The organism is Burkholderia metallica, assembly GCF_001718555.1.
GTDB lineage: Bacteria > Pseudomonadota > Gammaproteobacteria > Burkholderiales > Burkholderiaceae > Burkholderia > Burkholderia metallica.
In genome coordinates this window covers 2111703-2224833 of the sequence record NZ_CP013401.1, presented here as the reverse complement: position 1 = coordinate 2224833, position 113131 = coordinate 2111703, and the positions used below count along the sequence as shown (strand labels likewise).

Here is a 113131-nt window from a genome sequence, read left to right as displayed (position 1 = left end):
CGACAGCCGCGTACTGCTGCGCGAGTGCGTCGCACGCATCCAGGCCGCCGGCTTCACGATCCAGAACGTCGACAGCACCGTGATCGCGCAGGCGCCGAAGCTGGCACCGCATATCGACGGGATGCGCGCGAACATCGCGGCCGATCTCGGGCTGCCGCTCGAGCGCGTGAACGTGAAGGCGAAGACCAACGAGAAGCTCGGCTATCTCGGCCGCGGCGAGGGCATCGAGGCGCAGGCGGCCGCGCTGCTGGTGAAGCAGGGCGCGTGACGCCCGGCCGGAGCGGTGCGCGGTTGGCGCCGCCGAAATGAAAAATGCCACGCGCGATGCGTGGCATTTTCGTTTGGGGCGCCGCGCCGCTGCCGGCATCGCTGCCGGTCGGGCGGCGCAACCGCTCACTCGCCTTCGGCGGCGATCACCTGCGCGGCGGCGTTGATCACCGACGCGATGCGGCCGACGTCGCGCAGCTGCGTGACGGTCATCCCTTGCTCGTTCTTCAGCAGCGCATAGTGCGACTTCACGCAGAAGTGGCACTTGCCGACGATCGACGCGGCGAGCGCGTACATCTCGAACTTGCGCTTGTCGACGCCGCCGTGCGTCGCGTAAGCGCCCATCCGCAGTTCGGCGCGCTGCGTCTTCAGGTCGGCGTCGTCGGCCATCTCGACATACGGATACCAGGTGTTGTTCATCCCCATCAGCGCGGCCGCCGTCAGCACGGCGTTCGTCTCTTCGGGCGACAGGACGCCGGCTTCGCGGATCGTCTTGACGAGCACCGTGCTCTTCGCCGCGATCGCCGCCGCCAGTGCGACGCCGACCGCGTCGGTGCCTTCGAGCGACGAGCGCGAGATCGTGCCGTCGAGGTTCAGGCGAATGTCCTTCGCGTAGTCGGGAATACGTGCCTTAATCGAGTCGATGAATTCCATTGATATCTCCTATGGGTTGGCCGTTAAAAAAGCCCGCAGGCAAGACGTGCGCCGCGGGCTTCGTGCATCGATGCGCTTACAGCGTTGCGCCGCCGACTGCACGGTTGCACGGGCACAGTTCGTCCGTTTGCAGGCCGTCCAGAATCCGCAGGACTTCTTCCGGGCTGCGGCCGACGTTCAGGTTGTTCACCGAAACGTGCTGGATCGTGTTGTCCGGGTCGACGATGAACGTTGCGCGCAGCGCCACGCCGGCTTCCTTGTCGCGCACGCCGAGCTGGTCGATCAGCTCGCCCTTGACGTCGCCGAACGAGTAGTGGTTCAGCTTGTCGAGGTCCTTGTGCTCACGGCGCCATGCGAGCTTGACGAATTCGTTGTCCGAGCTGCCGCCGAGCAGCACGGCGTCGCGCTCTTCGAACTGCTTCGTGAGCTTCGCGAACTCGACGATTTCCGTCGGGCACACGAACGTGAAATCCTTCGGATAGAAGTAGATGATCTTCCACTTGCCCGGGAACGACGCTTCGGTGACGGTCTCGAACGCCGACTGGCCGTTTTCCTCGTGATTGTTGAAGCCCGGCTTCGCGGCTACGACGGTGAAAGCTTCGAGTTTATCGCCCACGGTTTTCATGCGGATACTCCTGTATGAGTTGGGAAGAAGACTGAGTCAAGCTACCTCGGTGCTGCAACGATGGTGTGACAGCATGGGCAAAACTATAACACTATTAGTAAAACACTTCAATAGATTTTGACTAACAACCCTCATAGCTTTTTTCAACCGGATCGATAGTGTGGCGCGCAACCCGCGGGCGCGCGCGTGTCATGCGGTCGCACGCGCCTTGCCGGCGCCCGGGAATTCGAGTGTGACTTCGAGGCCCGCGTCGGGCTGGCGGTTGCGCAGGCGCAGCGCGCCGCGATAGCGGCCGACGAGGCGCAGCACGATCGCCATCCCGAGGCCCGTGCCGTCGGCCTTGGTGCGCGCGGTGTCGACGCGGTAGAACGGCCGCATCACGAGCGGCAGCTGATCCTCGGGGATGCCGGGGCCTTCGTCGCTCACCGACAGCTCCACGCGTGCGTGCGACACGCGCGTCTCGAGCGTGATGCGCGACACGCCGTCCTGCTTGCTCTGGCCGTACTTGCGCGCGTTCTCGACGAGGTTGCCGATCACGCGGCGCATGTCGGTTTCGTCGGCTTCGATGATCGCGCTCGGCGCGAGCCGCGTGCGAATCTCGACGCCGTCCTCGCCCGACACGCGCGCGGCGACTTCCTGCGCGATCGACGACAGGTCGACGGGTTCGGGCTTGCGCTGCGACGGGCGCGCGTAGTCGATGAAGGCGGCGATGATCCGGTCCATCTGTTCGATGTCGTCGACCATCGCGTCCTTGGTCGCCTGGTCGGAAGGGCTCATCTCGGTTTCGAGCCGCAGCCGCGCGAGCGGCGTGCGCAGGTCGTGCGAGATGCCCGCGAGCATCAGCGCGCGGTCGGCCTCGAGCTGTTCGAGGTCGCGCACCATCTGGTTGAAGCTGCGGTTGGTGTCGGCCGCGACGCCCATCCCGCGCTCGGGCAGCGGGTCGGGCGCCTGGCCCGAGCCGACCTGGCGCGCGGCGAGCGCGAGCCTGGAAAACGGCCGGTTCACGAGGCTCGTGATGAACGCGGAGCCGAACAGCGACAACGCGAGCGCGAACAGCCCCCAGCCGGCCCACTGCAGGCCCGTGACGTTGTCGAGCTGGTCGCGGTCGAGCGCGACCCAGTAATCGTCGTCGTCGATCTTGAAGCTGATCCATACGCCGGGGATGTCGTTGACCGACTGCGCGATCACGGTATCGTCGCCGAGGCGGCTGCGGATGTCGTGTTCGATCAGACGATTCAGCGATTCGTCGGGCTGCAGCTTGAACTTGTCGGTTTTCTCGCGCGGGTAGACGCGCACGCCCTCGTTGCTCTCGAGATCCTGCAGCAGCGCGCGCCGCAGGTCGGGATCGGAATAGAGCAGGGCGGTGCGCGTGAGCTTCACGATCGCGACGAGCTGCAGCGCGACACGCTGCGCACGCGGCTCGCGCTCGATCACGCGAAAGCTCTGGAACCACGCGGCGAGACTGACCGAGATCAGCAGCGCGATCAGCAGGAAGGTGCGCCAGAACAGCCCGCCGAACGCGAGCTGCAGGAGGCGCCGGTCGATACGCATGGGACGGGCCGTGGGCGGGCGAAACCGGAAAGGAAAAAGATCAGGCGGCGCCGTCCGGGATGAACACGTAGCCGAGGCCCCAGACGGTCTGGATGAAACGCGGGCTGCCCGGATCCGGTTCGATCAGCTTGCGCAGGCGCGAGATCTGCACGTCGAGGCTGCGGTCGAACACTTCGTATTCACGGCCGCGCGCGAGCTCCATCAGCTTCTCGCGCGACAGCGGCTGGCGCGGATGGCGCGCGAACACCTTCAGCACCGAGAATTCGCCGGTCGTGAGCGGAATTTCCTGGCCGGACTTCGTCAGCGTGCGGGTCGCGAGGTTCAGCGAGAACTCGCCGAACTCGAACACCTCGGTGGTTTCCGACGGCGCGCCCGGCAGTTCGGCCGGCGCCTGGCGGCGCAGCACCGCGTGAATGCGCGCGACGAGTTCGCGCGGGTTGAACGGCTTCGGCAGGTAATCGTCGGCGCCCATCTCGAGGCCGACGATGCGATCGACGTCCTCGCCCTTCGCGGTGAGCATGATGATCGGCGTGCGGTCGTTGCTGCCGCGCAGGCGGCGGCAGATCGACAGGCCGTCTTCGCCCGGCAGCATCAGGTCGAGCACGAGCAGGTCGAAACGCTCGCGTACCCAGAGCTTGTTCATTGCAGTCGCGTTTTCGGCGACGTAGACATTGAAACCCTGCTCGCCGAGATAGCGGCGCAGCAGATCGCGCAAGCGCGGGTCGTCGTCGACGACGAGAATCTTGGAGGGGTTTTTCGTTTCCATGATCGGCATCTTATCGCGAATGGGAATTGACGCACGGCCGCGTATTTTCGTGCGTTACAGTCGGTTACAAAATTTACCCGTAGTGTCGCGCGGAGTAAAGGCAGGCTATAGAGATTCCTTTACTCGAAGCCGAAATTCGGTAGATACTCCCCTGCACTCCATCTTTCATCTTTGTACACCCGAATTCCGCAGGGTTTTTCAAGTACCAGAGGTAACCGGTTGCCGCGTGACGAAGGGAACAAATCGACCAAAGAAGCGAGGACGGTCATGCGATCTGCCCGGATTGCACTGATGCTGACGATCGCGCTTGCCGGTCCGTATGCGTCGAACTTCGCGTATGCGCAGCGCCCCGAGCAGGGCGCATCGTCGCGCAAGCTGCCGCGCGGCAAAGCGCCGCAGTCCGATCGTACCGCCGAGATGACGGCCCGTTCCGCCGTGCCTCCCGATCTCGAGCAGCGCCGCCGCGACGGGCACATGACGCCCGAGGAGCGCCACCTTCTGCGCCAGCACATCGAAGACGCCGTTCGCGAGCTGTACAAGCGCTGACGCGCGGTCCTTCGCGCCGCGCATGCGCGGCGCGGAAAAGATTCGTAGCAATTTTTCCGTCAACTTTCGAACGTCGATTGCCGTTGTACCGGCATCCGCACCGCCGGTGCGTTCCGGGAGTCCTTGACGATGAAAGCGAACGCTGCCGCACCGGCGCCGTCGCCCGCGATGCAGTCGCCGCTCGATGCCGACGATGCATTGTTTTTCCTGACCCGTACCGGTTTTTCTCCCGCGCCCGCCGACGTTGCGCGCATCGTCGGCATGACGCGCGCGCAGGTCGTGGCCGACACGCTCGGCAGCGTGCGCCGCGATCCCGTCACGACATGGCCCGACTGGCTCGCCGAGTTGCCGCCGACGCGCGCGCAGCGCCAGGCGCTGACCGCCGACATGCGGCGCGACGAGCAGCGCGAGCGCAATCTCCGCTACGATGCGCTGCGCACGGCCTGGATCAACGAGATGATCGTCACGCCGTCGCCGCTGACCGAGCGCATGACGCTGTTCTGGCACGGGCACTTCACGTCGGGGCAGGACAAGGTGCCTTATCCGCAGACGATGGCCGCGCAGAACGCGCTGTTTCGCCGCGAGGCGCTCGGCAACTTCGGCGTGCTGCTGCACGCGGTCGCGAAGGATCCGGCGATGCTGCAGTATCTCGACGGCGCGAGCAATCGCAAGGGGCGCCCGAACGAGAATTTCGCGCGTGAGGTGATGGAGCTGTTCACGCTCGGCGAAGGGCACTACACGCAGGTCGACGTGACCGAAGCCGCGCGGGCGATGACGGGCTGGACGATCGACCCCGACACGCTGCGCTTCGCGGTGCGGCCGGAATGGCACGATGCGGGCGACAAGACGATCCTCGGCGAAACGGGGCCGTTCGACGGCGACGGCTTTCTCGACATCCTGCTGAAGCAGCCCGGCACCGCGCGCTTCATCGTCGGCAAGCTGTGGCGCGAGTTCGTGTCGGATACGCCCGATCCGGTCGTGCTCGATGCGCTGGCCGAACGGTTTCGTTCGAGCGGCTACGACATTCGCGCGGCGCTCGCCGCGCTGTGGTCGACCGATGCATTCTGGGATCCGCGCAACCGCGGCGTGCTGGTCAAGTCGCCGGTGGAATTCGTCGTCGGATCGGTGCGGCTGTTCGATGTTTCATACGGCGATCCGCGGATGCTCGCGAACACCGTGCGCACGCTCGGGCAGAACCTGTTCTACCCGCCGAACGTGAAGGGCTGGCCGGGCGGCGCGCTGTGGATCAACAGCACCACGCTGCTCGCGCGCAAGCAGTTCGTCGATCAGCTGTTCCGCGCGACCGAGACGGCCGGCATGCATCCGCCCGCGCATGCAGCGGCGCCGCCACCGAATGCGCGGGCGCATGCGATGCCGGTGGTCGATACGGCGTCCGCGGCCGGCCTGCGCGGCGCGTCCGCCAAGCCCGCGCGCGCCGGCCTGCGCTTCGACCTCGAACGCTGGCTGGCGCAATATCGCGCGCGGCCGCAGGCGATCGCGGGTCTGTCGACCGAGCTGCAGTTGCAGCACGCGGTGCTGCCGCTTTCGCCGGTCGCGGCGATCGACACGGATTCGACCGGCGGTGCGTACCTCGAGGCGCTGCTGATGGATCCGGCCTATCAACTGAAATGATGCGAACGACGATGAAGCGGGAAGTCGCTGCGGCAAAGGCGCCGGGCGGCGAACCAAAGGATGTGCGATGAACCGACGTGATTTTCTGACGCTGACGGGCGCCGCGGCCGCGGCCGGCGTATCGATGTGGCAGGCGCCCGCGATGGCGGCTTCCGTGGCGCAGGCGGGGCGCCCACCGGCCGCAGGGTATGCGAACGTGCTGATCCTCGTCGAGCTGAAGGGCGGCAACGACGGCCTCAACACGGTGGTGCCGTATGCGGACCCGCTGTATTACCAGTTCCGACGCAGCATCGGCATCAAGCGCGAGCAGGTGCTTCAACTCGACGCACACACGGGGCTGCATCCGGCGCTTGCGCCGCTGATGCCGCTGTGGCGCGACGGCCAGGTCGCGGTCGTGCAGGGCGTCGGCTATCCGCAGCCGAACCTGTCGCATTTCCGCTCGATCGAGATCTGGGACACCGCGTCGCGCTCGGATCAGTACCTGCACGAAGGCTGGCTCACGCGCACGTTCGCGCAGGCGCCCGTGCCGCCCGGTTTCGCGGCCGACGGCGTCGTGCTCGGCAGCGCCGAGATGGGGCCGCTCTCGAACGGTGCGCGCGCGATCGCTCTCGTCAATCCCGCGCAGTTCATTCGTGCGGCCCGGCTCGCCGAGCCGTCGTCGCTGCGTGAACAGAACCCCGCGCTCGCCCACATCATCGACGTCGAGAACGACATCGTGAAGGCGGCCGACCGGTTGCGCCCGCGCGGCGGGATGCGTGAATTCCGGACGGCCTTTCCGGCCGGCGCGTTCGGCACGTCGGTGAAGACCGCGATGCAGGTGCTGGCCGCGTGCGAAGCGTCCGGGCCCGGCGCGCAGGACGGTGTCGCGGTGCTGCGCCTGACGCTCAACGGCTTCGACACGCACCAGAACCAGCCGGGGCAGCAAGCCGCGCTGCTCAAGCAGTTCGCGGAAGTGATGAGCGCGATGCGCGGCGCGTTGATCGAACTCGGCCGCTGGAACCAGACGCTCGTGATGACCTATGCGGAATTCGGGCGGCGTGTGCGGGAGAACCAGAGCAACGGCACCGACCACGGCACGGCCGCGCCGCATTTCGTGATGGGCGGCCGCGTGGCCGGCGGGCTGTATGGGGCGCCGCCGGCGCTCGGGCGGCTCGACGGCAACGGCAACCTGCCGGTCGCGGTCGATTTCCGCCAGCTCTACGCGACCGTGCTCGGGCCGTGGTGGGGGCTCGACGCGACGCGCGTGCTGCAGCAGCGCTTCGACACGCTACCGTTGCTGAAGGCGTGAGGGGGCAGGGTCAGCGCCGGCGCGCGGCACGCCACGCGATCCACAGTTTGCGGATCGGTGTGAGCGCGATGCGCTGGTGCAGCACCTGGTAGCCGTCGCGTTCGATTTCGTCGAGCAGCGAGCCGGCCAGTGCGATCTGCGCGCGCAGCGTGCGCTGCGTGCGGCGTTCGGAGGCGGGAATCGCCGCTTCGGCGGCCACGAGCGCTTCGCGCGCGCGGGCCGTCTGGAATTGCAGCAATTCGGTGAAGGCCGGGCTGTAGCGGCGGTTCAGCAGATCGGCCGCGGTCACGTTGTAGCGCTGCAGCTCGTCGATCGGCAGGTAGATGCGGCCGTGGCGCGCATCGTTGCCGAGGTCCTGCACGAATTGCGCGAGCATCAGCGCGCGGCCGACGTCCGCGGCCCACGGTTGCGGGTCGGCCGGGTTCGCGGCGCTGGCGCGCGCGACCAGCGACGCGAACGTGCCACCGACTTGCGCGATGTAGCGCTGCAGGTTCGCGAAATCGAGATAGCGCGCCTGTTCGAGATCCATCCCGTAACCGTTGACGAGCGTGCGCAATGCGTCGGCCTCGGCGGCGATCGCCGGGTGATGCTGCGCGAGCGCCTTCGTGACCGGGTGCGACGGCTGTCCGTCGGCCAGCGCCGCGAGTTCCTTGTGCCACCACGCGAGTTTCGTGTGTCCGACGGTCGGGTCGCTGGTTTCCTTGACGGTTTCCTCGAGTTCGCGGCGAAGCGCGAACAGCGCGGTCAGGCGCGGCTGCGTGGCGAGCGGTGCCTGACGCAGCGCGTAGTAGACGCTGGAGCCGGCAGGGGCGGCCTTTTGCTGACAGTAGTCGTCGAAGTTCACGGGCGGAATCGTGTGGGGCGGGTTCGGGGGACGCGCGGCGGCGCGCGGCCGAAACGTCGAGCGCGGCATTCTAGCACCGCTGCACGACGGGTGCCGGCAGGGGCGAGACAACGCCGCGCGGATCGGGTAGAATCTCGCGCTCGCCTGATCGGGCGTGCCGGGTTACAGGCCGGCGCGGTGTCCCGGGCGCGTGGAAACGCATCATGCGTGCCGCGTGGTCAGGCGACAGAAAATGCGCGTGAGTGGCGAAATTGGTAGACGCACCAGGTTTAGGTCCTGACGCCCGCAAGGGTGTGCCGGTTCGAGTCCGGCCTCACGCACCAGAAGTCGAATGCGCCTCGCTCAGGGGCCGTTCATCGAAAAGCGCTGCCGGTCGATTGACCGCAGCGCTTTTTCGTTGATGCGTGTCGATTCGGTTACCGTGCTTCGGGTGAGGGCTGGAAGCCAGCGGGAGTTTGTGCCGCTCTGGTTTTCGCCAGGCCAGCGACGGTATCAAAACAATGGTTGAATAGTGTCGATGCCTTTCCGGGCACGCGAGCCTGGACAGTCGGCGGACGAAAACGCGTGCCGCGTGTAGTGTCGTGTTCGCTTCTCATACAAGAAACGCAATAACGCCGAGGACCACCGATGAAAAACACCGTCCGCATTCCGATTTCCGTACTGGCGCTGATGTCGGTCGCGCCGGCTTTTGCCAATACGGCCGCCGAGAACATTGCCTGGAGTACCCGGCCCGCGCAGACGGTCTCATCGTCGTCGGCGTGTTCTGCGTATTCGGGGCGTGTGATGTCGGGCGGCGAGACGTTCTCCACGGAAAACGTACTGAAAGCCATCGGCACGTCGCTGGCTGGTGCCGCGCTCGGCATCGTCACCCACGGATATCAGGGCCCCGTCTCCAATCCGTGCCCGCGCCCGGGTCTGTGACCGTCCCTCAAGCGAACCGCGGTCCGCTCCGCCTGATCTGAAACAAGCCCGGTACCCGGCACCGCGCGTCGTTCGACCCGCGGCGCTTCGTCATTTCAGTCCGCCTTATTCCCAGAAACTCCGGATCGCGACCGCCACGATCACCGGTACCGAAAACACCAGCGGGATCGCGAAATACTGCGCTTCGCGATCGACTACCCAGCTATAGATGACCCACGCCGCGCCGATCGCGAACGTGACGAGGCCGACCGTCACGGCGGCGATGTTCAGGACCAGCTTCGAAGGCTGGCGGCGCGCCTTGGCATCGTCATGGTTGTCGCGCGGGGACGATTTCATCGGAAGAGTGCGGCTTCGGGCCGGAACGGGGATAAACACACAGGAAACCCCATCCGCACCGATCGCGCAAGAGGGCCGGCGCAGGCCGGCCCTCGTCGTGTCCGCCCGCGCGCGCTACAACCCGAACGACACCGCCAGTTCATCGAGCAGTGCGCGCTGGAACGCGACGAAGCGCTCGCCGGGCTGCTGCGCGATCGCGAGGTCGAGCATCGGATCGGCGACGTCGGTGCGCATGCCGGCCAACGTCTCGACGATCGCGAGCCCGCAGAAAGGCACATACGCTTCCGAATAGCCGCCTTCGTGAACGATCACGAGCCGCCCGTTGCAGTGGCGCTGCGCGGCATCCTTCACCGCGCGCGTCATGAACCGGTAGCTGTCGGTATGCAGCTGCATGCGCGCGAGCGGGTCGACGGCGCTGGCGTCGAGGCCGCTGGCGACCACGATCAGCTCGGGCCGGAAACGCGCCAGCGCCGGCAGCACGATCCGTTCGAACGCGTAGCGATACGCATCGTCGCCGCTCCCCGCGAGCAACGGCACGTTCAGGTTCGCGCCGACGCCCGCGCCGTCGCCGCGATCGTCCGCGCCGCTGTAGCCGGGCGGGAAGCAGCGGTCCTGATGCAGCGAGATCGTCAGCGTGTCCGGATCGTCGTAGTAGATCGACTGCGTGCCGTTGCCGTGATGCACGTCCCAGTCGATCACCGCGACGCGCTCGATGCCGTGTTTCGCGCGGGCAGCCTCGATCGCGATCGGGATGTTCGCCAGCAGGCAGAAGCCCATCGGGCGATCGCGCAGGCAGTGGTGGCCGGGCGGCCGCGACAGCGAGAACGCGTTCGCTGCCCGCTCGCCGACGACCGCATCGACGGCCGCGATCGCGAGGCCGGCCGACAGCGCGGCGATCTCGTAGCTGCCCTTGCCGAATGGCGCGAGACCGCCGAGGTCGCCGCCGTTCGCGTCGCTGAGCGCACGGAACGCGTCGAGATAGTGCGCGGGATGAATGCGCAGCAGGTCGGCGCTCGACGCCGGTTCGGCGCCGCGCAGGTCGAGCTGGGCGGCCAGGCCCGACGCCTGCACGAGCGACAGGAAACGGCGCTTCGAATCGGGCGATTCCGCGTAGCCCGCGCTCGACGGCGGCTGGACCCAGCCGCCGACCGGGAAGAACAGCGCATGCGTGCCGCCGGTATGCCAGAAAGTGCGTTCGTCGGTGAAGAAGGCAGTGCGATTCATGGTTTGCGTGACCTGTCACGGTTGGGAGGAAACGGACGCGCGCGTGCGGCGATCGATGTGGCGCAGCGCGGCGAAAGACACGATCGAGACGGCCGTCGCGATCGCGAACAGCACGCGCATCGAGCCGCCGGCGTCGAGCATCAGCCCGGCGAGCAGCGGGCCGGCCGCGAGGCCGGCGCCGATCACGAAATTGAGCGTGGCCACGAGGCGGCCCGACGTGTCGATTTGCGCGACGGTTGCGAGGATGAACGGCAGCACGAACGTCCACGCGAACTTGAATGCGAAGATCGCCGCGCTGTAGCCGCCGGCGTGCCGCATCACCGCGAGCGCGACGAGCGACGCGGCCAGCAGCGCGTAACCGGCCGCGAGCATCGCGCGCCGGGCGAGCCGACCGCCCGCGCACGACGCGAGCGCCGCGCCGGCAATGCCCATCACGCTCGCGATCGCGAGGACGTTGCCGGTCGACTGCGGATCGAGCCCGGCGTCGTTCGCGGCGCGGCTGGCGAACGTCCACACGCTGCCGATCGCGAGATAGAACGTCAGCACCGCGCCGATCGCGAGCACGACGAAACTTTGCGGCGGATGTGCGGCCGCGCCGCGCGCGTTGTGCGCAGGCGCGGTTCGCGCGCCCAGCGATGACGGAAAGCCGCGCGACAGCGGCGCCGCGAGCAGCGCGAGCGCGGCGAGCGCGACATACAGCGCGCGCAGCCCGAACGCGGCGAATACATGCGGCAGCACGAACAGGCCGATCGCACCCGCGATCAACTGGCCGACGACCCACAGGCCGTACACGCGGTCGCTGTTCTCGCTCGTCGCGGCGCTCGTCATGCAAAGCACCATTAGCGATCCGCCGCCGAGCGCGGTGACGGCGCGCAGCGCGAGCAGCGCGGCGAAGCCCGGCATCCACAGCGCGGTCAGCAGGTTGCCCGCGCCGAACAGCGCGACGGCGAACGCGGCGACGCGGCGTGCGTCGATGCGGCCGAGCCACAGGTACGACGGCACGGTCGCGAGGCTGAACGCGCCGAGTTCGACGAAGAAGTAGGTGCCGATCTGCGACGCGGACAGCCCGAGCTGCGTCGCGAGCTGGCCGGCGACGGCGGGCGCCACGAGCAGCAGCAGCGGCGTGATGGCCGCGAACACGACGAGCGCGACGAGCGTCGCGCGCGCGAAGGTCGACGCGCGGCCGTCGGGCGGGAGTGCGGCATCCGGGGAAAGGGTTTTCATGGCGGGATCTCGTCCGGGAAATCAGAACAGGTGGTCAGAACAGGTGGTACATGCCGACCATCGCGCCGAACTGCGATGCGCCGGCGAGTGGCGTCGGGTCGTATTCGTAGACGGTCTGCGAACTCTGGCCGCTGTTGCGCGCGTAGCCGAGGTTCACGTAGGCAACGGTGCGTTTCGACAGCGCGTACGTGGTGCTTGCGATGAACAGCGTCGGGTGGCCGATCGCCGGCGTGCGCGAATCGGTGTGATAGAGGCCGGCGTTCAGGCCGATCTCGCTCGACATCTGGTAGCGCGCACCGCCCCAGACGATCGTGCGCGCCGCGTCGAGGTCGCCGGTCAGGCGTTCGACGCCCGCATAGACGGTGAGCGGCAGCGCGGCGAACGCATAGCGCGCGGCGAGCGTGCCGAGTTCACGGCGGCGCGCCGACGTGTCGCCGGCCGCGGAGACGTCGCCGTGCGCCTGATGCAGCACCGCGCTGACCGACAGGCCGTTGCTCGTGTACTGGCCGCCGAGTTCGAGCACGCGTCCGGCGCGCGTGTTGCCGGCGACGCCGGACGTCGCGACGAGCGCCACCACGTCGAAGCCGGCGAACGTCGGCGACTGGTACTTGACCGAGCGGTCGATGAAGTTCGCATTGAGCGGCACGATGACGCCCTGGCCGCTGTACGACGCGTACCAGAGCGGGTCGTAGAACAGCGTCTTGTCGAACAGCACGCTGAACTGCCGCCCGAGCGTGACGGTGCCGACCGGTCCCGCGATGCCGACGTATGCGCCGCGGAAGAACGCATAGCCGGGCACGGTCGACGTGCCGTCGTTGACGTTGAGGCCCTGTTCGAGCTTGAACAGCGCGCGCCAGCCGCCGCCGAGATCCTCGTGGCCCTTCAGCCCGATCTGCGAAGGCAGGATGCCGTAGTTCTGCAACTGCACGGCCGAGCGGCGCCCGTCGGCATGCGTCAGGTATTGCACGCCGGCATCGAGCGCGCCGTACAGCGTGAGCGCGGACTGCGCGTGCGCGGCGCTGCACGCGGCCAGCGTCGCGACGGCCGCGGTCGTGCGGATGAAGCGGGGTGTCGTCACGTCGGGTTCTCCATACCGTCCTGCGTCGGTTCGTCGTTGGTGTTGTCGCGACGCAGTGTCCGCAGCGGGAAACCCCTCGAACAGTCGTCCAGATGAACGGTGCGGAAAACCCGCGGGGCGCGGCACGTACGCGGTGCACGGCCGTGACGCGGCGTGCTGCGGGGCAGCAACGTGCCGCGCACCGTTCAAATGGATGGGGTTGGCGCCCGTTCCCGCACCGTGGCCCGTCAAAAAAGCCGATCGCTATAATCGGCCGGTGTCGTTGCGGATATCGGCAGCCCGATCGGGCAGGGGAGCGGAAGGTGAGGATCACGACGGATATCGGGCAGGATCTCGATGCGCTGCGCGACGTGCCGGCCGCCATCGTGCTCGACGACTTCGCGTGGCCGCCGCTGCCGTCCCGGCGTGCCGATTTCGACGGCGTGACGCGCGCCGACGCATCGCAGCGCGAACTCGGGCTGATGCTGCTCGACCTGTACGCGGTTGCCGCCCAGTCCGGCATCGGCGAATTCGAATACCGGTTCTTTTCGCTGTTGCAGGCGCTCGTTCCGTTCGACGCCGCATGGACGGGCGTCGCGACCCATCTGCCGACCGGCCCGGTGATGCACAACAGCTTCCTGTACCGTCTGCCGCACGCGTTCTTCAGCGACTGGAAGCGCGTGCGTGATTGCGACCCGCTCGCGCAGCGCACGTTGCGCGGCGCGCACGGCCACGCGGTGCGTCTGTCGGTCGTCGAGCCGGGGCTCGATGCGCGGTTTCGCGACTGGTGCGTGAAGTACGGGCTCGCGCAGCTGATGTGCGTGTGCACGCTCGATCGCCGGTTCGGCCTGACGACGTTCATGTCGATCTACCGCCAGGGGCTGAATCGCCCGTTCAGCGACGACGATGCGCGCCGTTTCGAGGAAGTGATTCCGCATCTCGCGGCGGCGCTGACGATCAATCGCGCCGCGCAGCTCACGCGCGAGCGCGGCGATGCGGTCGCGCCGGCGGCGCGCGCACTGTGCGACAACTTCGGCGTGCTCCACCACGCCGATCACGGGTTCGACGACGTGCTGCGCACCGAATGGCCGGCGTGGGCCGGCGCACGTGTGCCGGAGCCGCTCGTCGTGCACCTGCGGCGCCAGTCGGGCCAGCCGTTCGTCGGCGACGCGCTGCGAATCCAGTGCGTGCCGGTGGCGGGGCTGTTCCAGATCGAGGCTCGGCCGCGCTCGCTGCTCGACCGGCTGAGCCCGCGCGAGCTTGCGGCGATCCGCTATTACGGCGCCGGGCGCTCGCACAAGGAAGTCGCGCAGCAGATGGCAATTTCGCCGACGACCGTGCGCCACTACCTGCGTTGCGCGTACCGCAAGCTCGGCATGCACGACAAGAGCCAGATCGCGGGTGTGCTCGGCGCGACGGGCGGCGCGGCCGACGACGAACCGGTGGAGGCCGGTGGAAGCCGGTGACGAGCGGCGCTGAAGCGCACGATCGACACGCTTTGCACGCGTTCGCGCAAATGGTTGTTCCCGCAACCATTGAGCGTTATGCTCGTCAGCTTCCAGGAGACGGAATGCCATCATGAACGACACGAATACAGGGTCGGTGCGCGCGGCGGTCGTCGGCGTCGGCGCAATCGGCGGGTTGCTCGCGGCCGCGCTGTCGCGGGCCGGCATGACCGTGAGCGCGTACGCGCGCGGCGCGACGCTCGACGCACTGAATGCGCACGGCGTGCGCGTGATCGACGAGACGGGCGACACATCGTCCTGTCCGGTGCGGGCAAGCGACGATGCGGCCGCGCTCGGCGTGCAGGACTACGTGGTGATCGCGCTGAAGGCGCAGGTGCTGCCGGCGCTGGCCGCGCGCATTGCGCCGCTGGTCGGGCCGCACACAGTGATCGTCGCGGCGATGAACGGGCTGCCATGGTGGTTCACGCACGGGCTCGCAGGGGCGCTCGACGGCGTGCCGCTCGATGCGGTCGATCCGGCCGGTGCGGTGTCGGCGGCGTTGCCGCCCGCCCAGGCGATCGGTTGTGTCGTGCACTTGTCGTCGAGTACCGACGCGCCGGGCATCGTGCGGCGCGGGCGCGGCAACCGGCTGATCGTCGGTGCGCCCGATGCGCGGCTCGATGCGGCCACCGCGCGGTTTGCCGCGGCGCTGGCGGCGGGCGGTTTCGACGTCGAGTCGACGCCCGCGATCCGGACCGAGATCTGGGCGAAGCTGTGGGGCAACATGAACATGAATCCGCTGAGCGCGCTGACGGGGTCGACGTCCGAGCAACTGCTCGACGATCCGTTCACGCAGGAACTCGCGCTGCGGATGATGGAGGAGGCGGCCGCGATCGGCGCGAAGCTCGGCCTGTCGACGGGGATGACCGGGCCCGAGCGGATCGCGGTCACGCGCCGGCTCGGCGCGTTCAAGACGTCGATGCTGCAGGACTTCGAAGCGGGGCGCGCGCTCGAGATCGGCCCGATCCTCGGCGTGTTTCCCGAACTCGGGCGCAAGCTCGGCGTGCCGACCCCGTATTGCGACGCGGTGCTGGGGCTGTTGCGGCAGCGCGCGACGAACAGCGGGCTGTAGCACTTGCCGGGCGGCCGCATGCGCAACGCGGGTAACGAAGGTAACGCGGCGCGCAGCGAGCCGCTCACCATGCGCAACGCAAAGCGGGCCGCTCCGTCGCGGGTGAGGCGACCGGAGCGGCCCGTCAAATTCGTCTGATCAATAAGGCGGGCGTCGTGCCCCTGTTGCCGTTCAGTCGTCCCGTTCGGTGGCGTGCGCGACGACCTTGTCGAGCAGCCGCTCGAACGTCTGGCGTTCGCTGTCGGACAGGCACGCGAGCAGGCCGTCGTTCCACTTGCGCACGATCGGCATGATCTTGCGATGCAGCGCGCGGCCGTCGGCGGTCAGCGCGATCAGCACGATCCGGCCGTCTTCCTCGCTCGCGCTGCGTTCGAGCAGCCCCTGGCGCAGCAGCGCTTCGGCGGCGCGGCTCGCCTGGCTCTTGTCGAGATTGGTGTGGCGTGCGAGATCCATGATCGAAAACGGGCCGAAGGCGCCGACGGCGGCGATGACGCGCGCCTCGGGCAGCGAGATGTCGAGCTTGTGCCGGTACACCTCGCCGATTCCGCGGTCGGAACGCTTCGTGAGCGCGTGGAGGCGATAGGTCAGAAACTGATCGAGCCCGGCTGGACGGCCTTTCATGTCGAATCCTGAAGAAAAAGGGCGGGCCCGATTGTTCCTGTATCGCGCGCTCGGGTCAACGGTCAGTGTGCACCGTACTTCAGGCGTGTCAACTGCTCCGCTTCGTTCGCGAGCAGATTGGCCGCGTCGCGGATCGCGACGTCGAGCGTGATCGGCCCGGGAGCCGGCGAGAAGCAGCCGGAAAAATGTTCGGACAGGCGCGGCAGCGCGGCCGGGTCGACCGCGCCCGACAGCAGCGACGCGGGCACGCCGGCGGCCCGCGCGTGGCGGCACGCGATGAACGGCGCCTTGCCGTGCAGCGTCTGCACGTCGGAGCGGCCTTCGCCGGTGATCAGCCAGTCGGCGCCGGCGAGCGCGGCATCGAGCCCGACCTGCCGCGCGACCACTTCGGCGCCCGCTTCGAACTGCGCGCCGAGCATGTGCAGCGCGAAACCGAGGCCGCCCGCGGCGCCGGCGCCGGGCAGGTCGCGGCCGCGGCGGTCCAGTGCCGTTTCGACGAGATCGGCGAAGCGGGCGAGGGCGGCATCGAGGGTCGCAACCTGTGCGGGTGTCACGCCCTTTTGCGGGCCGAACACGGCGGTCGCGCCGTGGTCGCCCGTCAGCGGATTGTCGACGTCGGACATGCCGATGAATTCCGTTTCCTTCAGGCGCGCATCGAGCCCCGACGCGTCGATGCGCGCGATGTCGACGAGCCGCGACGGGACGGGCTCGACCGGCTGACCGCCCGCGTCGAAGCACTGCAGCCCGAGGCCGGCGAGCAGCCCGGCGCCTGCATCGTTGGTGCTGCTGCCGCCGAGCGCGACGAAGAAGCGGCGCACGCCTTCGTCGAGCAGCGCACGAATCGCCTCGCCCATCCCGCGCGTGCTGCGCGCGTCGACCGGCACGCTCATGCCGACCGGATCGGTGATGCCGACGATCTCGGCCGTCTCGACGATCGCGGTGCGCGCGTCGATCACGCCGACCGCCGCATCGCGTGCCGCGAGCGACGCGCCGGCCACCCGCAGCGCGCGCCGCGTGCCGCCGCCCGCCAGCATCGCGTCGAGCGTGCCTTCGCCGCCGTCGGCCATCGGGCAGCAGCGCACGACGGCGTCGGGCCGGGCGCGGCGGATGCCGGCGGCGATCGCGTCCGCGACCTGCTCGGCGGAAAGCGAGCCTTTGAACGAATCGGGCGCGATGACGACGACAGGCGCGGACGGGTGTTGCGGCATGGTGTCTCCGGAAGGCGTGATTGGTGTGATCAATGAGGGGGCCACAAGCGTGGCGCACTCTCAATTGGAGCTTACAGGATGGCGGGCACGGGGTGGATACGGCATGCGGCATAGCGGCGATCCGCGCGCATTGCCGTGCAAAGGGCTGCCGACGCGGCGCAGACGCATGTGTGTCGCGGCGATCTGGCGGCGTGACGAAAATTGTTTGCTAGAATAGTCGATTCTTCCGGCCAAAGCCGTGCTCCGAGCCGCTTGCGCTAGCCATTCGGCGCGTGCAGGGATGGCGTGGCGCTCCGGCGCGGCGGGCGCATGTGACACACATCGCGCCGCCGCAGGCAGGCACGGCAAGGAAAACCCGATTCGCTCGAATAATTTTAGGACGATTGAAGCCATGGCTAACGTTGTTGAGAACCTCGGCAAGCTTGAACGCCGCGTGACGATTTCCCTGCCGAAAGACACCGTGCAGAAGGAAATCGACGCCCGTATCCAGAAACTCGCGAAGAACGTGCGCATGCCGGGTTTCCGCCCGGGCAAGGTGCCGCTGAAGATGGTCGCGCAACAGTACGCGGGTCAGGTCGAAGCGGAAGTGCTGAGCGACAAGATCGGCCAGGAATTCTTCACGATCAGCCGCGCGGAAAACCTGCGCGTCGCCGGCCAGCCGAGCTTCGAGCCGAAGCAGGAACAGGCTGAAGACGCATACGCGTTCGACGCGACGTTCGAGGTCTACCCGGAAGTGAAGATCGGCGACCTGGCGACGGCTGAAGTCGAGCGCTCGACGACGTCGATCGGCGACGCCGAAATCGACCGCACGCTGGACATCCTGCGCAAGCAGCGCGTGCACTACCACGCACGCGGCGAAGCCGGCGAGCACGGCGACGGCGGCGCGGATACCGCAGCGAAGAACGGCGACCGCGTGACGGTCGACTTCGTCGGCAAGATCGACGACGTCGCGTTCCCGGGCGGCACGGCCGAAGATTTCCCGTTCGTGCTCGGCGAAGGACGCATGCTGCCGGAATTCGAAACGGCAGCGCTGGGCCTGAAGGCCGGCGAATCGCGCACGTTCGACCTAGCATTCCCCGAGGACTACCACGGCAAGGACGTCGCAGGCAAGACGGCGCAGTTCACGGTCACGATGAAGAAGATCGAATGGCCGCACCTGCCGGAAATCGACGCGGAATTCGCGAAGTCGCTCGGCATCGAAGACGGCGACCTCACGAAGATGCGCGCCGAGATCAAGGAAAACCTCGAGCGTGAAGCGAAGCGCCGCACGCAGTCGATCGTCAAGAACCAGGTGATGGACGCGCTGCTGAAGATTTCCGAACTCGACGTGCCGAAGGCGCTGATCGAGCAGGACCAGCAACGCCTCGTCGAAATGGCTCGCCAGGATCTGGCGCAGCGCGGCGTGCCGAACGCGAAGGACGCCCCGATCCCGGCCGAGATGTTCACCGAGCAGGCGGAACGCCGCGTGAAGCTGGGCCTCGTGCTGGCCGAACTCGTGAAGGCGAACGGCCTCGAAGCGAAGCCGGAACAGATCCGTGCGGAAGTCGACGAGTTCGCGAAGAGCTACGAAGACCCGAAGGAAGTGGTCCGCTGGTATTATTCGAACCAGCAGCGCCTCGCCGAGATGGAAGCGTTCGTCGTTGAAAGCAACGTCGTCGACTTCGTGCTGGGCAAGGCAAAGGTCACGGACAAGGAAGTGAGCTTCGAAGCACTCGCGAGCGCATCGGCGCAAGCGTAAGTGCTGCTCTAGCGGCGTGCCGGCTGTCGGAGCGACGGCCCGCACGCCGTTTTTACGTCAGGCGCACGGTTGCCATTAATATGGCGATTGAGCGGGCGGCTTCCTTCCGTTCAATTTTCCATTCGAACAAGGTTCATTGAATGATCACTCGCGCTGAATTGCTGGACATGCTTGCTTCGAACGCGCCGCAGGGTTTCGAGGCCCAAGCGCTGGGGCTGGTGCCGATCGTCGTCGAAACGAGCGGCCGCGGCGAGCGTTCGTACGATATCTACTCGCGTCTCCTGAAGGAGCGCCTGGTGTTCATGGTCGGCGAAGTGAACGACCAGACCGCCAACCTCGTTGTCGCGCAATTGCTGTTCCTCGAGAGCGAGAATCCCGACAAGGACATCAGCCTCTACATCAACAGCCCGGGCGGCTCGGTGTCGGCCGGGATGGCGATCTACGACACGATGCAGTTCATCAAGCCGGACGTGTCGACCCTGTGCATGGGCCTCGCGGCCAGCATGGGCGCGTTCCTGCTCGCGTCGGGTGCGAAGGGCAAGCGCTTTGCGCTGCCGAATTCGCGCGTGATGATTCACCAGCCGCTCGGCGGCGCGCGCGGCCAGGCTTCCGACATCGAGATCCAGGCACGCGAGATCCTCTACCTGAAGGAACGGTTGAACCACCTGCTCGCGCAGCACACGGGCCAGGACGTCGAGCGCATCGCGCGCGACACCGACCGTGATAACTTCATGTCGAGCGAGGACGCGAAGGCGTACGGGCTGATCGATCAGGTGCTGCTGAAGCGCCCGTGAGCTTAAGTGGGGTGCCGCCCCGATTCGCGCGGCGCTCCTCAACGTCCCGAGTGCCCTGAGCATCTGCGGCAAGCGCATCCAGCCGGCTCCGGTCGCGCCCTAGGCGCGGCGTCCGGAGCAATCGGCGTATCATGTCATTTACCTGTCCGGAGGCTCTACATTCATGGCGGACAAAAAAGGTTCGAACAGCGAGAAGCTGTTGTATTGCTCGTTTTGCGGGAAGAGCCAGCATGAGGTGAAAAAACTCATCGCGGGCCCGTCGGTGTTCATCTGCGATGAGTGCATCGACCTCTGCAACGAAATCATTCGCGACGAGGCGGCTGCCGCCGGCGTCGAGGCCAGCCTGTCCCGGTCGGATCTGCCGAGCCCGCAGGAAATTCGCGACATCCTCGATCAGTACGTGATCGGCCAGGAGCGCGCGAAGAAAATCCTCGCGGTGGCCGTGTACAACCACTACAAGCGCCTGAAGCATCTCGACAAGAAGGACGACGTCGAGCTGTCGAAGAGCAACATCCTGCTGATCGGCCCGACGGGCTCCGGCAAGACGCTGCTCGCGCAGACGCTCGCGCGGTTGCTCAACGTGCCGTTCGTGATCGCCGATGCGACGACGCTGACCGAAGCCGGCTACGTCGGCGAGGACGTCGAGAACATCATCCAGAAGCTGTTGCAGAACTGCAACTACGAGGTCGACAAGGCCCAGCGCGGGATCGTCTACATCGACGAAATCGACAAGATCAGCCGCAAGTCGGACAACCCGTCGATCACGCGCGACGTGTCGGGCGAGGGCGTTCAGCAGGCGCTGCTGAAGCTCGTCGAGGGCACGATGGCGTCGGTGCCGCCGCAGGGCGGCCGCAAGCACCCGAACCAGGATTTCATCCAGGTCGACACGACCAATATCCTGTTCATCTGCGGCGGCGCATTCGACGGTCTCGAAAAGGTGATCACCGACCGTACCGAGAAAACCGGTATCGGCTTCGGCGCGACGGTCAAGAGCAAGCAGGAACGCGACGCGGGCGAAGTGCTGCGCGAAACGGAACCGGAAGACCTGATCAAATTCGGTCTGATCCCCGAATTGATCGGCCGCCTGCCGGTGGTCGCGACGCTCGGCAAGCTCGATGAAGCCGCGCTGATGAAGATTCTGGTCGAGCCGAAGAACGCGCTCGTCAAGCAATATCACAAGTTGTTCGCGATGGAGCGCGTCGAGCTGGAGATCCGGCCGGGCGCACTGCAGGCAGTCGCCCGCAAGGCGATCCGCCGCAAGACCGGCGCGCGCGGCTTGCGTTCGATCATCGAACAGGCGTTGCTCGACGTGATGTACGAGCTGCCGACGATGAAAGGGGTCAGCAAGGTCATCATCGACGAGAACGTCATCGATGGGGACGGCAAGCCCTTGCTGATCTACGAGGACACGCCGAAGGTGGCGGGTTCGAACTGACCGGCTTGCCGACGATGTTCTGCGAAAAAGGCCGTTCATGAGACCGTGGGCGGCTTTTTTTCGTTTATCTTGTGGGTAACTCTGACTCGACACGCGGTGGTTACTTTCTTACCGAATATTTCCCGCACTTGAAGGCTTGCAATTCGTTGTGGCGGCCTCAATTACCGAACAATTGATTCCACTCATGGGGAAATGAAATGTCAGGCACCCAACTTCTCCCGCCGGAACGCATCACGCTCCCGCTGCTGCCGCTGCGGGATGTCGTCGTTTTCCCGCACATGGTGATTCCGCTCTTCGTGGGCCGGCCGAAATCGATCAAGGCCCTCGAAGCAGCGATGGAAGGCGGCAAGCACATCATGCTCGTCGCCCAGAAAACCGCGGCCAAGGACGAACCGACCGAAAAGGACATGTACGAGGTCGGTTGTATCGCCAACATCCTGCAGATGCTGAAGCTGCCGGACGGCACCGTGAAGGTGCTCGTCGAGGGGCTGCAGCGCGCGAAGGCGTTGTCGATCGAAGAGCAGGAAACGCAATTCTCCTGCGACGTGATGCCGCTCGAGCCCGATCACGCCGACAGCGCTGAAACGGAAGCGCTGCGCCGCGCGATCGTGTCGCAGTTCGACCAGTACGTGAAGCTGAACAAGAAGATCCCGCCGGAGATCCTCACGTCGCTGTCGGGCATCGACGAAGCGGGCCGCCTCGCCGACATGATCGCCGAGCGCCTGCCGCTGAAGCTCGACCAGAAGCAGCACATCCTCGAGATGTTCCCGGTCATCGAGCGCCTCGAGCACCTGCTCGCGCAGCTCGAAGCCGAGATCGACATCCTGCAGGTCGAAAAGCGCATCCGCGGGCGCGTGAAGCGCCAGATGGAAAAGAGCCAGCGCGAGTACTACCTGAACGAACAGGTCAAGGCGATCCAGAAGGAACTGGGCGAAGGCGAAGAGGGCGCGGATCTCGAGGAACTCGAGAAGCGCATCAACGCCGCGCGCATGCCGAAGGAAGCGAAGAAGAAGGCCGACGCCGAGCTGAAGAAGCTGAAGCTGATGTCGCCGATGTCGGCGGAAGCGACCGTCGTGCGCAACTACATCGACACGCTGATCGGCCTGCCGTGGCGCAAGAAGAGCAAGGTCAACAATGATCTGTCGAACGCCGAGCAGGTGCTCGACGAGGATCATTTCGGCCTCGAGAAAGTGAAGGAACGGATCCTCGAGTATCTCGCGGTGCAACAGCGCGTGGACAAGGTCAAGGCGCCGATCCTGTGCCTCGTCGGGCCTCCGGGCGTCGGCAAGACCTCGCTCGGCCAGTCGATCGCGCGTGCGACGAACCGCAAGTTCGTCCGGATGGCGCTCGGCGGCGTGCGTGACGAAGCCGAGATTCGCGGCCACCGCCGCACGTACATCGGTTCGATGCCGGGCAAGATCCTGCAGAGCCTGACGAAAGTCGGCGTGCGCAATCCGCTCTTCCTGCTCGACGAAGTCGACAAGATGGGCATGGATTTCCGCGGCGATCCGTCGTCGGCGCTGCTCGAAGTGCTCGATCCGGAACAGAACCACACGTTCGCCGACCACTACATCGAAGTCGACTTCGATCTGTCGGACGTGATGTTCGTCGCGACGTCGAACTCGCTGAACATCCCGCCGCCGCTGCTCGACCGGATGGAAGTGATCCGTCTGTCGGGCTACACGGAAGACGAGAAGGTCAGCATCGCCCAGCGTTACCTGCTGCCGAAGCAGAAGAAGAACAACGGGCTGAAGGAAGGCGAGATCGAGGTCACCGAGCAGGCGATCCGCGACATCATCCGCTACTACACGCGCGAAGCCGGTGTACGTTCGCTCGAGCGGGAAGTGTCGAAGATCTGCCGCAAGGTCGTGAAGATGCTGCTGCTGAAGAAGGCATCGGGCGCGATCAAGGTCGACGGCGAGAACCTCGATACGTTCCTCGGCGTGCGCAAGTACGACTTCGGCCTCGCGGCGAAGGAAAACCAGGTCGGTCAGGTGACGGGCCTCGCGTGGACGGAAGTCGGCGGCGATCTGCTGACGATCGAAGCCGCGGTGATGCCGGGCAAGGGCAACGTGATCCGTACCGGTTCGCTCGGCGACGTGATGAAGGAGTCGGTCGAGGCCGCACGTTCGGTCGTGCGCTCGCGTTCGCGACGTCTCGGTATCAAGGACGAAGCGTTCGAGAAGCAGGACATCCACATCCACGTGCCGGAAGGCGCGACGCCGAAGGACGGTCCGTCCGCCGGCGGTGCGATGACGACCGCGCTGGTGTCGGTGCTCACGGGTATCCCGGTGCGGGCCGATGTCGCGATGACGGGCGAAATCACGTTGCGTGGTGAAGTGCTGCCGATCGGTGGTCTGAAGGAGAAGTTGCTCGCTGCGCATCGCGGCGGCATCAAGCTCGTGCTGATTCCGGAAGAGAACGTGAAGGATCTCGCCGAGATTCCGGACAACGTGAAGAACGCGATCGAGATCGTGCCGGTCCGCTGGATCGACAAGGTACTGGAACTCGCGCTCGAGCGTTCGCCGACTCCGCTTCCGCCTGAAGAAGAGGCGAAGGCGGCGGCACCGGTCGCCGATGCGGCGAAGGATGCCGGCTCGACGGAGTTCGTCAAGCACTGACCCGGAACGCCGTCGTTGCTGACGGTTGTTCACGAAACCCGCGGCATGTCCGCGGGTTTTTTTATGTGCGCTGAAATTGCATGCGAGGACGTTAAAAATTTTTGCGTGCAGGCTTGGCAAAATGATCGGGGATGAATTAAACTTGCGGGCTCGCTGGTTGTTGATGCCGAAACGCAGATCGCAGCCAGAACGGATCGGAAACGGGTGCTTAGCTCAGCTGGTAGAGCGGCGCCCTTACAAGGCGTAGGTCGGGGGTTCGAACCCCTCAGCACCCACCAGTTTCACGATTCAGCCAGACCAAGGAGCGGTAGTTCAGTCGGTTAGAATACCGGCCTGTCACGCCGGGGGTCGCGGGTTCGAGTCCCGTCCGCTCCGCCAGAAAATGAAGAAGCCCGCCTCGTGCGGGCTTTTTCATTTTATCGTTCGATGCGCCCGCTTCGCGGGCGCGTGGCTGCGGAGTGGAGGAAGCCGCCTGCGCGGCTTCCGGCGGGACTCGAAGGGATGCGCGTGCACGCGCATCCGCGGCCTGCGGGATGTAGGCGAGTCCCGTCCGCTCCGCCAGAAAATGAAGAAGCCCGCCTCGTGCGGGCTTCTTCATTTGTATCGTCGGTGCGAGCGCTTTGCGTGTACCCGGTTGTCGCGTTGCGCTCGCCGACATCACGTCTGCTTTTCTCCCGTCCCAACTTGTATGTTGTAATATCGGTCGTTTTGTCCAATTTTCCCGTCACGCATGCTCGATTTCTTCCGTAATCACCAGCGCCTGATGATGGCGCTCCTGCTCCTGATCGTATTGCCGGGGCTGGGTTTCGTCGGGATCCAAGGCTTCCGCGGCTTCTTCGACGATAGTGCGAACGTCGCGGCAGTCAACGGGCACAAGATCACGCGGGTCGAATTCGACGGCGCGTTCCGCCAGCAGATCGACCAGGCGCGTCAGGCGCTCGGCGGGCAGTTCGACGTCAAGATGTTCGATACGCCCGAGCACCGCAAGCAGGTGCTCGACGGCCTGATCCAGCAACGCGTGCTGGCCGACGAGACCCAGCGTCTGCACCTGACGGCATCCGACAACGCCGTGCGCGAAGCACTGATGAGCGACCCGATGATCGCGTCGCTGAAGAAGCCCGACGGTTCGATCGACGTCGAACGCTATGCGCAGCTGCTCGCGTTCCAGGGGATGACACCCGAGCAGTATCAAGAGCGCGTGCGCTACAGCCTCGCGCTGCAGCAGATTCCGGCCAGCATCGTGTCGAGCGCGTTCACGCCGAAGAGCCTCGCGCAACGCCTGTCCGAACTCGCCGCGCAGCAGCGCGAAGTGCAGTCGCTCGTGCTGAAGACGAGCGACTTCGCGGCGAAGGTCCAGCCGACCGACGCGCAGCTCACCGCGTACTACGACGCGCACAAGCAGAGTTTCGCGACGCCCGAAACCGCGACGATCCAGTACCTCGTCTATTCGCCGGCCACGGCCGCCGCGAGCGCGCAGCCGACCGATGCGGACATCAAGAAGTTCTACGACGACAACCCGACGCACTTCCGCACCGAAGCGCAGGTGCGCGTGAGCCACATCTTCATCGCCGCGCCGGGCAGCGCCAGCGCGGCCGACAAGGCAGCCGCAAAGGCGAAGGCCGAGCAACTGCTGGCCGACGTGAAGGCGCATCCCGACCAGTTCGCGCAGATCGCGCAGAAGAACTCGCAGGATGCACCGTCGGCCGCGAAGGGCGGCGACCTCGGCTTCATCACGCGCGGCTCGACGGCGGGCGGCAAGGCGTTCGACGATGCGGCGTTCGCGCTGAAGCAGGGCGACGTGAGCGGCGTCGTGCAGTCGGATCTGGGCTTCCACATCCTGAAGGCAACGGAAGTGAAGCCGGCGGCCGTCAAGCCGTTCGCGGACGTGAAGGATCAGATCGCGGTCGACCTGAAGCAGCAGTACGCGTCGAAGGCATTCACGGACAACGCGGAAGGCTTCACGTCGACCGTGTACGAAAAGGCGAAGACGCTGCAACCGGCCGCGGACAAGTACAAGCTGACGATCCAGACGGCCACCGTCACGCCGACGCCGAATCCGCAACTGCCGCCGACGAGCCCGCTGAACAATCCGAAGTTCCTGGCTGCCGTGTTCGCGAACGACGCGGTGAAGAACCAGAACAACACGCAGGCGATCGACGTCGGCAACAACACGCTGATCTCGGCGCGCGTGACCGACTACAAGCCGGCTGCCGTGCCCGCGCTCGACGCGATCAAGGACGTCGTGCGCCAGAAGGTGGTCGCCGAGCAGGCCGCGGAACTCGCGAAGAAGGACGGTGCGGCGAAGCTCGCCGAACTGCAGAAGTCGAAGTCGACCGACGGGTTTTCGGCTGCGCAGAAGGTGTCGCGCACGCAGTCGCAGGGCCTGACGCCGGCCGCGCTGAGCGCCGTCTACAAGGTCGACGCGAAGACGCTGCCGGCCTACGTCGGGGTCGATCTCGGCGCCGACGGCTATGCGATCTACCGTGTGAACGCGGTGATTCCGGGTTCGGCGGTCGATCCGCAGCAACTGGCGGCCGCGCAGCAGCAGATGGCGCAGGTCGATGCGCAGAGCGAAGGCGAAGCGTATCTCGCCGCGCTGCGCGATCGTTCGAAGGTGAAGCTGTACGGTACGACGACGGCCAGCCAGTCGCAGGACGGCGACAACTGAGCATCGTTTCGCATGCAACGACAAAAAGCCCCGCTTCGTGCGGGGCTTTTGTTTTCCGATGGCGGCGAGTCGTCAGGTCAGCCGCGCGGCTTGCCGAGCAGCGGTTTCAGCGTGGGCCAGACGTTGTCGAGCAGCATGCCCTGTGCCTGCTGCGCCGGATGCATCTGGTCGGCCTGGAACAGCTCGGGCCTGTTCTCGATGCCGGCGAGCAGGAACGGCACGAGCGGCACGCCGAGATCCTTCGACAGCCGCGTATAGACCGCGTGGAATTTCTGCGTGTAGTCGGGGCCGTAATTGGGCGGCACGTACATGCCGACCAGCAGGACCTTCGCATGCGCCTGCCGCGCGCCGGCGATGATGTCGCGCAGGTTCTGCTCGGTCGTCGCGAGCGGCACGCCGCGCAGCGCATCGTTCGAGCCGAGCTCGACGACGACGATCGACGGCTTGAGCCGCTGCAGCACCGCGGGCAGCCGCGCGCGGCCGCCGCTCGTGGTGTCGCCGCTGACGCTCGCGTTCGCGACGCTATAATCGATTCGCTCGGTCGCGAGCCGTTGCCGCAGCAGCGCCACCCAGCCGGTGTCGCGCGGCAACCCGTATTCGGCCGACAGGCTGTCGCCGAGCACGACGATCACGGGCCGGCCCGATGTCGCGGATGTCGCGGCCGATGTCGTGGCGGCGCGTGCCGGCACGGTGGCGGCCAGCATGGTGCCCAGCAGCGCGGCAGCCGCCGCGCGTCTCTTCCAGCGAAATGTCGTGTCCATGTTCAAGATTACCGATCCGATCATCGAAGTCCATGACGTATGCAAGCGGGTCGCCGACGCGACGGGCGAGCTGACGATTCTCGACGGCATCACGCTCGCCGTGACGCAGGGCAGCAGCCTCGCGATCGTCGGCGCGTCGGGGTCGGGCAAATCGACGCTGCTCGGCCTGCTTGCCGGGTTGGACAGCGCCACGAGCGGCACGGTTCGCCTGCTCGGTCGCGCGCTCGACCAGCTCGACGAGGATGCGCGCGCGGCGCTGCGCAACGGCGCAGTCGGGTTCGTGTTCCAGTCGTTCCAGTTGATGCCGCATCTGACGGCGCTCGAGAACGTGATGCTGCCGCTCGAACTGCAGGGCGGCGTCAGCGCGCGCGACGCGGCCGAGCGCGCCCGCGCGTTGCTCGTGCAGGTCGGTCTCGGCGAACGCACCGCGCATTATCCGAAGCTGTTGTCCGGGGGCGAGCAGCAGCGTGTCGCGCTGGCGCGCGCGTTCGTCACGCGCCCGGCGATCCTGTTCGCCGACGAACCGACGGGCAGCCTCGACGCGGCCACCGGCCATGCGGTTATCGACCTGATGTTCGAACTGAACCGCACGCACGGCGCCACGCTCGTGCTCGTCACGCACGACGTCGAACTCGCGCGCCGCTGCGCGACGACGGTGACGCTCGACGCCGGACGCATCGTCGAGCCGCAGGCGCAGCGGCGCAGCACCTGAATTCATCGGCCGGCCGTACAGGCAGCGCTGCGCGGCCGGCATCGCCATGACGCCGTCGCGTCAGCGCTTCAACGCTTCAGCGCCGCACGGGCGCGCTCGATCAGCGCCGTGGTCGACGAGTCGTGCTTCGCGGGATCGACCGACTCGGCCGACAGGTCGGCTTCCACGACCTTGCCGAGAATCTTGCCGAGCTCGACGCCCCACTGGTCGAACGGATTGATGTCCCACACCGTTGCCTGCACGAGCACCTTGTGTTCGTACAGCGCGATCAGCGCGCCGAGCGCGCGCGGCGTCAGCGCATCGACGAGCAGCGTCGTCGTCGGCCGGTTGCCCGGGAACGTCAGATGCGGCGCGAGCGCCTCCTTGCCCGGCCCCGCGACCTTGCGCGCTTCGTCGAGCGTGCGGCCGAGCATCAGCGCCTCGCTCTGCGCGAAGCAGTTCGCCAGCAGCTTCGGATGATGGTTCGCGAGCGGATGCTCGGGCGTCAGCACCGCGATGAAGTCGATCGGCACGATCGTCGGCCCCTGGTGCAGCATCTGGAAGAACGCATGCTGGCCGTTGGTGCCCGGCTCGCCCCACGTGACGGCGGACGTCGGGTAGTCGACGAAGGTGCCGTCCAGGCGCGCGGATTTGCCGTTGCTCTCCATTTCGAGCTGCTGCAGGTACGACGGCAGGTAGTGCAGCGCTTCCGAATACGGCGCGACGAGATAGCTCTGCGAGCCGAAGAAGTTCCGGTACCAGATGCCGATCAGGCCGAGCAGCACCGGCAGGTTGCGCTCGAGCGGCGCTTCGCGGAAGTGGCGATCCATGTCGTTCGCGCCGGCGAGCAGCTCGTCGAACTGCTCGGGGCCGATCGCGATCATGATCGACAGGCCGACCGCCGACCACAGCGAGTAGCGGCCGCCGACCCAGTCCCACATTTCGAACACGTTGTCCGCGGCGATGCCGAACTTCACGACTTCGGCCGGGTTCGCCGACACGCCGACGAAGTGCTTCGCGAGCGCATCCTCGGGGCAGCCGCGTGCGACGAACCAGTCGCGCAGCGAGCGTGCGTTCGTCATGGTTTCGAGTGTCGTGAAAGTCTTCGACACGATGATCGCGAGCGTTTCCTCGGGATCGACCTGTTCGAGCACGCGCGCGAGATCGGCGCCGTCGACGTTCGATACGAAGTGCGTGGCGATGTCGGGCGTCGCGACGTGGTGCAGCGCGTGCACGACCATCTTCGGCCCGAGATCGGAGCCGCCGATGCCGATGTTGATCACATGGCGAATCCGTTTGCCCGTGTAGCCCGTCCATGAGCCGCTGCGCACGGCGCGCGCGAACGTCGCCATCTTCGCGCGCTCGGCGCTGACCTGCGCATGGAACGGTGCTTGCGGATCGGTCGCGCGCAGCGCGGTGTGCAGCGCGGCGCGGCCTTCGGTCGGGTTGACGATCTCGCCCGCGAACATCGCGTCGCGGCGCGCTTCGACGCCCGCGTCGCGCGCGAGCTGCACGAGCAGGCGCAGCGTGTCGTCATTGATGCGGTTCTTCGAGAAATCGGCCGCGAGGCCGCCGCCTGGAATCGTGAAGCGTTCGGCGCGGGTCGGCGCGCGGTCGTTTTCCGGCGCGAACCAGTCGCGCAGCCGGGCGTGGCGGATTTGCTCGAAGTGGGATTGAAGGGCAGTCCAGGCGGGGAGCGAATTCAGCGTCATGGCGGTTCGAGTGAGGCGTGAATCGGGAGGAATGCCGCGCCGGCTCATCGGGATCGGAAGGCCGGCGGACGAGAAGGCCCGCCGTGCGGCGGGGCAGTCAGTATAGCGGCGTTACGTGTCGGCGCGCGGCGACGGGTAAAAAAGGCGATTGATCAGCGTGCGCACCATCGGCGCGAGCTCGCCCGCCGTGAGTCCGGCCGGCCCCGTGCCGTGCGCGGTCAGCGTGTCGGCCGCGAGGCCGTGCAGGTAGACGCCCGCGAGCGCCGCTTCATACGGCGCGACGCGCTGCGCGAGCAACGCGCCGATCAGCCCGCCGAGCACGTCGCCGGTACCGCCGGTGGCGAGCGCCGCGTTGCCGGTCGGGTTGATCGTCACGCGGCCGTCGGGCGCCGCAATCACCGTGCCCGAGCCTTTCAGCACGACGTTCGCCGCATAACGCGCGGCGAGCGCCTGCGCGGCCGCGACGCGGTCGCGCTGCACAGCTTCGGTGTCGCTGCCTAGCAGGCGCGCGGCTTCGAGCGGGTGCGGGGTGAGCACGCACGGATTGCCGCGCGCGCCGCGTGCGGCGACGGACGTCGCGAGATCCGCATGGGTGGCGACGAGGTTCAGGGCGTCGGCGTCGAGCAGCGTCGCGGCGTCGTGCGCGAGCACGTTGCGCACGAGCGTCGCCGCCGCCTCGCGCGTGCCGAGCCCGCAGCCGGCCGCGATCGCGGTCATCGCGCCGAGCTCGACGGTGTCGGCCGGATGCAGCATCAGTTCGGGGAACGGCGGATCGTACGGCGGCGCGCCGGCGCCGAGGAAGCCGACGTGCACCTTGCCGGCACCCGCGAACAGCGCGGCGCGGGCGGCCAGGATCGGCGCGCCGCACATGCCCGTATCGCCGCCGAGCACCACGACGCTGCCGAACGTGCCCTTGTGGGACGCGAATGCGCGCGCGGGCAGCGCGGCGGCGAACCGCGCGGGCGTGTTCAGCACGATGGCCGGCGTGGCGGGCGGCGCGACGTCGAGCGATGCGACGTCGATCTCGCCGGCGAGGTCGCGGCCTTCGCCGGTATAGAGGCCCGGCTTCGCGCCGATGAACGTGAGGGTATGCGTGGCGACGACGGCCGCACCCGCGCCGACGATCCGGCCCGTATCGCTGTCGAGGCCGCTCGGCACGTCGAGCGCGAGCACGCGGCCGCCGCTGCGCGCATGCGCGGCGATGCGAACCGCCTGCTCGGCGAACACGCCGTCGAGCGCGCGGCCGAGACCGATGCCGAACAGCCCGTCGACGACCCACGCATAGCCGTCCAGCGAGGCCGGCGGCGTGGCCGACAATGGCACGCCGGCGGCGCGCGCGAGTCCGAGCGCCCATTGCGCGTCGTCCGGTTTGACCGGCACCGGCATCCAGGCCTGCGTCGCGACGCCGAGCTGCTGAAGGTGCGCGGCGGCAACGAGCGCGTCGCCGCCGTTGTTGCCGGGGCCGACCGCAAACCAGACGGGGCGGTCGTCGCCGGCGGCGCGCTCGGACAGCCAGCGCGCGGCGGCGGCGCCGGCCCGGCCCATCAGCGTGTGCGGCGGCAGCGCTGCGGCGGCGGCCTCCGCAGCGCGCAGGTCGGCGACGCGCAGCAGCGCGACTGGATCGGAATCGGGAAACGGGAGGGTCACGGTCATCGCGGGTCGTGGCAGCTGGCAAGGAGGCCGCCGCAGACGGGCCCGCGGCGGTCAGGTCGTGAAGCGCGCGGCGCGCAGCGCGGCGAGCGTGTCGGCGGGCCAGTGCTGCACGTCGCCGCCCAGATAGTCGGTCACCACTTTAGCAGACCCGCACGCGAGCCCCCAGCCGGCCGGCCCGTGCCCGAAATTGACGAACACGCGCGGATGCGGGGTCGGACCGACGACCGGCAGGCCGTCCGGCGACAGCAGCTGCGTACCTTGCCACGACAACGCGGCCGAGATTTTCGCGGCGCCGGGCACCCAGTCGTGGACGGCCTGGCCGAGCAGCGCGAGCGCTGCCTCGGACAGCGGCTCGGCGAGCGGCTTCGCGGTGTCGGGCAGGCTCTGCAGCACGGCGCTGCCGCCGACGCGCAACCGCTGGTGGGTGCGCGTGATCGAGATCCGCTTGATCGAATCGATGACGTTCAGGTGCGGCGAGTGTTCTTCGTAGGCGATCGGCGCGGTGAGCGTATGGACGCGCACCGGGTGCAGCGGCAGGCGCCAGCCGAGCCGGTCGAGCAGCGGGAGGCTGCCGGCGCCGGCGGCGACCACGATCGCGTCGGCGGAAATCACGTCGACCTCGCGGGCATTCGACGCGCGCCGGTCGCCGGTCGGGACGAGTTCGACGGCGGCGCGGCCCGTGTCGACGCGGATCGCGGCGACTTCCGCGCCGAAGCGAAACAGCACGCCATGCTCGTCGAGCGTCTGTTTGAGCAGTTTCGCGAACAGCGGGCAATTCCCGGTGCGTTCGGTCTCGAGCAGCACGCCGCCGGCGAAGCCGGGTTTGGCCGGCACGGACGGCTCGAGCACCGCGCATTCGTCGGCGGAGAGCAGCCGGTGCGGCTGGTCGAGCGTGCGCAGCAGGTCGAGCGCCGGCTGCAGCGCGTCCCAGTCGCGCGTTTCGCGCACGACGTGCAGGATGCCGGGCTTCTGCTCGAATTCGAGTGCGAGGCGCGTCTCGATGTCGGCGAGCGTGTCGCGCGACGCGTCGATCAGCGGGCGCAGCCGTGCGTATTGCGCGGCGAACGCGTCGGGCTCGCGCAGCATGCCGAGCTGCTTGACGAAGCGGCGCACGCCGCCGTTGAAGCCCGGCTTGTAGACGATGCCGCTGTCGCGCGACTGGCGCTGGCGCATGAAGGTCGGGCCGAACCAGACGTCGAGCGGGCTCGGCAGCAGCGCGCCACCGTCGCCGTAGGTCGCGCCCTGCGCGACGGTCGCGTGGCGTTCGACCACGCATACGCGATGGCCGGCCGCGCGCAGCTGGTAGGCGGTGGCGACGCCGCTGATTCCGCCGCCGATGACGATGACATCCATGGATTGCTTCGATGACGGGCGGCGCGCAGGCGCCGCCCGGATGAGAATTCGCTGAGGGCCCCGGCCCGGTGAACCCGGAATGATAGCGCCAAAAGCGCGGGAACCGGCGTCGGGCGAGCGCGGACCGTGCGGCCGCACCACGGCCGCCGGCTGCCGTGCCCGCGCGGGGCGGGCCGGCGGGCGGCCCGTGAACGGCGCGCACCGCGGCACCGTTGCGGTGCACGCGGGCTGCCGATCGGCCGGTCTGGGACGACCGACTTCCGGGTATAATTACGGCCTTCCTTTCGCCCCACGTCGCCACCTCGCGCGACTCATCGACGTCAGTCCAGCCCATGGCTCACTTCTCGTGTTTTCCCGGCGCTTCGGCCCTCTCCGATTTCCGTCAAACCCGTCTGCTCGATACGCTCAGGCAAATCGACGCCAACATCGTCGCGGTGCGCGGGCAGTTCCTGCACTTCGTCAATGCGGCCGAGCCGCTGTCGGCCGACGACAGCGCGCGCATCGATGCGCTGATGCATTACGGCGCGCCGTTCGAGCCGGCGGCCGAGAAGGGCACGGCCGAGACCTTCGTCGTGTTGCCGCGCTTCGGCACGGTCTCGCCGTGGGCGAGCAAGGCGACGGACATCGCGCAGCACTGCGGCCTCACGCACGTGCGCCGCATCGAGCGCGGTGTCGAATTCACGGTCACGCTGAAGTCGGGCCTGCTCGGCGGCAAGAAGGCGCTGTCGGACGATGCGCGCGCAGCCGTCGCGGCCGCGCTGCATGACCGGATGACCGAAAGCGTGGTCGCGTCGCGCGACGACGCGAAGCACCTGTTCGATGAACTGCCGGCCAAGCCGCTGTCGACCGTCGACGTGCTGGGCGTCGGCCGCGGTGCGCTCGAGCGCGCGAACGTCGAGCTGGGCCTCGCGCTCGCCGACGACGAAATCGACTACCTGGTCGACGCGTTCCGCAAGCTCGAACGCAACCCGACCGACGTCGAACTGATGATGTTCGCGCAGGCGAACAGCGAACACTGCCGTCACAAGATCTTCAACGCGCAGTGGACGATCGACGGGCAAGCGCAGGACATGTCGCTGTTCGCGATGATCCGCAACACCGAGAAGCTGAGCCCGCAGGGCACGATCGTCGCGTATTCGGACAACTCGTCGATCATGGCCGGCGCCGAAGCCGAACGCTGGTTCCCGCGCAACGCGGGCGCGGCCGGCGAGCCGGGCGAGCGCTACGGCCGCCACACCGAGCTCACGCACACGCTGATGAAGGTCGAGACGCATAACCACCCGACGGCGATCTCGCCGTTCCCGGGTGCGGCGACCGGCGCGGGCGGCGAGATCCGCGACGAAGGCGCGACGGGCCGCGGGGCGCGTCCGAAGGCCGGCCTCACCGGCTTCACGGTGTCGAACCTCGACCTGCCGGACGCCCGCCAGCCGTGGGAAAACGACCGCGACGCGGCGCAGCCGATGGCCGAGCGCAACCCGAACGAGCCGCACGGCCCGTACGGCCGCCCGGATCGCATCGCGTCGCCGCTGCAGATCATGATCGACGGCCCGCTCGGCGGCGCCGCGTTCAACAACGAATTCGGCCGGCCGAACCTCGGCGGCTATTTCCGCGTGTACGAGCAGAACGTCGGCGGCCAGGTGCGCGGCTATCACAAGCCGATCATGATCGCGGGCGGCCTCGGCAACATTGCCGATCAACATACGCACAAGCACGACGTGCCGGCCGGCTCGCTGTTGATCCAGATCGGCGGCCCGGGCATGCGGATCGGCATGGGCGGCGGTGCCGCGAGCTCGATGGCGACCGGCGCGAACACGGCCGAACTCGACTTCGACTCGGTCCAGCGCGGCAACCCGGAAATCGAGCGTCGCGCGCAGGAAGTGATCAACGGCTGCTGGCAGCTCGGCGCGGAAAACCCGATCCTGAGCATCCACGACGTCGGCGCGGGCGGCCTGTCGAACGCGTTCCCGGAAATCGTCGACGGCGCGGGCAAGGGTGCGCGCTTCGAACTGCGCAAGATCGCGCTCGAGGAATCGGGCCTGTCGCCGCGCGAGATCTGGTCGAACGAAGCGCAGGAGCGCTACGTGCTGGCGATCGCGCCGGCCGACCTGCCGCGCTTCGAGGCGATCTGCGCACGCGAGCGCTGCCCGTTCGCGGTGGTCGGCGTCGCGACCGACGAGCGCCAGCTGAAGCTCGTCGACGACGAAGCGACGGGCGCCGACGCATACCCGGTCGACATGCCGATGGAAGTGCTGCTCGGCAAGCCGCCGCGCATGCACCGCGACGTCACGCGCGTGGCGACCGAGCGCGCCCCCGTCGACGTGACGGGCATCGCGCTGTCGGAAGTGGCGCTCGACGTGCTGAAGCACCCGACGGTCGGCAGCAAGTCGTTCCTGATCACGATCGGCGACCGCTCGGTCGGCGGCACGTCGGTGCGCGACCAGATGGTCGGCCCGTGGCAGGTGCCGGTGGCCGATTGCGCGGTCACCGCGCTCGACTACGCGGGCTTCAAGGGCGAGGCGATGACGATGGCCGAGCGCACGCCGCTCGCCGTGATCGACGCGCCGGCTTCGGGCCGCATGGCGGTCGGCGAAGCGATCACGAACATCGCGAGCGCGCCGATCGCGTCGCTCGACAAGCTGAAGCTGTCGGCGAACTGGATGGCCGCATGCGGCACGGCCGGCGAAGACGCCGCGCTGTTCGATACGGTCAAGGCGATCGGCATGGAGCTGTGCCCGGCGCTCGGGATCGGCATCCCGGTCGGCAAGGATTCGCTGTCGATGAAGACGAAGTGGGACGAGCAGGGCGTCGCGAAGGAAGTGGTGTCGCCGGTGTCGCTGATCATCTCCGCGTTCGCGCCGGTGGAAGACGTGCGCCGTCACCTGACGCCGCAACTGCGCCGCATCGCCGACGCGGGCGACAGCGTGCTGATCGCGATCGATCTCGGCCGCGGCAAGAACCGGATGGGCGGCAGCATCTTCGCGCAGGTCACGCAGCAGGTCGGCGACACGACGCCGGACGTCGACGATGCGCAGGACCTGAAGCGCTTCTTCGATGCGATCCAGCAGCTCAATACGCAGGACAAGCTGCTCGCGTACCACGACCGCTCGGATGGCGGCCTGTGGGCGACGGTGTGCGAAATGGCGTTCGCGGGCCACGCAGGCGTGTCGCTGAACGTCGACATGCTGACGCTCGACCCGAATCACGAATCCGACTACGGCGACGCGAAGGACTGGGCGAAGCAGACGAGCGGCCGTCGCGAGGATCGCACGCTGCGCGCGTTGTTCTCCGAAGAGCTCGGCGCCGTCGTGCAGGTGCGCGCGGCCGACCGTGATGCGGTGCTCGGCACGCTGCGCGAGTTCGGCCTGTCGGCGTGCTCGCACGTGATCGGCTCGGTCAACGATCGCGACGTGATCGAGGTGTACCGCGACGCGAAGAAGATCTTCGACGCGCCGCGCGTCGAACTGCATCGCGCGTGGAGCGAAGTGAGCTGGCGCATCGCGCGCCTGCGCGACAACCCCGCCTGCGCGGATGCCGAATACGACGCGCTGCTCGACGCGGCCGATCCGGGCATCTCGCCGGTGCTGAGCTTCGATCCGGCCGACGACATCGCCGCGCCGTTCATCTCGACGGGCGCCCGGCCGCGCGTCGCGATCCTGCGTGAGCAGGGCGTGAACTCGCATCTGGAAACCGCTTATGCGTTCGATCGCGCGGGCTTCGATGCGCACGACGTGCACATGAGCGACCTGCTTGCCGGCCGTGCAACGCTTGCCGATTTCGCGGGTGCGGTCGCCTGCGGCGGCTTCTCGTACGGCGACGTGCTGGGCGCGGGCGAAGGCTGGGCGAAGACGGTCCGCTTCAACGCGAACCTCGCCGACATGTTCTCGGCGTTCTTCGCCCGTCCCGACACGTTCGCGCTCGGCATCTGCAACGGCTGCCAGATGCTGTCGAGCCTCGCGTCGATGATCCCGGGCGCGGAAGCTTGGCCGAAGTTCACGCGCAACAAGTCCGAGCAGTTCGAGGCGCGCTTCTCGTTCGTCGAAGTGCAGAAGTCGCCGTCGATCTTCTTCGCGGGGATGGAAGGCTCGCGGATTCCGGTCGCGGTCGCGCACGGCGAAGGCTATGCGGACTTCTCGCAGCAGGGCGACATCGATCGTGTCGCGGTCGCGATGCGTTACGTCGACCACCGCGGCGAAGCGACCGAGCGCTATCCGTTCAACCCGAACGGCTCGCCGGCCGGCATCACGTCGGTCACGACGGCCGACGGCCGCTTCTCGGTGCTGATGCCGCACATGGAGCGCGTGCACCGTACGGTCACGATGAGCTGGCACCCGGAAAGCTGGGGTGAAGCGAGCCCGTGGATGCGCGTGTTCCGCAACGCGCGCCGCTGGATCGGCTGATCGGGATGATGTTCGATCCGCACGCACCGGTCGAGGTCGTCACGCTGCGCGATGCGCGCGCGAGCGAGGCCGACGCGATCGGCCGCGTGATCGTCGCCGCGTTCGCGCTCGCGCCGGAAGGCGGGCAGTTCGAACGGCGGATCGTCGATACGCTGCGTGCGGACGGTGCGCTGAGCGTGTCGCTCGTCGCGGAGCGCGAAGGCCGTCTGATCGGGCATGTCGCGTTCTCGCCGGTGTCGATCGGTGGCGAGCCGTCCGGCAGCCAGCGCTGGTACGGACTGGCACCGCTCGCGGTGCTGCCCGACTGCCAGCGGCAGAGCGTCGGCGCGGGGCTCGTGCGCACGGGGCTCGACGCGCTGCGCCGGCTCGGCGCGCGCGGCTGCGTGTTGCTCGGGGACCCCGCGTACTACGCGCGCTTCGGCTTTGCGCCGTCCGGCGACATCGTGTTCCCGGGCGTGCCGCCCGCGTATTTCCTCGCGCTGTCGCTCGACGATTCGGCGCCGCGGCCGTCGGGCGACGTTCGCTATCACGACGTGTTCTATCCCGCGTAGCCTGCGCTTGCGGTGCGCGCGAATCCGGCACGGAAAAGGCCGCTCTTTGGAGCGGCCTTTTCTTTTTTGCTGGACTGCAAGCGCATCGTGACGCACCCGCAGGCAGTGCACGGGAAAAGAAAAAACCGCTCCGAAGAGCGGCTTTTCGATGCAGTGGCGACGAGCGCCGGCGTTACTGGATCTTTGCCTGCTGACGCAGACCTTCCTCGAACGCCTGCAGCTTCTGCTGCACGAGCTGCTGCGCGATCTGCGCCTTCACCTGGTCGAACGGCGGCGGCGCGATGTCGCGGATGTCGTCGACGCGGATGATGTGCCAGCCGAACTGCGTCTTCACCGGCGTGTCGGTCATCTGGCCTTTCTGCAGCTTCTGCGCGGCCGCCGCGAATTCCGGCACGTACGCCTTCGGATCGGACCAGTCGAGATCGCCGCCGTTCTTGCCCGAACCCGGATCCTTCGAGTATTGCTTCGCGAGATCCTCGAACTTCGCGCCGGCCTTGATCTTCGCGATCAGGTCCTTCGCCTGCTGCTCGTTGTCGACGAGGATGTGGTGCAGATGGTATTCGCGATTGCCGCCTGCGCCCTTGACGAGATCGTCGTAGCGCGCTTTCACTTCGGCGTCGGTCGGCTGGTTCTTCTTCAGGAAGCTCTCGATCATCGAACGCAGCACGACGGTCTGCTGCGCGACGGCGACCTGCGCCTTCACGTCCGGACGGTTCGGGATGCCTTCGCGAATCGCTTCCTGCATCAGGATTTCGCGGTTCACGAGTTCCTGGCGCACGGCCTGCTGCAGTTGCGGGCTGTCGGTCTGGCCTTGCTGGACGAGCTGCGCAACCATCGCGTCGGCGCGCGATTTCGGAATCGGCGTGCCGTTGACGACGGCGATGTTCTGGGCAAATGCCGGTGCCGCTGCAAAGGCAGCCGCCGCGACCCACAGGCGGGGGGATTTCAGGATCATCGGGAATTCCTAATGAGACTAGATTGAAGATTCGTTGAATTCTTCGGGCGTATAAGCCACGATCGCGAGCGCGTGAATGCCGCGCTGCATCGCATCAGCGAGCGCATCATACACCAGCCGGTGCCGCGCGACGCGCGGCTTGCCCGCGAAGGCGGCCGACACGATCGTGACCGTGAAGTGGCCGCCGGCGGACGCGCCAGCGTGGCCCGCGTGCTGCGCGCTGTCGTCGCGCACGGTGAGCGACAGCGGGGCCAGCGAGGCCGTGAGACGCGCTTCGATCAGCGCGATGCGCTCGTCGGGCGACGCGTGGAGAAAGGCGTCCGTCATGTCACTCGTCCTTCATGTATTTCGTGAGCCACAGGCTCTGCAGGATGATGAATACGACCATCGCGCCCGTCGTGCCGAACAGCTTGAAGTTCACCCACTGCGATTCGGTGAAGTTGTGCACCACGTACAGGTTCGCGACGCCGAGCACCGCGAAGAACAGCGCCCAGGCCACGTTCAGCTTGTCCCACACGGGGTGCGGCAGCGTGAGCTGCTTGCCCATCATCTTCTCGATCAGGTTTTTGCCGAACGCATAGCGCGCGGCGAGCAGCCCGATCGCAAACAGCCAGTACAGCACAGTCGGTTTCCATTGAATGAATTTCTCGTCATGCAGGACGAGGGTGGCGCCGCCGAACACGACGATCACGCCGAGGCTGACCCACAGCATCGTGTCGACCTTCCGGTGCCGGAAGGCCACCCACGCGACCTGGGCCAGCGTCGCGACGATCGCGACGGCAGTGGCGGTAAAGATGCCCCAGACCTTGAAGGCGGCAAAAAACAGGATGATCGGAAACAGATCGAACAGGAATTTCATGGCGCTCGCAGCTGCGTGAAAGGCCGCTTGCGCGGCCGTTCACCGTTGTAGGGACCCGCCAGGCATCGCCGGAGCGAAGCGGGGCGGCCGGCCCGAGGCTGGCTGCCCGGCCGGTCCGCCCGGCGCCGCTCATTCGTTTTCGGGTCGGGACTCGAAGTTTAACGCAGCCGAATTGATGCAGTACCGCAAACCGGTCTTGTCGCGCGGGCCGTCCTCGAAGACGTGGCCGAGATGCGCGCCGCAGTGGTTGCAGCGCACCTCGACGCGCACCATCCCGTGCGAGTAGTCGACCTTTTCGTCGATCACCTCGCCGTTGAGCGGCTTGAAATAGCTGGGCCAGCCGCAGCCCGAGTGGAACTTCGCGCCGGATTCGAACAGCGGTGTGCTGCAGACGACGCATTTGTAGATGCCGGCATCCTCGGTGTCGGTGTATTCGCCGGTGAACGCGCGTTCGGTCGCCGCGTGCTGCGTGACCTCGTACTGCATCGGCGTGAGCCGGCGGCGCAGTTCGGCGTCGTCCTTCTGGTACGGGAAGGTCTTGTCGTCGGAATCGTGGGACATGTGGGGTTCTCCTGATCGGTCGGTCGATACGCGCGGGTCGGGGCTCACGACGAGCAGCTCACTTCGAGCGACCCGGCCCAGTCGGGCGGCAACGCCGCATACGCTTCATGCTCCGGTTGTTCGTCGAACGGCCGGCGCAGGATCTGCGCGAGCCGCTCGACTTCCGAAAAATCCTTTTCCTTCGCGCGCCGGATCGCGACTTCGGCCAGATGGTTGCGCAATACGTATTTCGGGTTCGCGCGATTCATCGCGGCCGCACGTGCGGCGTCGTCGCGCGTTTCCTCGGACAGCCGCGCGCGGTAGAGGTTCGCCCAGGCGTCGAACGCGTCGCGGTCGATGAACAGGTCGCGCACGGGCGCGTCGCGGCTCGCATCGTGCTTCGAGATCTGCGCGAGCCGGCGGAACGTCAGCGTGAAATCCGCATGGCTCGCATGCATCGTCTCGAGCAGCTTGTTGGCGAGTTCCGCATCGTTTTCGCGTTCGAGCGCGAGGCCGAGCTTCGCGCGCATCGCGCGTTCGAGCGCGGGGCCGAAGCGCTCCGGGAACTTCGCGAGCACGGCCTGCGCGTCCTCCACCGCACGCTCGGCGCGCGCATCGTCGTCGGCGATGCCGTGCTGCAGCCCGATCAGCGGCAGCAGCGCCTGCGCGAGACAGTAGCAGTTCCAGTGCGCGATGCGCGGCTGCATCCGGTACGCGTAGCGGCCGCCGTTATCGGAGTGGTTGCAGATGTGGTTCGCGTCGAACGCATCGACGAAGCCGAACGGGCCGTAGTCGATCGTCACGCCGAGGATCGACATGTTGTCGGTGTTCATCACGCCGTGGCAGAAGCCGACGGCCTGCCACTGCGCGACGAGGTCGGCCGTGCGCAGCGTCGCGGCTTCGAGCAGCGCGAGGTACGGATCGTCGGCGCGGCGGCAGTCCGGGTAGAAGCGGTCGATCACGTGATCGGCGAGCTGGCGCAGCAGGTCGGGGCGATCGTTCGAGAAGAAGTGCTCGAAGTGGCCGAAGCGCACGAAGCTCTCCGACACGCGCGTGACGACTGCCGACGTCTCGATCTCCTCGCGCACCACCGGCTGGTCGGAGCCGATCACGGTCAGCGCGCGCGTGGTCGGAATGCCGAGGTGATGCATCGCTTCCGAACACAGGAATTCGCGGATCGACGAGCGCAGCACCGCGCGGCCGTCGCCCATCCGCGAGTACGGTGTGCGGCCGCTGCCTTTGAGCTGCAGCTCGTAGCGGCGGCCGTCCGTGCCGGTGCGCTCGCCGATCGTCAGCGCGCGGCCGTCGCCGAGCTGGCCGGCCCATACGCCGAACTGGTGGCCGGAATACACCGATGCATACGGCATCGCGTGCGCGGGCCAGTCGCGCGTCGGGTTGCCGGCGAACAGCTCGGCGAAGCCGGGCTGCGCGGCGATCGACGGCGGCAGGTCGAGCAGCTGCGCGACTTCGCCGGAAAAGCCGACGACGTACGGCGCGGCGAGCGGCGCGGCCGGCAGTCGCGTATGAAACGCGTCGCCGAGCGCGACGAATGCGCCGGCGGCGGGCGCGCCGAGCGTGGCGGCGAGGTCGGGGAGGGTGTCAGCCGGATCGGCTGCGCTTCGGGAAAACGACATGTTGAGCGCCTCTGGGTAAGCCGATATTGTAAGGCGGCGCCGCGCCGCCCGCATGGCGGCCCGCGCACCGGGCGCGACGCCCGTCCGGGGCCGCCGACGGGCGCGCGGCACAGGCACCGATTCGCATCCTCACGGAGAACAAGACGATGGGTAAGCCGTTGCTGGGCCAGATGATGGACATGCCGTTGCTGGTGTCCTCGCTGATTTCGCATGCCGCGCGACACGCCGGCGACACCGAGATCGTGTCGAAGCGCGTGGAAGGCGATCTGCATCGCTACACGTACCGCGATTGCGAACGCCGCGCGAAGCAGCTGGCGCAGGCGCTCGCGCGGCTCGGCGTCGAAACCGGCGATCGCGTCGGCACGCTCGCATGGAACGGCTACCGGCATCTGGAAGCGTATTACGGGATCGGCGGCATGGGCGCCGTGTGCCACACGATCAATCCGCGCCTGTTTCCCGAGCAGATCGCGTACATCGTCAATCACGCGGAAGACCGCTACGTCTTCTTCGACATCAATTTCGCGCCGCTCGTCGATGCCATCGCGCCGCAATGCCCGCACGTGAAAGGCTGGATCGCGATGACGGACGCCGCGCACCTGCCTGCCGGCACGACACCGTTCCTCTGCTACGAAACGCTCGTCGAAGCGGAAGACGGCCGCTACGACTGGCCGCGTCTCGACGAGCAGCAGGCGTCGGGGCTCTGCTACACGTCGGGCACGACCGGCAACCCGAAGGGCGTGCTGTATTCGCACCGCTCGACCGTCCTGCACGCGTACGGCGCCGCGCTGCCCGACGCGATGAACCTGTCCGCGATGGACGCGGTGCTGCCCGTCGTGCCGATGTTCCACGTCAACGCATGGGGGCTGCCGTACGCGGTGCCGCTCACCGGCGGCAAGCTCGTGCTGCCGGGCAAGGATCTCGACGGGAAATCGCTGTACGCGCTGATGGAAGCCGAGCGCGTGACGTTCTCCGCGGGCGTGCCGACCGTGTGGCTCGGCCTGCTCAACTACATGCGCGAAGCCGGCGTGCGTTTCTCGACGCTGAACCGCACGGTGATCGGCGGCTCCGCGTGCCCGCCCGCGATGCTGCGCACCTTCGAGGACGAATACGGCGTGCGCGTGATCCACGCGTGGGGGATGACCGAACTGTCGCCGCTCGGCACGCTTGCGAAGCTCAACTGGGCGCAGTCGCAGCGGCCGCTCGACGCGCAGCGCAAGCTGCTCGAGAAGCAGGGGCGCGTGATCTGCGGTGTCGACATGCGGATCGTCGGCGAGGACGGCCGCGAGCTGCCGTGGGACGGTGTCGCGTTCGGCGAATTGCAGGTGCGCGGCCCGTGGGTGATCGACCACTACTTTCGCGGCGATACGTCGCCGCTGTCGGACGGCTGGTTCCCGACCGGCGACGTCGCGACGATCGACCCCGACGGCTTCCTGCAGATCACCGACCGCAGCAAGGACGTGATCAAGTCCGGCGGCGAGTGGATCAGCTCGATCGACGTCGAGAACGTCGCGATCGCGCACCCGGGTGTCGCCGAGGCCGCCTGCATCGCCTGCGCGCACCCGAAATGGACCGAGCGGCCGCTGCTCGTCGTGGTGCCGCGCGAAGGGGCGAACCTGACCCGCGACGCGCTGCTCGCGTTCTACGAAGGCAAGGTCGCGAAATGGTGGATTCCCGACGACGTCGTGTTCGTCGAATCGCTGCCGCACACCGCGACCGGCAAGCTGCAGAAGCTGAAGCTGCGCGAGACGTTCCGCGATTACGTGTTGCCGACGGCGGTCTGCGAGCCGTAACGTCGTCGTCCGGGCCGGAAGCGGCCCGCGAGCCGGTCGCCCGATCCGACCCCGGATCGGGAATACAAAATCAAATTGAACGACCGTGCTTTTTCGTTGTATGCTGCCTCAGTTCATTTGGACATGCGGCTGTTCGACCGCGCACAATGAAGCGCAGCCACCCCGGCGCGCGATGCATGGAGGCAGGCAGATGGCAGTGGATTACTCGACTCGCGACGGCGTGGCCGTCCTTACGCTCAACAATCCGCCCGTCAACGGGCTCGGCCTGTCGACCCGTCAGGGCGTCATGGACGCGCTCGATCGCGCCGCGCAGGACCCGTCGGTCACGGCCATCGTGCTGACCGGCGCGGGACGCGCATTCTCGGGCGGCGCCGACATCACCGAATTCAACACGCCGAAGGCGCTGCAGGAGCCGACGCTGCACACCGTGATCCGCGCGGTGGAGGCGAGCGCGAAGCCCGTCGTCGCGGCGCTGCACAGCGTCGTGATGGGCGGCGGCCTCGAGCTCGCGCTCGGCGCGCACTACCGCGTCGCGGCGCCCGGCGCGCAGGTCGCGCTGCCCGAGGTGAAGCTCGGCCTGCTGCCGGGCGCGGGCGGCACGCAACGCCTGCCGCGCGCGGTGGGGCTCGAGACCGCGCTGAACATGATCGTGTCGGGCGCGCCGGTGCCGTCCGAGCAACTCGCGAAGAGCGGGCTGTTCGACGAAATGGCCGACGGCGACCTGCTCGACGCGGCCGTCGCGTTCGCGCGCAAGGTCGGGGCGCAGAGCGGCCCGCATCCGCGCGTGCGCGATCGCAAGATCGTCCATGCGAACGCCGCGGGCTTCATCCAGTTCGCGCGCAATTCCGCGAAGGCCGCCGCACCGAATTTCCCCGCGCCGCACAAGTGTATCGACGCGATCGAAGCGGGCGTGCTGCACGGCTTCGACAAGGGCAGCATCGCCGAGCGCGACGGTTTCGTCGCGCTGATGATGACGCCGGAAAGCCGCGCGCTGCGGCACGCGTTCTTCGGCGAGCGCGCGGCGAGCAAGATTCCCGACGTGCCGTCCGATACGCCCCTGCGCGAGATCCGCCGCGTCGGCGTGATCGGCGCGGGCACGATGGGCGGCGGGATCGCGATGAACTTCATCAACGCGGGCCTGCCCGTCACGCTGCTCGAGACGAAGCAGGAGGCGCTCGAGCGTGGCGTCGCGACGATCCGCAAGAACTACGACGCGCAGGTGAAGAAGGGCAAGCTCACGCAGGAGAAGCTCGACGCGCGCATGGCGCTGATCACGCCGACGCTGTCCTACGACGACCTGAAGGACGCCGACCTGATCGTCGAGGCCGTGTTCGAGGAACTCGGCGTGAAGGAGCAGGTGTTCAGGAAGCTCGACGAGGTGGCGAAGGCGGGCGCGATCCTCGCGTCGAACACGTCGACGCTCGACGTCGACAAGATCGCGGCGTTCACGAAGCGCCCGCAGGACGTCGTCGGCATGCACTTCTTCAGCCCGGCGAACGTGATGAAGTTGCTCGAGGTCGTGCGCGGCGCGCAGACCGCGAAGGACGTGCTCGCCACCGTGATGGCGGTTGCGAAGAAGATCCGCAAGACGGCGGTCGTGTCGGGCGTGTGCGACGGCTTCATCGGCAACCGGATGATCGAGCAGTACATCCGCCAGGCACTCTTCATGCTCGAGGAAGGCGCGCTGCCCGCGCAGGTCGATCGCGCGATCGAGAAATTCGGTTTCGCGATGGGGCCGTTCCGAATGAGCGACTTGGCCGGCAACGACATCGGCTGGGCGATCCGCAAGCGCCGCTACGTCGAGCAGCCCGACCTGCACTATTCGAAGATCGCCGACCGCCTGTGCGAGCAGGGCCGTTTCGGCCAGAAGACGGGCGCCGGCTGGTACGACTACGTGCCGGGCGATCGCAAGGCGAAGCCGTCGTCGCTCGTCGACGAGATGGTCGTCGCGTATTCGAAGGAGCGCGGCGTCGAGCGGCGCAAGATCGGCGACGACGAGATCGTCGAGCGGCTCGTGTTCGCGCTCGTGAACGAAGGCGCGAAGATCCTCGAGGAGAAGATCGCGTCGAAGGCGTCCGACATCGACATGGTCTACCTGACCGGCTACGGCTTCCCGCTGTGGCGCGGCGGCCCGATGCTGTATGCGGACACGGTCGGCCTCTACAACGTCGAGCGCGCGATTCGCCGTTATGCGGCCGCACCGAACGGCGACGCGTGGCAGCTCGCGCCGTCGATCGCGGAGCTGGCGAAGGCCGGCCGCGGGTTCAACGGCTGACGCGCCGGATCGCCGCGCGACCGATCCTGTCTGGAGACACGCAATGAAATGCACCGACGACGTCCTGCTCGTGATCGACGTGCAATACGACTTCATGCCGGGCGGCGCACTCGCGGTGCCGGACGGCGACGCGGTCGTGCCGGTGATCAACGCGCTCGCGCAGCGCTTCGACCAGGTCGTGCTGACGCAGGACTGGCACCCGCGCGAGCACGTGTCGTTCGCGGCGAACCATCCGGGACGCGAGCCGTTCTCGACGCTCGCGCTGCCGTACGGCGAGCAGGTGCTGTGGCCCGTGCACTGCGTGCAGGACACCGACGGCGCGGCGCTGCATCGCGATCTCGACGTCCCGCATGCGCGGCTCGTGATCCGCAAGGGCGGCGACGCGCAGGTCGACAGCTATTCCGCGTTCGTCGAAGCCGACCGCACGACGCGCACGGGGCTCGCGGGCTATCTGCGCGAGCTCGGTGCGAAGCGCGTGTGGTGCTGCGGGCTTGCGACCGACTATTGCGTCGCGTGGTCGGCGCTCGATGCGCGTGCGGCCGGTTTCGAAGCCGCGGTGATCAACGATGCGTGCCGTGCGATCGACCTGAACGGGTCGCTCGCCCACGCGTGGCAGCAGATGCAGGCAGCGGGCGTCGCGCATGTGACGTCCGCGGGCGCGCGCCCGGCGGCGTAGCGCATCCCCCCATTCGATTCAGTACAAGCAGGACCGAAGGAGACTCGCATGACCGAAGCCGTAATCGTATCGACCGCCCGCACGCCGCTGGCGAAATCCTGGCGCGGTGCCTTCAACATGACGCACGGCGCGACGCTCGGCGGCCACGTGGTCGCGGCCGCGCTCGAACGCGCGAAGCTCGACCCCGCGCGCGTCGAGGACGTGATCATGGGCTGCGCGAACCCCGAAGGCGCGACCGGCGCGAACATCGCGCGGCAGATCGCGCTGCGCGCCGGGCTGCCCGTGACGGTGCCGGGGATGACGGTGAACCGCTTCTGTTCGTCGGGGCTGCAGACGATCGCGCTGGCCGCGCAGCGGATCATCGCGGGCGAAGGCGAAGTGTATGTGGCAGGCGGCGTCGAATCGATCTCGTGCGTGCAGAACGAGATGAACCACCACATGATCCAGGAAGGCTGGCTTGCCCAGCACAAGCCCGAGATCTACTGGAACATGCTGCAGACGGCCGAGAACGTCGCGAAGCGCTACGGCATCTCGAAGGCGCGGCAGGACGAGTACGGCGTGCAGTCGCAACTGCGCGCCGCGGCCGCGCAGGAAGCCGGGCGCTTTCGCGACGAGATCGTGCCGATCACGGTGCTCGCGGGTATCGCCGACAAGGCGACGGGCCGGCTGTTCACGAAGGAAGTGACGGTCTCGGCCGACGAAGGGATCCGCCCCGACACGACGCTCGAGGGCGTGTCGAAGATCCGCTCGGGGGTGCCGGGCGGCGTGATCACCGCCGGCAACGCGAGCCAGTTCTCGGACGGCGCGTCGGCGTGCGTCGTGATGCGTGCCGACGCCGCGCAGCGCGAAGGGCTGCAGCCGCTCGGCGTGTTCCGCGGTTTCGCGGTGGCCGGCTGCGAGCCGGACGAGATGGGCATCGGCCCGGTGTTCGCGGTGCCGAAGCTGCTGAAGCAGGCGGGGCTGAAGGTCGACGATATCGGCCTGTGGGAACTGAACGAAGCGTTCGCGGTGCAGGTGCTGTACTGCCGCGACACGCTGGGGATTCCTGACGACCGCCTGAACGTGAACGGCGGCGCGATCGCAGTCGGCCATCCGTACGGCGTGTCGGGCGCGCGCCTGACGGGCCATGCGCTGATCGAAGGCAAGCGGCGCGGCGTGAAGTACGTGGTCGTCACGATGTGCATCGGCGGCGGCCAGGGTGCGGCCGGCCTGTTCGAAATCCTCTGATCTTCGGCAGGTGGCGGCCGCCGGGGTTCGCTCCCGCGAAGCCGGCGGCCGCGACGCGAATCGGCGCGACCGGCGCCATTCGAAACCATCGGGAAGCAGACGGCATGCGCCCGGCAATGCCGTTTCCCCTTACTTGTCAAACGAATTGCCCCACCTATACTAGCTCTGACATTTGCCTTTCGGCACGATGGGCAGGATCGCGCATTACGCGATCCGTGCCGCGAAGGTTCGAACCAACGCAGCAGACCGACCGGGGACCGAATGAGTACGACCTATGCAGCCGGGGAACCGCCGCGCGTCGTCAGCGCGGCCGCGAGGCTCTACGCGAAATGCCTGCTGGTCGGATTCGCGTTGCTGCCCGCCTATCTGATCGCCTACCTGTGGTTCTTCAGCGACCCGCACGTCGTGTTCGAGAACCACGCATTCCATGAAATCGCGATCGCGGCCGCGACCCTCGAGGGCGCGTTCGTCACCTACGTGACGTGGGTGTGCTACCGGTCGTCCGGCGAGCCGCTGCTGCGCTGGCTGACACTCGGCTTTCTCGGCTTCGCGATGATCTATGCGCTGCACGGTGCGTTCACCGGGATGGCGCATCACAATATCTGGCTGTTCCTGCTGTACGGGCCCGCGTCGCGGCTCGTGATGGCGATCCTGCTGCTCACGGGCCTGCTGTCGTATTCGCGTCCGCCCGATCGGCTCGACAAGCGCACGAGTGCGCGGACGTGGCTGCCGTGGGTCGTGTTCTTCGTGATCGTCAATGGGGTCGTGGCGTTCATCGCGTATTCGCCCGTCGCGGGCGCGCCGGGCACGCGGCTGTCGATGGAAGGCGGCGCGCTCGTGTTCTCGCTGCTGAACGTCGCCGTGCTGCTCGCGCGGCGCATCCGCTCGCCGCTGATGGTGATCTATGGCGTGTCGATCATGGCGTTCGCGCTGTCGTCGCTCGCGTTCATCCTCGGCAAGCCGTGGAATCACATGTGGTGGCTCGCGCACGCGATTTTCGCGTGCGGCTTCTTCCTGCTCAGCTACGGCGTCGTGCAGGCGCTGCAGACGACCCGCTCGTTTTCGGCGATCTACAGCCAGGAAGACCTGATGAGCCGGCTGTCGGAATCGATGGCGCGCACCGAGAGCGCACTGCAGGAGCTGCGGCGCACGAACCAGAAGCTCGAATACATGGCTGCTACCGACCCGATGACGGGCGCGTCGAACCGCCGGCAGTTCATCGCGCAGGTCGAGCGCGAGATGGTGCGGGCTGAGCGCGACGGGACGCCGTTCTGCCTGCTCGCGCTCGATCTCGACAATTTCAAGCACATCAACGATGCGTACGGGCATCAGATCGGCGACGAAGTGCTGCGCGGCGTCGTGCGCCAGTGTCTCGACGCGATCCGCCCGTCCGGCGGGCTCGCGCGGGTCGGCGGCGAGGAGTTCATGGCGCTGCTGCCGGACATGCCGCTCGAAGGCGCGCGGATGACGGCCGAGCGCGTGCGTTCGTCGATCGCGAGTTCGCCGTTCGGGCTCGATTTCAAGCGCGTGCAGGTGACGGTCAGCGTCGGCGTCGCGCAATACGGGGCCGACGGCAGCACGGTCGATGCGCTGCTGCGCGTGGTCGACGAACGGTTGTATCAGGCGAAGCGGGAAGGGCGGAACCGGGTCGTGTCGCGGTGACGCCAGTTGGTGCGGCACGCGGGCATCGCTGACCGGACGCAGGGCATCCGGCAACATGGTCGTGCGGAAGCGGCACCGATCGCTTCAATGTCTGCTGAAGCCCCGGGGGCGGCAACGCTCCCGGGGCTTTTGCATGCACGACGCCCGGCAAGGTGGCTGGCGACGCGTCAGCGCGCCGCCAGGGCCGTCGCATCCTGCGTCTGCTGCGACGCCTGCCACCAGAACTTGCCCGCGCGCTGCTGCGGATCGCGGATCGCGAGATACGTCGTACTCCAGAGCTGCGCCGCGTTCGCCTCGGTCGCGTCCGCGCTGCGCGTGCCGAATGCGTCGGTCTGGTACTTGCCGTTCACGTAGGACCACGTCCACATCTCCGACGTCCGCATGTCGCGTCCGTTCGAGATCACCTGCCAGATCGTCTGCCGCGCCTGCGTGAGCAGCGTGCGTGTCGCGGCCGACAGGTCCTGGCGCGCGAGCTGGCGATCGAGGCCGGCCACCCACATCGCCTGCTGCCACGACCAGATCACCGTGCCGTGATACGCGGAGCTCGTGAATTTCGGCCAGAGCGCCTGGTTCGCATACGCCGGGTTCGCGATCAGCATGCCGGCATCGGTCACGAGCCCGGTCGGGAACGGCCGCGTGACGTCGGCGACGATCCGCTGAAGCTCGTCGTCGGGCGGCGTGCCGAACAGCAGCGCGAAGCCGCCGTCCGAATTCATCACCGGAACCGGATTGCCCTGCTGGTCGAGCGACAGTGCGTAGAACGTCAGCGGTGCGCCCGGGGCGGCGCCGGCCGGCACGCCCGCGGACGGCGCATAGGCCGACACGTCGGCGGCTGCCTGCGCGGCCGGCACGCTGACCTGGAACAGCGGCGGTGCCTGGGTTTCCCACGTGGCCGCCTGGCTGGCCGTGTTGGCGAGCGTCGCGCGCTGACCGGCATCCAGGTACGGATCGAGCAGCCCGCGCGTGAGGAACGCGTTCGCCGCACGCAACGCGGCCGGTACGAGTACCGCGTTCACGTCGTACGGGTACACGCCGCCGCCGAGCCCGTCGGTGCTGTCGCGCCAGTTGCCGACGATCTCGCCGGGCCGCAGGTGGATCAGGTTCGCGACCGACGGCTGCTGCGCGAACGGCTGCGCGGTCGTCGCGACGTGCAGCAGGTTGACGACCAGACGGCTGCCGTTGGTCTGCCCGTCGCTGCCGCGCTGGGCCAGATACGCGGCCGCGCGGGCCTGGCCGCGCGTGTCGTCGATCAGCCACGCGGCCGCGATCGGCGCGAGCAGGTAGTCGCTGTCGATCATCTTGTAGTCGTAAGTCGGCGTCGGATCGTTCGTCCGTCCGTTCTTCTGGTTGTCGACGAGCGCGAATTCGCCGATGCCTTCCTCGTGCGCGACCTTGCCGTCCGCCGACAGCCGGCTCAGCACCGACGACAGCCCGGCCTCGATCGCCGCGGGCTCCAGCACGGGCATCAGCATGCGCACCGAGATCAGCGTGTCGCGGCCGAAGTAGGTGTCGTATTGCCACGAGCCCGCAAGCAGCTTGTCGTGGAAACTCAGGAATTCGAGCACGTTCTGGCTTACCGGGTCCGGGTTCACCGACGGCGCGAGCAGGTCGGCGCGCGTGATCGGCGACAACGGCGTCTCGCCCGACAGCGCATCGACGTGCAGCTTCAGCGTGCGCGAGCCCGCCGGTGCGTTCAGCACCAGCTTGCCGCCCGCTGCCGGCGTGATGCTGCCGCCGTCGCGCAATGTGATGCGCAGCGAATAACCTGGTGCGCCGTCGATCCGGTCGCGCTGCCATTGCGCGGCGCTGCCCTGGACCGTCGGCGCGGTGAGGATCTGCTGCGGAATCGTTGCGCCGCCGTTGAAATCGCGCAGGAAGCGCACGTTGCTCAGCACGCTCTGCCGGATCGTCAGCGTGTTGGTATCCACCGACACGTCGGCGCCGATGCCGTACAGCGGACGGCCGTGCGTGTCGGGCGCCGACAGCGCGGACGGCGGCGTGTCGAGGCTCCAGTTCACCGGCTGCGCGGTGTCGTCGAACCACAGCCCGGTGCCGCTGTTGCCGGCGGGGAAGACGACGAGCAGGCGCGGTTTCGTCGACGAACGCACCAGCAGGTGCGCGGCGACCTTGTCCTGCCGGAAGAACGCGTTGATCTGGCCGCCGGTGTCCATGCGGAACGACAGCGCGGCGGTGTTCGACGGCGGGGTGTTCGAATTGAGGTCGTCGCCGTTACAGGCCGCTAGCAGGCCGGCGCAGATGAAACCCGTACACAGCGATTTCGCGAAGCGATGCATATCATGTCCCTCCTGATGACTGGCGATCTTTATGAGAATGATTGAACGAGCGCTGCTCGGTCTGCCTCGTCTGGATTTGCAGCATTCCCGGAGATTATTGAATTAATCCGGGTGTGATTCTGGGGTGAATTGAATGGGAATAATTGATTGGTAGTTAATTCCGGAATCGAAAACAAAAGGAGATGCTGCCCCGGCTGGGCATGAAGGACTTCTCTGCCGGCGTCTCGGTGCCGTGCCGACACCAGTACGTGCGCGGCGTGGAAAAAGAAACGTAAGTCGTTGCAGGGGATTCTAAAGTTTGGATAAAGTCGAAGTCAATGTTGATTTGATGGAATTCGAATAATGTTCTGAAATGGAGTTGCAATTATTGCTTGCCTGGTCGGTAAAATATGCGAATTAGTGAGCTAATGGAAGGCGCGCCGATTATCAGGTTTATCGGGGGCCGAGTGGTAATCGGTGTCCGTAAGAGTGATTGATTCCGAACCGGCATCGAATCGTGGCGGTTCGCCAGTCGCCGTGTCTCGGGCGGTGTAAATGGAACGCGCGGAATGCGGTGAACTCGGCGATATCGGGCGGGGAGCAAACGACGTTCCTGCGATCGTGCCAACAGTGTCGGCAAGTTTGGTAGGCTCGGGCTTGCCTCTGCTTATCGAATTGACGCAGTCGGCCGTTGATGCGATTCGATATCCGTTTTGGCGGGGCCGACGATTTTGCGACAAAGCGACGCGTCATCGATGCTCGATGGCGGTTGACGTCGCGCTCACTCCGGAGAATGCGCCGTGCTGCACGTACCCGACGATTCGGTAGTCGTACTGGTTGATTTTCAGACGCGGCTGATGCCGGTGATTCACGAAGGCGAAGCGGTCGTCATGCAGGCTGTCCGGCTGGCCCATATTGCACAGATACTCGACGTGCCGGTGATGGGTACCGAGCAGAGCCCCGTTCAGCTGGGCCGGAACGTACCGGACATCAAGGCGCTGTGTTCGAGCACCGTCGTCAAGGACCATTTCGACGCATGCGCGGAGGGTTTGGTCGATGCATTGCCGGCCGGGCGCAATAGCGTCATCGTCGCCGGTTGCGAGGCACACGTGTGCGTGTTGCAGACGGCTTTCGGATTGTTGCGCAGCGGCCGCGAAGTCACGGTGGTTGGCGATGCGGTGGGGTCGCGCAGGACGACCGACCGGGATGCTGGGATTGCCCGGCTCGGGGCAGCGGGGGCGCAAATCGCGACGGTCGAGATGATCGGGTTCGAATGGCTGGGCTCCAGCCGGCATCCGCGTTTTCGCGATGTGCTGCGCCTGATCAAATGAGTGGCGGCGCCGGCGCGGCGGTTCGAAACCTCACCCCGCGTGGGGGCGACGTTTCTCGGCCGCGACGGCGTTCAGGCTGCGGCCTGATGAACCGCGTCGAGCCGCTCGCCACCCAGGATATCGACGAGACTGGTCAACATCCGCCCCAATTCACCGGTCATCAGCGTGATATCCGAGTCGAAGCGTTCCGCGTCGTTCTGTGCGGTCGGATCCGCTGCTTCCTTGATCACGTCGAGCGGCGTCACGCGCTTGATCGTCAGCGACGGCGTCAGCACGAAGGAGATCCGGTTGTCCCAGGTCATCGCCAGGCGCATGCATTGTTTGCCGGCTTCGATGTGCCGGCGCATGTCGTTCGCTTCCAGCGCGTGGCCGACATATCGCACCGTGGCGCCGCCTTCGCCGCTCGAGCGCAATTCGGCATCCTGGTCCACGGTGAAGCCGCCCGGCGCCTCGCCGGACAACAGCCAGTCCGTCATCGCGGCGACCGGCGAAAGCGCGACCTGAACACCGGCGAGCGGCAACTGGTCGATCGATTTGACGAGCAGGCCACGAACGTCGTCGGCAAGCGCCTGTGCGGCGGCATCGATGACGAGCCAGCCGTTTACCGTATCGATCCACACGCGGGTATCGCGGCGAATGCTGAACGCGCGCGGGAGCAGTTCGTCGGTCACCTGCTCCTTGAGTTCGCGCATCTGTTTTCGCCCGACCTTGAAGCCCTGCTGTTCCTCGACTTCAAGTGCCCGGGCCTTGGTCACCTGATTGACGACCGACGCCGGGAGCAGCTTCTTTTCGGCACGGAACGTCAGCAACATCTGCCGGTTGATCGAATACACCAGTGCATCGTCGTCACGCGGCGACGCCCATCCGAAGCGCTGCATCTCGATGCTGCTGCCCGGCTGAAACGCGTAGGGCGCCAGCCATTTTTCCATCTGATCGGGGGTGACGGCCCAAGGTGCAGGAAGACGATGAAGCTGAAGGTTCTTGAACCACATAGGAGGACGGGCAAAGCGCTCCATTCTATATGACGGTGATGCTTGCGGTGCGGATTTGGTCGGTCGGGGGATGGGGCGGACTGTTGGTGGTTGTCGCGCTGGGTAGGTGGGTGTCGCTCGACAAAATTGCCACGGAAAGGAAGCCATGCGCTTCGCCACGGTCCGTCAAAGGAGGCAGATCGTGTGCGGCGACCGAGCGCATGGGGCGTTTCCTACGGATACGCATCGGCTTCAAATATGGGCGGATTCTCGCCGAAGTGCCGCTCGGTCCACGTCGTCCGCTTCTTCTTCAGCCACTCGTCGCCGAGTGCTCGAAAAGTTTCTTTGCCTTCGTTGATACGCGCCGACAGGACTCGTTCTGTACTTGTGTCGCCAGAGCCGGGAGCCGGACGGCTTCACCCACAGATCCAGTCCATCGAAGTCGACAAGTTTGATAGGCTTGTCGTCCACCTTTGCTTGCCGGATCTTGACGTCGTCAAATGGCACGGTGAGAAAGCAGGTATCGTCTTCGGCTGATCGGAACGATACCCGCTTTATCACCCGCATCTTTCACAGCCGGACCCAATTTCTTGCGAATGCAAGCGAACGGCGGAAGGGCGTAAGATCCCCGATTGGCAAGGGTGACAGGCAAGTCGCCGAACCAGAACGAACAGGAGCAACCGAAGTGATCCGACATATCGTCATGTGGAAGTTGAAGGAATCGGCCGAAGGCGCCACACGCGCGCAGAACGCGCTGAAGCTGAAGGAAAAGCTCGAAGGCTGCCGCGACCTCGTGCCGGGCACGCTGCAGATCGACGTCGGCGTGGCGACGCCGGGCCTCGACGCGACCGCCGACATCGTGCTCGTGTCCGATTTCGCGGACAAGGCCGCGCTCGACGCGTACCAGGTGCACCCGGTTCACCAGGAAGTGAAGAAATTCGTGGTCGCGGTGGCCGAATCGCGCGAATGCGTCGACTATATCGTCGACAGCGCACGATGAGCGACGCGGCAACCCCGACGGACGGCCCGTCGATCGAAAGCCCGTTCGTCGACCTGCTCGGCGTGCAACTCGTGTCGGCAAAGGACGGGGCGAGCGAGATCGTGTTGCCGCTCGAAGACAGGCACATGAACACGTGGAGCATCGCGCACGGCGGCGTGACGATGACGCTCGCGGACATCGCGCTCGCGATGGCGGCGCGCAGCCTGACGGACGACGGCATCGGCGTCGTGACGGTCGAGATGAAGGTGAACTTCATGCAGCCGGGGCGCGGCGAATTGCGCGCTTACGGGCGCGTGATGCACCGGTCGACGACGATGGCCTACTGCGAAGGCGAAGTGCGCGACAGCGACGGCAATTTCGTCGCGAAGGCGCTCGGCACGTTCAAGTACATGCGGCGGCTCGCGGTCGGCCGCGACATCAAGCGGCAACGCTCGCGCACGGCGCCGGACGCCCAGCCCGGCCCGAGCGACGCGTAATCAAGCACTTGGCGCACGGCCTTGCCGCTACATCGGCAGGGCCGTTTCGTTTGTGCGAAGCGCGCGCGTACGCCGAAAAGCGAAAAGCATTTCGCGACGGAGCCGGGGGGGCCGCGCAGGCGCGACACGCATGCCGCGCCTGCGCGGCGCGGGCGTGGCATCATGTGACGCTTGTCCGTTCACGGCGTCGCACCGGCGCCGTCCTTACCGATGCCGCTGAATCCGAAGATCGCCCAGGTGCTCGACATGATCGAGCGCGCGAAACGCCCGTCCTACCACCACCAGTCGCCGCAGCAGGCGCGCGCCGCGTACGAGAAGAGCGCGCCGATCCTCGACGTCGCACCGGCGCCGATGCATTCGGTCGAGGAATGCGTCGTGCCGACGCGCGACGGCCGCACGATCGGGGCGCGGCTGTATCTGCCGGTCGCGCCGAGCCTCGCGGAACCGCTGCCGGCGCTCGTCTACTACCACGGCGGCGGCTTCACGGTGGGCAGCGTCGATACGCACGACGCGCTGTGCCGGATGTTCGCGCATGATGCGCAATGCGCGGTGCTGTCGGTCGGCTACCGGCTGGCGCCCGAGCACCGGTTCCCGACCGCGGTGAACGATGCCGACGATGCCCTGCAATGGCTGCATCGCGAGGCCGCGACGTTCGGCATCGATGCCGAACGGCTGGCCGTGGGCGGCGACAGTGCGGGCGGCACGCTCGCGACCGTCTGCGCGGTGCTCGCGCGCGACGCGGGCATTCGTCTTGCGCTGCAGATGCTGATCTACCCGGGCGTGACGGGCTACCAGGACACCGCATCGCATGCGCGGCTCGCGAGCGGCTATTTGCTGACGCAGGACACGATCCAGTGGTTCTTCACGCAGTACGTGCGCGACCGGGCGGACCGCGACGACTGGCGTTTCGCGCCGCTCGACGGCACGCGCGATGCGCCGTCGTTCGCGGGCGTCGCGCCGGCGTGGATCGCGACGGCCGAATACGATCCGCTGAGCGACGAGGGCGCCGCCTATGCGCAGAAGTTGCGCGCGGCCGGCAATGCGGTCACGCTGGTCTGCTATCCGGGGATGATCCACGAATTCTTCAAGATGGGCGGCTACGTACCCGAGGTGCGGGCCGCGCATGCCGACGCGGTCGCGGCGCTGAAGGCCGCGTTCGACGACATCTGACGTCGGGTGTTTGACGGCGCACGCGCCGCTTGGGAGTTGCGATGACGAACGGCCTAGTGGAAACGGGCGACTGGACGGTACTGGGCGGCGACGCCGCGCGGATTCGCGACGCGGTGTTCGTGCGCGAGCAGCAGATTCCGCCGGAGTGGGAACTCGACGACGACGATCCGCTGTCGCTGCACGCGGTGGCGTACCGGATCGATGCGTCGACCGGCGCGCGTCGCGCGGTCGCGACGGGGCGCCTGCTGCCGTCGGGCACGATCGGTCGCGTGGCCGTGCTGGCCGACGCACGCGGGCAGGGGGTCGGTTCGGCCGTGCTGAACGCGCTGCTGGATGCGGCGCGGCGCCGCGGCGAAATCGTCGTGCGGCTCTACGCGCAGGATTCGGCTGTGTCGTTCTATCTGCGGCACGGCTTCGCGGCGGTCGGAGAACCGTTCGTCGAAGCCGGCGTACCGCACGTCGAGATGGCGCGCGCGCCGTAGCGCGGCGCACGCTCGCCGGCTCAGCGCGGCGGCGTCGCGTCGAGGTCGAACGTGAACGCGCGCTCGAACGTGCCCGGGCGGACGGTGCGGTGCGAGCCGTCGTCGTCGCAGCGCTCCTTGATTTCCACCGTGAGCCGCACGCCTTCCTTCATCGTGACCCGCAGCGCGGTCGTGCCGCGTGTGCCGTATTCGGGCGTTTCGATGAACGCGGCCGACAGCGCACGCTCGCGCTCGATCGGAATGCCGGTGTGCGGCAGCGCATCGTCGTCCGCGACATGCGGGTCGCGCATCAGCGCGATCAGCTCGTCGAGCGATGGGGTCGGATTGTCGGTGAGCAGCGTGCCGAGTTCGGCGCGCTTGCGTACCACTTTCGGCCAGGGCGTATCGAGCCGCGCATTCGACAGCGCATGCACGCCGGGCGCGATCGCGACGGGCGCCGCGACACTGCTTTCGCCTTCGGGCGCACGGTTGCAGAACCACGCGAGCTCACGCCGCCGCCAGTCGCCGACGAGCAGGTTGAAGCCGTTGTAGACGGCCGCATGCTCGGCGAGCTGCCCGAGATAGTCGAGCGGCGCGACTGACGGGCCGCCGAGGAAATCGGACACGAGCTTGCCGCGGGTCGGCGCGCCCGCGCGGATGTCGAACGGCGCGCGGTAGTTCGTCAGCGCGGCGAAACGGCCGTCGCGCGATACGCCGAGCCACGTGCCGCCCGCTTCGAGATCGCGGCCGGCCAGCACGCCCGGTACATCCTCCCACCACGAGAGCGGCGCGCTCGTTCTGCGAAAGAACTCGTCGCGGTTGGCGGTGAGGGTAAAGACGGGACCGGCGGCGGTATCGGGCTGCCAGTCGAAGGCGATCAGACACATCGGGCGAATCTCTCGCAGGAAACATCGGGCGCCGGCTGCGACTTGCGAGCCGGCGCGCGAATGGGTTGTCGGTGCGTCAAACTTCCGTCGGCCATGCGTACGGCAGCGTATCGAACGCGAGCGCCGGGCCGTCGGCCGAGCCGAGGTGCACGGTGCCGCTGTCGAGCGCGGCGAGCTTGATCTCGACGAGCGCGTCGACACCGCCCGCGGGCGCGGCCGCCGCGTTGACGACCATCCCGCACGGCTGGCCGGGGTCGTCGCTGTGGAACAGCTCGACGCCGGCATGCACGGTATCGGTGTCGCCGGCAACGTGCGCGAGCGCGGTGCGGCGCTTGATCGTGCCGCGATACTGGCTGCGCGCGACGACTTCCTGGCCCGGGTAGCAGCCCTTGCGAAAGTTGACGGCGCCGATCACGTCGAAGTTGATCATCTGCGGCACGAACTGTTCGACGGCCGGCTGCGTGATGCGCGGCTCGCCCGCGCGGATGTCGAGCCAGTCCCATACCGCCGGCGACACGATCGGCAACGTATTGCCGAGCGCGGCGACGCGCGCGTCGACTTCCGCGCGCGGGCCGATGCACAGATAGCGCTTGCGGCCGGCCGCATCGGGCACGCGGATCAGCGTGCCGGCCGGGCCGTCGACCTTCACGTGCACGCCGTCCGGCAGCGCATCGAAGATGCCCGACAGCGCGTCGCGCACGTCGCCCGCGAAACCGACCACCGCGAGCGTGTCGCTCGCATCCGTCAGCTTCGCTTTTGCGCGCAGCACGAACATCGACAGCCGCTTCTGCACGGCCGGCTGCACGTCCTTCGACACCAGCAGGCGCACGCCGTGGCCCGCGCGCCACGTGAGGAACGACCCGAGGAGGCGGCCCTTCGGCGAGCAATAGCCGGACAGCCGCGCGCTCGCGGCGTCGAGATGCTCGATGTCGTTGGTGAGCTGGCTGTGCAGGAACGTCGCGGCGTCGTCGCCGGCCACGTCGATCACGCCGAACTGCGGCAGCGGCATGCAGGCGGCCGGCGCGTCGAAATCGGCGGCGGACGGGCGGGGGAAAACGGGGAGCGAGGCAGATGCGGCCTGGGCAGCCGGTGAAGCGAACGGTGTGCTCATGGAATGAGGGAACAGTCAACCCTGACTTTGACGGAGGCGAGCAAGTATTATATGGGTCTTACCTGAGTCACGTTTCCATGTCCCTACTGAAGAAATGCGCCGCGACGATCGTGGCGCTGGCCGTCGTTGTGGCCGCTGCCGGCGCGGGCGGCGGATATTACTGGGCGACCCGGCCGCTGCTGCTGGGTTCGGCATCGCTCGACGTCACGATCAAGCCGCGCAGCAGCGTGAAGAGCGTCGCGCTGCAGTTGAAGCGCGGCGGCGTGCCGGTCGCGCCGCTCGGCTTCGTCGCGATGACGCGCGTGCTCGGGCTGTCGAGCCGGCTCAAGTCCGGCAACTACGAATTCAAGACCGGCATTACGCCTTACGAGGTGCTGCAGAAGATCGCGCGCGGCGACGTGAACGAATACGTCGCGACGGTCATCGAAGGCTGGACCTTCAAGCGGATGCGCGCGGAACTCGACGCGAACCCCGATCTCGCGCATTCGACGGCCGGCATGAGCGACGCCGAGCTGCTACGCGCGATCGGCGCGCCGGACAGCGCGGTGCAGCGCGGTAGCGGCGAGGGGCTGTTCTTCCCCGATACCTATCTGTTCGACAAGGGCACGAGCGACCTGAACATCTACCGGCGCGCATACCATCTGATGCAGACGCGGCTCGACGAGGCATGGGCCGCACGCGTGCCGGGCCTGCCGTACAAGACACCTTACGAAGCGCTGACGATCGCATCGATCGTCGAAAAGGAAACGGGCCACGCGGCCGATCGCGCGTTCGTCGCGGCCGTGTTCGCGAACCGGCTGCGCATCGGCATGCCGCTGCAGACCGATCCGTCGGTGATCTACGGGCTCGGCGACGCGTACGACGGCCGCCTGCGCAAGCGCGACCTGCAGGCCGACACTCCCTACAATACCTACACCCGACGCGGGCTGCCGCCGACGCCGATCGCGCTGCCGGGCGTGGCCGCGCTGCAGGCGGCGATCAACCCGGCACCGACGAGCGCGCTCTATTTCGTCGCGAAAGGCGATGGCACGAGCGTGTTCTCGGACACGCTCGGCGACCACAACAAGGCCGTGGACAAGTACATACGAGGTCAATAATGGCGAGCGGTAAATTCATCACGTTCGAAGGCATCGACGGGGCGGGCAAGACCACCCACCTGCAATGGTTCTGCGAACGTCTCCAGGGCAAGCTGGCCGCGGCCGGCCGGCAGGTCGTCGTGACCCGCGAGCCGGGCGGCACGCAGCTCGGCGAGAAACTGCGCGAAATCCTGCTGAACCAGCCGATGGATCTCGAGACGGAAGCGCTGCTGATGTTCGCCGCGCGTCGCGAGCATCTGGCGCTCGTGATCGAGCCGGCGCTCGCGCGCGGCGACTGGGTCGTGTCCGACCGCTTCACCGACGCGACGTTCGCCTATCAGGGCGGCGGCCGCGGGCTGCCGCGCGACAAGCTCGAGACGCTCGAGCGCTGGGTGCAGGGCGGCTTCCAGCCCGATCTCACGGTGCTGTTCGACGTCGCGCCGCAAGTCGCGAGCGAGCGTCGCGGCGCCGCGCGCATGCCCGACAAGTTCGAAAGCGAGTCCGATGCGTTCTTCTCGCGCACGCGCAGCGAATACCTGCGGCGGGCGGAAGAGGCGCCGCACCGCTTCGCGATCGTCGACGCGACGCAGACGATTCCCGAGATCCGCCAGCAGCTCGAACGCGTGCTCGCCGCGCTGTAATTCGCAAGGAGCGCACCCCATGATCTATCCGTGGCAGACCGACGACTGGAACCGCCTGCAGCAACTGCGCGCGCAATGGCCGCATGCGCTGCTGCTGCACGGCCAGGCCGGGATCGGCAAGCTGCAGTTCGCGCAGCATCTCGCGCAGGGCTTCCTGTGCGAATCGCCGCAGCCGAACGGCGAGCCGTGCGGCACCTGCGCGGCCTGCACGTGGTTCTCGCAAGGCAACCATCCGGACTACCGGATCGTGCTGCCCGAGGCGCTGGCCGGCGAGGCGCCGGGCGCCGTGGACGACGCGAAAGCGGCCGACGCGGACGAAGGCGGCAAGAAGACGCGTGCGCCGAGCAAGGAAATCAAGATCGAGCAGGTGCGCGCGCTGCTCGACTTCTGCGGGGTCGGTTCGCACCGCGGCGGCGCGCGCGTCGTCGTGCTGTATCCGGCCGAGGCACTGAACGTGGCCGCGTCGAACGCGCTGCTGAAGACGCTGGAGGAGCCGCCGTCCGGCGTCGTGTTCCTGCTCGTGTCGGCGCGCATCGACCGCCTGTTGCCGACGATCATCAGCCGCTGCCGGCAGTGGCCGATGACGGTGCCGGCGCCCGACGCGGCGGCGGCCTGGCTCGCCGCGCAGGGCGTCGACCATGCGCCAGCGCTGCTCGCCGAGGCCGGCGGCGCGCCGCTCGCCGCGCTGGCGCTCGCAAGCGACGAGAACCGCCCGCTGCGCGATTACACGCTCGGGCAGCTCGCGGCCGGTGCCGCATGCGACGCGTTCGCGTGCGGCGAGACGCTGCAGAAGCTGCCGGTGCCGCTGGTGCTCGGCTGGCTGCAGCGCTGGCTGTACGATCTGCTCGCGCAACGGATGGCGGGCGCACCGCGCTACTTCCCGACGCACGCGGCGGCGCTTGCGCGCTGCGCGGAAGCGGTCGATGCGAATGCGTTCGCACGCTTCATGAAGGCCGTGACGCGGCAGCGGACGGTCGAGAACCATCCGCTCAACGCACGGCTCGTATTCGAGGAATTGTTTCTCGGATATCGGGAAATGTTCGTTTGATTCGGCATTGCTTCTCATGGGTTTTGAAACGGTGAACGGATCGCGCCGCGACGCTGCCCGGGCCGGCCGGCCCGCGAACGCCGCCCGTTGCCGCCTGCCGGCGAGCGCCTGAGCGCCCGCCTAACGTATTCAGGAAACACGATGTTCGTCGACTCTCACTGCCACATCAATTTCAAGGGCCTGGCCGACCGCCTGCCGGCCGTTCTCGAGAACATGCGCGAGCACGACGTCACGCATGCGCTGTGCGTGTCCGTCGATTTCGAGACGCTGCCGGAGGTGCTGGCGATCGCGGACGCGCACGAGAACGTCTACGCGTCGGTCGGCGTGCATCCCGACCACGAGGACGCGCGCGAGCCGACGCTCGCGGAACTCGTCGAACTGGCCGCGCACCCGAAGGTCGTCGCGATCGGCGAAACGGGCCTCGACTACTACCGCCTCGAAGGCCGCTCGATCGCCGACATGGAATGGCAGCGCGAGCGCTTTCGCACGCACATCCGCGCGGCGACCGCGACGATGAAGCCGCTGATCATCCATACGCGCGCGTCGTCGGAAGACACGCTGCGGATCATGGCCGAGGAGCGCGCGGACGTGCCGGGCGGCGTGATGCACTGCTTCACCGAGCCGTGGCCGGTGGCCGAGCAGGCGCTCGCGCAGAACTTCCACATCTCGCTGTCGGGCATCGTCACGTTCAAGAACGCGACCGACGTGCAGGACGTCGCGCGGCGCGTGCCGCTCGACCGGCTGCTGATCGAGACAGACTCGCCGTACCTCGCACCTGTGCCGTATCGCGGCAAGCCGAATGAACCTGCGTACGTCAGCCATGTCGGACGCTTTATCGCATCCGAACGCGGGATGGCCGTCGAGGCGCTCGCCGATGCGACGACGCAGAACTTTTTCCGGCTGTTCAAGATCGCCCGCTAACGACGGGCGCACAGCCGACAACCCAGGGAAGGAGCCCACAACAATGACGAAGCCGATCAACCATCTGCCCAAACGCGCACTCGTTGCCGCCGCATTCGTCGCGAGCGGCCTGTTCGCGGCAGCCGGCGCGCATGCCGAATCGCTCGACGCGATCGTCAAGGCCGTCAAATTCGACGACATCGCCGACATCGGCAAGCAGCTCAAGAGCGGCAAGCTCGACCCGAACACGATCGCGCCGAACGGCGACCCGCTGCTCGTGATCGCCGCGCGCGAGAAGTCCGACAAGGTCGCGGCGGCGCTCGCGACGACCCCGAACGTCGATCTCGAGAAGGAAGACAAGGCCGGCGAGAACGCGCTGATGCTCGCGTCGCTGAACGGCGACCTCGGCCTCGCCAAGCTGCTGATCGACAAGGGCGCGGAAGTCAGCAAGAAAGGCTGGGCGCCGCTGCACTACGCGGCCACCAACGGCCAGGACGCGGTCGTGAAGCTGCTGCTCGACCACGACGCGTACATCGACACCGCGTCGCCGAACGGCACGACGCCGCTGATGATGGCCGCGCGCGGCAACCACGCATCGACGGTCACGTTGCTGCTCGACCAGGGCGCCGATCCGCAGGTGAAGAACCAGCTCGGCATCACCGCGCTCGAATTCGCGAAGCACTACAACGCGCCGGACGCGATCGAGATCCTGAGCAAGCGGACGACGCGCATCGGTGCATCGACGCCGGCGGATGCGCAAAAGAGTGCAAAATGACGGTTTTCGGTGCGGCAGACGGTGCCCGCCCGGCCGGATTCCGGCCGGAGCAGGGCGCCCGGCGCCGTGCCGGCCAAGGCAGCAGGCGGCCTCGGGCCGCATTGACATAAGGAACACCATGTTGCGCGCAATGTTTTGTGCCGCGGCGTTTGCCGTGCCGTTGTCGGCGGCGGCTTTCACGGGCGCGGATCTCGACCGGCTGTGCGCGAAGACGGACGTCAAGTCGCGGGCGTCGTGCGCGGCCTACATCGAAGGCGCCGCCGACGGCGTCTACAACACGATCGACGCGATCGGCGGCACTACCGGGCCGCGGGTCGGCCAGTATTTCTGCCTGCCGCCCGACATCCGGGCGCAGCAGATGACCGACGCGGTGCGCAAGTACATCGCGGAAAATCCGAAGCTGGCCGACTACAACGCGAGCACCGCGGTGTCGCTCGGTCTCGGCAAGGCGTTTCCGTGCAGGAGCGGCAACTGATCTGATGCCGTGTCCGGGCCCGTACGCGGCCCGGGCTTCGCCGACGCATCCAGGACGAGGCGTGCGCGCCTCATCACCCAAGGGCGCCGATGATTTCAATCGAGGCAATTCAGCGCATCAGCGATGCGCCGCTGCATTCATGGCTCGGCACGCTGGCCGTGTCGGTCATCGTCGTACTGGTCGTCGCGATCGTGCACCGTCTCGGCGCACGCATCGTCAAGCGCATCGCGCAGCCGTATCCGTTGATGAGCGCGATCCTGCGCTACATCGACAGGCCGTCCCTCGTCGTGCTCGCGCTGCTGGCGCTCGAATTCGTGTGGGTCCAGGCGGACGACGGCATGTCGTTCGTGCGCGGCATGCGCACGGCCGCGGCGGTCGGCTCGATCGTGTCGCTCACGTGGCTGCTGGTGCGGCTCGCGGCCGGCGTCGGCGATGCCATCATCCAGGCCCATCCGATCGATACGGCCGACAACCTCCATGCGCGGCGCATCCATACGCAGGCCAAGGTGCTCGTGCGGACGGTGATGGTGCTGATCGTGATCATCGGCACCGGCGCCGCGCTGATGACGTTCCCGAACGTGCGCCAGGTCGGCGCGAGCCTGCTGGCGTCGGCCGGCGTCGCGGGGCTGGTCGCCGGTATCGCCGCGCGGCCGGTGCTCGGCAACCTGATCGCCGGGCTGCAGATCGCGCTCACGCAGCCGATCCGGCTCGACGACGTGGTCGTGATCCAGGGCGAGTGGGGGCGCATCGAGGAAATCACCGGCTCGTTCGTGTCGGTGCGGCTGTGGGACCAGCGGCGCCTCGTCGTGCCGCTGCAGTGGATCATCGAGAACCCGTTCACGAACTGGACGCGCAGCAGCGCGGAAATCATCGGCACGGTCTACCTGTCGGTCGACTACCGCACGCCGCTCGCGCCGCTGCGCGAGGAGCTCGCGCGGCTCGTCCATGCGGCGCCCGAGTGGGACGGCCGCGTGCAGGTGCTGCAGGTGACCGATGCGACCGAGCGCACGATGCAGTTGCGCGCGCTCGTCAGCGCGGCCGATTCGTCGTCGTGCTGGGACCTGCGTTGCCGCGTGCGGGAAGGGCTGATCGCGTACCTGCAGGACCGCTATCCGCAATGTCTGCCGCGCAGCCGGATGGAGCTGTATCCGCACGAATCGGCGCCGGACGCGCCGAAGCCCGAGCGGCCGCACGCGCGGCAGCCTGCCGCCAGCACGGCGGCCAACACCGCGGCCGACCCGCAGTCCGCCGAAGGCCGCTGAACGCGGCCCGCATGCCCGCCCACGCTCATCATGACCGCGCTGAAAACGCTTGCCATCGCCAATTACCGCTCGCTGCGCGAGCTGATCGTGCCGCTCGCGGCGCTCAACGTCGTCACGGGGCCGAACGGCAGCGGCAAGTCGAGCGTGTACCGCGCGCTGCGGCTGCTCGCCGATACCGCGCAGGGGCGCGTGATCCCGTCGCTTGCCCGCGAAGGCGGTTTGCCGTCGACGCTGTGGGCCGGCCCCGAGCGCTTCTCGCGGGCGATGCTCGACGGCGACATGCCGGTGACGGGCACGGTGCGCAAGGGGCCCGTGAGCCTGAAGCTCGGTTTCGCGTGCGACGATTTCGGTTATGCGATCGATCTCGGCATGCCGATCCCGAGCCGCTCGGAGTTCTCGCTCGATCCGGTCGTCAAGCGCGAATGCATCTGGGGCGGCGCGCTGCTGCGCCCGTCGACGCTGCTGGTCGACCGGCAGGGTGCGCAGATCCGCGCGCGCACCGCGTCGGGCGACTGGCGGACGATCCCGCAGCCGGTGGCCAGCTTCGACAGCATGATGACCGAGTTCGCCGATCCGACCGGTGCGCCCGAGATGATCGCGGTGCGCGAGCGGATCCGCTCGTGGCGCTTCTACGACCACTTCCGGACCGATGCGCAGGCGCCGGCGCGGCAGTCGCACATCGGCACCCATACGCCGGTGCTCGCGGACGACGGCGCCGACCTCGCCGCCGCGCTGCAGACGATCCGCGAAATCGGCGACGGCGCGGCCCTCGATGCGGCGATCGACGACGCGTTTCCCGGCGCGTCGGTCGAGATCGACAATCCGGGCGGCCGCGGCCGCTTCGACGTGCTGATGCGCCAGCCGGGGCTGCTGCGGCCGCTCGCGGCGGCCGAGCTGTCCGACGGGACGCTGCGCTACCTGCTGCTCGCGGCCGCGCTGCTGACGCCGCGCCCGCCCGCGCTGATGGTGCTCAACGAACCGGAAACGAGTCTGCACCCCGATCTGCTGCCGGCGCTGGGCCGCCTGATCGCGCAGGCGGCCCAGCGCTCGCAGGTGCTCGTCGTGTCGCATGCGGCGCGGCTCATCGCGACGCTCGAGCGCGAGGCCGGCTGCGAATCGCTGGTGCTCGACAAGCAGCTCGGCGCGACAGCGCTCGTCGATGCCGATATGCGCGACCTGCCGCCATGGAAGTGGCCGTCGCGCTGACGGGGCAGGTAGGGCGGTGTGGCGGGCGGGACGGCGTGCGTGCGCGCGCGCTCGTCGCGTCGGGGCCGGATCGATCCGGCAGGCGGAATGTATCGTGTCTGTAACAACACCCATAAAATGCAAGGCCGGCGGTTCCAGGCCGCCGGATCGCGAATAATAATCAGATATTCGGCCGGCGCGATGCCGGCCGACGCTGCATGGGGCGAGCGGGGCGCGAGCGCGCGCCGGCGCGCCTGCCGTGCCGCAACGGACAGGACACAGGAGACGTGGACCATGAGAATTGCCCAGATCGCCCCGCTGACCGAATCCGTGCCGCCGAAGCTGTACGGCGGCACGGAGCGCGTCGTGTCCTACATCACCGAGGCGCTCGTCGAGCTCGGTCACGACGTGACGCTGTTCGCGAGCGGCGATTCGACGACGCGGGCGAAGCTCGAGCCCGTCTGGCCGCGCGCGCTGCGGCTCGATTCGTCGATTCGCGACCGGGTCGCGCCGCACATGCTGCTGATGGAGACCGTCGCGCGCCGCGCGAAGGACTTCGACGTGCTCCATTTCCACATGGACTACTACTCGTTCTCGATCTTCAACCGGCAGGAAACGCCTTACGTGACGACGCTGCACGGCCGGCTCGACCTGCCCGAGCAGCAGCCGGTGTTCGATACGTTCAACACGGCGCCGGTGATCTCGATTTCGAACTCGCAGCGCCAGCCGCTGCCGCAGGCGAAGTGGCTGACGACCGTCTACCACGGGCTGCCCGATACGATGTACCTGCCGCAGCCGGTCGAGCCGCGCTATCTCGCGTTCCTCGGCCGCATTTCGCCGGAAAAGCGCGTCGACACGGCGATCCGCATTGCCCGCCAGTGCGGGCTGCCGATCAAGATCGCCGCGAAGATCGACGCGGCCGACCAGGAATACTTCGAGCGCGAGATCAAGCCGCTCTTCGCGTTGCCGCACGTCGAATTCATCGGCGAGATCGCGGATCACCAGAAGGCCGAATTCCTGTCGGGCGCGCATGCGCTGCTGTTTCCGATCGACTGGCCGGAGCCGTTCGGACTGGTGATGATCGAGGCGATGTCGTGCGGCACGCCGGTGATCGCGTTCAATCGCGGTGCCGTGCCCGAAGTGGTGGACGAGGGTGTGTCGGGTTTCATCGTCGAGGACGAAATCAGCGCGGTGGCCGCCGTGAACCGGCTGCACCTGCTGCCGCGTGCGCGCGTACGGCAGCGCTTCGAGGCGCGCTTCACGTCGCGCCGGATGGCGCAGCAATACGTCGACGTGTATCAGTCGGTGATCCGCGCGCAGAAGCGTTCGCGCTTCAAGGTGATCGACTCGACGACCTGACTTGATCCGACCGGCCCGGCGCGGCGCGCGTACGGATAAAAAAACGGCGATGCCCGCGAAGGCATCGCCGTTTGCGCATGGGTGGTGCGCGAGCGTCAGATCTTCAGCTTCGAGACCTTCGTGCCGTTGATCGACACGTCGCCCATCAGGCCCGCGTTCGTCAGCACGACGACCTGGACCGGTGCGGTGGCCGTGGTCGTGTCGACCGCGCCGTTCGCGCCCATCTTCACGAGCGCGACCGACGCGCCGGCGCCGGCTGCCCAGCCGTCCGAGCCGCGGAATTCGTCGAGCGCTTGCTGCGTCATGAACAGGAACACGATCGCCTTCGACTGGGCGCCGGCTTGCAGGCCGACCGACAGCGACGACGTGTTGTAGTAGCCGACCGTGCTGCCGCCGACGCGCAGTGCGCCGTTGCCGGACTGGCCGCCGACGATGAAGCCGGCCTGGATCACGTCCGGAAAGACGAGCACGCCGCGCGACTTCGCGACGAGTTCGCGCGAACCCTTGACCGTGGAGTACATGCGCGACAGCGTGGCGTCGACGCTCGAGTCGATTGCCTGGCGCTTCGACGCGTTGGTGGCGGCGTTGTCCGGCTTGTCCGGGGTGGTGGTACAACCGGTGAGCGCGAGGCTACCGACGATGAGCGCAGCGGCGGCTTTCAGCACAAGATTCCGTTTTTGCATCGTTCTTCTCCATCGGATGACGTTCGGAGTGAGTCTCGCTCAGGGAGCGGATCACGTCGGCAGTTATATCACAGCGGATTACAGCCTCTTTTCGTTGGGACGTGAAAAAGCGTCAAATCGCGCGGGGATGTCGCGGCGCGCCAACGGACGAACCGGCGCGCGCCGACGCGGGTCGGCGGGCGGGCAATACGACGGTCGAACGGAGGGCGGCGCCTGCCGCGCGCCTCAGTGCGTGACGGGCGGAACGGGCGGCTTGATCGGCGGGCGGCGCAGCGCGCGGCGGATCAGCGCGATCACGACGCCGCAGGCGAACAGGAACGCGGCCGGCACGACCCAGTAGCCGACGAATGCGTGCCACAGGTAGCCCGCGAGCGTGTTGCGGCGCACCACGTATTCGTCGCGGGCGGCCTGCTGGCGCGGCGCATTGGCGGCGAGCACGTCGGCCGGGCAGCCGGCCGTCCGCGCCTCGTCAGGGTCGCCATGACACTTCGCGGCGGCGCCGGCTGCCCGCTGCGCGTCGGTGAGCTGCCAGCTGGTCAGCGCGAGTTGCAGGTCCGCCTTGTTGTAGGCCATTTCCTCGCGGATCTCGCGCACGGCGACGATCGCGACGGGCACGGCCCAGAACACGATCACGATCAGCCAGCGGCGGAACCAGCGGTGTTGTCTCCATGCCATCCAGGCCTCCGTTTGACGCGCATGCGCGTCCGTCTCGAGGGCGGCCCGATGGCGCTTCTTGTACTTGGATGGGCCGCGTTGCAGCCATCATAGAAGAAAACGCGGCGAATTGCCGCACCATGTGGCGGCGCCGGGACGGCGGCCGGGAAAGCGGGGGCGAAAGCGACGGGGGCAGTGCGCGTCGATGCGCGTGCAACGAAAACAAAAATGCCGCGCCCGCCGAAGCGGTGCGCGGCATTCGATACGGGAGCGCCGGAACTCAGGCGGCCGGCTGGTTGCTCAGGCAGCTCTTCATGAACGCCTTGCGGTCGTCGCCTTTCTTGCCGGTGGCCTGCGTGTTGCACGCCTTCATCTTTTCCTGTTGCGACATTGCCTTCGCGGGCTTCGCCGACAGGCAGTCCTTCATGAACGCCTTGCGTTCGTCGCCCGTCTTGCCGGCTGCCTGGGTGTTGCAGGCCTTCATCTTGTCCTGCTGGCTGTTCGCCGCGAACGCGGGGGAAGCCAGCATGCCGCCGAGAAGCACTGCGGCTACGAGCGATTGGATTTTCATTTCGACACTCCCATGGGTGAATTGCGTGTTATCGACGCCGTCACGAAGCACCGCGCGATGAGGATAGGGCCGCATCGCGCCGCGCGCTCCGATTATGGCAAATCAATGTGAAAACACCAAAACGGCACTTCCTATAACGTTGCGGGCACGATGGCCGTTGACGGCGCGCCCGACCGCGCGATCGGGACAAACCATGATGCGCGGCGGCCGGCTGCGGCCGCAAGCCTTTACAATCGCGCCATGAATACTTCGAATCCCGCATCTCCTTCGTCCGCGGCGGCCCTGCCGCGCATCGCCGTGCTCGCCACCGGCGGCACGATCGCCGGCGCCGCGCCCGACGCGGCCAGCACGGCCGGCTACCAGGCCGGCGCGCTCGGCGTCAGTTTCCTGGTCGACGCGGTGCCGGCGCTCGCGTCGGTCGCGCGCGTCGACGCCGAGCAGATCGCCAGCATCGACAGCAAGGATCTCGCGCTGCCGCTGTGGAACACGCTCGCCGCGCGGATTGACGCGCTGATGGCCGATCCGGCGATCGACGGCATCGTGATCACCCACGGCACCGACACGCTCGAGGAAACCGCGTATGCGCTGCAACTGGTCGTGAAGGGCGACAAGCCGGTCGTGCTGACGGCCGCGATGCGCCCGGCGACCGCGCTGTCGTCCGACGGTCCGCTGAACCTGCTGAACGCGGTGACGGTGGCCGCGCATCCGTCCGCGCGCGGGCAGGGCGTGCTGGTCGCGTTCAACAACCGGATCCACGGCGCACGCGACGTCGTGAAGACGAGCACCTATGCGGTCGACGCGTTCCAGTCGCCGGAACTCGGCGCGCTCGGCTGGGTGCAGGACGGCCGGGTCGAATTCGCGCGCCGCGTCACGCGCTCGCGCGACATGCAGTTGACGATCGCCGCGACGTGGCCGCCCGTCGAAGTCGTCGCCAGCTATGCGGGCGTGACGCGCACGGCCGTCGACGCGCTGGTCGCGGCCGGCGTACGCGGCCTCGTCGTCGCGGGCACGGGCAACGGCTCGATCCATGCGACGCTGCAGGCGGCGCTCGCCGATGCGGTGAACGCGGGCGTGGCGGTGGTGCGCGCGTCGCGCGTCGGGTCGGGGCACGTGATGCGCAACGGCGCCGCGAGCGACGATGCGCTTGGCTTCGTGAGCGCGGGTTCGCTGAACCCGTTCAAGGCGCGCGTGCTGCTGATGCTCGCGCTCGCGAACGGCATCCAGGGTCGCGACGCACTGCAGCGCGCGTTCGATACGGTGTGACCGGATGACCGACCCGCGCGGCTCGGGCCGCGCACGTCACGCAGCATGAAAAAAAGCAGGCCAATGGCCTGCTTTTTCGTTTCGGTCCGGCGGGAATGCTCAGGACTGCGGCGGAATCACGAGCTTCTGGCCCGGGTAGATCTTGTCCGGGCTCGACAGCATCGGCTTGTTCGCCTCGAAGATCACCGGGTACTTGTTCGCGTCGCCGTACACTTCCTTGGCGATCGCCGACAGCGTGTCGCCCGGCTTGACGTCGTGGTACTGCACTTCCGGATCGTCCGGCTGCAGGTCGTCGTCGTTGACGCCCGCGACGCCCTGTACGTTGCCGGCCGCGACCTTGACCTTCGCCTTCGTGTCGAGGTCGGCCACGCTGCCCGACAGCGTCACGGTGCGCGATGCGCCGTCGAACGCAACGGTCAGGTTCGACGTATCGAGACCCTGCGTGTTGATGTAGTTCTTGATCGCATCGGCCGCGGTCTGGTTTGCGGCATTCGGATCTTCCGCTGCTTGCGCATCGGCATGACCCAGCAGTTTTTCACCCGCCTCTTTGATAAACGAAAGAAGACCCATCGTTGCACTCCTCAGGTGGTTGAAAAGAAAAAACGCGCCGTGAAGTGGCGAAAAAAACACCGCGCTGGGCGCGGTCACCGGAGTGAACGCTAGCGCGGCGGTTTTCTCGAAAGGCGTGGCGAAAGTGTAGGCGTTCATGACGACGATTGCATGAAAAATCGTACGCCCGAACGTAAAGAAATGTAATACGCGAAATCCGACAGGCGGACACCCGACGACGACGTCTGACCGACCAAGGCTTCCCCGGCGTCGCCGGGTGCCGCTGCGGACCCCACCACGCCGCTCTCAGCCCAGAGCGGCGTTTTTCGCCCCGTCGCGCACGCGGTTAGCGATGCGCGGCGGGGCGCCCCACCGTGATGCGCGCGTGCTGCGCGCATCGGCGCGACCGGCCGGGCCGGTCGCGTGTGTCATTCGCGTGTCCGTCATCGCGACGGAGCGCGCGTTGCTGCATCTGCGGAAAGCCGGCCGCGCGACGCGGCCCGCGCTCAGCCCGCGGTCTTCTCGATCTCGAAGTTCGACATGATCTCGAGCGCGCGCACGAGGGCCGAGTGATCCCACGCCTTGCCGCCGTGCGACGCGCATACGCTGAACAGCTGCTGCGCGCTGGCCGTGTGCGGCAGTGCGAGGCCGAGCTTGCGGGCGCCGTCGAGCGCGAGGTTCAGGTCCTTCTGGTGCAGCTCGATGCGGAAGCCCGGATCGAACGTTCGCCGGGTCATCCGCGCGCCGTGCACTTCGAGGATGCGCGATGCGGCGAAGCCGCCCATCAGCGCCTGGCGCACGCGTTCCGGATCGGCGCCCGAACGCGCGGCGAACAGCAGCGCTTCGCCCACCGCTTCGATGTTCAGCGCGACGATGATCTGGTTCGCGACCTTGCAGGTCTGGCCCGCGCCGTTGTCGCCGACGAGCGTGATGTTCTTGCCCATCTTCTCGAACAGCGGCTTCGCGCGTTCGAACGCCTGCTCCGGGCCGCCGACCATGATCGTCAGCGTCGCTTCGCGTGCGCCGACTTCGCCGCCGGACACCGGCGCGTCGAGGTAGTCGCAGCCGAGCGCGTTGATCTGCTTCGCGAATTCCTGCGTGTCGAGCGGCGAGATCGAGCTCATGTCGATCACGAGCTTGCCGGCCGAGAGGCCCTTCGCGACGCCGTCGTCGGCGAACAGCACGTTACGCACGTCCGGCGTATCCGGCACCATCGAGATGATGATGTCCGCGTTACGTGCGACTTCGGTCGAGTTCGCGACGACCTTCGCGCTCGCGCGCAGATCGTCCGGGACCGGGAACGCGCCGTTCACGACGAGCTGGTGGTCGCCCTTGAGCAGGTTGCGCGCCATGTGCGCGCCCATGATGCCGAGGCCGATGAAACCGATGGTTGCCATGTGAAAGTCTCCTATAGGGCTGAAAACGGGAAGGGCGGTGCTCAGGCGGCGCGGCGCGCCGAACCGGCTGCGCAGCCGGCGACGCGTTGCAGCCAGCCGAGGCCTTCCGTCGTGGTGGTACGGGGCTTGTATTCGCAGCCGACGTAGCCCGCATAGCCGAGCCGGTCGAGCAGGGCGAACAGGAACGCGTAGTTGATCTCGCCCGTGCCGGGCTCGTTGCGGCCCGGGTTGTCCGCGAGCTGGACGTGGCCGATCGATGCGAGGTTGCGCTCGATCGTCGCGGCCAGTTCGCCTTCCATGCGCTGCATGTGATAGATGTCGTACTGCAGGAACAGGTTGTCCGAGCCGACCGCGCGGATCACGTCGAGCCCCTCGGACGAGCGGTTCAGCGCGAAGCCCGGAATGTCGAAGCTGTTGCACGGCTCGACGAGCAGGCGGATGCCTTCGCGCTTGAGCGCGTCGGCGGCGAAGCGCAGGTTGTCGACGATCGTCACGAACGTCGTGTCGCGCGCGGTGCTCGCCGACGGAATGCCGACGAGGCAGTTCAACTGCGGCACCTTCAGCGCCTTCGCGTACTCGATCGCACGGCCGACACCTTCCTGGAATTCGCCGACGCGATCGGGCAGGCACGCGATGCCGCGCTCGCCCTGATCCCAGTTGCCGGCAGGCAGGTTGTGCAGCACGAGGCGCAGGCGGTGCGTCTCGAGCCGTTCGGCGAGTTCCTCTTTCGCGTACGGATACGGGAACAGGAACTCGACGGCGTCGAAGCCCGCGTCGGCGGCCGCCTTGAAGCGGTCGAGGAACGGCACTTCGTTGAACAGCATGGTCAGGTTTGCAGCAAACTTCGGCATGAGCTAAGCCTCTTCGGTCGGTCAGTCAAAAATGTCGTGCGGGTCAGTCGAGCATCGAGATCGCGGTCGGCGCGTGCTCGGCCTTCTCGGCGAGATCCTCGAATTCGTTGATCGCGTCGATTTCGGTGCCCATCGAGATGTTCGTCACGCGCTCGAGGATCACTTCGACGACCACCGGCACGCTGAACTCCGCCGCGATCGACTGCGCCTGGCGCAGCGCCGGCTCGATCTCTTCCGGCTTGAACACGCGCAGCGCCTTGCAGCCGAGGCCTTCCGCAACCGCCACGTGGTCGACGCCATAGCCGTTCAGTTCCGGCGCGTTCACGTTGTCGAACGCGAGCTGCACGCAGTAGTCCATGTCGAACGTGCGCTGCGCCTGGCGAATCAGCCCGAGGTACGAGTTGTTCACGACGACGTGCACGTACGGCAGCTTGAATTGCGCGCCGGCCGCCAGCTCCTCGATCATGAACTGGAAGTCGTAGTCGCCGGACAGCGCGACGATCGGGCGGCTCGGGTCGGCGGCACGCACGCCGAGCGCGGCGGGAATCGTCCAGCCGAGCGGGCCGGCCTGGCCGCAGTTGATCCAGTTGCGCGCCTTGAACACGTGCAGGAACTGCGCGGCGGCGATCTGCGACAGGCCGATCGTGCTGACGTAGCACGTATCGCGTCCGAACACCTTGTTCATCTCTTCGTACACGCGCTGCGGCTTGACCGGCACGTTGTCGAAGTGCGTCTTGCGCTGCAGCGTGCGCTTGCGTTCCTGGCATTCCGACACCCAGGCGCTGCGGTCCTTCAGCTTGCCGGCGGCCTTCCATTCCCGTGCGACCGCGACGAACAGCTCGAGTGCCGCCTTCGCGTCGGACACGATGCCGAGATCCGGGCCGAACACGCGGCCGATCTGCGTCGGCTCGATGTCGACGTGCACGAACTTGCGGCCCTTCGTGTAGACCTCGACGCTGCCCGTGTGGCGGTTCGCCCAGCGGTTGCCGATGCCGAGCACGAAGTCCGACGCGAGCATCGTGGCGTTGCCGTAGCGGTGCGACGTCTGCAGGCCGACCATCCCGGCCATCAGCGGATGGTCGTCCGGAATCGCGCCCCACGACATCAGCGTCGGGATAACCGGCACGCCGATCGTTTCGGCGAACTGCACGAGCAGGTCTTCGGCTGCCGCGTTGAGCACGCCGCCGCCCGATACGATCAGCGGCTTGTCCGCGTCGTTGAGCATCGCGAGCGCCTTCTCGATCTGCGCGCGGGTGGCCGCGGGCTTGTAGACCGGCAGCGGTTCGTACGTGTCGATGTCGAATTCGATTTCGGCGAGCTGCACGTCGATCGGCAGGTCGACCAGCACCGGGCCCGGGCGGCCCGAGCGCATCAGGTGGAATGCCTGCTGGAACACGCGCGGCACGAGCGCCGGCTCGCGCACGGTGACGGCCCACTTCGTGACGGGCTTCGCGATCGACTCGATGTCGACGGCCTGAAAATCTTCCTTGTACAAGCGTGCGCGCGGCGCCTGGCCCGTGATCGCGAGGATCGGAATCGAGTCGGCGGACGCGGAGTAGAGGCCGGTGATCATGTCGGTGCCGGCGGGGCCCGACGTGCCGATGCACACGCCGATGTTGCCCGGCGCCGCACGCGTGAAGCCTTCCGCCATGTGCGATGCGCCTTCCACGTGGCGCGCCAGCACGTGGCTGATGCCGCCCGACTTGCGCATGGCCGAGTAGAACGGGTTGATCGCTGCACCCGGCACGCCGAACGCGGTCTGGATGCCTTCCTTCTCGAGCACGAGCACTGCCGCGTCGACGGCTCTCATCTTGGCCATGAATGTCTCCTTGAATGTGGCGGATCTTGCGAATGGGTCTGTTGGGGACACTTTAGGGATGCAGGAAAGGTTTGATAAGATCCGCTGAAGTCGCTTTTTTCGAAACTAAAAGTATGGAATGACGGCCAGGCGGGGCTTTCCGCCGGTGCCGGCACAGAGACGGAGACGGGAGATGGATCGCTTCAAGCAGATCGAGACGTTCGTGCGGGTGGCCGATGCCGGCAGCCTCGCGGCGGCGGCGCTCGAGGAAGGCGTGTCGCCGGTGGTGCTCGGGCGGCGCATCGACGCGCTCGAAAAGCGTCTCGGCGTGAAGCTGATGTACCGCTCGACGCGGCGGCTGGTGGTCAGCGAGGAGGGCGCCGCGTTCCTCGAGCGCTGCCGCGGGCTGCTCACCGAATGGGACCAGGCCGAGAACGAACTGGCCGCCGGGCGGCGCGCGGTCAGCGGCCACCTGATCGTGTCGGCGCCGGCCGCGTTCGGACGCAAGCACGTCGCGCCGCACGCGCCGGGCTTTCTGGCCGACAAGCCGGAGATGCAGCTGTCGTTCAACCTGACCGACCGCGTCGTCGATCTCGTGCGCGAGGGCTACGACCTGTCGATCCGGATCGGCGGCGCCGTCGATCCGAACTTCGTCGCGGTGAAGCTCGCGTCGAACCGGCGCGTCGTGTGCGGCACGCCCGACTATTTCCGCCGGCACGGCCGTCCGAAGTCGCTCGACGACCTGCTCAAGCACAACTGTCTCGCGTTCAACCTGCAGGGCGGGCAGAACCGCGGCTGGTATTTCCAGCGCCACGGCAAGATCGCGACGATGCGCGTGACCGGCAATCTCGACTGCAACGACGGCGAACTGCTGCACCGCTGGGTGGCCGAGGGCCTCGGGCTCGGCTGGCGCTCGACGTGGGAAATCGCCGCGCAGCTCGAGACGGGCGAGCTCGAAACCGTGCTCGACGAATATGCGCTGCCCGACTACGACATCCTCGCCGTCTACCCGCAGCAGCGCTACGTGCCGGCGCGCGTGCGCTACTTCATCGACTACCTGCGTGCCGCTTACGCGCGCCCCGGCTACTGGAACACCACGCCGTAACCGGCGCGGCCGGGCCGGCCACGGCGGCGCAGGCCATTTTTTTACGCGTCGGGCGCGCGGCGCGGGAATAAACTCGACGCAACGACGGTAAGGTCATCGAGTGCGCGCGTTGCCGGTCTGCCCGGGCACCGGGCGCGGAACGGGCGCGGCTTCGGCCGCCGGAACCAGGAGGCGATGTGGGGCAAGCCGGACAGGCGGTCGATGAGCGGTCGGCGGACGACGCGCTCGCGCGCGGCGAGCGGTTTCGCGCGCTGGTACTGCCGCATCTCGACGCCGCGTACAACCTCGCGCGCTGGCTGAGCGGCAACGCCGGCGATGCGGACGACGTCGTCCAGGACGCATGCATGCGCGCGCTGCGCTTCGTCGACTCGTGTCGCGGCGACAACGCGCGGCCGTGGCTGCTGACGATCGTGCGCCACACCTGGTACACGGAGTGGCGTCGCCGCACGCATGCACACGAGGTCGCGCTGCCCGACACGCTCGACGACACCGACGTGCCCGGCGACTGGCAGCCGGCGACCGAGGATCCGCTCGCGCACCTGCTGCGCGGCGAGAACGTGCGGCTTGTGAACGCGGCGCTCGCGAAGCTGCCGCCCGAATACCGCGAGGTGCTCGTGCTGCGCGAGATGGAAGACCTGAGTTATCGCGAGATCGCGGCGATCGCGGACGTGCCGGTCGGCACGGTGATGTCGCGGCTCTCGCGCGGCCGGCGCAGGCTCGCCGCGCTGCTCGGCGACATGCCGGCAGCGGCGGCCGAAGGCAGGCCGGGCCGTACGCCGGCCGGCGGAACCGCATCGGAGGCTATCGATGGACTGTAACGAAGCGCGCGCGTTGCTGGACGCGGACGTCGACCGCGAGCTGTCGGCGCCCGATGCGTTGCGGGTCCAGCAGCATGTCGAAGGGTGTGAAGCGTGCCGCCGCGAACGCGCGCGGATCGTCACGCTGACGCAGGCCGTGCGGCAGGCCGACTACCACCGTGCGCCGGATGCGCTGCGGGCCGGCATTCTCGCGAGCCTGCCGACAGCGGCCCCCGCCGCGGCCGATGCGCCCGCGCGCGAGCAGGCGCGAGCGGCGCCGCGGCCCGAGCGCGAGCCCGAGCGCGAGCCCGAGTCTAGGCCACAGTCGCGCCCGCGCGGCCGCCGCTGGTTCTCGTGGCTGACGGACCCCGGCGGCGCGGCGCGCCCGGCGTCTGCAGGCACGGGGCCGCGCGTCGCCGCCTTGCCCGGGCTGGGCTGGGGTGTCGCGCTGCTGGTGGCGCTGGCCGCGGCGGGCACCATGACGTGGTCGGCACGCCACGCCGACACCGACCGCACGGTCGACGAACTCGTGTCGAGCCACGTGCGGGCCGACCTGTCGGCGCGCGACATCGACGTGATCTCGACCGACCGGCATACGGTCAAGCCGTGGTTCAACGGCCGGCTCGACTATGCGCCGCCGGTCGAGGATCTTGCGGCGGACGGCTTCGCGCTGGTCGGCGGCCGGCTCGACTACGTCGGGCGCCGCCGCGTCGCGGTGCTCGTCTACCGTTACCGGCAGCACGTGATCGACGTCTACGTACGGCCGGCCGGGGAGGGGCCGGGGTCGCCGTACGCGACGGTGTCGCAGGGCTATGCGCTCGACCGCTGGAACGCGGCCGGGATGACGTGGTGGGCCGTGACCGACGCCGAGCCGTCGGCGCTCGCGGCGTTCCGGACCGCGCTCGATGCGCGGCTCGGCGGCACGCGCAGCGAGTGACGGCGCGGCGGTGTGCGGCCGCCGCGCCGCATACGTCTGTTCCGACCCTGCCCACGGAAAAGGCGGAAGGACGGCCCGTTGGCCGGCGTTTGGCCCGTCAAGTCGTTGAAAACATGGCCGAATCCGCACGCGAATCGCCGATTGACCTTGCGGGCGCTCTTTATCCGGGTTAGAATCTTCGGCTTCTCACTTGCCACACCGGTACAGACGCCCGGGTGGCTTTAATCCACAAGGAGTGTGTAATGCGTCATTACGAAATCGTATTCATCGTGCACCCCGATCAGAGCGAGCAAGTGCCCGCGATGATCGAGCGTTACAAGACCACGATCACGTCGCACGGCGGTCAGATCCACCGTGTCGAGGACTGGGGCCGTCGCCAGCTGGCCTACATGATCGAGAAACTCGCGAAGGCTCACTACGTCTGCATGAACATCGAGTGCGACCAGACGACGCTCGACGAACTCGAACACGCGTTCAAGTTCAACGACGCCGTGCTGCGCCACCTCATCGTCAAGATGAAGAAGGCCGAAACCGGCCCGTCGCCGATGATGAAGGAAGTTCAGCGCGAAGAAGCCAAGAAGGCGGCTGCAGCTCAGCCGACCGAAGCGCAGGCTTAAGTTCGTCATTCATTAAGCCATCAAGGAGCGCGTCACCCACGTGAACAGGTTGCAATTGACGGCGAGCGTCGTCGAACGCGCCCCGGTGCGATATACGCCGGCGGGTGTTCCGATCGCAAGCGCCACGTTGCACCACCGCACGGAAGTCGTCGAAGCAGGCATTCCCCGCCAGGTCGAAATGACGATCGAGGCGGTGGCGGCCGGTGAGGCGAGCGGCAAGCTGGAAAGTCGTGAAATGGGCGTCGAAACGCTGTTCACGGGCTTCCTGGCCAAGAAAAGCCGCAACGCGAGAACCTTGGTGTTTCACATCACAGCATTGCAGGACATTGGAAAGGACTGAAATCATGCCCCGCCCGACTGGTAAGAAATTCGACAAGCGTCGTCAGCAACAAAACCCGCTCTTCAAGCGCAAGAAGTTCTGCCGTTTCACGGCTGCAGGCGTCGAGCAGATCGACTACAAGGACACGGAAACGCTGAAGGACTTCATCGGCGAAAACGGCAAGATCACGCCGGCTCGTCTGACGGGTACGAAGGCGCACTATCAGCGTCAGCTGGATACGGCCATCAAGCGTGCGCGTTTCCTCGCGCTGCTGCCGTACACCGATCAGCACAAGGCGTAATCAGGCGACGCAATAAGGAGAATTCGAATGCAAATCATTCTGTTGGAAAAAGTCGCCAATCTGGGTAACCTCGGCGACATCGTCAAGGTCAAGGACGGTTACGCTCGCAACTTCCTGATCCCGAACCGCAAGGCTCGCCGTGCAACGAAGGAAGCGATCGCCGAATTCGAAGTGCGCCGCGCGGAACTCGAAAAGATCGCCGCTGAAAAGCTGGCGGCATCGCAGGCAGTCGGCGAGAAGCTGAACGGCCAGTCGTTCGAAATTACGCAGAAGTCGGGCGTCGACGGCCGTCTGTTCGGTTCGGTCACGAACGGCGACGTCGCGGAACTGCTGAAGAAGGCAGGTTTCGAAGTCGAGAAGCTGCAGGTTCGCATGCCGGAAGGCCCGCTGAAGATGATCGGCGAGCACAACGTCCAGGTCGCGCTGCATACGGACGTCGTCGTCGACGTCACGATCAACGTGATCGGCGACCACGCGTAAGCGTACGCAAGCTTTCCGGGCGGCTTCCGTCGTCCGGACAAGGGCAGGCGTCCGGGCAACCGGGGCCTGCCTTTTTTATTGCCGCTTCGCCGGGACGCTCTCTGGCGTCGTCGTAGGTTATTCGCGATAATCCCAACCCATGAACGCGCCGCAAGATCCCCAAATCGAATCGCTGAAAGTCCCGCCGCACTCGGTCGAAGCCGAACAATCCGTGCTCGGCGGCCTGTTGCTCGACAACGCGGCCTGGGACCGGATTGCCGACTTCCTGTCGCAAGGCGACTTCTACCGCTACGACCACCGGATCATCTACGAGCACATCGGTCGCCTGATCGCGTCGACGCGCCCGGCCGACGTCGTGACCGTGTACGAAGCGCTGACCACGTCCGGCAAGGCCGACGACGTCGGCGGCCTCGCGTACCTCAACGCTCTTGCGCAGAACACGCCGAGCGCCGCGAACATCCGCCGCTACGCGGAAATCGTGCGCGACCGGGCGGTGTTGCGCCGGCTCGTGTCGGTCGCCGACGAAATCTCGGCCGATGCGTTCAACCCGCAGGGCAAGGAAGTCCGCCAGCTGCTCGACGAAGCCGAATCGAAAGTGTTCTCGATCGCCGAAGAGGGCGCGCGCGGCAACCAGGGCTTTCTGGAGATCGGGCCGCTGCTCACGCAGGTGGTCGAGCGTATCGACACGCTGTATCACACCGCGAATCCGAGCGACGTCACGGGCACGCCCACCGGCTTCGTCGACCTCGACCGGATGACGTCCGGGATGCACGGCGGCGAGCTGATCATCGTCGCGGGACGCCCGTCGATGGGCAAGACCGCCTTCTCGATGAACATCGGCGAATACGTCGCGGTCGAGTACGGGCTGCCGGTCGCGGTGTTCTCGATGGAAATGCCGGGCACCCAGCTCGTGATGCGTATGCTCGGCTCGATCGGCCGGCTCGATCAGCACCGGATGCGTACGGGCCGCCTGACCGACGAGGATTGGCCGAAACTGACGCACGCGGTGCAGAAGATGAGCGAGGCGCAGCTCTTCATCGACGAAACGGGCGGCCTGAACCCGATGGAATTGCGCTCGCGCGCGCGGCGTCTGGCGCGCCAGTGCGGCAAGCTCGGCCTGATCATCGTCGACTACCTGCAGCTGATGTCGGGCTCGTCGCAGGGCGAGAACCGCGCGACCGAGATCTCGGAAATCTCGCGATCGCTGAAGAGTCTCGCGAAGGAGCTCGACGTGCCGGTGATCGCGCTGTCGCAGCTGAACCGTGGCCTCGAGCAGCGTCCGAACAAGCGTCCGGTGATGTCGGATTTGCGCGAATCGGGCGCAATCGAACAGGACGCGGACGTGATCCTGTTCATTTATCGCGATGAAGTCTACAATCCCGACAGCCCTGACAAGGGGACGGCCGAGATCATCATCGGCAAGCAGCGTAACGGGCCGATCGGCCCCGTTCGGCTCACGTTCCTGGGGCAATACACGAAGTTCGACAACTTTGCAGGGGCGCAGACTTTCTACGGCGAGTAACGCCGGTTGTAAACCCTTATTTCGCCAAACGTTGTATCCAATCCCGGCGCGCGTATATGCGCGCGTCGCGGCGCGACCGAAACCGGTACAATGTCGCCCGTTTTCGTGACAGTAGTTTGACAATCTCTCAGGAATCCCATGTTCGGTCGATTCATGCCCACGGAGGGCAAGTTCTTTGAACTCTTCAACGCGCACGCGAAGCACATCGTTTCCGGTGGCCGCGAACTCGAACTGCTGATCGACAATCTCGCCGACGCCGAGATTCACAAGCAAAACGTGCAGACCGCCGAGAAGGCCGCCGACAAGCTCACGCACGAGGCGATCGATCTTCTGCACAAGACGTTCATCACGCCGCTCGATCGCGACGAGATCCACAAGCTGATCACGACGATGGACGACATCCTCGACCTGATGGAAGACGTCGCGACAGCCGTGTCGCTGTACGACGTGCGTTCCGTCACGTCCGAGGCGAGCCAGCTCGCGCACATCGTCACGCAGTCGGCCCAGCACGTGCAGCAGGCGGTCGGGTTGCTGTCCGACATGAAGCAGTCGGCGCAGATCCTCAAGCAGTGCGAGGAGATCGACCGCTGGGAGTCGGAAGCCGATCGCGTGCTGCGCTCGGCGATGTCGAAGCTGTTCCGCGAAGAAGACGACGTGAAGACGCTCATCAAGCTGAAGGCGATCTACGAACTGCTCGAAGAGATCACCGACAAGTGCGAGGACGTCGCGAACATCATCGAAGGCATCGTGCTGGAAAACGCCTGAGCGGACCACGATGCATTCGATACAACTCGCCCTCTGGATGGTCGCGACGCTCGTGCTCGTCGCGCTCGTATTCGATTTCATGAACGGCTTTCACGACGCGGCGAACTCGATCGCCACCGTCGTGTCGACCGGGGTGCTGAAACCCCAGCAGGCCGTCGTGTTCGCGGCGGCGTTCAACGTCATCGCCTATTTCATCTTCCACCTGAAGGTCGCGCAGACCGTCGGTAAAGGCACGATCGATCCTGAAATCGTCGATCACTACGTCGTGTTCGGCGCGCTGGTCGGTGCGATCGGCTGGAACGTGATCACGTGGTACTACGGGATTCCGTCGAGCTCGTCGCACGCACTGATCGGCGGGCTCGTCGGCGCGGCGCTCGCGAAGTCGGGCTGGAGCTCGCTGAACATCGACGGGCTGCTGAAGACGGTTGCGTTCATCTTCATTTCGCCGCTGCTCGGTTTCATCCTCGGCTCGCTGTTCATGCTCGGCGTGTCGTGGCTGTACTTCCGTACCGCACCCAGCAAGGTCGACCGGCGCTTCCGCCGGCTGCAGCTGCTGTCGGCCGGGCTGTACAGCCTCGGCCACGGCGGCAACGACGCGCAGAAAACGATCGGCATCATCTGGATGCTGCTGATCGCGTCGGGCTATGCGTCGGCGACCGCCGATGCGCCGCCGGCGTGGGTGATCGGCGCGTGCTACCTGTCGATGGGCCTCGGCACGCTGTTCGGCGGCTGGCGCATCGTGCGCACGATGGGTCAGAAGATCACGAAGCTCAAGCCGGTCGGCGGTTTCTGTGCGGAAACCGGCGGCGCGATGACGCTGTTCCTCGCGTCGTTCCTCGGCATTCCGGTGTCGACCACGCACACGATCACCGGCGCGATCGTCGGCGTCGGCGCGACGCAGAAGCTGTCGGCCGTGCGCTGGGGCGTAGCCGGCAATATCGTGTGGGCGTGGGTGCTGACGCTGCCGGCGGCCGCGCTGTTCGCAGCCGGCGGATGGTGGCTCGGGCATCAGATTTTCTGATCGCCGCTACCGTCGAACGGACGCTCGATGCGCCGCAAGCCGAAAGGCTGCGGCGCATTTTCTTTGGGGCGGCGCGAATGTGCGGCGCATGGCGGGTGCCGTCGCGGGTGGCCGCAGGCGACGGCGAAACGGGTGAGCGCGGAGGGAAGCGGGCTAGTAACTTCCGTTCGCGAACCGGGCAATCGGATCGTCCGCGGTTGCGGTGCGCGGGCTGACCGGCGCGGACTGCGTCGATGCGCGCAATACCTGCACGGGAGCCGGTTCGGGGCTGCGCGGTGACGTCGCTGCGACGGCCGGCGGCGGCTCCGCGTCGAAAGCGGCTGCCTCGGCGGCCGTCAGCGCGGTGGTCGGAATCTGCGTGCCGACCTCGGCCGGGGCGGCCGATGTAGCCGGCGCGGCATTCGACGTCATGGTGGCGATGCCCGCGCCGTCATTCACGGACGTTGCCTGCTGCCGGGCCGCCTGCATGCGCGGCGGCGGCGGTTCGTACGGATCGGCCGCCGCAGCCGCGGAGGGGGCCGCTGCGGTCGATGCGACCTGCGCGGCCGGCATGACCGGTGCGGGTGTCCGGGTAGCGGCAGCTGGCGGCGACGCATAGGCCGGCTGCAGCGGCGCGGCGGCGGCGGTCACGACCACCGGGGCGGGCGCGACGACCGGCGCGCTGCGCGGCTCGTCACGCTTTGCCTCATAGGTCGGCGCATCGAACGGCGTAGGCGCGCCGCGCGGCGGCGCGACGCGGCGAATGCCGTCGAAGCGCTTCGCCCAGTATGGATTCGTCAGGTAGTCGAGCCGCACGGTGCCGCCGGTCGACGGCGCATTGACGAAGCGCAGCTTGCCGACATAGATGCCGACGTGCGAATGCGGCCGCCCGGTCGTATTGAAGAAGATCAGGTCGCCCGGCGCGATCTGGTCGGGCTCGACCGACACGCCGCGGCCGCTCATGTCGGCGGTCGTGCGCGGCAGGTTCACGTCGGCCGCACGGCCGATCACGTAGCGCACGAGCCCGCTGCAGTCGAAGCCGCTCGTCGGCGTGTTGCCGCCCCAGCGATACGGGACGCCGACGAGGCTCATCGCCTGGATCGAGATTTCTTCCTGGCCGACGCTGTGATCGACGAAATTCGGGAAATTGGCGGGGGCGGGGAAGGCGCGCGGCGTCGTGATCTTCATGCCGGACGCGGGGCGCGATGCCGACTGCGGCGGCACGCTGGAGCAGGCCGCAAGCAGTGAAACGACAGCAACGGGAACCCAGATTCGAAGCATGGCAAGGCGGGCGAGCACGGTGCGCTCGCGAATCGTATGACAACAGACAGACCCGATGGTAGACGCACCGGCGGGGCTTAAGCAACCATTCTTGAGAATTTACTTGAAGTTTCGCGCGTAAACTGCGTTGTTGCGCGACGAAGTGTTACTTTTGTCTTCGACCCCAAATGAAAACGGCGCTCCGGAAACGGAGCGCCGCGTGGCGTCGAAAGCCGGCCGCCAGGGCGGCCGGTGTCGTCAGAGGATGTCCGACGCGTAGTCGGCGAGTCGCGAGCGTTCGCCGCGTGCGAGCGTCACGTGGCCGCTGTGGCCCCAGCCCTTGAAGCGGTCGACGACGTAGGTCAGGCCCGAGCTGCCTTCGGTCAGGTAAGGCGTGTCGATCTGCGCGATGTTGCCGAGGCACACGATCTTCGTGCCGGGGCCCGCGCGCGTGACGAGCGTCTTGATCTGCTTCGGCGTCAGGTTCTGCGCCTCGTCGATGATCAGGTACTTGTCGACGAACGTGCGGCCGCGCATGAAGTTCATGCTCTTCACTTTCAGGCGCGAACGGATCAGCTCCTGCGTCGCGGCACGACCCCATTCGCCGGCCGCGTCGTCGGTCTTCTGCAGCACTTCGAGGTTGTCGTCGAATGCACCCATCCACGGCTGCATCTTCTCTTCCTCGGTGCCGGGCAGGAAACCGATGTCCTCGCCGACGGGCACGGTCGCGCGCGTCACGATGATCTCGTTGTAGCGCTTGTCGTCGAGCACCTGGGCGAGACCGGCCGCGAGCGCGACGAGCGTCTTGCCGGTGCCGGCCTGGCCGAGCAGCGTGACGAAGTCGATCTCGGGGTTCATCAGCAGGTTCAGCGCGAAGTTCTGCTCGCGGTTGCGCGCGGTGATGCCCCACACGTTGTTCTTGTGGTGGCTGTAGTCGCGCAGCGTCTGCAGCAGCGCCGTCTTGCCGTTCAGTTCGCGCACGATCGCGTGGAAGGTCGGCTCGCCGTTCTGCGGCTCGAGATAGACGAACTCGTTGACGAGCATCGACGCGACGAGCGGGCCCGTCACGCGGTAGTACGTGGTGCCCGTCTTCGTGTCCTGCCAGCTCTCCATCCCCTTCGCGTGCTTGGTCCAGAAGTCCTGCGGCAGCTCGCGCACGCCGGTGTAGAGCAGGTCCGAATCCTCGAGCACCTGGTCGTTGAAGTAGTCTTCCGCGGGCAGGCCGAGCGCGTGCGCCTTGATCCGCATGTTGATGTCTTTCGACACCAGCACGACCTGGCGATCCGGCCGGTCGCGCTGCAGCGCGCGCACGACGCCGAGGATCTGGTTGTCGGCCTTGCCTTCGGGCAGGCCTTCGACGGGCGCGATGTCCGCGAGCTTCGTCTGGAAGTACAGGCGGCCGAGCGCCTCGCGGCTGCCGAGCCGCGACAGCGGGATGCCGGCCGAGATCGGGCCGCCGTCGGCGACGAGCGCGTCGAGCGTGCGGCTGACCTGGCGTGCGTTGCGCGCGACTTCGGACATCCCCTTCTTGTGGTTGTCGAGTTCCTCGAGCGTCATCATCGGCAGATAGACGTCGTGTTCCTCGAAGCGGAAGAGGCTGCTCGGGTCGTGCATCAGCACGTTGGTGTCGAGCACGAAAAGTTTCTGCAGTTCGGCTTCGGCGGGCTTGCGGCCGCGCGACTTCGTCGCGGCGCCGGTATTGCGCGCGGGGGCGGCCGCCGGTTTGTCGGCGGCCGGCTTGTCGTTGCGCGCAACGGCCGGTGCCGCGGGTTCGGCGGGTGCCCGCATCGGCTGCAGCAGGGCGGCCGTCTGTTTCGTCTTGCGGCCGCGTGCGGGTGCGCCCGCGGCATCCGGCGCCGGCGAGGCGACGGCGCGCAGCGGCGCGGCCGTGTTCGCGGCTTCGGTCATCGGTTGGGCCACGCTCGCCGGACCATAGTCACCGGCTGTGGATGCGTCCCCTTCGGCGGATTTCTTCGCGGCTTTCGCGGGCCGCGCTTTCGCCTTGTATTCGTCGGGCGGCAGCAGGCTGCCGAGCTTGCTGGGGGGAGTAGGCAAAGGCATGGTGTCCCTCGGGAGGAATCGTGTCGCATGGCATGCGCCGCTGATCGCATCCTGCGTGACGTAGACGCATGCAGTTTGCGCGCGGTGGCGCACAGGAAGTTCGTCTAGCCGGTTCGCCTAAGTGTCGATCAGCTCCTCGATGCGTTAAGGGCCGGACCGGGGAAGGCCGGCGCGCAAACCATAAAAAAAGCCGCTGCCCCGTCGACAGGGACATGCGGCTCGGCTGATACCGTCGTGATGCGCGTCAGGTGCCGGGAAGCATCGCAACGGGCACCGGCGCAGCTACGAGAAATATGGGGCGAACTGGCATTCATTGCGGCCCAATATAACGCGCCTCAAAGCGCTTGTACAGCACTTAGCACGTCGTCCACGTGGCCTGGCACCTTGATGCCGCGCCATGCGTGGCGAAGCACGCCGTCGGCGTCGATCAGGAACGTCGAGCGCTCGATTCCGCGCACTTCCTTGCCATACATTTTCTTCATCTTGATGACGTCGAACAGCGCGCACAGCGCTTCGTCGGCATCGGAAATCAGCGGGAACGGCAGTTCGAGCTTTGCCTTGAAATTGTCATGCGAGCGCAGGCTGTCGCGCGACACGCCGATGACTTCCGCACCGGCTTTCTTGAACTTCGGATAGAGGTCGCGGAACTGCAGCCCTTCGGTCGTGCAGCCCGGCGTGTTGTCCTTCGGATAGAAGTACAGCACGAGTTTCTTGCCCTTCAGGTCGGACAGCGAAATGTCGCCGCCCGTGGCCGGTGCGGTGAAATCGGGAACTTGACGGTCAACTTCGACGGACACGTGTTTCTCCTGTTGTTATGCAAAGGCGCCGCTGCGGCGGCGCGGTTCGGCAGTGCGTCGCCGCGGCACGCGCCCCAGGGGCGGCGCGGGCGACGCCGGCTCGTGCGAACTCAGTCGGGCTGGACGATCAGTTCGCCGGAGCGGCCGGGGATTTCGCCCCACGTGACAGGGTACGATGGCAGCGAGTCGCGGTCCAGCGCTGCATGGTAGTCGCCCATCGTCGCAAACGTATGGCCTTGCGCGCGCCAGCCGGCGAGCAGTTGCTCGAACACGGGCGCGAGCTTCTGGCCTTCCAGCTCCGCATGCAGCGTGAACACCTGGTCGTGCGGATTGGTTTCGGTGAACTTGAGGATGTGCGCGGCGACGTTGTGCGTGTCGACGCCGTCGATGCCGAGCACTTCGTCGAGCGTCGGCAGCGTGGTGGGCATCTGCACGTGCGACAGCGTGCGGCCGTTGACGACCGGCAGGTACGGCGAATGGCCGCGGCCGTCGGATGCGTAGCGCATCCCCCATGCGTCGATCTGCTCGAACGCGGAATCGTTCATCTGCCAGCCGGCCGCGCCGTGCGTGACGGGCGGCGCGCCGAAGATGTCGATGAAGCGCGCGTGGCTCTTCTGCATTTCACGCGCGGTCCAGTCGCGATCGCGCACGCGGACGTTGTCCTGCCAGTACACGTGATCCCACGTGTGGATTCCGCATTCGAAGCCGGCCTCGTGAATCGCGCGCATGTCGGCGATCGCACGGCGGCCGATGTCGGGGCCCGGCAGCAGCACGCCGTACATCAGCTGCTTCACGCCGTAGTGTTCGACCACCGACGTGCGCGACACTTTCTTCAGGAAGCCGGGGCGGAACACGCGCCGCAGCGCCCAGCCCGTGTGATCGGGCCCGAGGCTGAAGAGGAAGGTCGCGCGCGCACTGAAGCGGTCGAAGATGCGCGCGAGGTTCGGCACGCCTTCGCGCGTGCCGCGCAGCGTGTCGACGTCGATCTTGAGGACGATGCGAGCCAAGCGAACGTCCCGCTCAGCCTTGCTGTTCGACGAGCGCGCGTGCGTCGGCGACGTGGCCGCGATACGCTTCGAAGATGTTGCGCAGCGCGTCGTCGAACGTCGCTTGCGGCGCCCAGCCGAGCTCCTGCATCGTGTTGTCGATCTTCGGGACGCGGTTCTGCACGTCCTGATAGCCGTTGCCGTAGTAGGCGCCGGACGTCGTCTCGACGAGCTTCACCTGCTTGGCCGAATCGGCGTACTCGGGGAATTCCGCGGCCAGTTCGAGCATCTTGTGCGCGAGTTCGCGAACCGAGAAGTTGTTCTTCGGATTCCCGATGTTGTAGATCTTGCCCGACGCGACGCCGTCCTTGTTCTCGATGATCTTCATCAGTGCGCTGATGCCGTCGCCGATATCGGTGAACGCGCGCTTCTGCGAGCCGCCGTCGACGAGGCTGATGTTCTCGCCGCGCACGATGTGGCCGAGGAACTGCGTGACCACGCGCGAGCTGCCTTCCTTCGGCGTGTAGATCGAGTCGAGGCCCGGGCCGATCCAGTTGAACGGACGGAACAGCGTGAAGTTCAGGCCTTCCATCCCGTAGCCCCAGATCACGCGGTCCATCAGCTGCTTCGAGCACGCGTAGATCCAGCGCGGCTTGTTGATCGGGCCGTAGGTGAGGGCCGATGCATCCGGGTCGAACTGCTCGTCCGAGCACATGCCGTAGACCTCGGAGGTCGACGGGAACACGAGGTGCTTGCCGTACTTGACGGCCGAACGCACGATCGGCAGGTTCGCCTCGAAGTCGAGTTCGAACACGCGCAGCGGCTGCTGGACGTAGGTGGCGGGCGTCGCGATCGCGACGAGCGGCAGGATCACGTCGCACTTCTTCACGTGATACTCGACCCACTCCTTGTTGATCGTGATGTCGCCTTCGAAGAAATGCATCCGCTCGTGGTTGACGAGGTCGCCAAGCCGGTCGGTCTGCATGTCCATGCCGAACACTTCCCAATCGGTGGTTTCAAGAATGCGCTTCGACAGGTGATGGCCGATGAAGCCGTTCACACCCAGGATCAGGACTTTTTTTGCTTTCATGAATGACGGGAAGAATGAATGAACTGCGCGAATTCCGCGGGCGTCACAGCGGTTTCGCTGCCGTCGCGCTGCTGCCACAGCTCGAGAATGGATAGGGCGCGGCTGTCGCCGCAGACGCCGAATAGCGCATTATCGCTTACGTGCAGGCCGGGCGGCAAATCTGCCGCGGCCGCTGCCGCCGCGCTGCCGGGCGCCGCGAGGCGCGCACGCGCGATCACGAAGCGGGTGCCGTCGAGGTCCGTGAACGCGCCCGGATACGGGGGCGCGACCGCGCGCACCAGGTTGTAGACCTGCGCGGCCGGCTTCGACCAGTCGATGCGGCCGTCCTCGGGCTTGCGCCCGCCGTAGTAGCTGCCGGTCGCGAGATCGTTCGGCAGGTGCGGCGCCTCGCCCGCGAGCAGCGCGGGCAGCACGCGCCAGAGCGTCTGCTCGGCGGCCACCGTGACCTTGTCGAACACCTGCGCGGCCGTGTCGTCCGGCAGGATCGGCACCGCGGTCTGGCCGATGATCGCGCCCGCGTCGGGCTTGGCGGCCATCTCGTGCAGCGTCGCGCCGGTTTCGGTTTCGCCGTTCAGCACCGCCCAGTTGGTCGGTACCCGACCCCGGTATTTCGGCAGCAGCGAACCGTGCATGTTGTACGCACCCTTCGGCGCGATCGCGAGCAGGTCGACCGGCAGCATGTGCCGGTAGTAGAACGAGAAGATGAAGTCGGGCTGCGCATCGAGCACGGCGCGGCGCAGCGCCGGATCCGCGGGATCGGCCGGCGTGAGCACCGCAATGCCGTGTTCGGCCGCGACGGACGCGACGCTGCCGAACCAGATGTTCTCGTTCGGGTTGTCCTCGTGCGTGACGACGAGCGCGACGTCGACGCCGCGCGCGAGCAGCACCTGCAGGCAGCGCACGCCGACGTTGTGATATGCGAAGACGACTGCGCGCGGCTTCATTGCGCGGCCCTCGCACGGTCCGCGCCGGCCGGCACCGCCGGCACGCCGTCGTGCTGCTCGAGCACGGCCTGGATCAGATAGCGCGGGCGCGCGCGCACCTGCTGGTAGATGCGGCCGACGTATTCGCCGAGCAGGCCGAGCGCGAAGATGATCACGCCGAGCAGGAAGAACGTGATCGCGAACAGCGTGAACACGCCTTGCACTTCCGCGCCGACGATGAAGCGGCGCACGAGCAGCAGCAAGAACAGCGCGGCGGAGCCGAGCGACAGGATCACGCCGATGAACGACAGCCACTGCAGCGGCACGACCGAGAAGCCCGTCACGAGGTCGAAGTTCAGCCGGATCAGGCTGTACAGCGAGTATTTCGACTCGCCGGCGAAGCGCTCCTCGTGCGCGACCTCGATTTCGGTCGGGTTCTGCGCGAACGTGTACGCGAGGGCCGGGATGAACGTGTTGACTTCGCCGCACACGTTGATCGTGTCGATGATGCGGCGGCTGTACGCGCGCAGCATGCAGCCCTGGTCGGTCATTTTGATGCGCGTGATGCGCTCGCGCAGGCGGTTCATCATCTGCGACGCCTTGCGCCGCCACAGGCTGTCCTGGCGCTGCTTGCGGATCGAGCCGACGTAGTCGTAGCCGTCGCGCATCTTCGCGATCAGCTTGCCGATTTCCTCGGGCGGATTCTGCAGGTCTGCATCGAGCGTGATCACGATGTCGCCGCGCGATTGCGCGAAACCGGCGAGGATCGCCATGTGCTGGCCGTAGTTGCCGTTGAGCAGCACGACGCGCGTCGTGTCGGGACGTACGTGGAACTGATCGGCGAGCATCGCGGCCGAGCGGTCGCGGCTGCCGTCGTTGATCAGGATCACTTCGTATGACGTGTCGAGTGCGTCGAGCGCCGGATACAGCCGCGCGAACAGCGCGGCGAGGCCGTCTTCCTCGTTGTACACGGGGATGATGACCGAAACTTCGGGTTGTCCGGCGACCGGATGACCGGCGCGTGCTTCAAGGTGACTCATGTACGCTTATTTTCCGTATTGTTCGCAAATCTGGTTGATGGCGTCGACCACGCGACGCACGTCGTCTTCCGTCATCTGCGTGAACAGCGGCAGCGTGACGGTCGACGCGCCGTACCGTTCGGCGTGGGGGAACATGCCCTCCTTGAAGCCGCGCGCACGGTACAGCGTGAAAAGATGGATCGCCGGGTAGTGGATGCCCGTTCCGATCCCGCGTTCCTTCATCTGCGCCATGAACTCGGCGCGCGAGATCGTCAGCCGCTCGAGCGGCAGCGTGACCAGGAACATGTGCCAGTTGCCGTTCTCGAATTCGGCGACCGGCAGGCCGACGCCGAGCTTCACGGCCGGGCTGCCGTCGAACGCGGCGAAATACGCACGGGCGAGCGCGCGGCGCTGCGCGGTGAAGCGCTCGAGGTGCGGCAACTGGCCCAGGCCGACACGCGCGGCGACGTCGGTCAGGTTGTACTTGCCGCCGAGCACGTCGCAATCCATCCCGTCGAAGCCGGTGCGCGTGATGCCCTGCAACCGGTACTTCTGCGCGAGCGTCGCTTCTTCGTCGTTGTTCAGCACGAGGGCGCCGCCTTCGATCGTCGTCAGGTTCTTGTTCGCGTGGAAGCTGAACGAAACCAGGTCGCCGATCGCGCCGATGCGCTTGCCGTTCCAGGTCGAGCCGAACGCCTGCGCCGCATCCTCGATCACGCGCAGCTTGTGCGCGCGAGCGATCGCGTACAGGCGGTCCATGTCGACCGGCAGGCCGGACAGGTACACGGGGATGATCGCCTTCGTGCGCGGCGTGATCGCCTGCTCGAGCTTGTCGAGGTCGATGTTGCGCGTGACGGGATCGATGTCCGCGAACACGGGCGTCGCGCCCGTCTCGATGATCACGTTGCTGGTCGAGACCCACGACGCCGGCGTCGTGATCACCTCGTCGCCGGCGCCGACGCCCGCGATGCGCAGGCCGATCTCGAGCGTGCAGGTGCCGGAGTTGAACACGCGGACCGGACGGCCGCCGCAGTACTCCGACAGCGCCGCTTCGAACTTCTGGCACTGCGGGCCGGTGGTGATCCAGCCCGAGCGCAGCACGTCGACGACGCCCTGGATGGTTTCCTCATCGATCTCGGGGCGGGTGAACGGCAGAAACGGAGCGGTAGTCTGGCTCATGAGCGCGTTGGGCTGTAATGGCGTGTAATAAAAGGGTCGGGCGATCCCGGCCGAAACCGGCATTAAACACCGGTTGGCGCAATCGCACCGTGATTTTTTGTAGGCGGACGCTTAACGCGGCGGGCAGGCTCAGCTTCGTGCGAGCACCAGCACGCCGATCAGGATGATGCCGATGCCGACCAGGCGCTGGACCGACAGCACTTCGCCGAACAGGTACCAGGCCGCGAACGCGTTGACGACGTAGCCGAGCGACAGCATCGGGTACGCGATCGACACGTCGACCCGCGACAGCCCGACGATCCAGACCACGACGCTCAGCACGTAGCAGCCGAGGCCGCCGATGATCGGCAACTGGGTCGCGATCTTCAGGCCGACCGGGAGGATGTTCGCACGGCTGAATTCGAAGTGTCCAACGGCGTTGACGCCGGCTTTCAGCAGCAGTTGCGCACAGGCGTTGAGCATCACCCCGGTGATGATGCAGACGAACGAGACGGGATTCATGCGGCGGGCGTCCTTGCTTACGATTGCGGTTTCTCGACGATCACGCGGCGGTTGTCGCGCGCGATCACGCGCATCGGCACGCCTTGCTTGACCAGCGTGTCGTACTGACCGGGCGGCATGATCGCGAGCGCATGGGTTTCCTGCTTCCAACGGGTGATCCACGCGTCGACGGTCGGAATCCACTTGTTCGGCTCCATCGAGATCCCGAACGCGAGCTCGTCCTGGCGCTGGACCATGATCGTCGTGTGGCCCATGTAGAACGGGAACGTGTGGTCGAGCATCTCGATCGAGTAGAACGGCGTGTCGGGCGGCAGTTTCGCCAGTTCGGCGCGCACGGCCGGCGCGAGCAGCGCGCCCGAGCTGTAGCGGCCGAACTCGTCGTGCCCGGTGCCGCCGATCGTGCCGAACGCGAGCCATGCGGCGCCGAACGCGGCGAGCGCGGCGGCCACGCCCGCGCGGCGATTCAGCCACGCGGCCGCGAGCGTCAGCGCGGCCGCGACCGCGAGGCCCGCGTACAGCCACATCTGGAATGCGCGGTACAGCGCGTTCGGCGTGCGGGCGTCGCCCTGGTACGCGAGGAAGATGATCCCGAACGCGGCGACGACGAAGAACACGAGGTAGCCGAGCAGGTGGCGGCGGAACCGGTCGGCGCTCATCAGCGGCAGGTACGCGCCGATGATCAGCGCGAGCGCCGGCGCGACCGGCAGCACGTACGAGATCAGCTTCGAATGCGACGCGCTGAAAAACAGGAAGATGAATGCGCTCCAGATCAGCAGCACGAGCATCGGCGCGAAGCCGTTCGGCTGGCGCGGCATCCGCAGCGCATGGCGGATGCTCTGCCACGCGACCGACAGCCACGGCAGGAAACCGACCAGCAGCACGGGCACGAAGTAGTAGAGGGGGCCCGGGCGGTTCTGTTCCGGGGTCAGATATCGGCGGAACTGCTGGACGATGAAGAAGAAGTTGAAGAACTCGGGGTTGCGCTGCTGCACGAGCACGAACCACGGCGTGACGATCGCGAAGAAGATCACGAGGCCGCTCACCAGATACAGGCGCTTCCACAGCGCCCAGTCGCGCGCGACGAGCGTATAGAGCACGAGCACCGCGCCGGGCAGGATCAGGCCGACGAGGCCCTTGGACAGCACCGCGAACGCCATCGCGGCCCAGCACGCCCACATCCAGCCGCGCGCGGCGGCCGGGCGCAGCCCGGGCCGCTGCGCGAGGAGCAGCGAGCAGAGCGACAGCGACATCCAGAACGCGAGCCCCATGTCGAGCGCGTTGAAGTGGCCCATCAGGTTCCAGTACGGCGCGCTGGCGAGCACGACGGCGGCGAGGAAGCCGGACAGCGGATTGAACAGGCGCGCGCCGGTGTAGCCGACCAGCAGCACGCCGACGAAGCTCGCGACGGCCGTGTACAGGCGCGCCTGCCATTCGCCGATGCCGAACCACGCGAACGTGAGCGCGTTCAGCCAGGTCTGCAGCGGCGGCTTCTCGAAATACTTGTAGCCGTTGTAGCGCGGCGTGATCCAGTCGCCGGTGACGAACATTTCGCGCGCCATTTCCGCGTAGCGGCCTTCGTCGCTCGGAATCAGGTGGCGCAGCCCGAGCGGCGCGAACCAGACGATCGCGAGCGCGACGACGAGGAGGACGAGCGTGATGCGATTGAGCGGTAGCCTCGACGGCGTATCGTTCATGGATTTTCAGCCTGTTGGTTGATGTGACGGGCCGCCGGCGGGTTGCGCCGGCGGCGGGCGGCTTCGCCGGGCCGATCTAGGGGATCGATCCGCTGCGCCGGCCCGAGTTTTACCGCATCGGGGATTAACGTTCAATTAAGAGCGCGGCGGCGACTTTGCGGCCCTCGGCCATCAGGATGTTGTAGGTGCGGCAGGCCGCCTGGAAATCCATCGTCTCGACGCCGATCCGCTTCGCCGTGAGCGCGGCGACGAGCCGCGGGTGCGGGAAGCGCAGCCGCGCGCCGCTGCCGAAGATCACGAGTTCGGGCGTCGGGTCGAGCAGCATCGCGAAATGCTCGGGCGCGAGCGCGTCGAACGACGACACGGGCCATGCCTGGACCGGCGCGCCGGGCAGCACGATGACGCTCGTTTCATGGCGTTCGAGATTGACGTCGACATAATCGGGGCCGTAGCCGGTGACGGTGTTGAGCGCGCCGCTCGTGTCCTGGTGCAGTTTCAAGTCGGTATTCCGCGGTTCCGTAGGGGAATGTATCGCAGGCCACACGGGCCCGGATGGCCGGTTTCGCTCGCCCGGGGCACGCGGGACGCCTGACGGCGCGGGCCCGGCGCGGCCATGGTGCATTGCGAAAGTCGGCCAAAATCCGCTAAATTATAACTTTTTGGTCGCCCCCGGGCGCCACTTGCGTCGCGCGTCGCCACAAGCCGCGCCCGACCGCCCGCTTTTTCCCAGTCTAGACAGCGCGCACAGACCGGCCGCTTTCCAGTTTTGATCCCGTCCCCCCGGCCGCAAGGCCAAGCCAGGAACCGTGTCGTCGTGAAACCGATTCAGAAGTCGAACAAGCTGCTCAACGTCTGCTACGACATCCGTGGCCCGGTGCTCGAGCACGCCAAGCGCCTCGAGGAAGAAGGCCACCGCATCATCAAGCTGAACATCGGCAACCTCGCGCCGTTCGGTTTCGACGCGCCGGACGAGATCATCCAGGACATGATCCGCAACCTGCCGGCGTCGTCCGGCTACTCGGATTCGAAGGGCGTGTTCTCGGCGCGCAAGGCCGTGATGCATTACACGCAGGAAAAGGGCGTCGTGGGCGTCGGCCTCGACGACATCTACATCGGCAACGGCGCGTCCGAGCTGATCGTGATGGCGAGCCAGGCGCTGCTAAACGACGGCGACGAAGTGCTGCTGCCGGCGCCCGACTACCCGCTTTGGACGGCCGCGGTCAGCCTGTCGGGCGGCACGCCGGTGCATTACATCTGCGACGAGCAGAACGCATGGATGCCCGATCTCGACGACATCCGCCGCAAGATCACGCCGAACACGAAGGCGATCGTCGTGATCAACCCGAACAACCCGACGGGCGCGCTTTATTCGGACGAATTGCTGCTCGAACTGCTCGAGATCGCGCGCCAGCACGGGCTGATCGTGTTCGCCGACGAGGTGTACGACAAGATCGTCTACGACGGTCTCGAGCACACGGCGCTGGGTGCGCTGTCGGAGGACGTGATCACCGTCACGTTCAACAGCCTGTCGAAGAGCTATCGCTCGTGCGGCTACCGCGCGGGCTGGATGGCCGTGTCGGGCCTCGGCGGCGACAACCGCCGGCGCGCGAAGGACTATCTCGAGGGGCTCGGCATCCTGTCGTCGATGCGCCTGTGCGCGAATGTGCCCGGGCAGTTCGCGATCCAGACGGCGCTCGGCGGCTACCAGAGCATCAACGAGCTGATCGTGCCGAGCGGGCGCCTGTATAAGCAGCGCGAGCTCGCGTACGACATGCTCACGTCGATCCCCGGCGTGACCTGCGTGAAGCCGCAGGCCGCGCTGTACATGTTCCCGCGCCTCGATCCGAAAATCTATCCGATCCAGAACGACCAGCAGTTCATACTCGACCTGCTGCTCGAGGAGCGCGTGCTGCTCGTGCAGGGCACGGGTTTCAACTGGGCGAGCCCGGATCACTTCCGCGTGGTCTTCCTGCCGAACCTCGACGACCTGACCGATTCCATCAACCGGATCGCACGCTTCCTCGACGGCTACCGCAAGCGCCATTCGGCCTGAGCGGCAGGGCCACACGGCACTCACTACTTCTTACTCATCGATCACACGCAGCATGGAACCGATCAAAGTTGGCCTGTTGGGCTTCGGCACGGTGGGCAGCGGCACCTTCACGGTGCTGGGCCGCAACCAGGAAGAAATCAAGCGACGCGCGGGGCGCGGCATCGAGGTGACGCGCATTGCGGTGCGCAACCCGGCCAAGGCGCTGGCCGCGCTCGGCGGCAATGCCGGCACCGCGCAGATCACCGACGATTTCAACGCGGTCGTCGACGATCCGTCGATCGCGATCGTCGCCGAGATGATCGGCGGCACGGGCATCGCGCGCGACCTCGTGCTGCGCGCGATCGCGAACGGCAAGCACGTCGTGACGGCCAACAAGGCGCTGCTCGCGGTGCACGGCACCGAAATCTTCGAAGCGGCGCGCGCGAAGGGCGTGATGGTCGCGTTCGAGGCGGCCGTCGCCGGCGGCATCCCGATCATCAAGGCGCTGCGCGAAGGGCTCACCGCCAACCGCATCCAGTACATCGCGGGCATCATCAACGGCACGACCAACTACATCCTGTCGGAAATGCGCGACCGCGGGCTCGACTTCGCGACCGCGCTGAAGGCCGCGCAGGAGCTCGGCTACGCGGAAGCCGATCCGACCTTCGACATCGAGGGCGTCGACGCCGCGCACAAGGCGACGATCATGAGCGCGATCGCGTTCGGCGTGCCGGTGCAGTTCGACCGCGCGTACGTCGAGGGCATCAGCAAGCTCGACGCGACCGACATCCGCTACGCGGAAGAGCTCGGCTACCGGATCAAGCTGCTCGGCATCACGCGCCGCGCCGAAAACGGCATCGAGCTGCGCGTGCACCCGACGCTGATCCCGGAAAAGCGCCTGCTCGCGAACGTCGAAGGCGCGATGAACGCGGTCGTCGTGCGCGGCGACGCGGTCGGCACGACGCTGTACTACGGCAAGGGCGCGGGCGCGGAGCCGACCGCATCGGCCGTGGTCGCCGATCTCGTCGACGTCACGCGCCTGCACACGGCGGACCCGGAGCATCGCGTGCCGCATCTCGCGTTCCAGCCGGACAGCCTGTCGAACACGCCGATCCTGCCGATCGAGGAAGTGACGAGCGGCTACTACCTGCGCCTGCGCGTCGCCGATCAGACCGGCGTGCTCGCCGCGATCACGCGCATCCTCGCCGAGTCGGGCATCTCGATCGATGCGCTGCTGCAGAAGGAGTCGGAGCAGATCGACGGCGCGAACGGCGAGACCGACATCATCCTGATCACGCACGAGACGCTCGAGAAGAACGTCAACGCGGCGATCGCGCAGATCGAGAGCCTGGCGACGGTGGTCTCGAAGGTAACGAAGCTGCGCATGGAAGCGCTGAACTGAGCCGAGGACGACATGAACTACATTTCCACGCGCGGCGCCGGCATCGGCGAGCGCCACACGTTCTCCGACATCCTGCTCGGCGGTCTCGCGAAGGACGGCGGGCTCTACCTGCCGGCTGAGTATCCGAAGGTGTCCGCCGACGAGCTCGCGCGCTGGCGCACGCTGCCGTACGCGGATCTCGCGTTCGAGATCCTGTCGAAGTTCTGCGACGACGTGCCGGCCGACGACCTGCGCGCGATCACGCGCCGCACGTACACGGCCGCCGTGTACAGCAACACGCGCCATGGCGAAAACGCAGCCGACATCACGCCGCTGAAGACGCTCGGCACCGAGAACGGCGCGCCGATCTCGCTGCTCGAACTGTCGAACGGCCCGACGCTCGCGTTCAAGGACATGGCGATGCAGCTGCTCGGCAACCTGTTCGAGTACACGCTCGCGAAGCACGGGCAGACGCTGAACATTCTCGGCGCGACGTCCGGCGACACCGGCAGCGCGGCCGAATACGCGATGCGCGGCAAGGCCGGCGTGCGCGTGTTCATGCTGTCGCCGCACAAGAAGATGAGCGCGTTCCAGACGGCGCAGATGTTCAGCCTGCAGGACCCGAACATCTTCAACCTCGCGGTCGAAGGCGTGTTCGACGATTGCCAGGACATCGTGAAGGCGGTGTCGAACGATCACGCGTTCAAGGCGCAGCAGAAGATCGGCACGGTCAACTCGATCAACTGGGCGCGGGTCGTCGCGCAGGTCGTGTACTACTTCAAGGGCTATTTCGCGGCGACGAAGTCCAACGACGAACGCGTATCGTTCACGGTGCCGTCGGGCAACTTCGGCAACGTGTGCGCAGGGCACATCGCGCGGATGATGGGGCTGCCGATCGCGAAGCTCGTGGTCGCGACCAACGAGAACGACGTGCTCGACGAGTTCTTCCGCACCGGCGCGTATCGCGTGCGCAGCGCCGAGAACACCTATCACACGAGCAGCCCGAGCATGGACATCTCGAAGGCGTCGAACTTCGAGCGCTTCGTGTTCGACCTGCTCGGCCGCGATCCGGCGCGCGTGATGCAGCTGTTCCGCGACGTCGAGGAGAAGGGCGGCTTCGATCTCGCCGCGAGCGGCGATTTCGCGCGCGTGGCCGAGTTCGGTTTCGTGTCGGGCCGCAGCAGCCACACCGACCGCATCGCGACGATCCGCGACGTGTTCTCGCGTTACGACACGATGATCGATACGCACACGGCCGACGGCGTGAAGGTCGCGCGCGAGCATCTGGACGCGGGCGTGCCGATGGTCGTGCTCGAAACCGCGCAGCCGATCAAGTTCGGCGAGACGATTCGCGAAGCGCTCGATCGCGAAGCCGAGCGTCCGGCCGCGTTCGACGGGCTCGAGGCGCTGCCGCAGCGCTTCGAGGTCGTGAAGGCCGACGCGCAGCAGGTGAAGGACTTCATCGCCGCCCATACGGGCGCATGACGCTCGGCCGGGCCGCGGGCCCGGCTGCGCAGTACGGCCGGAATGCCGATTCGTCGAACGGATCGGGGTTCCGGCCGTTTCGTTTGGCGCTGCCGCGCGGCAAAACCAGTGCCAGACTCGCGCATTCGCGCGCATCACAGTTTGCGCATGTCCGCCATGTCGCGCGCCCGCGCGATGGCGTCGCTACAATGACGTATTGACTCCAACGATCCCCGATTCCATCGATGTCGAACCCGAACCCCGCGGCGCCGCGCGCGCCGATGCTGTCGACCGCCGAAGCGCTCGCCGCGCTGCTCGATGCCGCGAAGCCGTTGCCCGGCACCGAAACCGTCGCCACGCTCGATGCGCTCGGCCGCGTGCTGGCGGCCGATGTGAGCTCGCCGCTCGACGTGCCGCCGATGCATACGAGCGCGATGGACGGCTATGCGGTGCGCGTCGCCGACCTTTTGCACGGCGAGCGGCGTTTGCCGGTGTCGCAGCGCATTCCGGCCGGTCATCCGGCCGCGCCGCTCGCGGCCGGCACGGCCGCGCGGGTCTTCACCGGCGCGACGGTGCCGCCCGGCGCCGACGCGGTCGTGATGCAGGAGCAGACGGCGGCCGACGGCGATGCGGTCGAGATCCTGCATACGCCGAAGGCCGGTGAATGGATCACCGCGCAGGGCGCGGATATCCGGCAGGGCTCGGTGATCCTGCCGGCCGGCACGCGGCTCACGCCGCAGGCGCTCGGCCTCGCCGCGTCGGTCGGCTGCGCGCAATTGCCGGTCGCGCGGCGGATTCGCGTCGCGGTGTTCTTCACCGGCGACGAACTGACGATGCCCGGCGAGCCGCTGAAGCCCGGCGCGATCTACAACTCGAACCGTTTCACGCTGCGCGGGCTGCTGGAGCGGCTCGGCTGCCACGTCACCGACTACGGCATCGTGCCCGATTCGCTCGCCGCGACGCGCGACACGCTGCGCGCGGCCGCGCGCGATCACGACGTGATCCTGACGAGCGGCGGCGTATCGGTCGGCGACGAGGATCACGTGAAGCCGGCCGTCGAGGCCGAAGGGCGGCTCGCACTGTGGCAGATCGCGATGAAGCCCGGCAAGCCGCTCGCGTACGGTGCGGTGCGCCGCGGCGACGATCGCGCCGATGCCCACTTCATCGGGCTGCCGGGCAACCCGGTATCGAGTTTCGTCACGTTCCTGCTGTTCGTGCGGCCGTTCCTGCTGCGCCTTTCCGGCGTGCGCGACGTCGCGCCGCGCGCGCTGTCGCTGCGTGCCGACTTCTCGCAAGGCAAGGGCGACCGGCGCAACGAATTCCTGCGCGCGCGCGTGAACGCGGCTGGCGGCCTCGACCTGTTCCCGAACCAGAGCTCGGCGGTACTGACGTCGACCGTCTGGGGTGACGGCCTGATCGACAATCCGCCGCAGCACGCGATCAGCGCGGGCGAGACCGTGCGTTTCATTCCGTTTTCCGAACTGCTGTCGTAATCCGACGGCTTCCCGAACCATGAAGATTCAGCTGAAATTTTTTGCAAGCGTGCGCGAGGCACTGGGCGTCGCCGACGAGCAGGCCGACGTGCCGGACAGCGTGACGACCGTGGGCGACGTGCGCGCCTGGCTGCGTACGCGCGGGGGGGCATGGGCCGAGACGCTTGCCGACGGGCGCGCGTTGCGCATGGCGTGCAACCACGAGATGACCGATCCCGGCACGCGGCTCACCGACGGTTGCGAGGTCGCGTTCTTTCCGCCGGTGACGGGCGGTTGAGGCACGGGCGATGGCAACGATACGAGTCCAGACCGACGATTTCGACCTGAACGCCGAGGTCGCGGCATTGCGCGCGCGCAACCCGAAGATCGGCGCGATCGCGTGCTTCGTCGGGACTGTGCGCGACCTGAACGAAGGCGATTCGGTGGCCGCGATGGAGCTCGAGCACTATCCGGGGATGACCGAGAAGGCGCTCGAGAAGATCGCCGCCGAGGCTGCCCGGCGCTGGCCGGGCATCGACGTCGCGATCGTGCATCGCGTCGGCCGGCTCCTGCCGCTCGACCAGATCGTGATGGTCGCGACGGTCGCGTCGCATCGCGGCGATGCGTTCGCGTCGTGCGAGTTCGTGATGGACTACCTGAAGACCGACGCGCCGTTCTGGAAGAAGGAAACCACGCCCGATGGCGAGCGCTGGGTCGATGCACGCAGCACCGACGATGCCGCGCTCGCGCGCTGGGGAATCGAATCGGGCAACGCACCGCGCTGAGCGGGGCGCTGCCGGGTGATGCGACGTGGTGTCGCACGCGCGCAGGCGTCGCGTGCGATGGCGCCGCGTTACGCGTCCGGATCGGTGCCGCGGCCGATGATCTTCGTCGGAAACGGCTCGCCGCGCCGTCGCGACGCGGGTGACGGCAACGCGTGCGAATCGTCGCCCGTATCGCGACGGCGCGGCGCGATCGCATCGAGCAGCGCCTGCTGCTCGGGCGGAATCCGATAATCCCAGCCGAACCGGCTCAACTGCAGGCTCTGCGCGATCCGCAGCGCGGGTTCCATGAAGCGGATCGCCGCCGGCGGCGCGTAGCGCGTCTCGACCGTCTTCAGGAACAGCGACAGCCAGCGGCTGAAATGCGCCGGCTCGATCCCGTCGAGCGGCTGGTGCGCCTGCTGCACGTTGCCGCGATAGCCCTTGGTGCCGAGCACGAGGCTCGACCAGAACGTGACCATCTTCGGCAGGTGGTCGTCCCAGCGGCCGGCCAGCTTCGCGTCGAACACGGGCCCGAGCAGCGGATCGGCGCGCACGCGGTCGTAGAACGCGCAGACGAGATCGCGGATGTTCTCTTCGGTCGGCTCGGCGTCGCGAGGGCGGGCCGGTGCGGGTTCGGGCGAGGCAGGCAGGACGGTCATGGCAAAAGGGCCGGCAGGGGGGCAACGACGGGGCGGCGGCGCTGGCATCGGTCAGGACGCCGGCCGGATTTTGACGCAAAATAACGTCCAATAACCGCTGAAAAACGTGCAGATGTCACGCATCTTATTGCGTGCGCGCCATTCCGGCAATCCGGGGCCGCGGGACAGGGGCGCCGACCGGCTCCGTGCGCATCCCGATCGGTCCGGCTTACGTATCCGGTACACGATCGATTTTTTCCGTATTCGCCCATGAGACTCACCGACTACACCGACTATTCGCTGCGCGTGATGCTGTACCTTGCCGTGCGCGGCGAGGGACTCGCGACGATCCAGGAGATCTCGGACGCCTACGGCATCTCGAAGAACCATCTGATGAAAGTCGTCCAGCAGCTCGGCGAACTCGGGTGGGTCGACACCGTGCGCGGCCGCAATGGCGGGCTGCGGCTGTTCCCCGAATCGCTGCGACTGACCGTCGGCGAGGTCGTGCGCGCGACCGAGAGCGATTTCGCGCTGGTCGGCTGCTTCTCGGCCGACGGCGAGGCGCGCGGCTGCGTGATCGAGCCGCAGTGCCGCCTCAAGGGCGTCCTGGCCGCTGCGCGCGACGCATTCTTCGCCGCACTCGACGGTCACACGATCGGCGAACTGGTCGAACCCGCTGCGCCGCTCGCGGCGTTGCTCGGCATCCATCCGCTCGTGCGCGTACCGGCCGCAGCGTCGCCTGAAGAGGCTGCCGTGCCCGCCGAGTCGCCGTCGAAGGCCGGCTGACACGCGCGCGCCGCACGCCGCGATCCGGCCAGGGCCGGTTCCCGGGCCGCGTCGAGCCGGTCCATCGATTTTGCGCTGAATCAACCCGAATTTCGCTTGAAAGCCGCATAACCATCCTCATCTTGGTGGTAATCGAAAATTGGAGGTCTCGACTAAATGAGAATCGACAAGCTCACCACCAAGTTCCAGGAAGCACTCGCGGACGCCCAAAGCCTCGCGGCAGGCCGCGACAATCAATACATCGAACCCGTTCACGTCCTCGCGGCGCTGGTCGCGCAACAGGACGGTTCCGCCCGCTCGCTGATGTCGCGCGCAGGCGTGCACGTGCAGGCGCTGCAAGGCGCGCTGAACGAAGCGATCTCGCGCCTGCCGCAAGTGACGGGCACGGGCGGCGACATCCAGATCGGCCGTGAACTGGCCGGGCTGCTGAACCAGGCCGACAAGGAAGCGCAGAAGCTCAACGACACGTTCATCGCGAGCGAGATGTTCCTGCTCGCCGTATCCGACGACAAGGGTGAAGCCGGCAAGCTCGCGCGTCAGCACGGCCTCACGCGCAAGGCGCTGGAAGCCGCGATCGCCGCGGTGCGCGGCGGCTCGCAGGTGCACAGCCAGGATGCGGAAAGCCAGCGCGAGGCGCTGAAGAAATACACGGTCGACCTGACCGAACGCGCCCGTGCGGGCAAGCTCGATCCGGTGATCGGCCGCGACGACGAAATCCGCCGCTCGATCCAGATCCTGCAGCGCCGCACCAAGAACAACCCGGTGCTGATCGGCGAGCCGGGCGTCGGCAAGACGGCGATCGTCGAAGGGCTCGCGCAGCGCATCGTCAACGGCGAAGTGCCTGAAACGCTGAAGGGCAAGCGCGTGCTGTCGCTCGACATGGCCGCGCTGCTCGCGGGCGCGAAGTACCGCGGCGAATTCGAGGAGCGCCTGAAGGCGGTGCTCAACGACATCGCGAAGGACGAAGGCCAGACGATCGTCTTCATCGACGAAATCCACACGATGGTCGGCGCGGGCAAGGCCGAAGGCGCGATGGATGCGGGCAACATGCTGAAGCCGGCGCTGTCGCGCGGCGAGCTGCACTGCATCGGCGCGACCACGCTCGACGAATACCGCAAGTACATCGAGAAGGACGCCGCGCTCGAGCGCCGCTTCCAGAAGGTGCTCGTCGACGAGCCGAGCGTCGAGGCGACGATCGCGATCCTGCGCGGGCTGCAGGAGAAGTACGAACTGCACCACGGCGTCGACATCACCGACCCGGCGATCGTCGCCGCGGCCGAGCTGTCGCATCGCTACATCACCGACCGCTTCCTGCCGGACAAGGCGATCGACCTGATCGACGAGGCCGCGTCGAAGATCAAGATGGAAATCGATTCGAAGCCCGAAGAGATGGACAAGCTCGATCGTCGCCTGATCCAGTTGAAGATCGAGCGCGAAGCGGTGAAGAAGGAGCAGGACGAAGCGTCGCAGAAGCGCCTGCAACTGATCGAGGAAGAGATCGAACGGCTCGGTCGCGAGTATTCGGATCTCGAAGAAATCTGGACGGCCGAGAAGGCGGCGGTGCAGGGCAGCGCGCAACTGAAGGAAGAGATCGAGAAGGTGCGCGCCGACATCGCGCGGCTGCAGCGTGAAGGCAAGCTGGAGAAGGTCGCCGAGCTGCAGTACGGCAAGCTGCCGCAGCTCGAGGCGCAGCTGAAGCAGGTCACGCAGGCCGAAGAGCAGGAGCAGCACAACCCGACGCGCCCGCGCCTGCTGCGCACGCAGGTCGGGGCGGAGGAAATCGCGGAAGTCGTGTCGCGTTCCACCGGGATCCCGGTGTCGCGGATGATGCAGGGCGAACGCGAGAAGCTGCTGCACATCGAGGAAAAGCTGCATGAGCGCGTGGTCGGCCAGGATGAGGCGATCAGCGCGGTGGCCGACGCGATCCGCCGGTCGCGCGCGGGGCTCGCCGATCCGAACCGTCCGTACGGCTCGTTCCTGTTCCTCGGCCCGACCGGGGTCGGCAAGACCGAGCTGTGCAAGGCGCTGGCGTCGTTCCTGTTCGATTCGGAAGAGCACCTGATCCGCATCGACATGAGCGAGTTCATGGAGAAGCACAGCGTCGCGCGGCTGATCGGCGCGCCGCCGGGCTACGTCGGCTACGAGGAAGGCGGCTACCTGACGGAAGCCGTGCGTCGCAAGCCGTACAGCGTGATCCTGCTCGACGAGATCGAGAAGGCGCATCCGGACGTGTTCAACGTGCTGCTGCAGGTGCTCGACGACGGCCGCATGACGGACGGGCAGGGGCGCACGGTCGACTTCAAGAACACGGTGATCGTGATGACGTCGAACCTCGGCTCGCAGGTGATCCAGGCGATGACGGGTGCGCCGCAGGAAGAGATCAAGGACGCCGTGTGGCTCGAGGTGAAGCAGCATTTCCGCCCCGAGTTCCTGAACCGGATCGACGACGTCGTCGTGTTCCATGCGCTCGACCGCAGCAACATCGAGTCGATCGCGAAGATCCAGCTCGCGCGCCTGCACGATCGGCTCGCGAAGCTCGACATGGCGCTCGACGTGTCCGACGCGGCGCTCGAACAGATCGGGAAGGTCGGCTACGACCCGCTGTTCGGTGCGCGTCCGCTGAAGCGCGCGATCCAGCAGGAGATCGAGAACCCGGTCGCGAAGCTCATCCTCGCGGGCCGCTTCGGTCCGAAGGACGTGATTCCGGTCGACGTCCACGACGGCAAGTTCGTGTTCGACCGCGTCGTTCACTGATCGCCGGCTTCCGGCCATCGCCCCGCAGCCCCGCTTCGCGCCGGGCGTGCAAAAACAAACACCCCGCCTCGGCGGGGTGTTTGCTTATGGCGCGTCGCAACGACGCGGTGCGTCAGCCCTGCTTGTTGCCGCCGAACATGCCGGCGATCTGCGACAGCGAGCCGAGCACGTTCGACGGGTCGACCTGCGCCTGCCCGTCGGCCGGGACCGCGCCGTCCGGCGTCGCGTGGTTGACGACGTGCGGCAGCACCTGTGCGAGCACGGTCGAGGCCATCGCCGGATCGACGCCGAACTTGCTCGCGAGCGCGCCGATCGCGTCCGAGCCGAGCACGTTCTGCAGCGTGTCCGGCGAGATCGGCTGGTTCTGGCCGGTGCCGACCCACGAGCCGATGATGTCGCCGGCGCCGCCGGCCTTGAACTTCTCGATCAGGCCGTTCAGGCCGCCCGGCTGGTTGTTGATGAATTCGAGCGCGGTCGTGATCAGCGCGCTTTGCGAGTTGCCGCCGGCCTGGCCGCCGAGCAGACCGCCAACGATGTCGAGGAGACCCATGGTTCTTCACCTTTACCGATAAGGGCGTCACGCAGCGGACGCCCGTTTGAACGAATGCCGCGCGCACGCCGTCGCGCGCGCGGCGCACATCAGGCGCCCGACGCCGTGGCGGCGGAGGCGGCCTTGTCCTTCTTGCTCTTCTTCTTCGAACCCTTCGTCGCCTTCGTCGACGACGCCGCGGCCGGTGCGCTCGCACCCGCATCGGCGGACGCCGCCGCGGCCGCGGCCGCTTTTTCCTTCTTCGTCATGCGCTTGGCCTTGGCCGGCTTCGCCGCCGCATCCGGCGCGCTTGCCGCCGGCACAGTGGCCGTCGTGCCGGCCGTCGCGGTCGTGGACGTCGACGCCGTACCGGCCGACGTGGTGGCCGACGTCGTCGCGGCCGGCTTCGACAGCTTCACGCCCTTCGGCGGCGTCGCCGAGCCGCCGATCGTCAGACCGTTTTCCTCGAGATGCCCGACCGACTTCGTGCCGAGGCCCTTCACGCGATTCGCGAGATCGTCCGCGTCCTTGAACGGGCCGTTCTTGGTGCGTTCGTCGATGATCGCCTTCGACTTCACGGGCCCGAGACCCTTCACGGATTCGAGCGCGGCCTGGTCGGCCGTGTTGACTTCGACGGCCGCGGCAAGACCGGCGGCGAGCGACAGCGATAGCGCGACGAACAACATCAGCAGCTTTTTCAGCATGGCAAAGGCTCCCTGGTTCTGACGGATGAATGGTTGTTGCAACGGACGGCGGGGCGAGATCTGGCCGGGCGTCGCCGTTAAGCATAGGACAAATGCGTGCCCTTTTTAAGACAAGCTGACCGAATCTTGCTGAAGGCTTGCGGCGCTGTAAAGACCGAAACCCGCGCCGGCACGTGATTTTGACCATTCTTTACGGTGTCGCCGGGCAGTCGCCGACGAATGTCGCACTGGCCGTTCGATAGCGCTTGACTTAGAGTGAACTCTAACTCCTAACCTTGTTCCTGCCATGTCGAAAACCGTATCCCAACCTTCCTCCGCCGGCCCGCTGACGATCGGTCAGGTCGCCGAAACGACCGGCTTGTCGACGCATACGCTGCGGTACTACGAGCAGGCCGGCCTGCTGCGTGCGATTTCGCGCACGGCGGCCGGACACCGGCTCTATGCGCCGGCCGACCTCGACTGGCTGGCCTTCGTGATGCGCCTGAAGGCGACCGGCATGCCGATCGCGCAGATGCAGGCGTTCGCGGCACTGCGCGCGCAGGGCGAGCCGACCTTCGGCGCGCGTCGCGATCTGCTAGTCGCGCATCGCGACGCGGTGCGCGCGCATATCGCGGAGCTGCAGGCGAGCCTCGACGCGATCAGCGACAAGATCGCGTACTACGAGGCACAGGAACGGGATACGGCGCGACGGGCCCACCCCTCTCACGCTTTATCGGAACAGGACGGACATCATGGAACGACTCGTTGAAGATCGCTACACGCGCGGCTGGAACAAACTGAAGGAAATCGACGGTGAGGTGGGCGAGCGGGTGATTGCGGCGCTGGCGCCGATCGCGCCGGATTTCGGGCGGCTCCTGGTCGAATTCAGCTTCGGCGACATCTACAGCCGGCCGCAGCTCGACCTGAGAGCGCGCGAAATCGCGACGATCGCGGCGCTGGCCGCGCTCGGCAACGCGCAGCCGCAGTTGAAGGTGCATATCGAGGCCGCGCTGAACGTCGGCTGCACGCGCGACGAGATCGTCGAGATCTTCATGCAGATGGCCGTGTACGCGGGGATGCCGGCCGCGCTCAACGCGCTGTTCGCCGCGCACGAGGTGTTCACGCGGCGCGACGAAGCGGCCGGCCACGCGGCGCACGCAGGCGAAACGGCCGGGCAGCCCGGATGACGACGCACGCGCGTGCGCGTCACGCGCGGTGCGGCGCAACGATCCGGTGCTTCGCGATGCGCCGGTACAGCGTCGCGCGCGAGATGCCGAGCGCCTGCGCGGCCGCGTCGGGCCGCCAGCGGTGCGCGGTGAGCGCCGCGACGATGCGGCCGCGTTCGTCGTCGGGCAGCGCGCCGGGCGCGACGCCGCCGAGCTGCGCGGCGATATCGGCCGGCAGGTCGTGCCGCGTCACGCGCGCGGCGTCGCACACCGCGCACGCATAGCGCAGCACGTTGCGCAACTGCCGCACGTTGCCGGGCCACGCATACGCGGCGAGCTGTTCGGCGAGCGTCGCATCGAGCGTCAGCACGTGGCCGGTGGCCTGCGCTTCCTCGGCGAAGACGGCGGCAATCACGTCGCGCACGTCGGCGCGTTCGCGCAGCGGCGGCAGCTCGAACGTCGCGCCGCTCAGCCGGTAGTACAGATCCTCGCGGAACGCGCCGTCGGCCACCATGCGCGCGAGATCGCGGTGCGTCGCACAGATCACGTCGAGATCGACGCGCACGGGCGTATCGCTGCCGAGCGGCACGACTTCGCCGTCGGCGAGCACGCGCAACAGGCGCGTCTGCAGCGCGAGCGGCATGTCGCCGATTTCGTCGAGGAACAGCGTGCCGCCGTCGGCGAGCGCGATCTTGCCGCGCGCGCCGTGCTTGCGTGCGCCGGTAAACGCGCCGGCCGCATAGCCGAACAGTTCGCTTTCGATCAGCGCTTCCGGCAGCGCGCCGCAGTTGACCGCGACGAACGGCCTCGCGCGCCGCGCACCGGCGTCGTGAATCGCACGCGCGAACACTTCCTTGCCCGCACCGGTTTCGCCGAGCACGAGAATCGGCAGCCGCTTGCTCGCGACCCGCAGCGCGAGTTCGGCCTGCTGCGCGATGCGCGCGTCGCTGCTGTGCAGGAACGGCGTCAGCGCGCCGACGTGACGTTGCGCGGTGCCCGGGCGGCGCGACGCGGTGCCGGGCTCGCGGCCCGTGCGCCGTAGCGGCGCACGCAGCCGCGCGTAGAGCGGCGCACCGGTCGCGCGCAAGCGCAGCGCGACGATCGCGTCGAGCCGCGCGGCATCGCGCAGCGGCATCTCGGTCGCGTCGAAGATCTCGTCGATATGGCGCGGTTCGCGCAGTGCCGGCAGCGCATCGCGCGCCTGCCGGTTCGCGGCGACGATGTTGCCGCATTCGTCGAACGCGATCAGCCACTCGGGTTGCGCTTCGACGTAGTGACGGTTCGGATGCCCGAACAAGATCCAGTGCTGCGCGGTGCTGTGCACGAAGTAGCCGTCCTCGATCAGCGCCGCGCTCTGCCGCACGAGCTGATAGACGAGCCGCTGGCTGTCGCGGCCGTCGGGCGAATGAACGGCCGACGCGTCGAGCACGCCGATCAACTCGCCGCCCGGCGAGAAGATCGGCGCCGCGCTGCAGGTGAGCGTCGTGAACGCCGCGCGAAAGTGATCGGTCTTGTGCACGGTGATCGGCGCGAGATCGGTCAGCACGTTCGCGACGCCGCACGTGCCTTCCTCGCTTTCCGACCAGCACGAGCCGATGTGCAGCCCCGCATGGCGGAAGTCGTTGCGGCGCTCGCGGTCGATCCGGTAGTCGATCGTCACCCCATGGGCGTCGGTCAGCATCACGCAGTAGTCGGCCACGCGGATCATGTCGTGCAGCCGCGTCAGGCACTGGCCCGACGCGCGCAGGAACGCCTCTTCCTTGTCGCGCACTTCGCGCAGCTCGGCCGCGGTCAGCACGCGCGGGCCGATCGACGAAGCGGGGTCGAGACGGTAGCGCTCCAGCGATCGTTGCCACGACGACACGAGACGCGTGGATTCGGCCGGCGCGGGCAGGCGTCCGGCGAGCGCGCCGAGCACACGGTCGGCGTGCTGGGCCTGGGGGACGGCGTAGGGCATGGTCGGCTCCGGTTCCGTACGGCGGGGAATGCGATGTTCTTGTAGCACATCCCGTTCGACGGATCACATTGCATCGCAGCACGCGGCGCGCATGAGACGTTCGTCTCACCGGTATCGCGGGCGTCTCGTGTCGTTGAGACGCGTGCATGGGCGACAGGCGGCGCGCGACCGGCACGGCGCCGCACGCGCCGCGCCGCGCTGCCGCGGGCTTTGCGCGCGCAACGGCGCACGCGCGCCGGTGGCGCGACGGCCGTTTCGTCGCCTCGACGATGTGAGACGCGCGGGCCGTACGGCTGCGCGCTTCGTCCCCCCCGGCCGCGATCCGGGCGCGCCGGCAGACGCGCCCCGTCAGCATTCACGAGGGTTTCACGGTCATCGCATGCACGGTGGCACGCCGCTTGCAGAGAGGGAGGGCAGGTCGGCGCGGTCGCGTCGACGACGACGATCCGCGGCCCGGCGATGGCAGCGGACGAGACAGGCAGGGCCGCGGCGCACGCATGCGCGGCGGCTGGCCCACTGGATGGAGACGAACCCGTGACGATGCCCGTTACCGTCGGCGTGATCGCGAACCCCGCATCGGGGCGCGACATTCGCCGCCTCACGACGCATGCCTCCGTGTTTCCGACGGCAGAGAAGGCGAACATGATCGTGCGCCTGCTGGCCGGCCTCGGCGCGATGGGCGTCGAACGCGTGCTGACGCTGCGCGACCGGACCGGCATCGCGACGCTGCTGCTGCGCGCGCTCGACACGCATCGTGCGGTCGCGCCGCATGAGCGCTGGCCGCAGGTCGAATTCGTCGACCTGCCGATCACCGATACCGTGGCCGACACGCAGGCCGGCGCTGCCTACCTGCACCGGATGGAAGTCGCGCTGATCGTCGTGCTCGGCGGCGACGGCACCCATCGCGCGGTGGCCGCGCACTGCGGCGCGACGCCGCTCGTCGCACTGTCCACCGGCACCAACAACGCGTTTCCCGAGCATCGCGAAGCCACCGTCGCCGGTGTCGCGGCAGGACTCGCCGCGACCGGCGCGGTGCCGGCGGACGTCGCGTTCACGCGCAACAAGCGGCTCGTCGTGCGCTGCGTGGCGGGTACGCAGCCGGGGCGCGAGGAAATCGCGCTCGTCGACGTGTGCGCCGCGCGGCAGCGCTTCATCGGTGCGCGCGCGATCTCGGGGTCCGACGATATCGAGTCGCTTTACCTGACGTTCGCGGAACCGGACGGGATCGGCCTGTCCGCGCTCGGCGGCGCGTGGGCGCCGCTCGAACGCAGTGCGCCGCACGGGCTCGCGATGCGTTTCGCCGGTGAAGGCAAGACGGCCGGCACGCCGCTCGTCGCGCCGATTGCGCCGGGCCGCGTCGATCGCGTCGTGATGCGCAGTTGCGAGCGGCTCGAGCCGGACGCGTGGCAGACGATCCCGTTCGAGCGCGGCACGCTCGCGTTCGACGGCGAACGCGAGATCGAGGTCGCGCGCGGCGATCGCTACGAGATCTCGCTCGACTGGCGCGGGCCGTTGACGGTCGACGTCGGCCGCACGCTGCGCTACGCATCGTCGCGGCAACTGCTGCGCGATGCCGGCGCGTGGCACGCGTGAGCGACGGCGTTCCCGCAAGAAATTTCGATATCCATAACGATCATCAAGGAGACATCGCAATGACAGTTTCACTCGAAGGACAGGTCGCCATCGTCACGGGCGGCGCGCGCGGCATCGGCCGCGGCATTGCACTGACGCTCGCCGGCGCGGGCGCCGACATCCTGCTGGCCGACCTGCTCGACGACGCGCTCGACGCCACCGCGCGCGAGGTGCGCGCACTCGGCCGCCGGGCGGCGGTCGCGAAGGTCGACGTCACGCAGGCCGCACAGGTCGACGCGATGGTCGCGCAGGCGCTCGCCGAACTCGGTCGGCTCGACATTCTCGTGAATTGCGCGGGCGTGATCAGCATTCATCCGGTCGGCGAGCTGAGCGAGCGCGACTGGGATGTCGTGATGGACGTGAACGCGAAGGGCACGTTCCTCGGCTGCCGCGCGGCGCTCGCGCCGCTGAAGGCGCAGGGCCGCGGCCGGATCATCAACGTCGCGTCGATCGCCGGCAAGGAAGGCTTTCCGAATCTCGCGCATTACAGCGCGTCGAAATTCGCGGTCGTCGGTTTCACGAACGCGCTCGCGAAGGAGGTCGCGCGCGACGGCGTGACCGTCAACGCGATCTGCCCGGGCATCGTGCGTACCGACATGTGGGACCGGCTGTCCGACGCGTGGAAGGCCGACGGCGAATCGGTCGAGGCGTCGTGGCAGCGGCACCAGCTGACGCTGATACCGCAGGGGCGCGCGCAGACGCCGGAAGACATGGGCCGGCTCGCGCTGTTCTTCGCGACGATGGACAACGTGACGGGCCAGGCCGTGAACGTCGACGGCGGCTTCACGTTCCACTGACGGCCATAGGCCGTGCAATCCGCCGCCACGGCCCGGCCGCGGCGGCATTCGCAGTCAGACCTACTCAGGAGACACACATGACAGCTTCGACACAGCTCGGCAGGGACAAGCTGCTGGACGCCTACCGGATGATGCGCACGATCCGCGAATTCGAGGAACGCCTGCACGTCGAATTCGCGACCGGCGAGATCCCCGGCTTCGTTCACCTGTACGCGGGCGAGGA

105 protein-coding genes, 3 tRNA genes and 1 pseudogene (2 of these 109 only partly in view) are annotated in these 113131 nt (G+C 67.3%); 62 read left to right on the top strand and 47 right to left on the bottom strand.

Features of this window, described 5'->3' with window-relative positions; translation table 11 throughout:
* Nucleotides 1–268: the 3' portion of a 2-C-methyl-D-erythritol 2,4-cyclodiphosphate synthase gene (ispF, locus tag WJ16_RS09975; protein WP_069256921.1), read on the top strand. The gene continues 218 nt to the left of window position 1, outside the view; 268 of the gene's 486 nt are visible here — the last part of the coding sequence; the start codon falls outside the window, past its left edge; it ends in the stop codon at nt 266–268.
* 125 nt (nt 269–393) lie between these two features.
* Here the strand turns inward: ispF and WJ16_RS09970 are convergent, their stop codons facing one another.
* The 4 genes from WJ16_RS09970 to ompR all read right to left on the bottom strand — a co-directional run bounded on the left by WJ16_RS09970 (nt 394) and on the right by ompR (nt 3872).
* Nucleotides 394–921 carry a carboxymuconolactone decarboxylase family protein gene (locus tag WJ16_RS09970; RefSeq protein ID WP_006478562.1) on the bottom strand — a complete coding sequence of 176 codons (528 nt, stop codon included), beginning with the start codon at nt 919–921 and terminating at the stop codon, nt 394–396.
* Between the two features lie 76 nt (nt 922–997).
* A complete protein-coding gene (locus WJ16_RS09965; protein ID WP_006478563.1) occupies nt 998–1546 on the bottom strand; it encodes a peroxiredoxin in 549 nt (182 codons plus the stop codon).
* Between the two features lie 189 nt (nt 1547–1735).
* Nucleotides 1736–3097 (bottom strand): ATP-binding protein, encoded by a 1362-nt coding sequence (locus tag WJ16_RS09960; protein WP_069256920.1) that lies wholly within the window; start codon nt 3095–3097, stop codon nt 1736–1738.
* 40 nt (nt 3098–3137) lie between these two features.
* Nucleotides 3138–3872 carry an osmolarity response regulator transcription factor OmpR gene (gene ompR, locus WJ16_RS09955; protein WP_006478565.1) on the bottom strand — a complete coding sequence of 245 codons (735 nt, stop codon included), beginning with the start codon at nt 3870–3872 and terminating at the stop codon, nt 3138–3140.
* 258 nt (nt 3873–4130) lie between these two features.
* Here ompR and WJ16_RS09950 point away from each other — a divergent pair, with 258 nt between their 5' ends.
* The 3 genes from WJ16_RS09950 to WJ16_RS09940 all read left to right on the top strand — a co-directional run bounded on the left by WJ16_RS09950 (nt 4131) and on the right by WJ16_RS09940 (nt 7329).
* Nucleotides 4131–4409 (top strand): hypothetical protein, encoded by a 279-nt coding sequence (locus WJ16_RS09950; RefSeq protein WP_059729638.1) that lies wholly within the window; start codon nt 4131–4133, stop codon nt 4407–4409.
* 129 nt (nt 4410–4538) lie between these two features.
* Entirely contained in the window at nt 4539–6041 is a 1503-nt protein-coding gene (locus WJ16_RS09945) for a DUF1800 domain-containing protein (protein WP_069256919.1), read from the top strand.
* Nucleotides 6042–6108: 67 nt separating this feature from the next.
* Nucleotides 6109–7329 carry a DUF1501 domain-containing protein gene (locus WJ16_RS09940; protein WP_069256918.1) on the top strand — a complete coding sequence of 407 codons (1221 nt, stop codon included), beginning with the start codon at nt 6109–6111 and terminating at the stop codon, nt 7327–7329.
* Between the two features lie 10 nt (nt 7330–7339).
* Here the strand turns inward: WJ16_RS09940 and hpnD are convergent, their stop codons facing one another.
* Entirely contained in the window at nt 7340–8173 is an 834-nt protein-coding gene (gene hpnD / locus WJ16_RS09935) for a presqualene diphosphate synthase HpnD (protein ID WP_069256917.1), read from the bottom strand.
* 236 nt (nt 8174–8409) lie between these two features.
* Between hpnD and WJ16_RS09930 the strand changes: the two genes are divergently transcribed.
* Together WJ16_RS09930 and WJ16_RS09925 are read left to right on the top strand one after the other, a co-directional pair.
* Nucleotides 8410–8496 (top strand) — tRNA-Leu (locus tag WJ16_RS09930).
* 304 nt (nt 8497–8800) lie between these two features.
* Nucleotides 8801–9094, top strand: coding sequence for a hypothetical protein (locus WJ16_RS09925; RefSeq protein WP_069256916.1), 294 nt, complete (start codon nt 8801–8803; stop codon nt 9092–9094).
* Between the two features lie 105 nt (nt 9095–9199).
* Here WJ16_RS09925 and WJ16_RS09920 read toward each other — a convergent pair whose 3' ends face one another.
* The 4 genes from WJ16_RS09920 to WJ16_RS09905 all read right to left on the bottom strand — a co-directional run bounded on the left by WJ16_RS09920 (nt 9200) and on the right by WJ16_RS09905 (nt 12956).
* A complete protein-coding gene (locus WJ16_RS09920; protein ID WP_069256915.1) occupies nt 9200–9430 on the bottom strand; it encodes a hypothetical protein in 231 nt (76 codons plus the stop codon).
* A gap of 114 nt (nt 9431–9544) precedes the next feature.
* The gene (locus WJ16_RS09915; protein ID WP_069256914.1) at nt 9545–10654 is read right to left on the bottom strand and encodes a class II histone deacetylase; all 1110 of its coding nucleotides are present in this window, start codon (nt 10652–10654) and stop codon (nt 9545–9547) included.
* Between the two features lie 15 nt (nt 10655–10669).
* On the bottom strand, nt 10670–11878 hold the full coding sequence (locus tag WJ16_RS09910; RefSeq protein WP_069256913.1) for an MFS transporter: 1209 nt from the start codon (nt 11876–11878) through the stop codon (nt 10670–10672).
* 34 nt (nt 11879–11912) lie between these two features.
* Nucleotides 11913–12956 (bottom strand): porin, encoded by a 1044-nt coding sequence (locus WJ16_RS09905; RefSeq protein ID WP_069256912.1) that lies wholly within the window; start codon nt 12954–12956, stop codon nt 11913–11915.
* Between the two features lie 302 nt (nt 12957–13258).
* Between WJ16_RS09905 and WJ16_RS09900 the strand changes: the two genes are divergently transcribed.
* Both WJ16_RS09900 and WJ16_RS09895 read left to right on the top strand, forming a co-directional pair.
* Complete coding sequence (locus WJ16_RS09900; protein ID WP_069256911.1) at nt 13259–14401, top strand: helix-turn-helix transcriptional regulator; 1143 nt, start codon at nt 13259–13261, stop codon at nt 14399–14401.
* 112 nt (nt 14402–14513) lie between these two features.
* Nucleotides 14514–15512 carry a 2-dehydropantoate 2-reductase gene (locus tag WJ16_RS09895; RefSeq protein WP_069256910.1) on the top strand — a complete coding sequence of 333 codons (999 nt, stop codon included), beginning with the start codon at nt 14514–14516 and terminating at the stop codon, nt 15510–15512.
* A gap of 171 nt (nt 15513–15683) precedes the next feature.
* On the opposite strand, the gene WJ16_RS09890 is transcribed toward WJ16_RS09895, so the two are convergent.
* Both WJ16_RS09890 and WJ16_RS09885 read right to left on the bottom strand, forming a co-directional pair.
* Nucleotides 15684–16133 carry a MarR family winged helix-turn-helix transcriptional regulator gene (locus WJ16_RS09890; protein ID WP_069256909.1) on the bottom strand — a complete coding sequence of 150 codons (450 nt, stop codon included), beginning with the start codon at nt 16131–16133 and terminating at the stop codon, nt 15684–15686.
* Between the two features lie 62 nt (nt 16134–16195).
* A complete protein-coding gene (locus WJ16_RS09885; RefSeq protein WP_069256908.1) occupies nt 16196–17341 on the bottom strand; it encodes a glycerate kinase in 1146 nt (381 codons plus the stop codon).
* 391 nt (nt 17342–17732) lie between these two features.
* Between WJ16_RS09885 and tig the strand changes: the two genes are divergently transcribed.
* From tig to WJ16_RS09850, 7 genes are all read left to right on the top strand, one after another.
* The gene (gene tig / locus WJ16_RS09880; RefSeq protein WP_069256907.1) at nt 17733–19079 is read left to right on the top strand and encodes a trigger factor; all 1347 of its coding nucleotides are present in this window, start codon (nt 17733–17735) and stop codon (nt 19077–19079) included.
* A gap of 140 nt (nt 19080–19219) precedes the next feature.
* A complete protein-coding gene (clpP, locus tag WJ16_RS09875; RefSeq protein ID WP_006408392.1) occupies nt 19220–19873 on the top strand; it encodes an ATP-dependent Clp endopeptidase proteolytic subunit ClpP in 654 nt (217 codons plus the stop codon).
* A 163-nt stretch (nt 19874–20036) separates the two neighbouring features.
* Entirely contained in the window at nt 20037–21308 is a 1272-nt protein-coding gene (gene clpX, locus WJ16_RS09870; RefSeq protein WP_006489345.1) for an ATP-dependent Clp protease ATP-binding subunit ClpX, read from the top strand.
* 197 nt (nt 21309–21505) lie between these two features.
* Complete coding sequence (lon, locus tag WJ16_RS09865) at nt 21506–23929, top strand: endopeptidase La (RefSeq protein WP_039367161.1); 2424 nt, start codon at nt 21506–21508, stop codon at nt 23927–23929.
* A gap of 202 nt (nt 23930–24131) precedes the next feature.
* Nucleotides 24132–24207 (top strand) — tRNA-Val (locus WJ16_RS09860).
* Between the two features lie 23 nt (nt 24208–24230).
* Nucleotides 24231–24307 (top strand) — tRNA-Asp (locus tag WJ16_RS09855).
* A gap of 352 nt (nt 24308–24659) precedes the next feature.
* Nucleotides 24660–26597, top strand: coding sequence for a SurA N-terminal domain-containing protein (locus WJ16_RS09850; protein ID WP_069256906.1), 1938 nt, complete (start codon nt 24660–24662; stop codon nt 26595–26597).
* Between the two features lie 77 nt (nt 26598–26674).
* Here the strand turns inward: WJ16_RS09850 and WJ16_RS09845 are convergent, their stop codons facing one another.
* Nucleotides 26675–27358, bottom strand: coding sequence for an arylesterase (locus WJ16_RS09845; protein WP_069256905.1), 684 nt, complete (start codon nt 27356–27358; stop codon nt 26675–26677).
* Between WJ16_RS09845 and WJ16_RS09840 the strand changes: the two genes are divergently transcribed.
* A complete protein-coding gene (locus tag WJ16_RS09840; protein WP_069256904.1) occupies nt 27357–28070 on the top strand; it encodes an ABC transporter ATP-binding protein in 714 nt (237 codons plus the stop codon). The two genes, WJ16_RS09845 and WJ16_RS09840, sit on opposite strands and share 2 nt — an antisense overlap.
* A 68-nt stretch (nt 28071–28138) precedes the next feature.
* On the opposite strand, the gene pgi is transcribed toward WJ16_RS09840, so the two are convergent.
* The 3 genes from pgi to WJ16_RS09825 all read right to left on the bottom strand — a co-directional run bounded on the left by pgi (nt 28139) and on the right by WJ16_RS09825 (nt 32767).
* Entirely contained in the window at nt 28139–29761 is a 1623-nt protein-coding gene (pgi, locus tag WJ16_RS09835) for a glucose-6-phosphate isomerase (RefSeq protein ID WP_069256903.1), read from the bottom strand.
* Nucleotides 29762–29872: 111 nt separating this feature from the next.
* A complete protein-coding gene (locus WJ16_RS09830; RefSeq protein WP_069256902.1) occupies nt 29873–31414 on the bottom strand; it encodes an NAD(P)H-hydrate dehydratase in 1542 nt (513 codons plus the stop codon).
* Nucleotides 31415–31465: 51 nt separating this feature from the next.
* Nucleotides 31466–32767, bottom strand: a complete 1302-nt coding sequence (locus WJ16_RS09825; protein ID WP_069256901.1) for an FAD-dependent oxidoreductase — start codon at nt 32765–32767, stop codon at nt 31466–31468.
* A gap of 332 nt (nt 32768–33099) precedes the next feature.
* Between WJ16_RS09825 and purL the strand changes: the two genes are divergently transcribed.
* Entirely contained in the window at nt 33100–37164 is a 4065-nt protein-coding gene (gene purL / locus WJ16_RS09820) for a phosphoribosylformylglycinamidine synthase (protein ID WP_069256900.1), read from the top strand.
* A 5-nt stretch (nt 37165–37169) separates the two neighbouring features.
* Nucleotides 37170–37715, top strand: coding sequence for a GNAT family N-acetyltransferase (locus tag WJ16_RS09815; protein WP_069258021.1), 546 nt, complete (start codon nt 37170–37172; stop codon nt 37713–37715).
* A 172-nt stretch (nt 37716–37887) separates the two neighbouring features.
* Here the strand turns inward: WJ16_RS09815 and WJ16_RS09810 are convergent, their stop codons facing one another.
* The 5 genes from WJ16_RS09810 to WJ16_RS09790 form a co-directional block, all read right to left on the bottom strand.
* Nucleotides 37888–38670, bottom strand: a complete 783-nt coding sequence (locus WJ16_RS09810) for a peptidylprolyl isomerase (protein ID WP_069256899.1) — start codon at nt 38668–38670, stop codon at nt 37888–37890.
* 18 nt (nt 38671–38688) lie between these two features.
* Nucleotides 38689–38997 (bottom strand): BolA family protein, encoded by a 309-nt coding sequence (locus tag WJ16_RS09805; RefSeq protein ID WP_069256898.1) that lies wholly within the window; start codon nt 38995–38997, stop codon nt 38689–38691.
* A 1-nt stretch (nt 38998) separates the two neighbouring features.
* The gene (locus WJ16_RS09800) at nt 38999–39529 is read right to left on the bottom strand and encodes a septation protein A (protein ID WP_069256897.1); all 531 of its coding nucleotides are present in this window, start codon (nt 39527–39529) and stop codon (nt 38999–39001) included.
* A 129-nt stretch (nt 39530–39658) separates the two neighbouring features.
* A complete protein-coding gene (msrB, locus tag WJ16_RS09795) occupies nt 39659–40090 on the bottom strand; it encodes a peptide-methionine (R)-S-oxide reductase MsrB (RefSeq protein ID WP_006478590.1) in 432 nt (143 codons plus the stop codon).
* A gap of 44 nt (nt 40091–40134) precedes the next feature.
* Nucleotides 40135–41703 (bottom strand): protein adenylyltransferase SelO, encoded by a 1569-nt coding sequence (locus WJ16_RS09790; RefSeq protein WP_069256896.1) that lies wholly within the window; start codon nt 41701–41703, stop codon nt 40135–40137.
* A 146-nt stretch (nt 41704–41849) separates the two neighbouring features.
* On the opposite strand from WJ16_RS09790, the gene WJ16_RS09785 reads away from it, so the two are divergent.
* From WJ16_RS09785 to WJ16_RS09765, 5 genes are all read left to right on the top strand, one after another.
* On the top strand, nt 41850–43493 hold the full coding sequence (locus tag WJ16_RS09785; RefSeq protein WP_069256895.1) for a 3-(methylthio)propionyl-CoA ligase: 1644 nt from the start codon (nt 41850–41852) through the stop codon (nt 43491–43493).
* Between the two features lie 190 nt (nt 43494–43683).
* Entirely contained in the window at nt 43684–45768 is a 2085-nt protein-coding gene (locus WJ16_RS09780; protein WP_069256894.1) for a 3-hydroxyacyl-CoA dehydrogenase NAD-binding domain-containing protein, read from the top strand.
* A 43-nt stretch (nt 45769–45811) separates the two neighbouring features.
* Nucleotides 45812–46444, top strand: a complete 633-nt coding sequence (gene pncA / locus WJ16_RS09775; RefSeq protein ID WP_069256893.1) for a bifunctional nicotinamidase/pyrazinamidase — start codon at nt 45812–45814, stop codon at nt 46442–46444.
* Between the two features lie 48 nt (nt 46445–46492).
* Nucleotides 46493–47671: an acetyl-CoA C-acyltransferase gene (locus WJ16_RS09770; RefSeq protein WP_069256892.1), complete on the top strand. Its 1179-nt coding sequence runs from the start codon at nt 46493–46495 to the stop codon at nt 47669–47671.
* Nucleotides 47672–47932: 261 nt separating this feature from the next.
* The gene (locus tag WJ16_RS09765; protein WP_069256891.1) at nt 47933–49333 is read left to right on the top strand and encodes a sensor domain-containing diguanylate cyclase; all 1401 of its coding nucleotides are present in this window, start codon (nt 47933–47935) and stop codon (nt 49331–49333) included.
* Nucleotides 49334–49500: 167 nt separating this feature from the next.
* Here the strand turns inward: WJ16_RS09765 and WJ16_RS09760 are convergent, their stop codons facing one another.
* Nucleotides 49501–51627, bottom strand: coding sequence for a glucosidase family protein (locus WJ16_RS09760; protein ID WP_069256890.1), 2127 nt, complete (start codon nt 51625–51627; stop codon nt 49501–49503).
* 779 nt (nt 51628–52406) lie between these two features.
* Here WJ16_RS09760 and WJ16_RS09755 point away from each other — a divergent pair.
* On the top strand, nt 52407–52937 hold the full coding sequence (locus WJ16_RS09755) for an isochorismatase family protein (RefSeq protein WP_069256889.1): 531 nt from the start codon (nt 52407–52409) through the stop codon (nt 52935–52937).
* A gap of 71 nt (nt 52938–53008) precedes the next feature.
* Here WJ16_RS09755 and WJ16_RS09750 read toward each other — a convergent pair whose 3' ends face one another.
* Complete coding sequence (locus WJ16_RS09750; RefSeq protein ID WP_069256888.1) at nt 53009–53929, bottom strand: recombination-associated protein RdgC; 921 nt, start codon at nt 53927–53929, stop codon at nt 53009–53011.
* A gap of 231 nt (nt 53930–54160) precedes the next feature.
* Nucleotides 54161–54475, bottom strand: a complete 315-nt coding sequence (locus WJ16_RS35925; protein ID WP_367648826.1) for an Arm DNA-binding domain-containing protein — start codon at nt 54473–54475, stop codon at nt 54161–54163.
* Between the two features lie 118 nt (nt 54476–54593).
* Between WJ16_RS35925 and WJ16_RS09745 the strand changes: the two genes are divergently transcribed.
* The 4 genes from WJ16_RS09745 (at nt 54594) to WJ16_RS09730 (ending at nt 57036) form a co-directional block, all read left to right on the top strand.
* Nucleotides 54594–54908: a Dabb family protein gene (locus WJ16_RS09745; protein WP_027787175.1), complete on the top strand. Its 315-nt coding sequence runs from the start codon at nt 54594–54596 to the stop codon at nt 54906–54908.
* Nucleotides 54905–55384 carry a PaaI family thioesterase gene (locus WJ16_RS09740; RefSeq protein WP_069256887.1) on the top strand — a complete coding sequence of 160 codons (480 nt, stop codon included), beginning with the start codon at nt 54905–54907 and terminating at the stop codon, nt 55382–55384. The genes WJ16_RS09745 and WJ16_RS09740 overlap by 4 nt, the downstream gene beginning before the upstream one ends.
* Nucleotides 55385–55594: 210 nt before the next feature.
* Entirely contained in the window at nt 55595–56554 is a 960-nt protein-coding gene (locus WJ16_RS09735) for an alpha/beta hydrolase (protein WP_069256886.1), read from the top strand.
* Between the two features lie 41 nt (nt 56555–56595).
* A complete protein-coding gene (locus tag WJ16_RS09730) occupies nt 56596–57036 on the top strand; it encodes a GNAT family N-acetyltransferase (RefSeq protein ID WP_069256885.1) in 441 nt (146 codons plus the stop codon).
* A gap of 20 nt (nt 57037–57056) precedes the next feature.
* Here WJ16_RS09730 and WJ16_RS09725 read toward each other — a convergent pair whose 3' ends face one another.
* Both WJ16_RS09725 and ygfZ read right to left on the bottom strand, forming a co-directional pair.
* Complete coding sequence (locus WJ16_RS09725; RefSeq protein WP_069256884.1) at nt 57057–57902, bottom strand: NRDE family protein; 846 nt, start codon at nt 57900–57902, stop codon at nt 57057–57059.
* A 76-nt stretch (nt 57903–57978) separates the two neighbouring features.
* The gene (gene ygfZ, locus WJ16_RS09720) at nt 57979–59013 is read right to left on the bottom strand and encodes a CAF17-like 4Fe-4S cluster assembly/insertion protein YgfZ (protein ID WP_069256883.1); all 1035 of its coding nucleotides are present in this window, start codon (nt 59011–59013) and stop codon (nt 57979–57981) included.
* A 77-nt stretch (nt 59014–59090) separates the two neighbouring features.
* Here ygfZ and mltG point away from each other — a divergent pair, with 77 nt between their 5' ends.
* From mltG to WJ16_RS09675, 9 genes are all read left to right on the top strand, one after another.
* The gene (gene mltG, locus WJ16_RS09715) at nt 59091–60110 is read left to right on the top strand and encodes an endolytic transglycosylase MltG (protein ID WP_069256882.1); all 1020 of its coding nucleotides are present in this window, start codon (nt 59091–59093) and stop codon (nt 60108–60110) included.
* Nucleotides 60110–60730, top strand: coding sequence for a dTMP kinase (gene tmk, locus WJ16_RS09710; protein ID WP_039367036.1), 621 nt, complete (start codon nt 60110–60112; stop codon nt 60728–60730). The genes mltG and tmk overlap by 1 nt, the downstream gene beginning before the upstream one ends.
* Nucleotides 60731–60749: 19 nt before the next feature.
* Nucleotides 60750–61778 (top strand): DNA polymerase III subunit delta', encoded by a 1029-nt coding sequence (locus WJ16_RS09705; protein ID WP_069256881.1) that lies wholly within the window; start codon nt 60750–60752, stop codon nt 61776–61778.
* 141 nt (nt 61779–61919) lie between these two features.
* Nucleotides 61920–62699 (top strand): TatD family hydrolase, encoded by a 780-nt coding sequence (locus tag WJ16_RS09700; RefSeq protein WP_069256880.1) that lies wholly within the window; start codon nt 61920–61922, stop codon nt 62697–62699.
* A gap of 43 nt (nt 62700–62742) precedes the next feature.
* Nucleotides 62743–63453 (top strand): ankyrin repeat domain-containing protein, encoded by a 711-nt coding sequence (locus WJ16_RS09695; RefSeq protein WP_069256879.1) that lies wholly within the window; start codon nt 62743–62745, stop codon nt 63451–63453.
* 118 nt (nt 63454–63571) lie between these two features.
* Nucleotides 63572–63928: a Rap1a/Tai family immunity protein gene (locus tag WJ16_RS09690; RefSeq protein ID WP_006485939.1), complete on the top strand. Its 357-nt coding sequence runs from the start codon at nt 63572–63574 to the stop codon at nt 63926–63928.
* Nucleotides 63929–64017: 89 nt separating this feature from the next.
* Nucleotides 64018–65190, top strand: a complete 1173-nt coding sequence (locus tag WJ16_RS09685; RefSeq protein WP_069256878.1) for a mechanosensitive ion channel family protein — start codon at nt 64018–64020, stop codon at nt 65188–65190.
* A gap of 30 nt (nt 65191–65220) precedes the next feature.
* A complete protein-coding gene (locus tag WJ16_RS09680; RefSeq protein ID WP_069256877.1) occupies nt 65221–66396 on the top strand; it encodes an AAA family ATPase in 1176 nt (391 codons plus the stop codon).
* A 273-nt stretch (nt 66397–66669) separates the two neighbouring features.
* A complete protein-coding gene (locus WJ16_RS09675) occupies nt 66670–67734 on the top strand; it encodes a glycosyltransferase family 4 protein (RefSeq protein WP_069256876.1) in 1065 nt (354 codons plus the stop codon).
* A gap of 95 nt (nt 67735–67829) precedes the next feature.
* Here the strand turns inward: WJ16_RS09675 and WJ16_RS09670 are convergent, their stop codons facing one another.
* The 3 genes from WJ16_RS09670 to WJ16_RS09660 form a co-directional block, all read right to left on the bottom strand.
* Nucleotides 67830–68417, bottom strand: coding sequence for a BPSL1445 family SYLF domain-containing lipoprotein (locus WJ16_RS09670; RefSeq protein ID WP_069256875.1), 588 nt, complete (start codon nt 68415–68417; stop codon nt 67830–67832).
* A 225-nt stretch (nt 68418–68642) separates the two neighbouring features.
* The gene (locus tag WJ16_RS09665; RefSeq protein ID WP_069256874.1) at nt 68643–69092 is read right to left on the bottom strand and encodes a hypothetical protein; all 450 of its coding nucleotides are present in this window, start codon (nt 69090–69092) and stop codon (nt 68643–68645) included.
* A gap of 259 nt (nt 69093–69351) precedes the next feature.
* Entirely contained in the window at nt 69352–69642 is a 291-nt protein-coding gene (locus WJ16_RS09660; RefSeq protein WP_069256873.1) for a PsiF family protein, read from the bottom strand.
* Between the two features lie 240 nt (nt 69643–69882).
* Between WJ16_RS09660 and WJ16_RS09655 the strand changes: the two genes are divergently transcribed.
* Nucleotides 69883–70905, top strand: coding sequence for an asparaginase (locus tag WJ16_RS09655; RefSeq protein ID WP_069256872.1), 1023 nt, complete (start codon nt 69883–69885; stop codon nt 70903–70905).
* A 99-nt stretch (nt 70906–71004) separates the two neighbouring features.
* On the opposite strand, the gene lysM is transcribed toward WJ16_RS09655, so the two are convergent.
* The 4 genes from lysM to gcl all read right to left on the bottom strand — a co-directional run bounded on the left by lysM (nt 71005) and on the right by gcl (nt 75521).
* Nucleotides 71005–71475, bottom strand: coding sequence for a peptidoglycan-binding protein LysM (gene lysM / locus WJ16_RS09650; protein WP_069256871.1), 471 nt, complete (start codon nt 71473–71475; stop codon nt 71005–71007).
* 485 nt (nt 71476–71960) lie between these two features.
* Nucleotides 71961–72851, bottom strand: coding sequence for a 2-hydroxy-3-oxopropionate reductase (locus WJ16_RS09645; RefSeq protein ID WP_069256870.1), 891 nt, complete (start codon nt 72849–72851; stop codon nt 71961–71963).
* 41 nt (nt 72852–72892) lie between these two features.
* Nucleotides 72893–73702, bottom strand: coding sequence for a hydroxypyruvate isomerase (gene hyi, locus WJ16_RS09640; protein WP_069256869.1), 810 nt, complete (start codon nt 73700–73702; stop codon nt 72893–72895).
* A 43-nt stretch (nt 73703–73745) separates the two neighbouring features.
* On the bottom strand, nt 73746–75521 hold the full coding sequence (gene gcl, locus WJ16_RS09635; RefSeq protein ID WP_069256868.1) for a glyoxylate carboligase: 1776 nt from the start codon (nt 75519–75521) through the stop codon (nt 73746–73748).
* 172 nt (nt 75522–75693) lie between these two features.
* On the opposite strand from gcl, the gene WJ16_RS09630 reads away from it, so the two are divergent.
* The 10 genes from WJ16_RS09630 to WJ16_RS09585 all read left to right on the top strand — a co-directional run bounded on the left by WJ16_RS09630 (nt 75694) and on the right by WJ16_RS09585 (nt 83364).
* Nucleotides 75694–76605: a LysR family transcriptional regulator gene (locus tag WJ16_RS09630; protein WP_069256867.1), complete on the top strand. Its 912-nt coding sequence runs from the start codon at nt 75694–75696 to the stop codon at nt 76603–76605.
* Between the two features lie 176 nt (nt 76606–76781).
* Nucleotides 76782–77423, top strand: coding sequence for an RNA polymerase sigma factor (locus WJ16_RS09625; protein WP_069256866.1), 642 nt, complete (start codon nt 76782–76784; stop codon nt 77421–77423).
* On the top strand, nt 77413–78339 hold the full coding sequence (locus tag WJ16_RS09620; RefSeq protein WP_069256865.1) for an anti-sigma factor family protein: 927 nt from the start codon (nt 77413–77415) through the stop codon (nt 78337–78339). Before WJ16_RS09625 ends, WJ16_RS09620 begins: the two co-directional genes overlap by 11 nt.
* Before the next feature lie 242 nt (nt 78340–78581).
* Nucleotides 78582–78956 (top strand): 30S ribosomal protein S6, encoded by a 375-nt coding sequence (rpsF, locus tag WJ16_RS09615; protein ID WP_006402295.1) that lies wholly within the window; start codon nt 78582–78584, stop codon nt 78954–78956.
* 40 nt (nt 78957–78996) lie between these two features.
* Nucleotides 78997–79296: a primosomal replication protein N gene (gene priB, locus WJ16_RS09610; RefSeq protein WP_006486250.1), complete on the top strand. Its 300-nt coding sequence runs from the start codon at nt 78997–78999 to the stop codon at nt 79294–79296.
* 4 nt (nt 79297–79300) lie between these two features.
* Complete coding sequence (gene rpsR / locus WJ16_RS09605; RefSeq protein WP_006486248.1) at nt 79301–79576, top strand: 30S ribosomal protein S18; 276 nt, start codon at nt 79301–79303, stop codon at nt 79574–79576.
* 27 nt (nt 79577–79603) lie between these two features.
* Nucleotides 79604–80056 (top strand): 50S ribosomal protein L9, encoded by a 453-nt coding sequence (rplI, locus tag WJ16_RS09600; protein ID WP_021156519.1) that lies wholly within the window; start codon nt 79604–79606, stop codon nt 80054–80056.
* Nucleotides 80057–80195: 139 nt separating this feature from the next.
* A complete protein-coding gene (locus tag WJ16_RS09595) occupies nt 80196–81578 on the top strand; it encodes a replicative DNA helicase (RefSeq protein ID WP_006486249.1) in 1383 nt (460 codons plus the stop codon).
* Between the two features lie 138 nt (nt 81579–81716).
* Complete coding sequence (locus WJ16_RS09590; RefSeq protein ID WP_069256864.1) at nt 81717–82343, top strand: DUF47 domain-containing protein; 627 nt, start codon at nt 81717–81719, stop codon at nt 82341–82343.
* 10 nt (nt 82344–82353) lie between these two features.
* On the top strand, nt 82354–83364 hold the full coding sequence (locus WJ16_RS09585; RefSeq protein WP_069256863.1) for an inorganic phosphate transporter: 1011 nt from the start codon (nt 82354–82356) through the stop codon (nt 83362–83364).
* Between the two features lie 153 nt (nt 83365–83517).
* On the opposite strand, the gene WJ16_RS09580 is transcribed toward WJ16_RS09585, so the two are convergent.
* Both WJ16_RS09580 and WJ16_RS09575 read right to left on the bottom strand, forming a co-directional pair.
* Entirely contained in the window at nt 83518–84624 is a 1107-nt protein-coding gene (locus WJ16_RS09580) for a C40 family peptidase (RefSeq protein ID WP_069256862.1), read from the bottom strand.
* Between the two features lie 237 nt (nt 84625–84861).
* On the bottom strand, nt 84862–86664 hold the full coding sequence (locus tag WJ16_RS09575; RefSeq protein WP_069256861.1) for a PhoH family protein: 1803 nt from the start codon (nt 86662–86664) through the stop codon (nt 84862–84864).
* Here WJ16_RS09575 and WJ16_RS35520 point away from each other — a divergent pair.
* A pseudogene (locus WJ16_RS35520) lies at nt 86560–86801 on the top strand (hypothetical protein); the annotation flags it as partial. The gene WJ16_RS09575 and the pseudogene WJ16_RS35520 overlap by 105 nt on opposite strands.
* 198 nt (nt 86802–86999) lie before the next feature.
* On the opposite strand, the gene WJ16_RS09570 reads toward WJ16_RS35520, so the two are convergent.
* From WJ16_RS09570 to WJ16_RS09530, 9 genes are all read right to left on the bottom strand, one after another.
* Nucleotides 87000–87461 (bottom strand): peroxiredoxin, encoded by a 462-nt coding sequence (locus WJ16_RS09570; RefSeq protein WP_014896859.1) that lies wholly within the window; start codon nt 87459–87461, stop codon nt 87000–87002.
* A 110-nt stretch (nt 87462–87571) separates the two neighbouring features.
* On the bottom strand, nt 87572–88468 hold the full coding sequence (locus tag WJ16_RS09565; protein WP_069256860.1) for a polysaccharide deacetylase family protein: 897 nt from the start codon (nt 88466–88468) through the stop codon (nt 87572–87574).
* A 13-nt stretch (nt 88469–88481) separates the two neighbouring features.
* A complete protein-coding gene (locus WJ16_RS09560) occupies nt 88482–89537 on the bottom strand; it encodes a bifunctional UDP-4-keto-pentose/UDP-xylose synthase (protein ID WP_006482864.1) in 1056 nt (351 codons plus the stop codon).
* A complete protein-coding gene (locus WJ16_RS09555; protein ID WP_069256859.1) occupies nt 89534–90481 on the bottom strand; it encodes a formyltransferase in 948 nt (315 codons plus the stop codon). Before WJ16_RS09555 ends, WJ16_RS09560 begins: the two co-directional genes overlap by 4 nt.
* Nucleotides 90478–91500 (bottom strand): glycosyltransferase, encoded by a 1023-nt coding sequence (locus WJ16_RS09550; protein ID WP_069256858.1) that lies wholly within the window; start codon nt 91498–91500, stop codon nt 90478–90480. Before WJ16_RS09550 ends, WJ16_RS09555 begins: the two co-directional genes overlap by 4 nt.
* Nucleotides 91501–91506: 6 nt before the next feature.
* Nucleotides 91507–92658 carry a DegT/DnrJ/EryC1/StrS family aminotransferase gene (locus tag WJ16_RS09545; RefSeq protein WP_069256857.1) on the bottom strand — a complete coding sequence of 384 codons (1152 nt, stop codon included), beginning with the start codon at nt 92656–92658 and terminating at the stop codon, nt 91507–91509.
* 129 nt (nt 92659–92787) lie between these two features.
* Nucleotides 92788–93159 (bottom strand): EamA family transporter, encoded by a 372-nt coding sequence (locus WJ16_RS09540; protein WP_044847242.1) that lies wholly within the window; start codon nt 93157–93159, stop codon nt 92788–92790.
* Between the two features lie 17 nt (nt 93160–93176).
* Nucleotides 93177–94853 carry a glycosyltransferase family 39 protein gene (locus tag WJ16_RS09535; protein WP_069256856.1) on the bottom strand — a complete coding sequence of 559 codons (1677 nt, stop codon included), beginning with the start codon at nt 94851–94853 and terminating at the stop codon, nt 93177–93179.
* A 124-nt stretch (nt 94854–94977) separates the two neighbouring features.
* Complete coding sequence (locus WJ16_RS09530) at nt 94978–95352, bottom strand: Mth938-like domain-containing protein (RefSeq protein ID WP_012328660.1); 375 nt, start codon at nt 95350–95352, stop codon at nt 94978–94980.
* A 315-nt stretch (nt 95353–95667) separates the two neighbouring features.
* Here WJ16_RS09530 and WJ16_RS09525 point away from each other — a divergent pair, with 315 nt between their 5' ends.
* From WJ16_RS09525 to WJ16_RS09500, 6 genes are all read left to right on the top strand, one after another.
* Nucleotides 95668–96906 carry a pyridoxal phosphate-dependent aminotransferase gene (locus WJ16_RS09525; protein ID WP_069256855.1) on the top strand — a complete coding sequence of 413 codons (1239 nt, stop codon included), beginning with the start codon at nt 95668–95670 and terminating at the stop codon, nt 96904–96906.
* Between the two features lie 52 nt (nt 96907–96958).
* Nucleotides 96959–98287 carry a homoserine dehydrogenase gene (locus WJ16_RS09520; RefSeq protein ID WP_069256854.1) on the top strand — a complete coding sequence of 443 codons (1329 nt, stop codon included), beginning with the start codon at nt 96959–96961 and terminating at the stop codon, nt 98285–98287.
* Nucleotides 98288–98299: 12 nt separating this feature from the next.
* Nucleotides 98300–99751 carry a threonine synthase gene (gene thrC / locus WJ16_RS09515; protein WP_069256853.1) on the top strand — a complete coding sequence of 484 codons (1452 nt, stop codon included), beginning with the start codon at nt 98300–98302 and terminating at the stop codon, nt 99749–99751.
* Between the two features lie 224 nt (nt 99752–99975).
* Entirely contained in the window at nt 99976–101223 is a 1248-nt protein-coding gene (locus WJ16_RS09510) for a molybdopterin molybdotransferase MoeA (RefSeq protein WP_069256852.1), read from the top strand.
* A gap of 19 nt (nt 101224–101242) precedes the next feature.
* Nucleotides 101243–101500: a molybdopterin converting factor subunit 1 gene (gene moaD / locus WJ16_RS09505; RefSeq protein WP_069256851.1), complete on the top strand. Its 258-nt coding sequence runs from the start codon at nt 101243–101245 to the stop codon at nt 101498–101500.
* A 10-nt stretch (nt 101501–101510) separates the two neighbouring features.
* Nucleotides 101511–101987: a molybdenum cofactor biosynthesis protein MoaE gene (locus tag WJ16_RS09500; RefSeq protein ID WP_069256850.1), complete on the top strand. Its 477-nt coding sequence runs from the start codon at nt 101511–101513 to the stop codon at nt 101985–101987.
* A gap of 68 nt (nt 101988–102055) precedes the next feature.
* Here the strand turns inward: WJ16_RS09500 and WJ16_RS09495 are convergent, their stop codons facing one another.
* Nucleotides 102056–102625 carry a group III truncated hemoglobin gene (locus WJ16_RS09495; protein ID WP_069256849.1) on the bottom strand — a complete coding sequence of 190 codons (570 nt, stop codon included), beginning with the start codon at nt 102623–102625 and terminating at the stop codon, nt 102056–102058.
* 249 nt (nt 102626–102874) lie between these two features.
* Between WJ16_RS09495 and WJ16_RS09490 the strand changes: the two genes are divergently transcribed.
* On the top strand, nt 102875–103390 hold the full coding sequence (locus WJ16_RS09490) for an Rrf2 family transcriptional regulator (protein ID WP_069256848.1): 516 nt from the start codon (nt 102875–102877) through the stop codon (nt 103388–103390).
* Nucleotides 103391–103546: 156 nt separating this feature from the next.
* Nucleotides 103547–106144: an ATP-dependent chaperone ClpB gene (gene clpB, locus WJ16_RS09485; protein WP_069256847.1), complete on the top strand. Its 2598-nt coding sequence runs from the start codon at nt 103547–103549 to the stop codon at nt 106142–106144.
* 112 nt (nt 106145–106256) lie between these two features.
* Here the strand turns inward: clpB and WJ16_RS09480 are convergent, their stop codons facing one another.
* The gene (locus WJ16_RS09480) at nt 106257–106694 is read right to left on the bottom strand and encodes a YidB family protein (RefSeq protein WP_069256846.1); all 438 of its coding nucleotides are present in this window, start codon (nt 106692–106694) and stop codon (nt 106257–106259) included.
* A gap of 89 nt (nt 106695–106783) precedes the next feature.
* Complete coding sequence (locus tag WJ16_RS09475) at nt 106784–107377, bottom strand: ComEA family DNA-binding protein (protein ID WP_069256845.1); 594 nt, start codon at nt 107375–107377, stop codon at nt 106784–106786.
* Nucleotides 107378–107663: 286 nt separating this feature from the next.
* On the opposite strand from WJ16_RS09475, the gene WJ16_RS09470 reads away from it, so the two are divergent.
* Together WJ16_RS09470 and WJ16_RS09465 are read left to right on the top strand one after the other, a co-directional pair.
* On the top strand, nt 107664–108125 hold the full coding sequence (locus tag WJ16_RS09470) for a MerR family transcriptional regulator (RefSeq protein ID WP_069256844.1): 462 nt from the start codon (nt 107664–107666) through the stop codon (nt 108123–108125).
* Nucleotides 108109–108543 (top strand): carboxymuconolactone decarboxylase family protein, encoded by a 435-nt coding sequence (locus tag WJ16_RS09465; protein ID WP_069256843.1) that lies wholly within the window; start codon nt 108109–108111, stop codon nt 108541–108543. Before WJ16_RS09470 ends, WJ16_RS09465 begins: the two co-directional genes overlap by 17 nt.
* Nucleotides 108544–108562: 19 nt before the next feature.
* Here the strand turns inward: WJ16_RS09465 and WJ16_RS09460 are convergent, their stop codons facing one another.
* Nucleotides 108563–110479: a sigma-54-dependent Fis family transcriptional regulator gene (locus WJ16_RS09460; RefSeq protein ID WP_069256842.1), complete on the bottom strand. Its 1917-nt coding sequence runs from the start codon at nt 110477–110479 to the stop codon at nt 108563–108565.
* 534 nt (nt 110480–111013) lie between these two features.
* On the opposite strand from WJ16_RS09460, the gene WJ16_RS09455 reads away from it, so the two are divergent.
* The 3 genes from WJ16_RS09455 to WJ16_RS09445 all read left to right on the top strand — a co-directional run.
* Nucleotides 111014–112072 (top strand): ATP-NAD kinase family protein, encoded by a 1059-nt coding sequence (locus tag WJ16_RS09455; protein ID WP_069256841.1) that lies wholly within the window; start codon nt 111014–111016, stop codon nt 112070–112072.
* Between the two features lie 59 nt (nt 112073–112131).
* On the top strand, nt 112132–112908 hold the full coding sequence (locus WJ16_RS09450) for an SDR family NAD(P)-dependent oxidoreductase (RefSeq protein WP_069256840.1): 777 nt from the start codon (nt 112132–112134) through the stop codon (nt 112906–112908).
* Between the two features lie 77 nt (nt 112909–112985).
* Nucleotides 112986–113131, top strand: the start of a protein-coding gene (locus WJ16_RS09445) for a thiamine pyrophosphate-dependent dehydrogenase E1 component subunit alpha (RefSeq protein WP_069256839.1). It continues 838 nt past the right edge of the window; only the first 146 of its 984 coding nucleotides appear in the window; it begins with the start codon at nt 112986–112988; its stop codon lies off the right edge, out of view.

Excerpts from the sequence above, each read along its gene's own strand:
- WJ16_RS09970 (WP_006478562.1), bottom strand. The coding sequence starts at position 921 with ATGGAATTCATCGACTCGATTAAGGCACGTATTCCCGACTACGCGAAG.
- WJ16_RS09965 (WP_006478563.1), bottom strand. The coding sequence starts at position 1,546 with ATGAAAACCGTGGGCGATAAACTCGAAGCTTTCACCGTCGTAGCCGCG.
- WJ16_RS09960 (WP_069256920.1), bottom strand. The coding sequence starts at position 3,097 with ATGCGTATCGACCGGCGCCTCCTGCAGCTCGCGTTCGGCGGGCTGTTC.
- ompR (WP_006478565.1), bottom strand. The coding sequence starts at position 3,872 with ATGCCGATCATGGAAACGAAAAACCCCTCCAAGATTCTCGTCGTCGAC.
- WJ16_RS09950 (WP_059729638.1), top strand. The coding sequence starts at position 4,131 with ATGCGATCTGCCCGGATTGCACTGATGCTGACGATCGCGCTTGCCGGT.
- WJ16_RS09945 (WP_069256919.1), top strand. The coding sequence starts at position 4,539 with ATGAAAGCGAACGCTGCCGCACCGGCGCCGTCGCCCGCGATGCAGTCG.
- WJ16_RS09940 (WP_069256918.1), top strand. The coding sequence starts at position 6,109 with ATGAACCGACGTGATTTTCTGACGCTGACGGGCGCCGCGGCCGCGGCC.
- WJ16_RS09925 (WP_069256916.1), top strand. The coding sequence starts at position 8,801 with ATGAAAAACACCGTCCGCATTCCGATTTCCGTACTGGCGCTGATGTCG.
- WJ16_RS09920 (WP_069256915.1), bottom strand. The coding sequence starts at position 9,430 with ATGAAATCGTCCCCGCGCGACAACCATGACGATGCCAAGGCGCGCCGC.
- WJ16_RS09915 (WP_069256914.1), bottom strand. The coding sequence starts at position 10,654 with ATGAATCGCACTGCCTTCTTCACCGACGAACGCACTTTCTGGCATACC.
- WJ16_RS09910 (WP_069256913.1), bottom strand. The coding sequence starts at position 11,878 with ATGAAAACCCTTTCCCCGGATGCCGCACTCCCGCCCGACGGCCGCGCG.
- WJ16_RS09895 (WP_069256910.1), top strand. The coding sequence starts at position 14,514 with ATGAACGACACGAATACAGGGTCGGTGCGCGCGGCGGTCGTCGGCGTC.
- WJ16_RS09890 (WP_069256909.1), bottom strand. The coding sequence starts at position 16,133 with ATGAAAGGCCGTCCAGCCGGGCTCGATCAGTTTCTGACCTATCGCCTC.
- WJ16_RS09885 (WP_069256908.1), bottom strand. The coding sequence starts at position 17,341 with ATGCCGCAACACCCGTCCGCGCCTGTCGTCGTCATCGCGCCCGATTCG.
- tig (WP_069256907.1), top strand. The coding sequence starts at position 17,733 with ATGGCTAACGTTGTTGAGAACCTCGGCAAGCTTGAACGCCGCGTGACG.
- clpP (WP_006408392.1), top strand. The coding sequence starts at position 19,220 with ATGATCACTCGCGCTGAATTGCTGGACATGCTTGCTTCGAACGCGCCG.
- clpX (WP_006489345.1), top strand. The coding sequence starts at position 20,037 with ATGGCGGACAAAAAAGGTTCGAACAGCGAGAAGCTGTTGTATTGCTCG.
- lon (WP_039367161.1), top strand. The coding sequence starts at position 21,506 with ATGTCAGGCACCCAACTTCTCCCGCCGGAACGCATCACGCTCCCGCTG.
- WJ16_RS09850 (WP_069256906.1), top strand. The coding sequence starts at position 24,660 with ATGCTCGATTTCTTCCGTAATCACCAGCGCCTGATGATGGCGCTCCTG.
- WJ16_RS09840 (WP_069256904.1), top strand. The coding sequence starts at position 27,357 with ATGTTCAAGATTACCGATCCGATCATCGAAGTCCATGACGTATGCAAG.
- WJ16_RS09845 (WP_069256905.1), bottom strand. The coding sequence starts at position 27,358 with ATGGACACGACATTTCGCTGGAAGAGACGCGCGGCGGCTGCCGCGCTG.
- pgi (WP_069256903.1), bottom strand. The coding sequence starts at position 29,761 with ATGACGCTGAATTCGCTCCCCGCCTGGACTGCCCTTCAATCCCACTTC.
- WJ16_RS09830 (WP_069256902.1), bottom strand. The coding sequence starts at position 31,414 with ATGACCGTGACCCTCCCGTTTCCCGATTCCGATCCAGTCGCGCTGCTG.
- WJ16_RS09825 (WP_069256901.1), bottom strand. The coding sequence starts at position 32,767 with ATGGATGTCATCGTCATCGGCGGCGGAATCAGCGGCGTCGCCACCGCC.
- purL (WP_069256900.1), top strand. The coding sequence starts at position 33,100 with ATGGCTCACTTCTCGTGTTTTCCCGGCGCTTCGGCCCTCTCCGATTTC.
- WJ16_RS09815 (WP_069258021.1), top strand. The coding sequence starts at position 37,170 with ATGATGTTCGATCCGCACGCACCGGTCGAGGTCGTCACGCTGCGCGAT.
- WJ16_RS09810 (WP_069256899.1), bottom strand. The coding sequence starts at position 38,670 with ATGATCCTGAAATCCCCCCGCCTGTGGGTCGCGGCGGCTGCCTTTGCA.
- WJ16_RS09805 (WP_069256898.1), bottom strand. The coding sequence starts at position 38,997 with ATGACGGACGCCTTTCTCCACGCGTCGCCCGACGAGCGCATCGCGCTG.
- WJ16_RS09800 (WP_069256897.1), bottom strand. The coding sequence starts at position 39,529 with ATGAAATTCCTGTTCGATCTGTTTCCGATCATCCTGTTTTTTGCCGCC.
- msrB (WP_006478590.1), bottom strand. The coding sequence starts at position 40,090 with ATGTCCCACGATTCCGACGACAAGACCTTCCCGTACCAGAAGGACGAC.
- WJ16_RS09790 (WP_069256896.1), bottom strand. The coding sequence starts at position 41,703 with ATGTCGTTTTCCCGAAGCGCAGCCGATCCGGCTGACACCCTCCCCGAC.
- WJ16_RS09785 (WP_069256895.1), top strand. The coding sequence starts at position 41,850 with ATGGGTAAGCCGTTGCTGGGCCAGATGATGGACATGCCGTTGCTGGTG.
- WJ16_RS09780 (WP_069256894.1), top strand. The coding sequence starts at position 43,684 with ATGGCAGTGGATTACTCGACTCGCGACGGCGTGGCCGTCCTTACGCTC.
- pncA (WP_069256893.1), top strand. The coding sequence starts at position 45,812 with ATGAAATGCACCGACGACGTCCTGCTCGTGATCGACGTGCAATACGAC.
- WJ16_RS09770 (WP_069256892.1), top strand. The coding sequence starts at position 46,493 with ATGACCGAAGCCGTAATCGTATCGACCGCCCGCACGCCGCTGGCGAAA.
- WJ16_RS09765 (WP_069256891.1), top strand. The coding sequence starts at position 47,933 with ATGAGTACGACCTATGCAGCCGGGGAACCGCCGCGCGTCGTCAGCGCG.
- WJ16_RS09760 (WP_069256890.1), bottom strand. The coding sequence starts at position 51,627 with ATGCATCGCTTCGCGAAATCGCTGTGTACGGGTTTCATCTGCGCCGGC.
- WJ16_RS09750 (WP_069256888.1), bottom strand. The coding sequence starts at position 53,929 with ATGTGGTTCAAGAACCTTCAGCTTCATCGTCTTCCTGCACCTTGGGCC.
- WJ16_RS35925 (WP_367648826.1), bottom strand. The coding sequence starts at position 54,475 with ATGCGGGTGATAAAGCGGGTATCGTTCCGATCAGCCGAAGACGATACC.
- WJ16_RS09740 (WP_069256887.1), top strand. The coding sequence starts at position 54,905 with ATGAGCGACGCGGCAACCCCGACGGACGGCCCGTCGATCGAAAGCCCG.
- WJ16_RS09735 (WP_069256886.1), top strand. The coding sequence starts at position 55,595 with ATGCCGCTGAATCCGAAGATCGCCCAGGTGCTCGACATGATCGAGCGC.
- WJ16_RS09730 (WP_069256885.1), top strand. The coding sequence starts at position 56,596 with ATGACGAACGGCCTAGTGGAAACGGGCGACTGGACGGTACTGGGCGGC.
- WJ16_RS09725 (WP_069256884.1), bottom strand. The coding sequence starts at position 57,902 with ATGTGTCTGATCGCCTTCGACTGGCAGCCCGATACCGCCGCCGGTCCC.
- ygfZ (WP_069256883.1), bottom strand. The coding sequence starts at position 59,013 with ATGAGCACACCGTTCGCTTCACCGGCTGCCCAGGCCGCATCTGCCTCG.
- mltG (WP_069256882.1), top strand. The coding sequence starts at position 59,091 with ATGTCCCTACTGAAGAAATGCGCCGCGACGATCGTGGCGCTGGCCGTC.
- tmk (WP_039367036.1), top strand. The coding sequence starts at position 60,110 with ATGGCGAGCGGTAAATTCATCACGTTCGAAGGCATCGACGGGGCGGGC.
- WJ16_RS09705 (WP_069256881.1), top strand. The coding sequence starts at position 60,750 with ATGATCTATCCGTGGCAGACCGACGACTGGAACCGCCTGCAGCAACTG.
- WJ16_RS09700 (WP_069256880.1), top strand. The coding sequence starts at position 61,920 with ATGTTCGTCGACTCTCACTGCCACATCAATTTCAAGGGCCTGGCCGAC.
- WJ16_RS09695 (WP_069256879.1), top strand. The coding sequence starts at position 62,743 with ATGACGAAGCCGATCAACCATCTGCCCAAACGCGCACTCGTTGCCGCC.
- WJ16_RS09690 (WP_006485939.1), top strand. The coding sequence starts at position 63,572 with ATGTTGCGCGCAATGTTTTGTGCCGCGGCGTTTGCCGTGCCGTTGTCG.
- WJ16_RS09685 (WP_069256878.1), top strand. The coding sequence starts at position 64,018 with ATGATTTCAATCGAGGCAATTCAGCGCATCAGCGATGCGCCGCTGCAT.
- WJ16_RS09680 (WP_069256877.1), top strand. The coding sequence starts at position 65,221 with ATGACCGCGCTGAAAACGCTTGCCATCGCCAATTACCGCTCGCTGCGC.
- WJ16_RS09675 (WP_069256876.1), top strand. The coding sequence starts at position 66,670 with ATGAGAATTGCCCAGATCGCCCCGCTGACCGAATCCGTGCCGCCGAAG.
- WJ16_RS09670 (WP_069256875.1), bottom strand. The coding sequence starts at position 68,417 with ATGCAAAAACGGAATCTTGTGCTGAAAGCCGCCGCTGCGCTCATCGTC.
- WJ16_RS09665 (WP_069256874.1), bottom strand. The coding sequence starts at position 69,092 with ATGGCATGGAGACAACACCGCTGGTTCCGCCGCTGGCTGATCGTGATC.
- WJ16_RS09660 (WP_069256873.1), bottom strand. The coding sequence starts at position 69,642 with ATGAAAATCCAATCGCTCGTAGCCGCAGTGCTTCTCGGCGGCATGCTG.
- WJ16_RS09655 (WP_069256872.1), top strand. The coding sequence starts at position 69,883 with ATGAATACTTCGAATCCCGCATCTCCTTCGTCCGCGGCGGCCCTGCCG.
- lysM (WP_069256871.1), bottom strand. The coding sequence starts at position 71,475 with ATGGGTCTTCTTTCGTTTATCAAAGAGGCGGGTGAAAAACTGCTGGGT.
- WJ16_RS09645 (WP_069256870.1), bottom strand. The coding sequence starts at position 72,851 with ATGGCAACCATCGGTTTCATCGGCCTCGGCATCATGGGCGCGCACATG.
- hyi (WP_069256869.1), bottom strand. The coding sequence starts at position 73,702 with ATGCCGAAGTTTGCTGCAAACCTGACCATGCTGTTCAACGAAGTGCCG.
- gcl (WP_069256868.1), bottom strand. The coding sequence starts at position 75,521 with ATGGCCAAGATGAGAGCCGTCGACGCGGCAGTGCTCGTGCTCGAGAAG.
- WJ16_RS09630 (WP_069256867.1), top strand. The coding sequence starts at position 75,694 with ATGGATCGCTTCAAGCAGATCGAGACGTTCGTGCGGGTGGCCGATGCC.
- WJ16_RS09620 (WP_069256865.1), top strand. The coding sequence starts at position 77,413 with ATGGACTGTAACGAAGCGCGCGCGTTGCTGGACGCGGACGTCGACCGC.
- rpsF (WP_006402295.1), top strand. The coding sequence starts at position 78,582 with ATGCGTCATTACGAAATCGTATTCATCGTGCACCCCGATCAGAGCGAG.
- rpsR (WP_006486248.1), top strand. The coding sequence starts at position 79,301 with ATGCCCCGCCCGACTGGTAAGAAATTCGACAAGCGTCGTCAGCAACAA.
- rplI (WP_021156519.1), top strand. The coding sequence starts at position 79,604 with ATGCAAATCATTCTGTTGGAAAAAGTCGCCAATCTGGGTAACCTCGGC.
- WJ16_RS09595 (WP_006486249.1), top strand. The coding sequence starts at position 80,196 with ATGAACGCGCCGCAAGATCCCCAAATCGAATCGCTGAAAGTCCCGCCG.
- WJ16_RS09590 (WP_069256864.1), top strand. The coding sequence starts at position 81,717 with ATGTTCGGTCGATTCATGCCCACGGAGGGCAAGTTCTTTGAACTCTTC.
- WJ16_RS09585 (WP_069256863.1), top strand. The coding sequence starts at position 82,354 with ATGCATTCGATACAACTCGCCCTCTGGATGGTCGCGACGCTCGTGCTC.
- WJ16_RS09580 (WP_069256862.1), bottom strand. The coding sequence starts at position 84,624 with ATGCTTCGAATCTGGGTTCCCGTTGCTGTCGTTTCACTGCTTGCGGCC.
- WJ16_RS09575 (WP_069256861.1), bottom strand. The coding sequence starts at position 86,664 with ATGCCTTTGCCTACTCCCCCCAGCAAGCTCGGCAGCCTGCTGCCGCCC.
- WJ16_RS09560 (WP_006482864.1), bottom strand. The coding sequence starts at position 89,537 with ATGAAAGCAAAAAAAGTCCTGATCCTGGGTGTGAACGGCTTCATCGGC.
- WJ16_RS09555 (WP_069256859.1), bottom strand. The coding sequence starts at position 90,481 with ATGAAGCCGCGCGCAGTCGTCTTCGCATATCACAACGTCGGCGTGCGC.
- WJ16_RS09550 (WP_069256858.1), bottom strand. The coding sequence starts at position 91,500 with ATGAGTCACCTTGAAGCACGCGCCGGTCATCCGGTCGCCGGACAACCC.
- WJ16_RS09545 (WP_069256857.1), bottom strand. The coding sequence starts at position 92,658 with ATGAGCCAGACTACCGCTCCGTTTCTGCCGTTCACCCGCCCCGAGATC.
- WJ16_RS09540 (WP_044847242.1), bottom strand. The coding sequence starts at position 93,159 with ATGAATCCCGTCTCGTTCGTCTGCATCATCACCGGGGTGATGCTCAAC.
- WJ16_RS09535 (WP_069256856.1), bottom strand. The coding sequence starts at position 94,853 with ATGAACGATACGCCGTCGAGGCTACCGCTCAATCGCATCACGCTCGTC.
- WJ16_RS09520 (WP_069256854.1), top strand. The coding sequence starts at position 96,959 with ATGGAACCGATCAAAGTTGGCCTGTTGGGCTTCGGCACGGTGGGCAGC.
- thrC (WP_069256853.1), top strand. The coding sequence starts at position 98,300 with ATGAACTACATTTCCACGCGCGGCGCCGGCATCGGCGAGCGCCACACG.
- WJ16_RS09510 (WP_069256852.1), top strand. The coding sequence starts at position 99,976 with ATGTCGAACCCGAACCCCGCGGCGCCGCGCGCGCCGATGCTGTCGACC.
- moaD (WP_069256851.1), top strand. The coding sequence starts at position 101,243 with ATGAAGATTCAGCTGAAATTTTTTGCAAGCGTGCGCGAGGCACTGGGC.
- WJ16_RS09500 (WP_069256850.1), top strand. The coding sequence starts at position 101,511 with ATGGCAACGATACGAGTCCAGACCGACGATTTCGACCTGAACGCCGAG.
- WJ16_RS09495 (WP_069256849.1), bottom strand. The coding sequence starts at position 102,625 with ATGACCGTCCTGCCTGCCTCGCCCGAACCCGCACCGGCCCGCCCTCGC.
- WJ16_RS09490 (WP_069256848.1), top strand. The coding sequence starts at position 102,875 with ATGAGACTCACCGACTACACCGACTATTCGCTGCGCGTGATGCTGTAC.
- clpB (WP_069256847.1), top strand. The coding sequence starts at position 103,547 with ATGAGAATCGACAAGCTCACCACCAAGTTCCAGGAAGCACTCGCGGAC.
- WJ16_RS09480 (WP_069256846.1), bottom strand. The coding sequence starts at position 106,694 with ATGGGTCTCCTCGACATCGTTGGCGGTCTGCTCGGCGGCCAGGCCGGC.
- WJ16_RS09475 (WP_069256845.1), bottom strand. The coding sequence starts at position 107,377 with ATGCTGAAAAAGCTGCTGATGTTGTTCGTCGCGCTATCGCTGTCGCTC.
- WJ16_RS09470 (WP_069256844.1), top strand. The coding sequence starts at position 107,664 with ATGTCGAAAACCGTATCCCAACCTTCCTCCGCCGGCCCGCTGACGATC.
- WJ16_RS09465 (WP_069256843.1), top strand. The coding sequence starts at position 108,109 with ATGGAACGACTCGTTGAAGATCGCTACACGCGCGGCTGGAACAAACTG.
- WJ16_RS09460 (WP_069256842.1), bottom strand. The coding sequence starts at position 110,479 with ATGCCCTACGCCGTCCCCCAGGCCCAGCACGCCGACCGTGTGCTCGGC.
- WJ16_RS09450 (WP_069256840.1), top strand. The coding sequence starts at position 112,132 with ATGACAGTTTCACTCGAAGGACAGGTCGCCATCGTCACGGGCGGCGCG.